We start from the raw sequence: 115343 nt of genomic DNA on the forward strand, positions 1-115343 counted from the left end.
AGTTGGTCACCGTGCGCAGAAGCTCATCACTAATTTTCGTACCTAGCGCATTATTTATGATATGAAAGCGGTTAATCGAAATATATAATAGCGCAAAGGGTTCGCCAGCTAAGCATAATGTATCGACTTTATCATGTAAGCTCAATCGATTTGGTAAACCTGTTAATTCATCATAATACACTAAATAATTCAGCTTCTTTTCTCGTTCGATTTCCTTTGTAATATCAGTTACTAAGCCAAAAATATGGTTGACCTCCCCCTCCTGATCTAGTCTCGGCACAATTTGCTCCAGTAACCACTTTGTCTCATTCTTCCCCGTTAGGATACGATAAATCACTTGATAGCTTTTGCCTGAAGCGAGATGATCTGTATACGCTAATACTTCCTCACGATGTGCAGGATGAATCATATTAATCCATACTTCTGAGTCTTCGTAAAGCTTAGCTAATGGAATACCTAGAATTCCCTCCAGTCCTTTAGAGGCAAACAGCATATTACCACGAATGGAATCCCGCATCCAAATCCCTGCATCTAAATTGTCAAAGATAGAATGATAGTTGGCTAACGTATCATTTAGCGTTTTCTCAAGTAGTTTGAAAGCCGTTTCGTCTTTGACAACCCCAATCATCTTAAAGGGCTTGTCATCCTTCCAAATGACTTCGGCGGCAGCTTGTAAAAAACGCAGTTCATTGGTTTTACCGTGATAAATTCGGAAGTCACTGTCAAAATTAGTCCCTTTTCGCGCATGATTAAATGCATCATATGTCCTTTCATAATCATCTGGATGAATGAACTGAAAAACGTGATCAATCCCATCGTTATCTGAACGCGTAAAGCCAAAAATATGATAAAAGTTATCTGAGCAATAAAGTTTGTCATGCTGAATAAAGTACTCCCAGCTCCCAACTGCCGCAATATGCTGGGCGTAATTTAAATGCTTCTCATGGAGCATTAACTGATGCTTCATGGCGGAATACGTGGACATATCTTCAATGATTAAATAAAGCCCCTCCGAATAATTGTCGTCATTTTTGATCGGTATAAACGTCAGCACTAGGCTTAGGTTTTGTCCTTGATGCTGTAGTCGTTCAATATCAATTTTGACCGACTTTCCTCGCAATGTTCGATTGAATGCTCTTTTTAATCGTTTATAATCTGCATCAGTCAGAATTTTCTTAAAATCCTTCGCATGGCTAGGTCGATATTGTAATAGTTCAAAGAGTGCTTCTTGATTGACATAAATAATTTCGCCATCTGCCGAAAACACAATCATCATATCGGGGTGATACTTGGCAAAGGACATGGCATATGAAAATAAACGATGGTCTTGAGCTGTTGCTAGCGCAATCGTATGCGGTCTTTCTTCTTTTGCAAAAAACTGCTTTAATAGATTCGGCTTTTTCATCCTTCTCACCTCTCCCTACTTTTTACCCACTACTTATTTATCAATTCCCCCAAAATACAGTTTAAAAACTTCTATCTTATAAAAGAGAAAGAAAAGTTTCATCGACCGTTTTTCGCTGGAGAACTGCTCCTTTTCGAGGGAGAAGCGCTCTTTTTATTAGGTGATGCCCCTATCCAAAGAAATAGTTCATATGTTTTTCTTAAGGTACTACGATTAATTCCATATCCAGTAGCCATCGATCCATAGCTTGCTTTGGATAATAGACATTGTTCCCTACCTTCACATGAGGGATTTCGCTTATGTAACCATTTGATCCGTCTGGCACTTCTGTTAATTTTAACAATTCCACGACACTGATTCCTAAATAATCAGCTGCCTCTTCTTGAGATAATAGCTGGTGTTGCACGGGTTCTTTTGGCTGCTCTTTTAAACTAGTAGCGATGAGCCAGCTTCCTATTAAAAAAGACACCGCCAATGAGAAAATCGCTATTGCTATGCTATATTGTTTCAATTCTATCCACCCTTTCTCATCAAATTTTACCATTATTTCAATAAAAAAAGATGCCCTATAAGCTTTAAAGACTTATAGAGCATCTTTCAATTAATATAGAATTATTTTTGGATAAATTGTTGTGTCCAGTAGTTACCTGATTTCACGTATCCTACACCAATGTGCGTAAAATTACCGTTTAAAATGTTCGCACGGTGTCCTGGTGAATCCATCCACGCTTGTACTACTTCTTGTGGTGAGCGTTGACCTTGAGCAATGTTTTCACCTGCAGCTTTATAAGTGATGCCTAAAGCTTTCATACGATCAAATGGTGAACCAAATGTTGGGCTCGTATGTGAGAAATACTTGTTTGTTTGCATATCTTGTGATTTTTCACGAGCTGCAGCCATTAATTTTGCATCTGTTTGAAGTGGTGATAAACCAGCTTTTGTACGTTCAGCGTTCGTTAATTTCACTACCTCTTGTTCAAATGCGTTCACATCTGAAGTTGTTGTTGATGGTGTTGAAGTAGTTGGTGGTGTTGCTGGCTTTTCGTTTTGTGATGATTGATTATTATTTGGCTTTGTTGGTGTTGTATTATCTGTTGTTGGCGTCTCATTAGATGGTGTAGATGCCTGTGGAAGTTTAATCGTCCACTTATGATTGTTGTTTGACCATTTATAATAATAAACATTACAGTTTGTTGATTGCTGTTCGGAATTCCCCTCTGTTGTATTTGCAGCAGCAGAAGCTATTTGAATTGGAGCTGCTAATAGAAATGTTGCACAAATTGCAGTTAATGTTTTTTTCATGTTTGCAATTCCTCCTTCTCTGCCACTAATCGTAAGGGATGTTTTTCATTAAAATCTTACCAACATCTGCTAGCTACGCCAACGAAGAATAAAATGCCCGAAAAATCACGTTTTTTTCGCGCTATTTTTTAGCAGGTTTAACCAATCTATGAAATACTTACGTTTGAAAGAGGGTTGACACCCCTCCTAAACTAGTAAATATTTTAGAAAATAAACAACTAACATGAATAAAAAATGCATGTTTTATACATGTGTTTTTTAGCCTCTTTTTTCACTTCCATCTTTAAATCACCCTAGAGACGGCTAGTGTCGTAGCCTCTTGTCAACCTAATATTACAATTATGTTACAAGAGCGTTACATTTCGTTTACATAAAAATAAAACAACCTGTGTAAAACTTCACAGGCTGTTCAAGTGCAGAAACGCAATGGTTGCTTTATTCTTCAATTAACCCCAATAACAGGTAAGGAACCAACATTCTCTCCAATAATAACAAGTTTTGCTGGCATTTTTAGATATTCTGGGAGCCACTGAACCATTCCATAAGCATATTGGAACAGCATTGGGTTTTTGATGCCCTCAATCGGTACATAGCCTTTCATACGATAAATCGTTTCAGGTAATGCACGCACCCAATCTTCAAACTGCTCCTGTGTAAATTCCCGATCTGAGAATTCCACTAAGCGAGAGCCTAGCTGCATGGAGGCTATTGGTGCTTTAACTATATCTGCTTTATCGACCTGTGTCGTTGCCTTCAGTCCCTCTAATAAGCTGAGTGGTACGCGCCCATTTGTTGTTTGCAATATAAAGGCATGGGGATTCAAGCCCTGCAGTTCATAGACGACCTGGCCTTGCTCTGCCTCTGTTAATAAGTCTGTTTTATTTGCTAATAAGAGGTGGGCATGGCGAATTTGCTCCATAAATAAAGAGCGCACTTGTGGTGTTAATGTATCACGGTGTAGCCAGAGCTTGGAATCTGCCACCGTGATAATGCCTTTCACATTGAGCTGATCTGCAAAAAGCGGTGAAAAAACGGCATCTAAAGCTTCTACAGGATGTGCTGCACCTGTTGTTTCGATAATGAGCACATCAAAATCACTATCTAATAGAAGAGATTGAATTTGGGCCTCTGTTTTTTCAGCACCTGAACAGCAAATACAGCCCTCTAGCATCTCCTTGAGCGGAATATCCTTTTCCACTGCCTGTGAGTCAAATGGTAGCTTCCCTAGCTCATTCATAATAACAGCAGGCTTTAATTTCTTTTCTTTTAGCTGGCGAATGACATCTGTCAGCATGGATGTCTTGCCACTCCCTAAAAAGCCACTAAATAGGTACACATCTTTCATTCTCGTTCCTCCCATAAAAAAAGCTGTCGCAGATGCCGTGAAAGACGACTGCTGCGACAGCTACATTGTTAGTTTGTTGTTTCCTCTGTTTTTTCGGCTGTTCCTACAAGAAGCTCTTTCGCTTTTAATAACTGAGGATCATCGGCTTTCATTTTTGCACGTAACGCATCCATTAATGCATACGTTGTATTGCCTGTTAAAATACCAGTTTCTTCAAGGTTGTTCGCGGCTTGTAGTTTTTCTACTGCCTGCGCGGTATTGTCATCGAAGATTCCATCTACTTCACCAGGCTCATACCCTAGCACCTGAAGCATTTCCTCTGCTGCTTTCACAGAGTCAGATTGTAAGCCTGTCTTCATTTCTAAAGAGGCATTCAAGTAAGGTAGAGAGGCATAGGATGGATACGCAACTTTGACATCAGGCTCAATTCCTTTTTCATTAATCCAGTTGCCATTCGGTGTTAACCATTTACCTGTCGTAAATTTTAAATTAGAGCCATCTTTTAATGGTGTAACATTTTGGACAGTCCCTTTACCGAATGATGTTTCACCAACAACTTTAGCACCAACGGACTCTTTTAATGCTCCTGCTAATATCTCAGAGGCTGAAGCACTGCCACTATCAACTAGTACCGTGATCGGTAGGTTATATTTTTTACCTGCAATGGCATTTGTTATTTGAGGTTCCGCATCTTTTTCTTGTACCTGAACAATCGCTTTTCCTTCTGGTACAAAGAAATTAGAAATATCAACTGCAGCCTTTAGGTAGCCACCAGGATTTTGACGTAAATCCAATACAATGCCCTTCATTCCTTTACCTTCATACTCAGCAAGGATTTTTTCAAGCTCTTGGGCCGTTTGTTCACTAAATGATGTAACTTGAATATGGGCAATATTGCCATCCAGCATTTCACCATAAACGGTTTCAACTGGGATATCATCACGAACGATGGTCATTTGAATGGGTTCCGTATTTTCGCCTCGTTTTACCGTGAGTTTTACGGGTGTTCCTTTTTCGCCACGAATGAGTGCAACTGCCTCTGTTGCACTTAAGCCCTGAATGCTTTTCCCATCAACTGTTAAGATAATATCTTTTGGTAATAAGCCTGCCTTTTCAGCAGGAGAATTTTTGATAGGTGACACAACTGTAATATAACCATTACGTTCTTGGATTTCTGCACCAATTCCTTGGAAGCTTGAAGATAAGCCAGAATTAAATTGATCCGCTTCTTCCTTTACCATGAAATCGGAATAAGGATCGTCTAATGCATCAAACATACCATTAATTGCACCATCGACCACTTTTTCATCATCAATATCTTGGTAATAGTTATTTTTCAGTAAATCAAATGCTTCATATAATTTTGTAAATTCCTCTCGTTCAATCGGAACTTTCACTTCTACTACTTTCTTATCACCAAAGGTTAACGCAAATATTGTTAAACCTGCCGTAATAAGAATTGTAAAGAACATTAGCATGATAAATTTAAACGGTTTCAGTTGTATAAATTGTCCTGCCGGCTTTATTTCAGCTGGAGTCGGCTCCTGCTGCTGTTCTGTACTTTCTTTTTTCTGTTCATCCATCTTGATTGTCACCACTCTCATTTACACTAACTTGTTGTCACACTACTACCATCTTAACAGGTTATCCAGAAGACGAAAAGAAAAAGACTGTCAAAATTTCATGACAGACCTTGTCCTATCATGCTTCATTTTAACTAGCATTCCAGCACCTATTCACCCATCATACTACTAAGTTTAGGCATATTATGGTACTGCCTTTTAATTTTACTCATTTCCTAGTAGCAGTCAACAAAAAACTCAAAGAATCATAGAAGTGCTATAAGAATATAACGTGCCAGTGTCCAAAAAAGTTGCATCCAATCAGGAATTATTCATGAGTTTTTGCAGTTTTTTATAAACGGAATGCACGGTTAATCGATGAAAGGAAATCAATTGTCCTTTATAAACCACTGAAAAAATACCATATGGCGTCGGTGATTTCTCCATCAGCTCTTCTCTCGTTTGAAGATCCACCAGCACTGGCTGCAATCCTAATTTTTCGGCAGCTAATTGAATATTTTCCGTGGCGACGTCTACATATGGACATTGAAAGGAACGTAAAATCGTTAAATGAGGAAATCTCGTTAATCGTTCCTGCCAATTATCAGGAAAGTATGGCCGTTCAACGCTTTCATGAAATGGAAACACCCATAGTTCAAAATTATCGAGTGCTGTTGCAATATGTTGAAAATGGTGTTGTAAAAATAAATCCTTGCTTGGCGTCCAGGAAGTTTGGTCATTCGTTATGACCACCACTCCCTTTTTCCCACGTTCCTCGGCATCCTTTAAGCATCTCTTCAATAATCGTGTGCCATAGCCCTTGCCCACTGCACTTACCCATAAACAGTGAATTACCACGTAGCCATCTGCATGTACAACTCTTGAAGAGTATTCCGCGTCCGTATATTCTATAAAACCCACTTGTTTTTGATTTTCAAGTACTTGTATGTAATGTAAGCCCTTTTCAAATTGTTGATTAAGCCATTTGTTTTTGTTCTGATAGCCCTCTGTTTTCTTCTTGCTTCGTAAACAATAGCTGCCTTTCCCCTCTAGCAGCTCACCATTCATTTCAATCAGCTCTACATGTTGTGTCAATGCTAGTCCCCCAATCCGTTGATTGTGCTAATTTTACCATTTTTAGTGAATCATTCAACCACTCGGAATCGCCTTTTCACTTGTTGTCGCATATGATGCAAGTAATAACAAATGTAAAGAGGCAAAATAATGGGGAGAACGAATAAACCGAACCAAAATAATGATTCGCTCGAAATTTATGCGGCAAAGTTAGCCTATATTGGTACAGCCATATCAACATTAGGGGATGGTTTACAAACCATCGCAGCAGGCTTAGCTTTAGAAGCCCTCCAAAATGCCAACAATAATTCATCTCCGTCAAATGGTGAACAAACAGTCAAAGTCGATAACATGCAAAAGCAAATTGATTATTTAATTGCTGAACTTAAGCAAATTAAAAAAATGTTAAAATAATCCTTCCCTTACATAAAGAGAAGTGTTGAAGATGTATCGCTTCAACACTACTGTTTTTTTTCAATTCTCTTATTTGTCCTTTGGATTTCCAATAATTCAGAAACTGTCACAAACTGGTAGCCCTGTTTTTCAAGCTCTGGTATGATTTGTTCCATTGCCTTAACCGTTTGTGCTCGGTTTCCCCCGCCATCATGAAATAGCACAATATTACCTGCCTTCACACCTTTTAAAACCGTATTCACGATCCGAGGGACACCAGGACTTTTCCAATCAAGCGTATCTAAATGCCAAGACCACATAACAACCTTATAGCCTTTTTTTGAAATTGCATCAATCATCGCATCGGTATATTGTCCTTCAACTGGTCTAAATAATGTTGGCTGATAGCCTGTAATCCCTGCAATCACTTCATCAGTTTGCTGTATTTCTTTCATTAAATTGGCGACATTGGTTCTTAAAGGGTGTGAAAAGGTATGATTGGCCAATTCATGCCCTTCTTCATACATTCTTGTAATCAGCTCAGGATTTTTTTCTGCATTTTGACCGACAATAAAAAAAGTTGCTTTTGCATTATATTTTTCCAGGACATCAAGGATTTCCGCTGTATATTTGCGATGCGGCCCATCATCAAATGTTAAGGCAATGATTTTTTCATCCGTCTGAATTTCCCAAAGAATTTGACCCGCTTCCTCATAATACTTTCTTCCTTTATTTTCAGAAGAACTCACTTTTACATAAAAAAGCGACACCGTGATTAGACTAAGTGGTAGTAAAAGCAATAAAAACTTTTTCACATTTTCACGTCCCCAAATAATTTTTTCGTACTTTATTATTTGAGGATTTCATAAAAAAATGCCTACGTTTCGCATTCATTTATTAAAATTTGATGGTTGATAGGATGTGCCAGATGTTCCATAAACTCCGCGTTCAACCATGCCAAAGTCCTATGTTGTTGATTGATCCTACATGGAAGGGCAACGTCTCTTCAGCTAGGTGTTCTTGATTTTTTTCATGCTTGTCCAAATATCCTCTATTAATGGTACGCGACCCATTGTACTTGGTCGTATGTAGTCACTACATAAGGGGAAAGCTTCATACTCAATTTGAAGAAATCGTTCGAAATTGACAATAGCTGAATCATATAAATGATCGTTTATTTCTTTTTTTCGAAGCAGGTAGCTGGTTCCATCTTCACATGAAATATTTCCGATACTTTTATAAGCCAATCATGAAATCGATCTGCAGTCTTTTGCATGAAGGTCACTCCCCTCAGAAACAATTGTTACGTAATAATCTAATACTGCGATTACTGCTTGCACTCGCTTATGTTCAATTTCAATTTTAAATGAAATCCATATAATGGCGATATGAAAACTTAAGACGGCTAATGCTACAATTTGGACAAGTGACACGTCCATCATGACCTTGCTGTTTATGGCTGTTGCAATGAATGTAAACACGAATAGAATGGCCCCACTCATAGTAATAAACATGGGCTTCATGCGTAGTATCTCATTTGCCTGTACCTTTAACAGATGGACGATAAATTGTAGCTCTTGTCTTGTAAATTGTTGCTGAAGGATAACAAAATAGGATTGATACACATCCTTATCAAGCTTTTTATGCAATATATTTTTATGCATCTTTTGCACAAATTGATCACAGAAATCATGCGCCAATACTTGCTCTGGCTGTAGCTGCTCTTCTTTATGTGCTATAAAAGCGACCCCCAAACCTCCTCACCCTCTCATCATTAAAACTTTCACTCCATTTACTATATGAAGGAAAGAGAGCTGTATAGTACGAATTGAAGCAAAGTCGTTTATTTTTGAGTGTCTCTTCGCCATCCTCTACTTAATCCAAAAATAGCTGTTGCGAAAACAAACACTACCGTACAGAGCTACATTGTCAGCCCATTCCAAGCGCCTTTAGCAATCGTAATATTCACTAATAGCGTTATTTGCATAATACAAATGGCGCTATAAAGCATACATGTGTAACTCAACTGAGCACCTCCGAATTCTAAGATCCAAAAGCGAAAACAAGATCCGTTTCACAAACAATTTCTCCATCTACCATTGCAATCCCTCTGCCTTTCCCAACTGTACCCTTCACACGCGTGATCTCTACCTCTAGATATAGCTGATCACCAGGCTTAACTTGCTTTTTAAAGCGACAATGATCAATTCCTGCCAATAAGCCTAATCGTCCCTCATTCCCTACCTTTGTCAGCATAATCACTGCACTAACCTGTGCTAATGCTTCAACAATTAGCACACCTGGCATGACAGGATACTGTGGAAAATGACCTTTAAAGAACGCTTCATTCATCGTCACATTTTTCATCCCTACCGCGCGCTTGCCCTCTTCTAACTCCACAATACGGTCTACCAACAGAAATGGATAACGGTGTGGCAAAATAGCTTGTATTTGTTGACTTGTTAACATATGAAATTCCTCCAAAGCATTTTTATAGTCTTATACTAACACTAAATATTAGAACTAGGTAATAAAATCATATTAGCATTGTTCATTAGTTTTCTGAATTATTTTTCATTATTTTTTCAATATTTCTTTATCGACAGCTGTACAATAGCTAGAATATAATATTTCATGCATTCACCCTAGAATGATTAGTTTATTAGAATAGGATGGTTTCGCATGTTATCTTTTATCGCAATAGTTCTTTTATTATTTTTAATCCCAGGTCCTGCCGTTATTATTACCATTACCCAAACGCTAAAAAGTGGGAAAAAGAATGGTATTTATACAGCTTTAGGCATTGGTCTCGGTGACTTGGTTCATACATTAGCGGCTGTTTTAGGTCTTTCTGCTATTTTAATGAAATCAGCCACAGCCTTTGAAGTGGTGAAATATATTGGGGTGGCATACCTTGTTTACTTAGGCATTCAGATGCTCCTCACAAAACCAAAGAAAATCGAGCAACCAACCGTTGAACAAAGTCCTGCTAGTACTTCGTTCCGCCAAGGCTTCTTAGCAGAAATTCTTAATCCAAAGACGGCTCTGTTTTTCCTTGCCTTCTTACCGCAATTTGTTCAGCATAACGAGCAATCTGTCACAAGCCAATTGCTCACACTAGGTATTACATTTGTCGTGATGAGTGCTTTATATACAATCCTACTCGCAGTTATTACAAGCTTCATTGGCGAAAAAATCTTTACAAAAACAAGCGGCAGTTCACGCTGGCTCGAAAAGACAGTTGGCTTCGTTTATATTGGTCTCGGTGTCCGTTTAGCATTACAGACACAAAGTAGATAAATTGGAGGAGAACACAAAAAGTGTTCTTCTTTTTTTGCAGGAAAATGGAGTATTATAGCCAATAATATTAAAAAGGAGGGTTACATTTGAATCAACGTCAAGAAAATTTATTTCAGCAGCTAGCCAATTATCGTGGCGAGTTGCTTCACTTACTCGAGCATGTGTCAGAAGAAAAAGCGAACATCATCCCTGCTGGATTTCATAATAATATTCGCTGGAATATGGGTCATGTTTATCTCGATCAATATTTATGGATAGAGGCTTTAACAAAAGAAAAGGATACAGAATTAGAAGCTCTCCAGAAATGGTTTGGCTTTGGTACATCGCCTAAGCACTTTGACGACGAAACGCCAACCTTTGAGGAGTTAAAAATGTATTTGGCTCAGCAGCCTGAACGATTAAAGGAGCGATATGGTCATCGATTGGCTGAGGAATTCCCTCCTATTGATATGGGCATGCAAACCATCGAACAGGTACTGTTACGTACAATCTTTCATGAAGGTATGCATTTACAAGCGATTTTAACCATTCATCGATGCCTAAACGAAGCAACAGACCGAGTTTGAAACTGGGTCTGTTGTTCTTGTTTCAAAAGAACAACCTTGACATAATTCATGCTTTTCATCCGTCCTTTTCATCACGTTCATTAACGATATGCCCTGTCCTCAACTGTTTGTGTTTGCATGATTTGGTATCCTTTCCGTTCAAAAAATGGTCTCGTTGTAAGACGAGCATTGTATCTGCTTCTAGTAAATCTAAGATGGCTAATGCAATCCCTGTCCTTGAAAATCAATCCTTATGGACATAAGACTGTTGCCAAGCCGCTACTTTAACTGGCTAAAATAATCGCAAAATTTCTTCTAAATCATCGTCATAATAGCTTTGTTAAATCGAGCATTTATTTTCACAATCTATTATACAGATGATAGTATATTTATGTAAAAAATAGTAAGCTTATAGATCCCTATAATCTATAAGCTTTTGTTTTACTGTTTTGGTGTATTGGCTGTCAGCGGGTTTGCATTGGCGACTAATTGTACAGGCGTTGTTGTTTGTTGAAAGCTATCTTTCTGTCCTTGATTTGATTTCCCGTAACCTTTCATCACAGCAAACAATGCTGCACCAACAATGCCCCATGTCAAAAACTTCATTTAAAAACCTCCTTTCAGCGTTAGTATTCGAGAACAAATTCAGATTATACGCTGTCAAAAAGTAGCTATTAGCGATGGTGATTTTGTGTCATTATGCATCTGATAATTAAAACGTTTATTGATTTTAGAGAAAAAATAGTAAAATTTTTATTATATACTAAAGAATATTATGGTAAAATTTCGAAGGTGGTAAGTGTTTTGAGTAAAGGAGGTTTATTACCATGAAGAAAATTTTTACAGGACTATGTCTAACAACGATGCTGTGGATGGCAACGCCCGCGGATGCTGCAACAACACAAATCAAAATCGACGATGTTGTGGTAAAATCTGATACAGCACCTGAGCAAAAAAACAATCGAACAATGGTGCCATTACGAGTGATCAGTGAAAATCTTGGTGCACAAGTTCATTGGCAGGATTCCCAAATCACCCTTGCAATGGATCAAACAACCATTAAATTGAATCTTAATAACCGAACAGTCATTAAAAATGGTGAAAAAGAGCAATTGGATGTACAACCATACATGAAAAACAATCGCACCTATGTACCAATCCGCTTTATTGCTGAAACATTTGGCAGCCAAGTGCATTACAATCAAGGCACCGTGAATATTACGACTGAACCATTGCTAATTGAAGATGAAAAAATCAAGGTGCTACGCTATGAATACCATATGACAATGGGCGGTGTCATTCAGGACATCAAGGGCAATGCCTATCACCAAGCGCTTTTCAAAATTTTCCAAGAAAAGAAAGGCGACAAAGTTGAGGCTCCAAAAGAATATTATTGGCACTTCAATTTAGAAGCACCTGGATCTTATTATAAGCTCGGCCAATTTGATTTTATGAGCCATGATCAGAACAGTGTCAAACAATATGATATCTATACATTAAATCAACCTTTCCCTGAGGAACTATTACAGGGCTATCCTAAAGTTCTCCTACATGATGCAACAGAGGATAACTGGTATCTATTCTCTGAACAAGCTGTAAAGGCAATTCAGCAGCTGATTAATAGCGCAGATAGTAACGGCTTTAGCAAAATAATTAGTAATACAGTCGCTTAAATAAATTTTTTTATGGCAGCTATACACAACATATTCTGTAAGAAAATGTGCAAAATATTCATATCAACGATTGATTGATGGAGGTTTGCCTCATGCAGAAATTCCTGTCATTAAGTATAGCGCTACTATTCCTCTTATCTGCTTGTTCGTCGGAAGAAGCTCCGCCCAGCGAGGAAGCAGAAGCCAAAGAACAGACCGTAAATGCGCAGCCAAAAGAAAATTTAAACATTTTGAACGATGACAAAGATTGGGCAATGGCTGAGTAATGAGAAAAGCGTGTTTTGATATTTTTTTATCAAAACACGCTTTTATACACTATTTTTGTATAATCTGAATAAGGTTGCCACATGTATCATTAAAAACTGCTAGTGTGACTTCTCCCGCTTTTGTCGGCTTAATTGTAAATTCAACGCCTTTCTCCAGTAGGCGGCTATACTCCTTTTCTAAATCACTAACGCCAAACATTGTTGCTGGAATGCCATCAGCGAAAATCTTTTTTTGATAGTCCTTTGCTGCAGGATGCTCATCTGGCTCAAGTAATAGCTCAGTGCCCTCTAAATCATCAGGTGACACAAGCGTTAGCCATCTATGTTTTCCTACTGGGACATCCACCTTTTTTACAAACCCTAGCTTTTCCGTATAAAAGGCTAGTGCCTTTTCCTGATCTTGTACAAAGATACTGTTGACAATAATATTCAATTGATTTTCCTCCTTTTGAGTCGTTTAAGAAGCATCCTTCACATGTAAGCTTTACTCTACCCATCCTTTCAGTAAATCTTTAAGGGGTTCCTTATTGAAGAAAATGACTCGATATTTTCCCTTCCGCTGTGATAGGACGAGTCCAGCACCCTCCAATACAGAGAGATGCTTAGCAATCCCCTGTCTCGAAATTGAAAGCTCATGTTTCATTAGAAGACGCACCGTCAGTTCATACAACGTCATCTCTTCACACTCAGCTAGTTCATCTAATATAAGTCTCCGAGTCGAGTCCGCAAGTGCTTTAAAAACAGCGTCTTTATCCCAATTCATAGCTTGATTATAGGCAACTAAATGGTTGCATGTCAACTATAAGCAACTTATGGGTTGCATGATTTTTGTGCGTGTGATTGCTTTATTTGAAGCAGGGCTAATCTCTCGTGAGCGGGGTTCTACTGATTTAGAGCGGCTGCTAACCTTTCATGAGTAAATTTCACCACTCTAAAATAACAAAAGATCCTCATGAATACTAAAAAACAGCAAGCCTGAGTTAACTCACTCAGGCTTGCTGCTTTCTTCGATAGGTAATACCGTAGAATATTTAATTTCCCGTAAGGATAAATTCGTTTGAATTCTAGAAATGCCAAGCTTATTTAATTTTCGGATGAATTGATCTAAGCCTTTGCGGTCTCGAATTACGACCTTTAACAAATAATCATAGGCACCCGTTAAGCAATGACATTCCAAAATTTCGGTCATTGTTTTCAAGCTGTTTTCTAACTCCTCTATTTCCTTTTCCTGATGAATATTTGTGCTCATAAAAATATAGCACAATAAATCAAAACCTAGCTTTTCCTGATTTAAAATCGCCACTTGTTGATCAATATAGCCTTCATTTTCTAGGCGTTTTACCCTTGTATGGGTTGCTGGTGGGGACAAATTCACCCGTCTAGCTAATTCCGCATTGCTAATCTGAACCTCTCGCTGCAAAATCGCTAAGATTAGCAGATCCACATTATCTAATCCTTTATTTTTTATATCCTCCATCGCTTTCTCCTCTTTTGATTATTTTTAGATAAGTAAGTTTTTAGCACGATTTCAAAATATTATTTCAATAATCGTTAAATAACTTTTAATTATTTCGAATTTATCCATCTATACAAAATATTATACTGACAAACCACCAATAATGCTATGATTCTTATTATATATGAAATTAAAAGGAGTGTTCCTATACTGTGGCAAAATTTTATATGGGCTTAATGCTCGTCACAAGCTTACTATGGGGAGGCAATTTTGTTGTGGCTAAGACGCTAGTGGCTCATGCTTCTCCAATGACATTAACGATGGCCAGATGGTTAATTGCGGTAATCGTCCTTCTACCGTTAGTTTGGTGGAAAGAGAAGAAATTGATTCCTGCTAAGGCCGCTCTTGTGCCATTATTCCTGATGGGCATTACAGGTGTTGCCTTGTTTAATCTATTTCAATTTTTAGCGTTGGAACGAACAACATCCACGAATGCTGGTCTTATTTCTACAATGAATACCATGTCCATCGCCCTTTTTTCCTTCGCCTTCCTGAAAGAAAAAATAAATGGCTTACAGCTTCTGGCGATGGTACTCTCTTTAATTGGTGTCGTTCTTGTCCTTTCAAAAGGAGATTGGCAGCTGTTATGGCACTTCCAATTGAATACAGGAGATTTATGGATGGTGGCAGCCGTTTGCGTATGGGGACTTTATTCTGTATGTAGTAAGTGGGCTATGCAAACAACCTCTCCGTTAATGGCGACATTGTATGCAGGTTTGTTTGGGGTACTCATCCTAGTCCCATTCACGATTACGGATTTTACCTTCTCCGAAATCGACTCCTCTTTCATCCTTTCGCTTCTTTATACAGGGGTCATCTCTACAGTAGTTTGTATGGTATTTTGGAATATTGGCGTTCAACAATTAGGTGCCACCACCTCTGGTATTTTTCTAAACTTTAATCCTATTTTTACAGCATTGCTCGCCTTTTTATTTATCGGTGAACAGCTAAGCTGGCTGCAAGGCATTGGGGGAATCATCGTGATTTTGGGATGCTACTTATTCACACATTTTAAAACGAAGACGCCTCAGGCTGTGCTTTAAATTCATATTTTTCAAACATGCAAATAAATAAAAGATGCATTCCCCTCTTAATACTTATCGAGAGGCAATGCATCTAATGGTGTTTTTGCTACTACAACAAACGAAACCGACGTTCCTTCGTGAAGCTTGCTTGTAATACGTAAGCCTTGACCATAATGGTGTTGCAATCTTCTATGGGTATTGATTAAACCAATACTGCTGGATGAACGTTCTTTAGGCTGCAGTAGTTTTGCCAATTGCTCTTCATCCATTCCGACGCCATTATCCGCTACGGTAATTTCAAGATGGGTATCAACATTGATCATACGAATATGTATCGTTCCCCCCTCAGAACGCTTTAATATTCCATGCTTTAATGCATTTTCAATTAATGGCTGGATAGTCAGTGATGGAATAAGTACATTTGTCTCGGCCTCTAGTTGCCATACAACCTGAATACGCTTTCCAAAACGCTCCTGCTGAATATAGAGGTAGGCTTGAACCAATCTAAGTTCATTTTCTAGTGGAACAAGTGCTTGACCATTTTGAAAATTATAGGACTCTCTTAAAAAATCGCTCAATGCCTCTACTAATTTACTTGTCCGCTCACTATCTAATTCGCTTAACGTCAATATGGCATTTAACGTATTAAAGAGAAAATGCGGCTCGATTTGTGCCTGAAGCCATGCAGCCTCCATACGATGTAGCTCTTGAATGGAGCGCTTCACCTTTGTTAACGCCTCAACACGAGATCGTAGCTCCAAGGCATCCACAGGCTTGACGACGTAATCATTGGCCCCTGCTAAAAAGCCATTTTCAATATCATGGGGTTGACTGCGCGCTGTCAACAATAAGACAGGTAAATCGGTCATTGTAAATTGCTTGCGAATGCTACGTACTAACTCATATCCAGACATTTTCGGCATCATCACGTCTGATATCACTAAATCCCACTCCTCAGACAAAAGGCATTTAAGAGCCTTCAAACCACTTGTCACAGTCACCACTTCATATTTTTCATTCGTTAATATCGTTTCGATTACTCTTAAATTTATGGGCTCGTCATCTACGACTAAAATGCGGGGACGGTTACATACTGTTAAACGCTTTTTCTCCACGTCTGACTGTTCAACTACGCTTTCCTGTTTTTTGTGATTCTGTTCTTTCTCATAGGTACCTTGAATCTCTGCTTCGTCCGATAAAGGTAAGGTAAAGGCAAAAGTTGAGCCTTGCCCTACTACAGATTGTACCTCTAGTGTTCCCCCATGTAATTCAATAAGCCGTTTGCTAATATTGAGCCCTAGTCCAAATCCCCCTTCGACTATGGTCTTACTAATGGTACCTTGTTCATATGGCTCAAATATACGCTGCATTGTCTCCGCATCCACACCAATGCCAGTATCTGCTATAACAATTTTAGCCATACCCTCTCCTGTCGTATAGCCTGATAGCGTAATAGCTCCTTCATCGGTAAACTTTACTGCATTATGTACTAAATTAAAGACAATTTGAATCACTCGATTTTCATCTGCTAATACCTTGTGAAAGTCCCTTGGAATTTGGTTAACAAAGTCAATCGGCTTCCCTTCAATCATAAAGCGAAGCATATCTAACACTGCCTCGACAATTGTGTGTATGGAAACAGGACCTAGATGAAGCTTTTTCGTATTTTCGTTTAGACTCATTACATCAAGTAAATCATTTAACAATAAGGACATGCGTTTGCCAACAGCTAGCACCGTTTCTAAATCATTGACACTTTTATGAGTAAGAACGGCTGATTCACGCTCTAACACGGCTTCTGACATATTGATAATACTATGAAGTGGATTACGCAACTCATGAGAAGTACTAGCTAAAAATTCATCCTTGAGTCGATTTGCCTTTTGTAGTTTATGTGCAAATTCTTTTGTATCGGCATGTACTTTCACATAATCCTTAAACCACAATGTGGCTAAACAGGCAATGGTAATAATCAAATCAAATGGATACGATATCACCTTAATCCCTGTAATAAGCAGCAAGACATCCCAAAGAATGCTGTTGACAAAAGCAAGGATGGCTAAAAGTAGAAACACATTATGACGTATATCTTTTATTGTCCTTCCTAGCATTAATACCAGTGTAATAACAATAGGCACAGCTAAAAGGACAATATAAACACCTAGCATTGTGACAGCATAACGTGTTGGTAAAAGAATCGCCAATACGACTGCACAAGCACAAACAAGGGCAAAACCCTGTTTAGCACGATGGATATGGCGGGGTAACCATGGATCAATACATTGGAGCAGTGAATATCCAATGCCAACCATCGAAAGATGAACGAATTTAAAGCCCCATTCATAATTGATTGGAAACCAAAAAGAGAGAAGCTTATCATCACTCCCTAAAAGGTAAAAAACATAATACTAATGGTTAGAACAGAAAAGAATAGTAAACGTCTATCCTTATTGCCAAGTAAGTACAGAATAACAGAATAGATAGCATGTAAGATTAACACAACTGCTACTAGAAGCTGCATCGTGATAGATAATTGTGTTTCCCGAAAAATCATCTCTTCTTGTCCGAATTTAATGGAACGTACAATCCCCCCATTCCGTGGGTCTTGAAAGTTCGCAGCCTGCACGATAATGTCGATTTCAAATACGTCCTTTTGTTTCAAACGAAGCGGTAAACGGTACATTTTTGGCAACCGTTTGCTGTCGATTTTCACCTAGTTCTCCTGCAGCCGCAATTAAATGTCCATCCACATATATTTCTGCAGCACTACGAATACTTGGTACTCTCATACTAAATGTAAAAGCTCTTTCAGGGTCTATCAATAGTTTCAAATGATAAGAACCATAACCATATGGTGTCCATTCATCCTCTTGAAAAATTTCGTCCCAGCCATCTGGAACCTGTATATATGTCGTGGACGTCGGAGGATTGTCCTTGTCCATCAACCAGCCAGACGGATAAAATAACCATTCCCCATCTAATGTAAGCGTGCGATGTTGGAAATCGAAATCTCGTAAATCCATTTGTCCCTTTTCAGCATAGGGTTGATGTGACTGTATAAATAATTGCAACCATAACAATCGCGAGCCTGTTAACAATAAAATAAAGAAGATAATAATAACTACCATCTTTTTCATAAGCGATCTTGGCAAAAGGTGATGTTTTAATGAATGCCGTCATAGTGTCATCCGTACCAACCTTTTTTATAAAACATCAGAAAGGCTAATGGATAACACCCCCTTTTTTAGTGGATGGCTGAAAGAAGCAAACCAGTATTCATGTCTGTCCTGATCCAACACTCTTTTACAAAATACACCTATTCACTTTTGCCTATTTCACCTCCTAGGTCACGATCCAATGATGAATAACATCTGTTCTATGAACGCAACCATTGTACTAATCGCACATCTACACCTCCTGAACAATTAAAAACAGGTGAAATTAGCGCTAGACTACAGGTATAATAAAATAAAAAAGTAAACTAGATTGGAGATACCATGAACATTCGATTAGAAAAATTAACAAGGGATGATTTTGAAAACTTATTTGCTTTTGAGGTTAAAAATAGGGCGTATTTTGAAAAAACAGTACCAAGTCGAGGGGATGACTATTACCAATTACCAAATTTCATAAGAAAAAACGACATGCTATTAGAGGAACAAGCACAGCAGCTATCCTTTTTCTATCTAATAAAAAATGAGCTTGAAGAAATTATAGGCAGAATCAATGTAATCGATATTGATAAGGATCAACGATTAGGTCATATCGGTTATCGAGTGGGAGAAGAATATAGTGGAAAAGGGGTTGCCCATACAGCCTTACAATTAGTCTTAGACCTTATGCGCCAGCAAGGCATGCTCATCATTGAGGCACAAACAACGACGAACAATAGAGCCTCTCAAAAAGTATTAGAAAAAAACGGCTTTAAACAATTGGATAGAAGCGGAGAATCATTTGAAATGAATGGTCAAAACTTCACTTTTACTTATTATCGGTGGAATAAATCCTAGAATGATCTGACAAACCATATTGTCAGATCATCCAATTTAAAAGCATGTGTCTAGTCTAATGAAACACCTTTAATCGCTGTTTTCAATTCCTCTAAGCTCTTAATCATTTGCAGTAAAGAATGATATTCAGCTGCATTCAAGGGGTCACCATGCATTGTTATGTATCTTTTGATACTACTTTCCATCGTTTGAATTTCTAGCATAGCTTTCGATTGAACGTCAGGTGCTTGCTGTCTACTCTTCTCTGTATTTTGTTGGTTTCGATTTTGGGGCACTGCGGTTTGATAACTCCTTTAACATATCGTATACCTCCATAGATATACATATTTTGCATGACAAATTACTAATAATGAAAGGTAATTCTAGTATAATAGTTATCCTTTCATTCCTTTCTCATTGTAAAAATACAATTATTGAAGCCTACTTTATAATATAGCACGCTACAAATTCTATACAACGCAAAAAAATCAAAATGAGCACCTAGCCATCTTGATTTTTTGCATGTGAAAGCCAATAACTTTCACACCTTTTGTGGTGGAATAATGCCTGTTACAAGTAAAATAAAGAATACCAATCCAATAAGGAAAAATAATAGTGACGCTATAAATACGGGGCCAAGTTTAACCTTGAACCGTTCCCGCTCATGAATGATCCCTGTTTGTGCACTCACTTGGGATGTATAAAACCTTGACATGGCTCCACCGCTACTCGAAAAGTAAAACGTTCCTAAGGTAAAGGCAACGCCCGTGAAAAACATCACTTCGATAAATCGCACAGAGAACATTGTGGCAACCCAATACGTCAACGATATTTCTACAATCCATGCAATGATGATAATAAGAATGTGTTTCCGTGGCATTCAAAGAGCCCCCTTCCCTTTTTCTTTAACTTCTTCTACGCAACTTTTTAGAAGAAGTTTCATTTTTCTGTTCTTAGAGCTCATCAATCAACTGTGTTAATTGTTGTTGAGTGAGTTCACCTTTCACGCTGTGCTGTAATTTCCCTTCTTCATCAAAGATAAAGGTACTAGGATAATTCATCACTTCAAACGTTTTCTGTAGTACTCCCTCTTCGTCTAGGAAGATAGGAAACGATAAATCATAGGTGTCCTTAAATGCTGCCGCCTTCTTATAGCTATCATAGGCTGTGGCATTAATGGCTAGTAGCTCGACATCCTTTGATTTTTGTTGATAGAATGCCTCTAGTTCAGGTGCTTCCTGTTGACAAGGTCCACACCAGGACGCCCAAAAATTCACTACTACTATTTTGCCCTTATAAGCTTCAAACGTTGTGGAGGATTGATCTAGCTTAGTTAAAGCAGTTTCATAATTAATTTGTTTTGTGCCATCCTCCAAAACAGTCATAGCGGGTGTAAGAGTTGCTTGAAAAAAAACATTTTTTAATGCCACACCAATAAAAATTGCGATGATAAGTGCTGAGATAATAAAACTTATTTTTTTACGATTCATACTACTTCTCCTTTTAAAATATACAAATATTTGTATATTTTACCATACTATCAACTAACAGGATATAAACTTTTCCTAAAAAATAGCCCCTACTCTGAAAGTAAGGGCTACTCTTTCTTACGTGAAAGATGTTTTATTTTTATAGGCAATCACACTTACGAGAAGTAGCAAACTAGCTGAAAGGAAAAAAACAACTCGTATCCCATACCATTCTGACAACATGCCCATCATGAAAGATGAAAGGCCGAATACCCCTGTCACAATGACATTCAACGATGTATAGACCGTTGGTAATTTCTCCTTTGAGATACTTGTTTGAATGATGGTTTGCTGTGGAATGTTTTTTAATTGCCCACATAAGCCAATCAGTAAAGAACAGAGTAACGCCATAAATGGTGTGATACTCACCGCAAAGCATAATGTAAAAATAGCGGATAGCAGCGCACCTCCACTTATGAACATAGCCTTTTTACGCTCAATAAATTTGGTCCATTTTAAACAAATCATACTGCCTATGATCATGCCAATAAAAAAAATGCCGTTGAGATAACCCCACCATTGAGAAGAAGCCTGCAATGCTTCTTCTACAAAGACAAGTAAAATCGCTGCGACCCACACTGCTCCTGCCATCGATTCCAGTAAATCCATACGTGCAGCTACTTTTAGTACAGGCGTTTGATGGATGGATTGCCACCCTTCCATAATTAACGACCATTTCTTTGTTTGTGGACGTTCCATAGGTGCCACATCTGGTAGAAGCTTTAAAAGCAAGGTTGCGATGAAAAAAAGGACGACAACACCCCATATAAGCCGTGATGGTGTAAAGAGAAGAAGCAAGGAACTGCCAACAAACCAAGAACCCACTTGAATGGATTGGATAACCGTTTCTGCAATGCTATTTGCTCGTAATAAATCCCTTTCTTCCACATAATGAGGCAGCAAGGATTGACGAATAGGGTTGGCACAGCCATCCAAAAACGCAACCATCGCAATCAATAAAAACACAAGGACAATCATCGGCTGGTCACCTACCCATTGTACATACAAGGCGAGGCCCAAAATGACAGCGGTTTTAACGCCCTGAGAAATGGTTAGCAATTGATTCAATGAGATTTTCGCCGTAATAAGAGGTGTTAGCAGACTGGAAATCAACATACAAGTAGTAATAATAAACGGTACGAAGGAAGTAGCAATCGCCGAGTTGGTTAAACGATAAATTATACTAATCACGCTTACAATATAGAGAATATCGCCAATATCCGCTAAAGATTGACCTGTTAATAAAAGTGAAAAAGATCGGTTTTTAAACACGTTTTATCCCCCAAAATTAAGATTTTATTTTTTCTTGGGAGATTTTTAAATTGGACGAGCCTGCATGTCTGAACTCCTTTTTACGCCTAGTTGAAAAAAACAATGGGGGATTTCATTTTTTCCATTTCTATGCGTGATTTTGATCGCCTTGCTATTAATTTCAAGAAAATTCTAAAATATTACTCTTATTTTAGCATTACAACAGCTTTGTTGCCAGCACACAAAAAGACCAAGTATCCTCAAAAAATTTGAGCCCTGGTCTTTTTGTGAAAAGTGAAACCTACTAGTTTGCTTTAGTGTTTTGTATTCTACTAGTACAGTAGTCGTGCCAGCTTGGCAAAGGTTACACATTTTTGAAGAAAATTTCGCAAAACATATTTTCCTCATTTAATCTTTGAACCGTATTAAGTTGTACGCCTTCAAAAATGCACTGATAGATATCCGGTTTAGATGTATTTTTCCAAAAATCATAGCCATAACGGGTATCGAAATAATGTAAGATGATTGCCATAATATTACCATGTGTACCGATGACGATTGTTTGACCTGCATATTTCTCTAATAGATGAATGATTTCTGGCATGGCTCGATTTAGGACATTCCTGCTCGATTCTCCACCCTCCAAACAGTAATCGAGGTCTTGAAATGATTTTTTTATCGCTTTATCTATTTCTTCGGCAGGAAGTTGATAAGCTCCCTTTAACTGTTTTTCTCTTAAACTTTCAATTATGCGTATCTCCAGCTTGTGATCATCAGCCAATCCTTGGATTGTTTGAATAGCTCGTGTATAAGGACTTGAAACAATCACATCTATGTTAAATGAATGGAGCACTGTCGTTATTGCACTCGCATCTTCCTTACCCTTTTTAGATAAGCCTCTTGTCCGTTCCTTTCCAAAGAGTAATGGTGATTCTGCATGTCGAATCATTAAAACGGTTGTTTCCATTGCGATCCCCCTTGCCTTATTACTTATCTGCATATCTCCTCGCAAAAGTGGAAGGCTTATAGAATACCTTGTATGTATCTGCAAGCTCTGCTCTCACCCGTTCTGTTAGCTGCATTCCTTGCTGATTAAATCGGTCTTCTAATTCAACGCCATGCGGAAAAATGCCATCATTCTTCCAATCAATCCATTCTCCATATTGTCGAATCCATATTTCTAATTCGTGTTTTAATGGAGCTGATAGTGGGACATCCTCTATATTTAAATTACAAAAACAACGATGACACCAAATTGGGTCTGCCCCTATATCCCCTTCTACTCTTAGCTGATCGGTCATTTGTGATGGACATGCACATTCCATGTGTGAGTCGACTCCTTTAACTAAATCTGAACTTACAACAATACCAATAATACCCTTTTAAAAAGGATTTATCAAAACGAGTGAATTATAAAATCCACGTCATACAAGAGGGGAAACAGTGTATTGGATTGATCTAAGTCATGAGATGCGCAATAAAAAATTGTATCCAACACTTAAACCAGGGCTCACCCTTTTGATGAGACCTGGTTTTATGCTTAGTTAAGCTTAAACTGTCCTACCTGACTATTTAATTCTTCCGCCATTTTTGCAAGCTGATTGGAGCTATTCGAAATTTCCTCCATCGCACTCGAAGTTTGCTGCATTGTTGCGGAGGTTTCTTCCACCCCTGCTGCAGATTCCTGAGATATCGCAGCAATTTCTTCGATGGCTTCATCAATTCTTACAGAGTTTTCTACTAGCTTATTTAAATTTTGAGAGACACTTGTAATGTTTGTGGCCATCTCTCTAACAGCCTGATCAATCTCGATAAATGTTTGAATCGTTAAAGAGATTTGTTCTGTCCCTTGCTGTACCTCTTCATAGCTACGCTTTAAAGAATTTGTGACATCATTGGTTTCCTCTACAATTTGCCCAACGATGAGTTCAATATCGATAACAGACAATGACACCTGCTCTGCCAATTTACGAACTTCTTCTGCCACTACGGCGAAGCCCTGACCTTGCACGCCTGCCCTAGCCGCCTCAATCGCTGCATTGAGTGCCAATAAATTCGTTTGTTTGGCAATATCATTTATAACAACGACTAGCTTGGAAATATCCTGAGATTTATGATTTAATCCCTCTACCTTATCTACTGCATCATGGACGATGGCATCAATCTTTGTCATTTGATTAGTAGACGCTTCAATTAAATGTTGACCTGAATTCGTGAGAGAAAGTACATGATTGGAATTACTCTGTACGTGTTCACCATTTTGACTTGCCTCATTCATTCGAATGACAAAATCACTCATTAGATTGGATAGGTCACTCGTATTATTTGCCTGTGATTCTGTGCCCTCCGCAATATCATTCATTGTCAGTGCTACCTGCTCGGTTCCTGACTTTATTTCGATGGAAGATTGTAGAAGTTGTTCACTGTGTGCAGCCACCTCATTGGACACATCTTGAATTCGCTGAAGCATGTCCTTCATTTTTCCATTCATCATATTGGTGGAAACACTTAATTCTCCTATTTCATCTTTGGCCTTAATGGTTAGCATCTCATGGCTTAAATCACCCTCCGCAATCAGCTTCACTCGTTCAGAAATTTGCTGAACAGGTCTAGAAATTGACAATGCAGAAGTGAGACCCGCTCCAATTGCTAATAATGCAACGACACCAAATGCCACCATACTAATTGTATTGAGACGTGCATTATTCTCTATTAATGTTTGTCCAGCCTGACGAATTGACTCCTCACGTGAGCTTGCCAGCGCTTCAAAGCCTTCACGCACTGCCTTAATTTCATCGTCTTTACTAATTAGGTTTTTAACGGCTAATTCGGGATTACCTCCTTCATAGATTGGAAAGACATTTTCCTCCACATATTGACGCCATGCCTTTGCTCTTGCCGCAACTACCTCCAGTTCTGGCGATTCAATTATTTGACGCGCTTTTTCCTCGTTTGCTAAAGACAATTTTGTATATTCTTCATATGTATCTTTGTATACTTTTTCGCCTGTTAATACATACCCTCTGGCAGCACCAATCCTCACCGAAATGGAGTTGGCTAAGTGCTGATCGACGATGGACAATTCCAGCTCACGATGCACCATATCTTCAATCTCTTTATTCATTTTGATATTTGAATAAATGATATAACCACTTTGTATCATAATCCCTATTAGAATGATGAAAAATCCAAATAAGATTTTTGTTCGCAATGATTTGAACTTCATAACGATCCCCCTCTTTTATTCAATAATAAACCTTTAAATGAAAATTTTTACACTATTTAATCTAGTAATACTTTCCCTCTGCGTAATCAAGGGAATAGGCCTTCATTGCTACCATGGATCAGTTAGCGTTCTTATTATTTTTACTTTTTATTGATGATATTTTTACTTTTCCACAAAAAATCACTATTATAATCTTTAATATTCATAATTATTTCACCACCATCCTTAATAAATAGGCACATCCACATAATTTCTAGGAAATTAGAAATAAACATGCAGTATTTTTGTAAGGATTATTTTACTTCAATTTTCCTAAATTGGAAAGGGTTTAAATTAAATTTTTTAATAGATGCATTTTTATACATTAATTTAATTAACACTGCAATACTAAAAAAACCAGGTACTGTTGAACAATACCTAGTTTAATAGAGAATTTTTATTCTATTTTGTTGGCAGAAAAGGTAGCCGTTTAAAGATTTTTTATGAGACTTATATTATAGAAGCAGCGACATGCTACTATGAAAACTATCACTCTTTTACTCTATACTACTATAGTATCTAGGAAAATATTTTACAAGCTAAATGATGTAAGCTTTATTATGAGCTGTTCATCATTACGCTACTGAACTCATAAAGCTATCCTATCATATTATTTCACAAACAGTTTAGATATTTCTTCAGGTGGATATGGCTTGGTTAAGTATTTTTTAATTTGAAATTGGTCCACCATTTCTTTTACCTCATCTAATGCTGAAGATATAATAATTGGCAACTCTTTTGTTTGCTCTCTTTTCCTTAGTTCACGGACTAAATCCCAGCCGCTCATTTCTTCGCCAAGCATTATGTCAATCACCATACCAAGTAAAGGCGTATTGAGTGTATCTTCAAAAGCTTTTTTTGGGTCATGATGATGAATCACGGTAAAGCCCTTGCTTTTTAGCTCTTCTGACAACAGTAAAGCTAAGCTTAAGTCATCCTCGACAATCATAATGTTTAAGCCACTGCTATCCTCCATTACATCCTCTTCATCGAAGGTGATACTGTTATTTGCAAGTGGTAAAGTAAAGTACACAGTAGTACCTTGTCCTTCTTCGGATTCTATCCATATTTCGCCTTCATGCTTTAAGATGATTTCTCTACAAATGGAGAGACCCAGTCCAGTCCCTCCTATTTTACGTCTAAGACTATTATCGATTCGTTTGAATTTTTGGAACAACTGAGCAATATCCTGTTTAGGAATACCAATGCCCTCATCTTTTATACTCACTTGAATTCTATTATTTTTGTTTTCTAACAAAATCTCCACATCGCCCCCTTGTGGAGAAAATTTGATAGCATTCCCTATTAAATTAATAAATAATTGAACGAGTCTATCTTGATCTGCATTGACATAGACCTCTCTTGCCTTATCAATTAGATGGACATTATGCTTTTGCTCATGTCGGAATCGATTGACAATTTCAAAGGCTATTTCATTTAATTGTAGTGTCTCCATGTTATATTGCTGCTTGCCTGACTCCATTCGCTGTAAATCCAAAAAGTCATTTATAAGATTGGTTAGGCGTACCGCTTCTCTATGAATTGTATCGATATATTTAATTTGTCGTTCGGGTTTTATCGTTTTCGTTAACAGCAGCTCTGTAAAGCCAAGTACGCTCGATAATGGCGTTCGCAGCTCATGACTTACCGTACTCACTAATTCGGATTTCATTTGATCTACTTCATATTCTCTAGTGATATCACGATGTACAAAAATTGTACCTACCTTTTCCTGACCATCAAAAAGACAAGTTGCATACACCTCAACAAAGATTTCATGTTCAATCGTCATACAATAGCGGTATTTTCGAGTATCCTGAAAGCTCTCCATAATAGACGCCTCTAAAAATTCAATTAATTCATCAGGTTGGGCACTACATTTTTTGAAGTGCTGGAGCCAATCCTTTTTAGGGATACTTGTTTCCGTTGTCAAGTTAAGGAAGCTGACAATGCCACATAGTGCTCTATTGATAAGAACGGTATCGCCTGTAATAGAAACTAACTGGATGCCCTCGTTAACATTATCAATAATCGTTTGATTTAACGTCCTCGACTTTTCTACCTCTTCATACATAAGAATGCGTTCAAATGCGATGGACACACGATTTAATAGCCCGTTTAAACTATCTATTTCCCGCTCATTATGAGGATGTCCCTCTCGTGTCGCCATTAAAATAGCGACTAGCTCTCGTTTAGAATTAAACACGGAAGAATACAAGTCATAGGCATAATAAGACTCTTGTGCAATTCCCTTTTCTTTCGCTGTCAATTGACGTTTAATAACAAAGGATTTTTCCTGCTTTAATCGTGCTTGTTTATCCATGTCAAAATTCTCGACTAGGGCTGCAGCAGATTGGTGTGATAAACCTTTCGTCGCATACACATTGCCCTCCATCCAATAAAGCACACTCGTATCATATTGATAAATGTCGTTTAAATAATTATGAAGATTATCTATTAATTTCTGTTTATTTAACGTAAACGTCAGTACATGATTTAATTGATTATATTTTTCTAAATAATTTAATGAATTTTGTAATTGTAGTTGATTTTCTTGAAGCTCGTCCTGCTGCGCTAAAAGCTCCTCATTTTGTGTAGTCAGTACCTCTTCCTTATCCTGAATGGACAGTATCATTTTAAGAAATGAGTTTGCTAAAATGCCTAATTCATCTTCCTTTTGCACAAGATTACCTAAATCAATGGATTTCCCTGAAGCCAAAGCGTTTGTCGCAAGTGTTAATTGTTCAATTGGTCGAATCATATTATTCAGTACTCTTCGTAAAATGACGCCTACAAATAGTAAAATAAGAGCGCTTATCATTAACGAAATAAAAGTGAATAATTGCCCCTGCTCCACTGTCTTGCTAAAAATTTGGTTTAAGGAGTGGTCTGTTTTTTTCTTATAGGATTTTGTATAGGCAATGAATTTATTAACAAGGTCATTTGCTCCGCTATTCGAAAGCTCTCGCAAAGCCTCATAATCCCCCATTTTCGCAAAGCTGATCGCTTTTGGGAGTGTAACCGTTTTGTAATTATAGTGAAACTCAACTAGCTCATTATAGAGCCCTCGTTCTTCTTCCGTTAAATCGAGTTGCGAAAACTGCTGTAATAGGACCTCAAATGTCTCCAGGTTTTCATACAATAGTTTTAATTCCTGCTCATTCTGAAAGGCATAATAGCCTCTTGCCCGAAAAAATATGCCATTAAAATTTTCTTCCAATTCATCGACAAGCATTGATTTTTCATACATTTGCTCTCTCTTCTGCTGTAAGGCATTTTGACTTGCATTGACTACGACAAGAAAAGCAGCAATGATGATTAAAAAGCTAACAACAAGAAAAAGCAGCATTTTAAAGAATTGGCTGCGTATACTTTTATTCAGCAAGGGTGTCGACTTAATCATTTAATATGTCCTCCACCAAATTCATTAGCTTAATGGGACTAAATGGTTTTGACATAAAGTAATCGGCCCCTAAATCAAATACCTTTTGACGATCACTTTCCTGTGATTTAGCTGTCAGCATGAGAATAGGCATCGACTTTTTAATTTCTTGTGGGAGAAGTTCAATCACCTCAATCCCTGTTAAATTCGGCATCATATAGTCGAGTATCATTAAATCGTAGGTGCTTTCCTTCATTTTTTTAAGGGCTTCTTCGCCATCCTCTGCCTCATCAATATCAAACTCTAAGTCTTCTAATGTTTCACGTATTAACATGCGTAATATTTCTTCATCATCTACTACTAAAATTCTAGCCATCTTGTCTTTTTCTCCCTTTCCCATTAAAGAAACATTTGATGAATTAAACGAATAATACGTTCCGATACTTCAGCTACATTAAATGGCTTCACAATATAATCGTCTGCCCCATTAATTAAAGCTTTCATGACGTATTCTTCCCCCACACGTGAAGTGAGCATGGAGACGATTACATCACTTGAAGCATGCTGCTCTCTTATCTTACTAAGCACCTCGATGCCGTCCATTTTCGGCAATATCCAATCTAATAAGATAATGTATTTGCATTGAGGGTCATACCAATTGGATTCCAGAAAACTAATGCCATCAGGGAAGGCCAATGTTTCAATCCTATAATCCTCATTTTCCTCCAAATGCTTAAAATGATTGGTAATTAGATCGCGAATAATATACACATCATCGATGACAATGATCTTGATTTTCGCTTTTCTTTTCTCCACAGCAGCTACATGATCAAAGATGATCGTCTGATTTCTCCCTAATTGCTTGGCCGTATAAAGTGCTTGATCTGCCTCTTCTAGCATCTTTTTAGGATGTAAATTGGAAGAAGTGGCTTCCACGATTCCACTAGAAAATGTAACATGAAAATTTGTTCCATTTGCTGTAAATATCTTTTTCTCCATAGAGGTACGAAGTTTTTCAATAAAAATAAATGCCTCTTTATTTGTTGTACGAGGCATTAAAATTACAAATTCTTCTCCTCCATAGCGACAAGCAATTTCCTCATCTCCTTTTAGTTCCTTCACCAATGAAGCGAAACCTTTGAGCACCTCATCCCCCATTAGGTGACCATATGTATCATTTACTTTTTTAAAATAATCTAAATCGATAATCGCAATTGAAAAATGCTCTTTGTTTTGCTGATGGTATTTAATGAAAAGCTTCATTTGAGATTCCATAAATTTACGATTATAAATTTGGGTTAATTCGTCAATGACGATGGCCTGCTCTAATTCTCTTTTATAGGCTAAGCGATTGGAAACATAAGCGATTAATAGCTCTTCATCGATTGGCTTCGCCATAAAATCCATAGCCCCCATCTCCAATGTACGAACGCGATTTTCTTTACAATCATTACTACTAATCACTGTCACAAACATGAGCTCTTTTTTCGTCTTTTTAATATTGTCTAAAATTGAAAAGCCACTAGAGTCAGGAAGCATGATATCTAAAAACACAATGGATGGTTGCAATTCATAAATTAACGCTAATCCTCGTTCGCCATTATGAGCTGCAATGACAGAGTAGCCCTTTTTCTCTAAAACATTTTTTAAATAGGAAATAAATACAACATCATCATCTATAATCAGAATAAAATCTTGTTTTGCTGGATTTTTAATGATGGTTGCAGGATGTTCCATATTTTGTGCCCTTGAATCATTTTCTTGATAAAAATGTACGCTTTCTATAAAAGGAGCAAGATACTTTTTCCATTCAGATTTGGTCCATTGCTTGTAACGATCTCCAGTCAAAAGCTCTAGCTTTTCACTAGCAATCGAAGTTAATTCATGTAAACCGATTGATCCAGCTGTGCCTTTTAACGTATGTAAAAATGAATAGAGCTCGTCTTCTCTAACAAAGTCACTATTATCCCATTTTTGTAAATTTTCACATATACGTGTATAAACCATTCGGTGATATTTAGCTGTTTCCATCCTCTTTCTCTCCAATCAATCATACTTCTATAAATTATAACTTACTATTTTGTAAAAACCATTGCAGAATTTGAACGTTTATTGTATTGAATTGGTTACGCCAAGCCCCTATTTAGTTGCTCCCAAAAGAAAAGGTTCCAACTTTCCGCTTTTCGATTGACTTATAGAAGCGTGAATGCTAAATTTACTAAAGCAGTAATTTACTAAATTACTAAATTTGAAATGATAAGGAGTACGGATCCATGAAAATTCCAACACATTTAAAACATAAACCTGTCATCGTGGCCGAAAATTATGCCAATATTGATGGGCGCACGGCTTATCAAACAGATGCACAAGGGCTTTCACTTGGTCTGGCCCAATGGAATGATCGAGGAAAGGTTGATATTTCTGCGAAGGTTTGGCGACATACAGGTGGCAAATGGTCTCGCCAATCAGAAGAACTTCCCCTCCATCGCGTGCTTGATCTCGCTATTTTAGTGTGTGAAACAGAGCTTTATTTTAAGGAGGCTTATCGTCATGAGCATTTATATGATGAAGAAAACCCTGTGATTAACCGTGTAGGCTTACAGGGAGATGCTATGACAGTGGAAGTTTGCACAGAAAATGAACAGATTAAAGAGGATATTCAGCTTTTTCAGCAAGCACTTAATAATGATGGTGAGCTCATTGGAGAACGCCTACGCACACTATCAAGAATCTTAAAAGAAATGGGTTATTAAAACTCAAGAGGAACTTAATTATGAACGAACAAATGTTACAGGATGATCAACAGCTACGCAAAGCTTTTTTTAATTTCTTAATTCCCGTGATGCTAGCGAATGTGCTGCAATCTGTTGGCCAAGTTTTTGCTATGTTTATCGTCGGACGCAATTTAGGGGTCGATGCCCTAGCAGCCATTTCGGCATTTTTTCCCTTTTTCTTCTTTTTAATGGCCTTTGCAATTGGCATTGGTTCAGGAAGCTCTATTTTAGTCGGGCAAACATTTGGGGCTGGTAATCATGCCAAAATGAAAGAGGTTGTTGGTGTAACACTCGCCTTTACAACTATTTTATCCATCGCTGTCGCGATTTTTGGTGGCTTTTTCATCGAATGGATTTTACGTTTTATGCAGACACCTGCGAATATTTTAGACATGAGTATTAGTTATGCCCAAATACTTTTCTTCACGTTACCAATTATGTTTTGGTATTTGGTGTATACAACCTTTATGCGAGGAGTCGGCGATTCCAAAACACCTTTTCTATTCTTAGTAATTAGTGTTGTGTTAAATATCGCCTTCCTCCCCCCTTTAGTATTCGGATGGTTGGGGTTGCCTGCGTTCGGCTTAAATGGGGCTGCCTATGCTTCCGTGTTATCAAACCTGGTGACAATGATTCTGTTGTTAGCCTATTTGCATAAAACAAAGCATTTACTACGTTTTGATAAAACAATTTTACAGCATTTTAAATTAAAAAAGGATATTTTAACGTCCTTATTAAAGCTAGCCATTCCATCTAGTATTAGCATGGTTGCCATTTCAGTGGCCGAAATTGCCGTTATTGGCTTTGTCAATGCCTATGGTTCAGATGCCACTGCCGCTTATGGCGTTGTCAATCAGGTAGCTAGTTATGCTCAAGTCCCAGCAATGAGTATTGCCATTGCCACATCTGTCTTTGTAGCACAGGCGTTAGGGGCCAATTCCACGGAGATGATTAAAAAAATTCGACAAATGGGTGTGCGAATTAATTATCTTCTAGGTGGGGCCATCATACTCATTATGTATCTGTTTGCAGAGCCTATTTTGGCTTTCTTTATTGATTCACATGAGACTGTGCTAATTGCCAAAAATTATTTATATATCGCCTTTTGGAGCTATTTAATTTTTGGGCACACACAAACTGTATCTGCCACTATGCGTGCTACAGGTGTCGTATTATGGCCAACCATCTTCTTAGTCATTACAATTTGGGTTGTACAGGTGCCATTAGCGTTCCTATTATCTCACTATACATCACTAGAATTAAATGGCGTTTGGTTAGCCTATCCAATCACCTTCTGCGTCCATTTCATTATGCAATATGCTTACTTCAAGCTAGGCTGGCAAAAACGAACATTAAAAGCTATGCTAAGCGAATAAATCGAGGAGGGCATGCCATAGGTGCATGCCCTCTTTTTATTATGGCAACAAAATAACCAGGCACTCAAAATTGAGCCCTGGTCATTTTGTGAAAAGTGAATGTTACTACTTGCTTTAGTTCTTTTGTATTCTACTAATAGAGTAGTCGTTTAATATTGAAAAAGGTTACAATAAATTTTTAATTTTTTTCTCGCTTTTTCTAATGGTAGTAATTACCAAAATATAGAATACACTAAACCGTATCTAGATGTTTAATTCCCCATTCAAAACTTGAACTGCTGCGCCTGCAATCAATACCTTGTCGTGATGAGGTGTCACATACATTACACCTCCACGTTTAGAAAGCTGCTTGCTGACAAGTTGTTGTTTGGATAATTTCTCACACCAATATGGACCTAGTGCACCATGACTTGAACCATTTACATGATCCTCGTCAATGCCTTGGGCTGGAGAAAAAAAGCGAGATACGATATCAATGCCTTCTTCCTTCGACTTGCTAGTTAGACATATTCCTCGAACAGGAAACTGCTTCATCGCAATAAAGTCAGGTTCAAAGTGTGCGATTTGGTCTTCATTGCCTACCTCCACGATAAAATCTAATTCAGTTCTCCCTACAAAGACGGGCTTACACCCTAACCAGTCCTCCAATGCTGAAGGACATTCCATTTCAGCAATTGGATACGTTTTGATGGCGATTTCCACTCGTTCATGTTGCCACTTAGCATGTAAAGGACCACTTGCTGTATGAAATGTAATTGTGTGCTCCTTTGTTACAATTCCTTGCTGCCAAAGCACAAAGGCACTAGCAAGGGTGCCGTGACCACAAATGGGAATTTCCATATGTGGCGTAAACCATTTCAGCGAAAAATCAACCTGTCTTTTTTCAATAAAGGCTGTTGTCGGGACAGGTATCTCCTGTGCAATATTTTGCATGGTCTCCTCAGAAAATTTTTCATCTAATAGACATACTGCTGCAGGATTCCCTTTATACAGCTCATTCGTGAATGTATTAATTAGACAATATGAAACACGAGTCACAATCTCACCTCCTTGCCTCATCATATCTGAAAGTTGTCTCATTGGATATAATTTTCCAAATTTCATTTCCTCAGCTAGCACTTTATAAAAAAGCCCTCTTTTGTCTAAGCTAACACTATAAAATACAACTGTAGAGCAATTCGAGTGGAGAAACCATGAAAACTTATTTCAAATTTTTATTGATCATCGGATTGACGACCTTACTCGCTGGATGCTGGGATATTACGGAGCCGCAAAGAATGTACTATATAAATGCAGTAGGTGTAGACTACCAAAACGACGAGTATATTGTCTATTTACAAGTGATTAATTTCGCCGATGTCGCGAAATCGATACAGCCTAGCGCAACGGTGGCGCCTGCTGAAGTGGGGCGTGCCACTGGAAAAACAATAGAAGAGGCGATTTACAAATTGTATCGCTCCTCGGATCAGGAAATCTTTTGGGGGCATATGCGGTTTATGGTCTTTTCGGAGCAAGCTATGGAGAATGAACACATTATTCCAGTCATTGATACATTCATACGCTTTCGCGATACAAGGTATCAAATCTGGGTATACTGTACAAAAAACCCAGTCGAAGAAGTACTGCTTGTCACACCTATTTTAAGGAATTCATTATCCTCATCAAAATTAAGTAACCCCATCAACCCAACAGAACAAGAAACATTTGTTGAACCAAAAGACTTAAGAGATGTTGTCATTGGTTTAAATGAGCCAAGTCATGAAGTAACAATTCCCTATGTGTCCATTAAAGAGGTTTGGCAAACTGATAAGGAGCAAATAAAGGAAACCTATTTTTCAGGGGTTGGTGTCCTGTCGAAAGATGGCTTTAAGGGGTTCGTGCAAGATACTGCGGCTCGCGGCAGTCAATGGATGCATAACTATACGAATCGTGGAGAGATTACCTTTCAATTAAACTCAGATGACCAGGACGAACTAACGGTCAGTATTGAAAAAATACATGTCGATGTGAATCCACATGTCAAACAAGAGGATGTAACATTTGAAGTTGAATTGAGAATTAATGCGACCATCAATGGTTTTAAAGGGAACGTCACCGAACAAGAGCTGAAAGAGCTTATTATTAAAGAAGTGAAAAAGGAAATTCAGGATACCTATAAAGAAGGCTTAAAATTAGATGTCGATATCTTTCGTTTGTCTGAATATCTCTATCGCGATAACGTCAAGGCTTGGAAAAAGTTTGAGAAAGATGGGAAAATTCCATTATCAGAGGATTCAATTAGTAAAATTGATGTGGAAGTAGCCAAAATCAATCCAGGTCGAAAAACATTTACAGAAACAATAAAAAAATGACCAGATGCCCACGTAGGTATCTGGTTAACATTTTATTTTATGAGTGAGTAAATATAAGTATCGTGTGGCACATTGTTTTGATGCATATATTTTTTTAATAGCCCTTCTTGGTCGAAGCCTATTTTTTGCAATAGTAGATTAGAAGCCTCATTTTCTTTAAATACAATGGCGCCAATCCGTACTAAATCCATCTCTTCAAAACCATAGGAAATGGCTCGTTTCACAGCTTCTTGAGCATAGCCCTTGCCCCAATACTCAGGAAAAAGTGCGTAGCTGATTTCTGCTCTTCGATGCTCTATTGACCACTCTTGAAAGCCGATTGTACCAATAATTCCTTCTTGATCCTTTAATGCAATGCCCCATTTAATACCTCGTTTTAGGGCGAAATTGTTTGCGAAATTTTGAATGATTTGCTGCACTTGAACTAAGCTCGTTAAGGGTTGTTGTCCATAATGGCGCAAAACTTCAGGATTCGAAAAGCAATCAAGGAGAGCTTGTCCATCAGAACTCGTCAATTCTCTTAATTCTAATCGTTCAGTATGTAATATTGGAAACATCGTATACCTCTTATCTCGTGGATTTATTAATCCACATTTTACATTTGCCAACTAACTATTGCAATCTTTATTTCCATTTGATGCCACTTTGATAAAAAGGATGAAGATTCCCACAGCAATCTAGAGATTCTCTCAACAAACCTTCAACGAGTTCTCAACACACGACTGCATAAAATTGGCCTATTTGCCCACAATAAGTCCTAAATAGTAATGAGAGGTGAACGGAATGGAACACTTTCCACTAATACATACAAATTTTTGGGATGCCGTCGTTGCAGTCCCTGTTGTTATGATTATTACCCAGCTAATCAAGAAAATGTGTCATATAAAGCCTTTTTGGGTTCCAAGCATTGCATTAATTATCGGCTTACTCATTTCCATTTTTATCAGCCACCGACATAATCTTCTTGCTGGACTATTCATGGGCTGGTTTTATGGCTATGCAGCAATTGGGAGTTATGCTTCCTTAAAAACTTCTTATCTTACCTATAAACAAAAGAAACGAAGAAAACAGAAGAACACTGCTCCTTAATGGTAACAATTGCACCTACATGCACAAAAGTTTATACTAAATTTTAACAAAAATACTTAATAAATTTTATACTAGTTAAGTTGCCTTTTGACAAACAATGAATTGGAGAGGAGGAAAAAATATTTAAGAATGAGATCTTACACCTGAAGAAATCGATGCTATTTTATGACAACAGCAATCACTTTTGAACTAGAAAAAGAAACAAAAGCTGAAACATCGAACAAATAATTAACAATTAAAGTAATTGCTAGAAAATTATGCTACTTACACCGTCTATATTAATGATAATTCAGCCGACAGCATTTGCTATTCTTTTTAGCCAAAGAAAAAAAGTTTATTTACTAATATCAATGACATTCAATTTCTAATAATTCGCCCATGAATGTACACGCTAGAAAACGGAGGAAAATCAACGTGTCTAAACTCATTACGTTTACCTTTAATACGAAATATACCGATCAAATTCAGGAAACTTTTTCGTTTGAACAATTAGGGATTAATGAGCAATTACCTAGCGATGAAATAAAAAAACAAATTGATCCTCTATTTAAAAATTGGCTATGTGATCGTCTCAACCTATCCTATAGCATCGTTGTAGAAGAGAATGAATGACCGTAGTATCACCTTTTACTTTTGAATTTCTTTACTTGTTCTCGCAAAGTGGTAATGAACACTCGGATTTGTTCCATCGTCACAATAATACATAATGCAGGCCCACATTCTCTTGCACCATGATGATTCTTCTCATAAGCATCTAGTACAAATACTAATTTATAACGTTGCTCTGCTTCCTCCCTCTCCTCTTTAGGAATTTGAAAGATACCGTATCCAGGAAAAAATATTCACCATAATGAGGGATATGATAGATGCATAGGCCAAGATCATGCGGCTCCAGCATACTTAAATAAGCAGGCTCCAATTGTGTTATGTCTTCTAATAATTGAAGGAAATCTCTTTTTAAACAATAAATCTCCGTATTTATCGCTGGGAAAGCTGGCCCAAAGCGAAATTCAATACGAAACTTTACACTTTCCTCGTTCACCATTAAAATATTTAGCTCTACCTCACAACTAGGATGACTCGAATCATCTTTTAAAATTGCCACTATACCGCCCCTTACACTTGCTTAATCGTTGTTCTCTTTACAATATACTACGAAACTATATTTTTACCAAATAAATGAAAAATATACACATTTATGTATGGTATAATAGATTTTATTCATTTTTTGGAGGTGAAGGTGTTGAAAAAGTATTTGGTGACAAGCATTGTAGTAGGAGCCATCTTCCTGACAGGCTGTGATAAGGATGAAAAAGCCTCCTTACCACTATCTACATCGGTAGATGAACAAATAATAGAAAAGGAATCTGTCATAGCACCTGTTCCATTAGTTTTAACACTGGCACAGAAAGAACATTACTATAAAGAATATTTGGCTATTGTCAATCAACTAAATGAAAAGTATGGTACAAGCTTAAAGCTAGATCCTATTACAACATTTTCAGCGGATTATTGGCTTGAATTAAAAGATTTTGAGGACATGTTAAAAGGTAGAATAGACACTTCATATGTCGTGATCGATAATAAGGAAGTTTTCTCTCCAGTTAAAGTACCAAAATTCGTTGAATTACATATGGGGTCACAGCAAACAATCATTCGTGTTGATGGTTCATTTGACACCCAGCTAAGCAAGGATATGCCTGGTGGAAGACAGCTATTCTCGGTTATGCATTCATTGTCGTCAAAAATTGAACAGGGCGAGGGTAACTGGACGCAAACGGGATATGAGCCTTCCATTAAAGATCAGGGCAGTGCTTACAATATTACGATCGGTGGCTACTATTCATATAATGGTGTATCCTCACCTCATATAATTGAGGTCGAATATTATTGTAATATATATGGTGGCATTACTTAATAACTAGTAACAAGGCTTGTCTGTAATCTTTTTTACAGACAAGTCCTATTCCTTTCATCATCTTAAATGCTCCCTTTGAACGACAACTTTGATGATGGTATTTCAGTATCGTTTATTCACGGTTGTACTTCATCCAGACACCCTAGCCATAACCATCACTTTCATTCAATTCTACATGAAGCAAAAGCAGTTGATTCGTTAATTCTTCGTTTAACAGCTTAAAGTTCATGAGTGCACACTAGAACTTTACCATATCCTCCCCTGTGACAAATGTCCCCATCAGAACTACTTTTTAATAGAAGATGTCCTATTAGCTAAAATGTTCTTACGAGCATAAAGCTAAAGTAAAGATGCTTTCCCCCTAATCCTCTTGTAACTTTCCCTCAAAAATCCAAATTTTAAATCGAATAATTAAACTGTATTAAAAAGTATCGTTGCTGAAACACCATTTGAAAACGCTCCTCCAGTTGTACTTACTTGTACAGCGAGAAGTGTACAACTAGTAATTGGGTAGTTTGCTACCACTTTTGCACAACAATTTAGTGTTGTAGATGAATTTGGTCCTGACACAGACGCAATAATACCTGTAGCAACGCTAGTAAAACCACAATTTGTACTGACAAATATTTGTGCTGAAGCTGTTTGACCTGCGCTTAGAGCATGATCCCGTATATTCAGAGTTAAGCTTCTAATTATAGCATTTTCAGGAATAACAATAGAACTCCTAACAAATGAAGCCGAAGAATTACCAGTACCAAGAAAATCATTATTACTAACTGATTGATCTGTAGAGAGAAAAACTTCCATTAAACCTGAACCACTTGGACCCGTTGATCCTGTAACACCTGTTGTCCCTATGGCACCAGTGGCTCCTGTTACTCCCTGCAATCCAGTCGCTCCTGTGCTACCCGTTACGCCTTGGGCTCCTGTTGCCCCTGTCATTCCTACTAGACCTCGTTCTCCTGTTGCCCCAGTTATTCCAGTGGCTCCTGTTACTCCCTGCAACCCAGTCGTTCCTGTGCTTCCTGTTATTCCTCGGACTCCTGTCGCCCCTGTACTTCCTGTCATACCTTGGGCTCCTGTCCCCCCTGTGCTTCCTGTCATACCTTGGGCTCCTGTTGCCCCTGTGTTTCCTGTTATTCCTTGGGCTCCTGTTGCTCCTGTGTTTCCTGTTATTCCTTGGGCTCCTGTCAATCCTGTACTTCCTGTTATTCCTTGGGCTCCCGTTGCCCCTGTACCTCCTGTTATTCCCTGAGCTCCTGTTGCCCCCTGCAGACCCGTGACTCCTGCTATTCCTTGGGGACCTATTTCTCCCTGCGGACCCGTTGCTCCTGCTACTCCGCGGACCCGTTGCTCCCGTGATTCCTGCTATTCCTTGAGGACCTATTTCTCCCTGTGGACCCGTGACTCCTGCTACTCCTTGAGGTCCAGGTTCTCCCCGCGCTCCCGGGGGACCTGTGGCACCTGTAGGACCAGTAGCGCCTGTTGCTCCTGTTACACCTATTGGTTCTTGAATTCCATAAACATAGGGATATCCATTACAACCAAATTCATTACATTTATATTTCAATGGATAATTACATTTTGCATCACATTTAAAATTATCAAAATTACGGATGTAACTAAACCTCAATGAGATTTCACCTCCTGTCCTTTTTCATCATATTCAAAGGTATAATTGTAAGGATAATGAATGCACCTAGAATATTAGAATGAAATAAATATGAATCTTAAAATAAAAAGAGCATTAGGCTCCTTTAGAACCTAATTCTCAGAATATGTTTCAAAACTATCCATTAGCTTTTGTCATGTTTCGGTAATTTGCAACTTTAGTAAGTTTATGTTGGATATACCATTCCATCACGATAAAATTGGGCACCCAGCATAGCCAAGCGATGGAGGCGTAACTATACTCAAAATTATTAAAGCCAAATAATACCGTAAACAATGGTAGCCAGATTCGCAATGTGACAGCTGCAAAGGTTAATGCATAATTTCTTAGCATCCATTTCTGATGGCCTTGGATATTTCTTTTTTTAATCTGGACCAACGCTTGAAACATGGTAAAGAGCCACCCTAAAGATAATAAAGCAAAGCCTAGCTGTGCCACCCATCCCCCTGTTGCGTTTAGGGCTAAATAAAGTCCTGCCAAGCCACCAAACAAAATACTAACCATATAGATATTGCCTAGTAGTCTATGGCGTTTCACATTTTTCTCTCGTAACTTTGATGACAACGTAAAAGGACCAATGACGAGGGCTAATACACCGAATACAATATGTAGATAGAGCATGATATACCAAAATGATTTCAATGTTGCACTAAGCATAAGCTTTAATTGAACAAATCCCGCCTGTCGTGCATCGAATAGTAAATATTGAACAATCGAATAACCCGCTATTAACAAGGCCAAGCCACATACAATCCACCACCACAACCTCTTTTGCATTTTTATAGCTCCTTTCTATTCTAGTCTATCATCCAAATTTACTAGCTTTAATATAATCAAATAACAGGGCGTAAAAAGCACCTAAGTGGACGATTATCGACAGTACAACGAATGAGCACTATGTTGTGCAGTTTAATAGACAAGCAAAACGCTCCACCCCTGGGTATTTTTCTCCTAAGCTCGTAATATGAAAGCCAATATTTTTATAAAAGAGTACGGCTTCTTGATCTGTTTCTGCATAAATGGAAGAAAAAGCATGATGTTCTTCTACATACCGAATCATCTCACGTCCAATGTCTTTTCCACGATAAGCAGGCGATACGGCTATATGTTTAATTTCACACCGATTTGCCTCTCTATTAACAATTCCTATACAACCGATAGTGTCTTGTGCAAAGGTATAGCCATACAATACTCTTTCTGGACATGCAATGTACAATGAGTATTCCTTCTCCACTTTCTTTTCGGATGTGGCATAGGATAATAATGTTTTCACTTCGGGATGTATCTTGCTTGAATGGATCATTTTCATGGACTTCTACCTTTCTGGACATCGTCTCAACTTACTAATAATACCTTTAAATTACTATAATTGTAAATAACGTATTCGTATTATCACTAAATACTTCCATAATATACTAAAATATTTTCTTTTATGTTGTGATGGCTTAAAAGTTGAGGAGGGAGTACCTTGCTGGTGAAAGGCTATAAATTTAGTTTACCTTTCTTTTATTGGCTACTTTTCATCCCTATCTTTTTGGGGACGAGTTACAAAGCATTATTTTTTGATTGGCATATACAAACATATACTTTTCATGAATTAGAAGATTTCGGTCGTTATGTAATGATACTTTCAACAAGCTTAATTGAAGCTTTTATCTATCTATTCATTATTCGATTGATTGTCTATCTGCTTCAACTCGTTTTTCAAAAGTTTACTAGGAACAATAGCTAATGAGCTGAAGAAAGAAGCGTGTTTGCTCCATTGAAAGAATCCTTTGGTATGCTGATAGCATGATTTTTTAAGGAGGTGTTTAACAAATTTTCCAGAAGAGGGATGTATTATTTATCAATTTGCAACAAAAAAGGGTAGCCAGCTACTCAGCAAACCCTATTTTTTTCCCACTTCAATTAGTATTCATACTAGGATTATGTGGATTCCATGAAATAATTTCCGCATCGTCTACATTGACATTGCCTAAGCTGAAGAGATGGGGAACATACGCAAAAAGCCCAAAGTTCTTCCCTTTTCCTTTTTCCGTTTGGAAATAGTCAATGGTTGCTGCTGGTAGCTGTTCTAGTTCTCTATAATCATGTAACGACAGAAGTATTATATCCTCTGCTGCAATTGCCCCTGCTGGCCCGTTATAGCGTTCCTTTGAATACAAGTACATCGCATTTTGATTAGCTTCTAGTTTTTGGATTGGAATTTGATAAAACATTAGGTTTTCTTTCGTTTCAATATCTAGCTCTGTTAATGCCTTATAGAGATGACTAGGATGGATTGGTAGAAAATGGACAACATCATTCCACAAGCAATTCAGTTGAGGGATTTCTTTCATTAAAAGCTTCGGTCTCTCTGGATGATCAAAATATTTTTTCGCATAGCGTTCATATAAATCTGGATACATTGCCCCTAACCTATTCAGTGGCATCAGCTCCTGACCGACCATTTCCCTTGGAACCATATGATAAACATATCTCTGCATAACAAGCACCTCCACCTAACTAATTCTTCAATCATTTGGAAATTCCTGTTACAATCAATGTAAAAATAAAAAGTAGGTGCAAGATGGAATTATTAGTTATCATTCTTATTTTTGTGGGGATTTTTGCTATATATGATTCGATTAGACGAGTCAACAATACTATTTTGGAGCAAACGGAGGAACTAAAGAAATTACGAGAAGAGCTGAAAGGCAAGAATAAAAATTAGAAGAGCTAATACTTTTGCTTTGGATAATCAATTGAATTAGCAATATCAATCAGGACCTCAGCCGTTACTTGATCTGCCACATCACGATCAATACTAAAGACATATTGCCAATCGTCTCTTTCAAAAACGAGTAAATGAAAACCAATTCTTGGATTTTCAATATAGGCTGCCTCACTGCCATTTTTCAGCTTGAATACATCCATTATATATTTTTCAAATGGCATTTTATGCTCAACTGGTCGAACCTTGATTTTGAAATGATTTTGTGGCATTTGATCACTAATCATTACCACCTCCAGCTGATCATTCATTTCTCCTTCTAAATCACTAAATCTACCAACATGATGTGTAAAGCTGATCGGCGGTACTCTTAGAGGTAGCTTCAGCTCTTTATTATAGTGGTGTTCGAACTCTTTTACGGCTACCTCTACTGTTTTATAGCCGATTTCAGGAAGAAACACCTCAAGAGGTTGTGGCGAATCACTGTCCTTAGCAGAAACGAAATTAAGAGGGAAAAAAGACGTAAATAAAGCTAGTCCAATAAGAATACGCTTGTTCATATTAACGCTCCTCTATCCTGTTTAAGTATAGATTAACCTACTGAATCAAAAATATGCTGACATAGATCACTAATACCGCGTAGTCTTATCGTTAATAATGGATGTAAAGTAGCCTAGTGTCGGTACTACTTTATTCGCGTGAAACATTTTTTCAAGCTCTAGCTTTGTGACCCATCGAATTGCTGTCACTTCCCCCTCTTGAAGGATGGTCTCACTAATTTCAAAGCTTTGGTCAAATAACCACACATCGTAAAAATCATTGAAGCAATCACGACGTTCACTCTTTACTAATTGTCCATTGGTCCTCAATAATGGTATCCCTATTTCCTCTCCCACCTCACGAATAGCCCCGTCCAAACTGCTTTCACCCGTTACTATAGAGCCTCCCGGACATTCCCATAAATGAGGATAATGTTTATTGGGGTGTCTTTTTGTTAAAAGGAATTCTCCCTTGTTATTGCGAATCCATACGTGCACAACGATATGGTAATCTTCAGCTGCTAATGCTGTCCCACGTACATGACGCTTATTTGTTTTTTGCCGATTTTTATCATAGATATCCCAGACTTCCATAGAACACCTCATTTCTGAATTTGAACAAGCACATACTGCTTCGTCCACATTTCCGTTGTCACAATGGAACGTTCCCCATTTTTTTCGAAAAATAACCCGCTCCCCTCTTTTTCAAGAAATGCCCAACCTTCATTAGCCATCATTTGCTGAATGTCCTCGTCCACCTTCTGTATGCCCCTAGCTGAAATGGCTGTGAGGTACCAAGTTGCCTTCTTATCATTAGAGAGCACCACTAAATCAACGGGGGATGCATTTAATTTTTGGATGGCTTCCTTTGGTGTAAGGGAATCGATTGGCAAAGGAGGATATAATAATTTATTTCTATCAATAAAGACCGCACTTACTACGAAAAGAGCTGCTAGTAGTAAACCTATTTTTTTCAAAGCTCACCCTCCTCCTTCTCTGGTTAAGAATCGGCTGCTGAAATCTATCTGTAAAAGAGAGCTTCTATTTTGAAGCGGTCATACGTACACGATAATAAGTATTAAAATGTCACATATACTTATTTTTCAAAAATATACCACCATAAACCTATACATTTCACATTTTACCTTATTAAGTAAATAAACTGTAGAACATCTTATCATTCCGATTAAAGGTAACTTTCCATATATTTAACATCATAAGATCAATCAATACGATACAAAATTTTACCTACCGTCTTAATGTCTATGAAAACTTCATCAACGTCAAGAATAATTCCTCCTGTCTCCTATGCTTTTTTTTAGAAGAACCTTACTTAAAAGTTTAGAACTTTACCAAAACATGATAAAAGAGAATGGCTAGGTAAACGTACAACAAGCCTAGCTCTTTACGCATAAAGTAGCCATATATGACTGAAAGGATGTCCTGTGTGGGGAAAGAACATAAATATTTAAAAAAATTCAAGTTTACGTCAAATCCAAATTGTCATTGTCGCTGTTGTTGCCCTTGTTGTCGTTGTAAATGTAAGCCCCCATTTTTACCCATACCACCAAGTTGCCATTATCTCGTCTATGTGACAGATGCTGGGCAGCTAGCAACGCCTGATAATAGAGTTTCTGTAATTGATACCGCAACAAACACAATCGTCGCTACCATTCCAGTAGGGACTGCTCCGCTAGAAGTAGCGATTACACCTAATGGTGCGTTTGGTTATGTTCCAGCGTTCTTCTCAGATAATGTAACGGTTTTTAGCACTGCCACAAACTTGCCAATCGCTACCATTCCCGTGGGTGTTAACCCTCTTGGTGTTGCCATTTCGCCAAATGGAACGCTTGCTTATGTATCCAATCACGGATCAAACACTATATCGGTCATTAATACAGCCACCAATACCGTATCAGCCACTATTCCAGTAGGGCTACAACCTCAAGGTATTGCCTTTACGCCAAACGGTGCGTTTGCTTATGTTGCCAACGAGAATTCCAATTCAGTATCGGTTATCAATACTGCAACCAATACGGTGATTGCTACAATCCCTGTAGGAATTCGTCCTAGATCCATTGTGTTGACTCCAAGCGGGCAATTTGCTTATGTGACAAATGAAAATAGCAATTCGGTATCGGTTATTAATACCACTACCAATACAGTAGTGGCTACCATTCCTGTTGGTACAGGACCTGTAGGAACAGCGATTACCCCTGATGGAACGCTTGTGTACATTGTAAATAAAGGCAATAATACCGTATCTGTCATCAATACAACCACCAATACGGTGATTGCAACTATCCCTGTAGGTGCATCTCCAGACCAAGTAACCATCTTGCCAGATGGTACTTTTGCCTATGTTACAAATCAAGTAGACAATACGGTGTCTGTCATCGACATAGCAACAAACATGGTAATCGCCACAATCCCAGGATTTAACGGGCCTACTGGCATCAAAACTGGAACAATCTGTCTATAATTCCCACAAAAAAAGCAACCGACTACTTCCACCCATCTTAGAAAAATGGTCGGTTTTTTTGTCGGTTGCCTACATTCATTATAAAATTAAATATGTCTAAAGTTAGCTTAGTCTTGAATCGCTGCGTCTAATGCTACCACAATCATGTCATTGAACGTTGTTTGACGTTCTTCAGCTGTTGTTACTTCACCTGTAATGATGTGGTCACTTACTGTTAGAACAGCAAGTGCTTTACGGCCGAATTTTGCTGCTAATGTGTAAAGAGCTGCTGATTCCATTTCTACAGCTAGTACACCGTATTGAGCTAATTTTTCGTTTTGGTGCTCATCTGAGTAGAATAAATCTGCTGTGAAGATATTCCCAACTTGTAAGTTAAGACCTGCATCTTTACCTGCATTATATGCTTTTAATAAAAGATCAAAGTCAGCGATTGGTGCAAAATCGATAGCACCACCCCAAATGATTTGGTTCATACGTGTATCAGATGTTGCTCCTTGCGCTAAAATCACGTCACGCACTTTTACATCTTTTTGAATTGCACCACAAGTACCTACACGGATTAATTTTTGAACATCATATTCTTGCATTAATTCTGTTGCGTAGATTGAAATAGATGGCACACCCATACCAGTTCCTTGTACAGAAATGCGTTTTCCTTTATACGTACCCGTATATCCGAACATATTACGTACTTCGTTATAGCAAGTTACATCTTCTAAAAATGTTTCCGCAATGTATTTTGCACGTAATGGATCTCCTGGAAGTAAAATTGTGTCAGCGATTTCACCTTTTTTTGCATTAATATGAATACTCATACTGCAATCCCTCTTTTCTGTCAGTTATCACTATAAATAATACTGTGTTTCTGTCATTTACGCAATGCTAGACGTCTAGCAACTGCAAAATTATTTATAGTTTTCGTACAATTATGCTTGTTCCTCATAAAGTGTCCACAAAGAATCAAAGGTCTGGATTGTTAAGTTTTCCGTTGCATAGGTTTCTATATAGTCGGACAACTCATGAAAGTCTGTGCTCTGCTTTGGAAAATTATGCTCATGAAACACTTCCTCTGCAAAGCGTACTTTAGGGTCGGACCAATCGCCACCTCGATAGGTTAGGACGTATAAATAAAAACTTTTCTTCATCAAACAATTTCCCCTTTTATGCATTGGCTTTTCGCTAGTGTATCAAAAAAATTAGCATTCGTCATAATTTCCACTACTACTATATTGTACCCACTTATGATTTTAGAACTATCTTCATGGTCTATCCTGACTTTTGTCATAGTTGTTTTATCTGAAAAATTTTAATTATTAGAAATAAAGATAGAAAAATCTAGTAAAATAAGATAAAATTGAAATCGATTATTTAAAAAAATAGGAAGGTGATGGCGATGAAAAAGACTAAAAAAACTCATGATACAGCGAAAAAACGCCCGTCTCTCTTTACTTTTAGCTTTTTTAAGAAGAGGAAAGCTTCTACACAAGGGGAAACTGGGAAAAATCCCCCTCCTATTAAAGAAAAACGACAACGTTTTTACCATTTAATTCGGGGTAAAGTGCTTATTATGTTTGCACTTCTTATTGTAATTAACGGTATAATGGGTATATTGTCCTACGTCAATATACAGAACTTGCAGCACCAAATGGAAGACTTTACAAAGAAAAATGTGCAGGAGCAACTAACGGTGAATCAACTTGCCTATGAGATTGCTAGACTGACCAATTTAGAGCAATCATATTTAATTACAGGTAACGGCATTTATTCTACTTCCTATCATTTAAAAATTGATACCATTAATAAAAAGCTGGCTGCTTTAAAAGATCAATTTCAAGATCGACAAGTAGAACTCGGTCATATGCAGGCAATCGAGCAATATTATAAAAATTACCTTGATTATTCAGATAAAGTCATGACAATGCGTGATGAGCTTGGTCTTGAGCAGGCACGTAAGCTGATGATGGGTGCTACTGGGGAAACTATGAAAACCCATATCGATAAAAATATTGAGACCATCAATACTGTCATGGACGATGCCAATAAAACAAAATTAGACAAGCTTAACCAGCAGGTAAACCTTTCTATCACTACATTCTTTCTCGTTTCAATCGTCGGTTTTTTAGCGATTGTAATTTTTGGCTTTATGCTATTTAAATCATTAAAACGTAATACACAGGCGATTAATGACTCTATCCTTGATATTGCGCAAGCTGGAGGCGATTTGACAAGACGTGTAAATGTGCGTAATCGTGATGAATTTTCTATTATTGCAGCCTCGACGAATACGTTAATTGAGTCGATTTCTAACTTAATTCGACGCGTGAGTGAATTGGCGGATCATGTATCAAGCAGTAGTCAGGAGCTAATGTCATTAGCAGATGAAAATGCGCGTACAATTCAGGATATTGCAGATGCGACAGCGGATATTGCGAGTGATAGTGACAATACGATTTCCAGTATGAATAGTGCGCAGCAAAAAATGAGCGACTTAGAGCATTCAATGCATCAATTAAATGAGCAAGCGAGTGCTGTCCATCGTGCCTCTATCGCCATGCAGCAAGCAGCCGATGAAGGTAGCCGCTCTGTGGAACAATCATCACTTGTGATGCAATCTATTGAAGAAACAATGGCTTCTACAACATCCACTGTGGAGGCGTTGGGTCGTAAATCTGCGGATATTACGTCCATTATTGGCACGATCACGGCCATTTCTGAGCAAACGAATCTCCTCGCTTTAAATGCGGCGATTGAAGCGGCACGTGCTGGCGAGCATGGACGTGGCTTTGCGGTCGTAGCCGATGAGGTTCGCAAACTGGCAGAGCAATCCCAAAGTGCAGCGAAAGAGGTTACATCGATTGTCACATCCATCCAAGAAGAGGTCACATCCATCATTGCCCAAAATCACGAGGGCGTGACAACCGTTATCCGAGGCGTTGAAGTGACAAATGAAACAAATCAATCCTTAGCCAACATTTTATCGCATACCGAGGAAACAACATCAATCATTGCAGCCATGGTGGATAAAATTGCGACAACGCTTGAAAATAGCAATGCGGTGGCAAGTGACTTCATACATGTCAATGCCTACGCAGAACAATCTGCGGCCAACACCGTGACATCTGCGGCAGCAGCCACACAAGGCTCCGCATCCATGCAGGAAATCAACGCCGCAGCCACTGAGCTTGCCCAACAAGCAGATAGCCTACGCAACCTCGTGAGCGAGTTTAAAGTTTAAGCGAATTGAACGGGAGAGGGAGAACCATTTTTTATTGGTTCTCCCTTGACTTTGCGGGGCTATCCTTCACTTTAAGCATTCTATCCAATTATTTGAGGGCTATCCTCCACTTTGAGCATTCTATCCGCTACTTTTTCTGGTTTATCCTCCACTTTCAGATTTCTATCCAATTATTTGAGGGCTTTCCCCCCTAATTTGAGGGGCTATCCTTCACTTTGAGCATTCTATCCGCTACTTTTTCTGGTTTATCCTTCACTTTCAGATTTCTATCCAATTATTTGAGGGCTATCCCCCTAATTTGCGGGGCTTTCCTCCACTTTAAGCGTTCTATCCGCTACTTTTTCTGGTCTATCCTTCACTTTTAGATTTCTATCCAATTATTTGAGGGCTATCCCCCTAATTTGAGGGGCTATCCTCCACTTTGAGCATTCTATCCGCTACTTTTTCTGGTTTATCCTTCACTTTCAGATTTCTATTCAATTAATTGAGGGCTATCCCCCTAATTTGAGGGGCTATCCTCCACTTTGAGCATTCTATCCGCTACTTTTTCTGGTTTATCCTTCACTTTCAGATTTCTATTCAATTAATTGAGGGCTATCCCCCTAATTTGCGGGGCTTTCCTCCATTTTGAGCATTCTATCCGCTACTTTTTCTGGTTTATCCTTCACTTTCAGATTTCTATCCAATTATTTGAGGGCTATCCCTCTAATTTGCTAGGCTATCCTCCACTTTGAGCATTCTATCCGCTACTTTTTCTGGTTTATCCTTCACTTTCAGATTTCTATCCTTCTAATCTGCTGTGTCTCATTACCACAAAAAAACCTAGCACTATTTAAATAGTGCTAGGTATTCGCCATAGCCTTCTTTTTCTAAATCCTCTTTTGCGATAAATCGAAGCGCTGCTGAGTTGATGCAGTAGCGTAAGCCGCCTTGCTCACTTGGGCCGTCTGGGAAGACATGTCCTAGATGCGAATCCGCTTCTTTGCTGCGTACCTCCACACGACGCATACCGTGAGATGTATCGAAATGCTCAGTTACCTGTTCTTTTTCAATTGGCTTTGTGAAGGCTGGCCAGCCACAGCCAGAGTTGTATTTATCGAGTGAGCTAAATAAAGGCTTGCCAGAAACAATATCTACGTAGATGCCTTCTGCAAAATGGTCATCGTACTCATTACGGAATGGTGGCTCTGTGCCATTTTCCTGTGTCACATAGTATTGCATCTCTGTTAATTCTTTTAAACGTTGTTCTTTATTCATGTTTGTTCCCCCAGTGTTGCTCCTGAAACGCTCGACGACCTGATCCAATCGAATAGCGCTCATAGTGCATTGGATTTTTCTTATAATACTGCTGATGATAATCCTCAGCCGGATAAAACGTAGTGGCTGGTAAGATTTTTACCATAATTGGTTTATCAAACTTGCCAGATGCTTGTAAATCCGCCTTTGAACGTTCAGCAAGCTCACGCTGTTCTTCGTCATGATAAAAAATGGCCGTTGTGTAGGATTCTCCACGGTCATAAAATTGTCCCCCTGCATCTGTTGGGTCAATCAATGTCCAATAAATCGCAAGTAGCTGCTCGTAGCTATATAATTCATCATCAAATGTAATTTGTACAGCTTCCACATGCCCTGTTGTTTCCGAGCAAACCTGTTCATAGGTAGGATTCACAACATGTCCACCTGTATAGCCTGAAATCACAGAATCAATGCCTGGTGTTTCGTCAAAGGGCTTGACCATACACCAAAAACAGCCTCCCGCAAATGTTGCATATTGCTTTGCCATTCATTTCACTCCTTATTCACCAGGAACAATAATTTCCAATAAGATTTTATCCTTTGGTAAGTCTAACTCTTTAGCACGTACACGTGATCCAGAAGCAATATTAATGCGCGATAAATCAATATAAATTTCGGCTTTATTCGGATTCACGGTAATCCATGAGGGAAATTCCACCGAATCGCGCATGATTTTCATCGTCGTCTCCGGTGGAATGTTTAATAAACCTACATTCATGCCCGTCTGTTTTAAAATAATATTCCCCTTGTCATCCACAATGGGGTCAAAATTCATGGAAATGGGGATTTCCGTATAAAATACCGTGAGTGTGCTACGTAATTGAATATCATCCCCAATTGTAAAATCAAGTGGTAAAGGCGAGCCTTTCGCTGCATCCTTTAAGTATTTTTTTGATATCGATTCTAATTCCTTTGTTGTGGTTTGTACCACGAGTACATTTCCTTTGCTTTCACTTTCACCTGCTGAACTCTTCGCAACATGGCCGCCATCCACTGGTCTAGTTGCTAAAAAAACGACGAGGAGGATTGCAAAAAGCACTGTGCCCGCTAAGGCGAAAAACGCGACTTTCCATTTATTCATTTTGTCACTCCTCGAAGCCTATTGCCTTGTTAATCTTTTTTTCCATACCACACTGCTCCATTGCTGCAAGTATACGCTCTGTCATTTTTTCATACCCCTTTGCATTCGGGTGGAAAAAGTCTGTATGATAGACGAGCTCTTCATTGGAATCAAATAAATCTTCTACTGATACGTAACAAGCATTGGAATCCTTGCTGGCTACATCCTCAATCACATTATTCCATTCTGTGATAATGGTATCAAATTCATTCGCCTCATTGGTCACAATTGAAAATGGATTATAAAAACCAATGAGTAATAAGGGCACTGTCGGATTTTTTGCGCGAATGCCTTCTACGATTTTGCTGTAACGTTCTTTATAAGCCAGCAGTTCCTTATCAAAAGCGTCACGCTTTAAGTTAAATAAATCCTGCCTGACGACCTTCATGACATCATTGCCACCCATTGTTAAGGAAATTAACTGTGCTTCCTGCAGCTCTTCATCATAATGCCCTTTTTTCACTAATTTTAGTAGCTGATCGCTGCGTCTACCACGTTTGCCCCGATTATCGACCTCTACATCCGATATCGAAGGCCATGCGAGCAATGAATCTGCTAATCTTCCAACATAACCGTCTTGACTATACTCATCACCGACACCATCTGTCAACGAATCTCCCAGTGCCAAGTAATGTAGTTGCTTTGCTTGTTCTTCATCAATTTGCGATAAATCCTCTGCTGATGGCTCAAAAAAATGTTCAAAAATTTGCGTCAACATATTCTTAGATGCTTTTTCCTCATCTTCTGTTTGTTGCTCATCCTGCGGCATATCTTGCTCCGTTCCTGCTTGCTCACCTTCTGGCTCTGCTTGCGGATTCGGTTCATCGATTGATATTGCACAACCACTTAGTACTAAGACGGTCAAACATGACAACATAAATCGCCAAATGTCCATTTGACCACCTTCCATCCCTTTCTATTACTTCTATTATAGAATAGTTCATGCTTCAATGAAAAGTGACTTACCCTTAGTTCTCCATAATTTTGTGCTCTTGCCAAATTTCTTCACAAATTTTTGATGAATGTATGGTTTTATGCAGAAGTGATGATAATTAGAGGATTTCTGATTATTTTTGGTGGTAAAGCATCACTATTTGATTGAAGCTGCTCTTACTTGCTGACAAAACGCTCACTATTTATTTGAAGAAGCTCATACTTAATGGTTAACCGCTCTTCTTTGGATTAAACTCGCTCATTTCATGTGAGAAAGCGATCAAACTCTGATTGAAGCCGCTCATACTTTGTGGGAAAACGCTCACAATTTGATTGGAGCCGCTCTTGCTTGGCGGCAAAGTAGTCACCATATAATCGAAGTCGCTCTTTCTTAGGAGCAAATTGATCATTGTTTGATTAAAACGCTCATCCATGTCTTCAAAGTGTTACAGTATAAAAAAGCCACTACAATTACTTATGTAGTAGCTCCTTCCTGTTATTCTGCAAAATAAATAAAACCGATTGCTCCTGGACCTGTGTGTGTCGAGATGATTGGAGATGTAAAGGCAATTTCAACATCGTTAAAGCCAGTTTCTTCGATCAGCGCTTTTAATGGGTTGCCCATCGTTACTAGGCCATCTGCATGGGAAATGCCGACTGCCTTAACTGTTTTTCCGGCTGTATCTGCTTGGAATTGTTTAAATAAAAAATTAACTACTTGTTTATGACTACGTACCTTTGACACTGGGTTGTATACGCCACCTTCAAGGTTGGCAATCACTTTGATGTTTAGAAGGGAACCGATAAAGCCTGTTCCTTTACCGATTCGACCGCCTTTAATTAAGTTTTCGAGCGTGTCTACAATCACATATAAATGCGTATTGTCTCGTACCTTTTCCAAACGTGCTACGATGTCCTCTACTGTTGCCCCTTCATCACGCATGCGGATGGCCTCACGTAGTTGGATAGCCAAGCCAATCGCGATAAAGCGAGAGTCAATGACTGTCACATCGGCATCTGTCATTTGTGCCGCTTGGCGTGCTGATTCTACTGTTCCACTCATACCGCCTGTCATGTGGATGGAGATAATTTGATCGCCATCTTTACCGAGCTCATCATATAATTCTTTAAATTTCCCTGGAGCTGGTTGCGAACTTTTCGGTAAATTTTTCGCATTTTTCATTAAGCCTAAAAATGACTGTGGCTCCAAGTCCACACCATCCGTATATGTTTGACCATCAATTTGAATCGTTAAAGGCACGATATGTATGCCATGTTGTGCTACTTCTTCTTTTGTTAAATCACAAGTTGAGTCCGTTACTATATGAATTCGTCTCACTTCGACACATCCTTTTACTTCATTAAAATTTATTATATAGACTAATGAATCATTATGTAAACATGACATTTGTCATTAGGGAAAACCTTGTCCTAGCTTGCATGTAAACGCTACCTTGGATACTATAGCGTTTTCGCCTACCTCTTGTCTATCAATGCCCCTCAAAGAATATGACAGGCTTATGACATTTTTGATATGAACTATATGACAAATGTAAATGTTCATCTCTAAATTATTGGGGTATAGTAAATGTATGAACGAAAGGAGTGTTTCAAATGGTTGATTCATTTGACTATAAATCTTGGAGGGAAGAGCTGTGGAATGCCATTACACATGGTATTGGTTTCATCGCTAGTATTCCAGCACTGGTTGTTCTACTGTTAGCAGCCGTCCAAACAGGAAATGCACTACATATTACAACTTTCAGCATTTTCGGTGCGTCTGTCATCATTCTGTTTTTAATGTCTACATTACTACACAGTATGCCAGAAAAATATAAACACTTTTTCGCTATTTTGGACCATTCGTCCATTTATATTTTAATTGCCGGCACCTATACGCCGTTTTTATTAATTGCCGTTGGTGGTACGCTAGGATTGACGCTATTATGTATTATTTGGTCACTGGCTGTGCTTGGTGTGTTGTTTAAATGTTTCTTTATTAATCGCTTTGAAGTACTTTCATTGATTTTTTATATCGGCATGGGCTGGTTAATTATATTTGCCATTAAGCCCGTTTATCTCTATTTAGGTTTACATGGCTTTGCTTTACTGCTAGCAGGTGGGCTGTTCTATACGATTGGGGCCATCTTTTATGCATGGCGCTCCCTGCCCTTTAACCATGCAATCTGGCATCTCTTTGTATTAGCTGGCTGTGCCTCTATGTATGGTTGTGTTTATTTTTATCTATAATAAAAGCAATCGCTCCCTTCACAATGAGCGATTGCTTTTTTCGTTTATTTACGTTCAAAAATTTGATATTGGAATGTATAGCCTTCTGGTGCTGTTTCAGGCGTTTCTGAAGAGACTTGAACAAAATCCTGCTCATAGCTCGGGAAATAAGTATCTCCCTGAAAGGCGTGATTAATTTTTGTGATATACAAGCGATCAGCCATCTCCATCACTAAGCGGAAAATCTGCTCGCCACCAATAATCATCATCTCAGGTACATCTCCAGCTAGCGCTAATGCCTCTTCCAAACTTGTCACAGTTTCAATGCCCTCTGCCTGATAGTTTTCATCACGCGTAATGACAATGTTGCGTCGCCCTGGAAGTGGTCGACCGATGGATTCAAATGTTTTACGTCCCATAACCATAGGCTTGCCCATTGTTTTTTGTTTAAAATACTGCAAATCTCCAGGTAAATGCCAAGGCATCCCATTGTTATAACCGATAACGTGATTGTCATCATGTGCCACAATTAAAGAAATCATACTGTCCCTCCAAATACTTTCGTCCCTTTTATTATAAACATAATGTGCTTATTTCACCTCATTTATAAATAAAAAAGCTTATGCGACAATTAAATCCTAGTAAAATTATATGAATAGTTTATAATAAGGATAACAAACTCACAATAAAGGAATGATGAAGATGACAACTTTAAGAAAAGAAGCTGTTCATTATCTAGAAGCTCAGCGTACTGCTACACCTTATTACAAAGTTACAGCGCAGGAAGCGAGAGCCATGCGGACGGTTACGCAATGGCAATCCGTGCACAAACCGAAGCTAGCATCCATTGAGAATTACAACATTACGGTGCGAGATGGAGCGCAAATTACAGTACGGCTTTATACGCCCGTCCTCGGCAAAACTTTACCTGTTATTGTTTATTACCATGGTGGAGGCTGGGTTTATGGCAATCTAGAATCTGTCGATGCAGGCTGTCAGCTATTAGCAGATCAGGCACAGGCAATTGTGGTATCAGTGGATTACCGCTTAGCACCTGAATATCCCTTCCCAACGCCCTTATATGATGCCTACGATAGCCTAGTGTGGGTACATGACCATATTGAAGCCTTAGGTGGAGATGCAAGTCGATTGTCGGTTGCTGGGGATAGTGCAGGTGGAAATTTGGCTACAGTCGTTGCGCACTTAGCTACTACACGGGAAGGTCCAACACTACAAGCTCAAGCACTGATCTATCCCGTTACAAATGTTGATTTTTCAACAGTATCTTATCTAGCATATGGTGAAAATTATGGCTTAGATACACAAGCCATGCAGTGGTTCTCTCATCACTATACAGAGGAAGCAAACTTCACCAATCCGCTTGTATCCCCCCTTCAGCTAGAGGATGTCCGTAAAATGCCAAAAACGCTCATTTTAGCCGCAGAGGCAGATGTTCTCTTTGATGAGGGTCTAAGTTATGCACAAAAGTTATCGGCTGCAGGTGTGACAGTCGAACATATCACAATGCCAGGATTAATCCATAGCTATTTCAGTAAAATGAATTATTTTGAAGACGCAACGATTGAAACCGTGACAAAAATTGCGCAATTCCTGAAATAAGTTTGGCTATCCCGCTCAAACAGTGCGATAATAGAGCAAAACGTTTTTAAAGGATGACACTATGACACAAACAATGGCACTACAAATACAACAGCCCTTTTCTGATCAATTAAAAAAGGGCTACCCACTTATTTCAAAGGATGCGGTTGATGCACGACGTTTACCTGCTGAGCAAGGAACACTCCTCAGGCTCATGGATCATCATAACCGTTTTATTGGAACAGGTTACTACGGCATCCAAAACAAAGGGATTGGCTGGGTGCTAACGACCGATGCGAATGAAACAATTGATAAAGCTTTTTTTATAAAAAAATTCAAAAAAGCCATCGACAATCGTGCTGCATTTTTTAGCAATGAAAACACAACAGCCTTTCGTGTTTTTAATGGTGAAGGAGATGGCATCGGCGGTCTTACGATTGATTTTTTTAACAGCTACTACATGGTAAGCTGGTATAGTGAGGGCATTTACTCATTTAAAGAAGTGGTGTATGAGGCGCTTGCTGAGACAGTAGACTACCAAGCGATTTATGAGAAAAAACGCTTTGATAGCAAAGGACAATATATCGAGCAAGATGATTTTGTAATGGGCACGCCAGGAGAATTTCCTATTATGGTGAAGGAAAATGGTATGACCTATGCGGTGCATTTAAACGATGGCGCCATGACAGGGATTTTCCTCGATCAACGTGAGGTACGATTGGCTATTCGAGAGCGTTATGCCAACAACACAGACATGCTGAATACGTTTTCCTATACAGGAGCATTTTCTGTGGCAGCCGCTCTAGGAGGAGCCATCAAGACAACGAGTGTAGATGTGGCAAAGCGTAGTTTAGCCAAAACGATTGAGCAATTTAGTGTCAATCATATTGATTATGAGGCACAGGATATAAAAGTCATGGATGTCTTCCATTATTTTAAATATGCACAGCGCCATGCTTTACAGTTTGACCTTGTCGTATTAGACCCACCTAGCTTTGCACGTACGAAGCAAATGACCTTTTCAACGGCAAAGGACTACCCTAAATTACTAAAGGACACGATTGCCATTACCGCTAAAAACGGCATCATTGTGGCTTCCACAAATAATGCCAGCTTTGGCATGAAAAAGTTCAAAGGCTTTATTGACCAAGCCTTTAAAGAGACTCGTACACGCTATAAAATTGTCGAGGAATACGGTTTACCGAAGGATTTCCGTGTACCACGTGAATACCCTGAATTTAATTATCTGAAGGTCGTGTTCATCCAGAAAATCGACTAACCAATCGAGAATCACACCAAGGTGTGATTCTTTTTATGTAAGGAAAAGTTGATTCTACCTAAGGAGGTTCGGTACCTCTACAATAAAGGTTCCAAAAGATTGAAACGTTATAAACAAACAGAGCCTTTCTATTAAAAGTAGCCTAAGAAGATGTTCTCTTCTTAGGCCACCCGATTATAGATATTTCACAAACCAATCACGGATATATTCAAGTCGATTAATTCGTAATGTAGGCTTTCCACTTCTTGAAAGTTCATGATTCGCCTCAGGGAAACGCACGAATTTTGTTTGTTTTTTACGATATTTTAAGGCGATAAACAATTGCTCTGCCTGCTCAATTGGACAACGATAGTCTTTTTCACCATGTAAAATCAATAATGGTGTCTCCACTTTGTCTACATACTTCAGTGGCGAATGATGCCATAGCTTCTCTATATCATCGAGTCCTGCTTGAATTTGCCAGTCTGTAAAATAATAGCCGATATCACTGACACCAGCAAAGCTAATCCAGTTCGAAATGGAGCGCTGCGTCACAGCTGCTTTAAAGCGATTTGTATGGCCCACAATCCAGTTGGTCATAAAACCACCGTAGCTTCCACCAGTTACACCTAGACGATCTTGATCAATAAAATCATAGTGCTCCAGAGCGTAGTCTACCGCTGCCATTAAGTCCGCATAATCATTACCACCATAATCGCCACGTACTGCATCCACAAATTTTTGGCCATAGCCATGACTACCACGCGGATTAGTATAAAGCACTGCAAAGCCTTGTGCAGCAAGGATTTGGAATTCATTAAAGTAGGTATTGCCATACATTGCATGCGGACCACCATGGATTTCAAGAATGAGAGGATATTTCTTCCCTGCTTCATAGCCAACTGGCCTCATAATCCAGCCATTGACCTTCCAGCCTTCTGCACCTTCAAATTCGATACTCTCGGGAACAGCTAATGTTTTGGTTTTTAAAAAATCTTCATTAATGGACGTCAACTGTTCTTTGTCACCTGTTTTTAGGTTCACATAAAACAGATCGCCTGGATTGGTCGTTGTGCTAATAGCCGCAATAGCCTGATCATTTTGCGCATCAAGTGAGAAGCCATAGACATATTGATCATCATGGATAGCTGGGTAAATTTCGCCATCTACATTTCCGTAATAAATCGCCGCATTGCCGTGATCTGTGACTTGGAAGTAGAAGCTATGATTATCATTCATCCATTGCACACGTGGTGACGCTACACCTTGCAGGAAATCACCGATGACATAATCACCAACAGGCGCATCAAATTCACTTGTTACACAGTTTAGTAGTTTTTGCTCCATGTCATAAATCCAAAGCTTTGCTTGTGTGGCATTTTCAAATTCACGTTCTCCACCTACAAAAGAAAGATAGCGACTATTCGGAGACCAAGCTGTTTGGTAATAAGCACCCGAACCTTCTGTTAGCTTGTGACTCTGCTTAGATTCTAACTCCAATAAATAGATATCCACATTAAATGAGAAATCTAAATCCTCCGCTTTATCTGCTAAGTACGTAAGGTATTTGCCATCTGGCGACCAAGTACCCAGATGGCAGTACTCTTTGCCTTCTGTCACTTGTTCTAGCTCTCCTGATGCCACATTGACAATGGCAATATGGGTAAACTGCTCCATATCAATAAATCCACCAGCATCCGATTTGTGTTTCATTTTCTCGATTTCTAGTGGCTTTAGTTCTTTATCCTTTTTCTTCTCATCCTCCGCTTTATCTAGGATGGTTTCATCTTTCCCTAGCACGACTGAAAAAGCAATTTTCTTGCCACATGGTGACCAGACAGGGGAGGTCGCTCCATTTTTACAATGTGTCACCTGTTTTGCCTCTCCACCTGCTTTCGAAAGAACATAAATTTGCGACTTACCTGTTCTCGTTGACAAAAATGCAATTTGACTGCCATCTGGTGACCAAACAGGGGAACTCGTTCTATCTTCACCAAATGTCCATTGCTGTGGTGTTTTGTCCTTCAAGTTTATGTAAAACAAATTCGATATATAGTCGTTTTTCTTCTCGTCCATACGAGTCTCTACATAAACTACCTCTGTCCCATCTGGTGAAAGCTGTGGATCTGCTACTGATTTTAAGTGATAAAGATCTTCTGGTTGAATCCCTTGTTTCGATGTCATGTTCTTGCTCCTTTGTATTGTAATATTCTGTGCCTTACTACAATACTTCGACACCCTAAGTAATATTCCTGCTATTTAATCGAATTTTTTACTAGTTCCCAATATTCTGCGGACTTTGTTCTGCGGTAAAATTTATAGAAGGGTTCATTTGGGCGAGCATGCTCCTTATAAAGGTTTATCAGGTGCAGTAAAACATCTTCAATTTGTGTGACGTCTACCCTCTTAGCGAATAAATTGCCAGCCTGTGCCTTTGCTCCCATCGGTACTGCCCCTAAATAGACATCAAAGCTTTCTTGTTGGTAAACGAGCCCAATATCATCATAGACTGCATTGTAGCAAGCTGATGCACAGCCATTAATATTGACTCGGACTCTTGCAGGTACCGTCATCCCCACCATGGCATGATAGAGCTGTTCGGTTATCGGGGCAGCCTCCATTTTCTCACCATCACAAAAATCACAGGCCCTCATGGCAATGATAGGACCTGAGGGCACCACATAAAGACCCGCTTCCTGTAAGGCTTGTATCGCTTCTGACGCATCACTTATTGGAATGGATACGAGAATACTGTAGGAGGCCGAATACTTTATCGCACCCTTTTCGCCTGCAATTTCGGCTATTTTTTGAAATTGCGCAGGCGTATAATGCTTATTAATAATGCCAGGGCTGACTGCAAGACGTGTGAATTCACCATGACGGTTTAATGTTTCAAATGTTTGATCTGGTACATTTTTTTGAAATGCGTTCATTCTTATCGCTCCTTATGAAAAAGGAGCTAGCAAAACGCTAGCTCGAATGGATTAAAAGTTTTCAGGATAGAAGCCCTTTGCTAAAATTTCAATCGCCTCTGCCGCACGAACCCCTTCAGATGCTGCTGAAAGTGGCAGGATAACAAAACGCTCATTTTTAACAGCTTCCATCTCCTTCAATGCTGGATCATTTTTTAAGAATTGGATCTTTTGTTCTGCCGTTGTTTCACCGTAATCAATTACGACAACTACCTCTGGATTGCGGTCCACTGCATCTTCCTTCGACACAGTTGTCCAGCCTGATTCCACATCACCAAAGATATTTTGTCCACCCGCGATTGTCACTAGCTCATTCATAAAGTTTTGACCCGCTGTAAATACATCCTTTTCACCGCTATCAAACACAAGAATCCGTAATTTTTCGCTATCTTTTGGTAATTTAGCTTGTACTGCCTCTACATCTTTCGTCATCTGCTCAATTAAAGCTTCACCACGATCCTCAATACGGAAAATCTTCGCGATATTACGAATATCGGTAAAAATATCCTCTAATGTTGGCTTTGTCATGTTGGAAGCCGTATGTAAATACGTATGGATACCTAATTCTTCAAGCTCTTCTGGTGTGCCAACACCCTTTTCCCCGAAGCCACTTTTCCAGCCCGCATATAGGAAATCTGCCTCGGCATCGATGACTTGCTCCTTCGTTGGGTATTGATCGGAAAGAACAGGGACCTTATCGTATGCCTCTTGCAGTGGTTCATAGATTTTATCATCTAAGTAAGCTGTCCCTACCATAGAATCCTCTAAACCAAGTGCTAACATAATTTCTGTCACATGTTGATTTAAGCTAATCGCTTTTGTTGGTGCTTCCGTATATGTTTGAGTTGTGTCATTATTTTCAATGGTTACTGCTGCTGCCGCCTCAGATGGCTCAACCTTTTCACCTTGTGCAGCTGATTCCGTTTTGTCCTTTGCGTTACAAGCCCCTAAAACAGCGACCAAGGCAATGATCATCATCAGCCATATACTTTTCCATTTCTTCATGTCCTTTTCTCCTTTGCTGTTAAAATATAGAAAGAAATCAGAGACTTCTTTACTACTAAGGTAGTTGGAAGGGCATAAAAAAACCCTCTTGTCGCCAAGAGAGTAGCATAGTGAAATAACGGTATCATTACCTATATCACTATCCCCATCCTCGTGGTTCTTAGTCAAAAAATACATATTGGCAGGTATCCTGGCTTAGGTTCATCATCTATACGCCTTCCCATAGTTTCACTACAGTGGCATGCTGTATAGACTCCCCATTTACAGTTGCGGGACAGCATCGGAATTGCACCGATTTCCCTTTTAAGCAAATGACAAATGCCATTTGCACCAATACGTTCTATAATGTTCAATACTATTGATAGACTAGCAGAAGAAAATTTGTCGCGCAATCAGTAGTATGATGGTAAAAGTATAATCATCATTATATTAGCACTATTTCGACATAAAGACGAACTATTTTACAAGAAATAAAGGAGCTAGTATTCTGTTACAATAAAAAGATAGCAATCTATAGAAACGAGGATTTCCTATGTACAAAACAATCGGTGTACTTGCGCACGTGGATGCAGGAAAAACGACCTTCTCTGAGCAAGTACTTTTTCATACAAATAGTATTCAAGCACGGGGGCGTGTTGATCATCAGGATACCTTTCTTGATCATCATGAGCTAGAGCGCAGACGAGGCATTACGATATTTGCCGAGCAAGGGCGCATGAATATTGGCGATGATACATACACATTGATTGATACGCCAGGGCATGTCGATTTCTCCCCTGAGATGGAGCGTGCTATTCGTGTGATGGATTATGCCATTATTATCATTAGCGCTGTCGAAGGGATACAAGGCCATACAGAAACAGTGTGGCAACTTTTACGTCAATACCATGTCCCTACCTTCTTCTTTATCAATAAAATGGATCGTGAGGGTGCCAATATGGAGGCTGTCATCAGACAGCTTCGCAAAGATTGCTCTCAGCATGTATTGTTCATCGATGAGCCACTGCGAGCAGACTATGTATCAAATAATATTATGGAATGGCTGGCGGAGCGCGATGAAAAATTGCTTGATGCCTTTCTAAATGAGTCATTGGAGCATGAACAGTGTCTTGCTCAATTAAAGGAAATGATTAAAAATGAAGGTGCCTTCCCTTGCTTTGCTGGCTCGGCCTTAAAGGATGAGGGCATTCAGGAATTTCTTGACCAGCTCCCGCTGTTAACGGCTTCCCATTTTGACAAGGATGCCCCGTTTGAGGGCGAGGTTTTTAAGATTCGTCATGATGGGCACCAGCGTTTAACCTTTATGAAGGCAACCAAGGGCTCGTTGCATGTACGAGATGAATTTTCATTTGACGAAGTAACAGAAAAAGTGACCGAAATTCGCCTTTATAACGGCAGTCGCTTTGAGACCGTTCAACAGGTAGAGGCAGGAGAAATTTTCGCTGTCAAAGGACTGAGCCAGGCAAACATTGGGGATCGAATCGGTACAACGATGCTATCACAGCCCTATGAGCTTGTCCCAACCTTACAGGCAAAGGTTCAATATGAGGGTGATCAACATATCAAGGAAGTGCTACAGATTTTCCGTTTACTCGAAGCAGAAGAACCGTCCTTGCGTGTGGTCTGGCAGGAAAAATTTCAGGAAATCCATGTGCATATTATGGGTGCCATTCAATTGGAGGTCCTGACAGAGGTATTAATGACGCGTTTTTCAATAGCTGTCTCCTTTGGTGAGCCGCAAATTTTATATATGGAAACCATTGCGACAACCGTAACGGGCTATGGTCATTTCGAGCCCCTCAAGCATTATGCAGAAGTTCATTTATTAATGGAGCCAAATCCACGTGGAACAGGTAATACCTTCAGCAATGCCTGTCATGCCGATCATTTATCCATAGGCAATCAGCGCCTTGTTGAAAAGCACCTGTTTGAGCGTGACCATCATGGGCTACTGACAGGCTTCCCTGTAACAGATATTCATTTTACACTTCTAACAGGTCGCGGGCACAACGAGCATACATCAGGGGGAGATTTCCGTGAAGCCAGTTTCCGTGCTCTGCGCCAGGGGCTGGAGCAGGCACAAAATGTACTACTAGAACCCTATTATCGCTTTAAAATGAAGGCTTCAAACGACTATATCGGCCGTATGATGACTGATATTCAGCAAGCAGCAGGCACATTCGATGACCCGATTTTATCTGAAACGGATGTTATCCTAACAGGTCGTGCGCCTGTTGCCACTTTAATGAGCTACAGTGCAACCTTTGCCGCCTATACAAATGGGAAGGGTGCACTCACACTCCAATTTGATGGCTATGATGTGTGCCATAATACAGAGGAGGTGATTGCACAGATTGGCTATGATAAAAATGCCGACCCTGAGTATAGTTCCTCCAGTATCTTTTGTGCAAAGGGCAAAGGATATACGGTTCCGTGGCAAGAAGCACAGGCAGCCATGCACTGCCTGTAAAATGGGGTGATTTGGTTCGCGTGAAGGCTTTGCTTGCTTTCGCGGGTATTCATCGCTCGAGCGCGGGTATTTCACTTGCTTCCGCGAGTATTAGTCGCTCTAGCGCGGGTATTTCACTTGCTTCCGCGGGTATTCATCGCTCTAGCGCGGGTATTTCTTGGTTGGGCGTAAATATATCTCTACCCTGCAATAAAATGATTACAAGCCCTCCAAAAATGGAGGGCTTGTTTTTTATAGTGCACCGACAGCTTTCTTTGTTGGTTTGTCCATCAAATAAGCGGGTTCCACTACCACGTAGTCATGCTTGTTCGTAAAATCAATCAGTACCTTTCCTGGTCGACTTTTTAATAGTTGGAGATGGTCAATTAATTGCAGTAAAAGCTCGTGACCGTTGCCACGTGGATGCCAGTTGAAATGATAATCATTTAACGCTTGCACCGCTTCAATAAATTGGGCATATTCCTGCTGCACAAATGCAATGAGTTTGTCATGATGAGATGCTAAATCATATAAATATGTTTCGTAAAAGCGCATGACAATCGAGCATAATAAGTCATTGACACGAGCGGCACTTAAAACAGGCTTTGGCTCCAATGATAGACGGTCGAGGTTGGGCTTTGCGCGTGTAGAATCAATGCGCGTAATTAAGTGATACGCTTCTCCGTTGACCTCATAGACAATCGGATTGGTCGGCATGTACATCATAAAACTATTCGTCTTTGTTTTGAGTTCATCTGCTATGGCTGCTTTCGCTAAAAGATGACCGTCCACATCCCCATTTTGTATCCAAATAATTTCTTTATTATATAAGATTTGCTCAAAGAAGCGATCGTTGCGTATCAGCTTCGTTGCTAATAATTGATCGATTAGCGATTCGACCACCATTCTTGTTTTTGCTTTCTTGGCAACTTCTGTGCGTGGTTGCTTACAAATGTTCAGATCTTCATAAGGCGTTTCCAACGTTGTCGTTCCATGAATATTTGTCATACGTGCATCCCCTTTGCGTACATATTTTCAAAACAAAAAGGACTCCCTACTTTTGAGGAAATCCTTCATTTTATCTTCTTTCATCACACAATGCCAAACAAACCCTAAGTATGTGTGAACGAGTTCGATTGTGAACCCTTTCATTTACTATGGGCGTTTGACGTACTGTGACGAACAGAGCATTCTGTTTTGTCAACATGCCACCTCCTATTCCTCGTAGGTTTATGGTGTGTACTCGTAACAGGCAGGTATCCTGACTCATGGTCATTGCTTCTTTTCTCCTTCCCATCATTTGACAGTGGATACTGAAAAGTCGCTCACATTTACAGTTGCGGGACAGTGTCGGATTCGCACCGACTTCCCTTTTAAGCAAATTGCACGCAATTTACACCTATTACTACACGCTATTCAGTTGGTAAGGAAACGAGAGTACCTCGTATTCCTATTAAAGTATTAAATTAATTGTAAAGGAGTGCCATTTAGAAGTCAATTCTTGCTCGTTTAAACACTATTTCATTCATCGAAATGGTCCTACACCTTTTGGAAACCAACAATCCTACTTTGTGGAATAGATGAATTATGTTCAATGATAAATACCTTGGAAAAATGGTCGTAATAGGTTTTATCATGAGCTTTTGGAGATAAAATAATTAACTTTCGATTTAACTCTTTTGCATATAAATGAAATACTTTGTCCTTGCGTTCATCATCTAGTGCGCTATCAAATTCATCAAGTACGATATAGCTTGGGGCAATCGAGAGGTTTTGCAATAAAGCTAAGGCAAAGAGGAGCGAGCTTAACGATTCCTCCCCTCCTGAGACACCTTTACCTACTTTGCCATTTCGTGCTTTTAAGCTAACATCCTCCATAGTACCCTGATGACCGATTTTACGAGCTTTCACATAAAGCAAGTATTTAATGCGCCCTGCCTTCTCTTCTATTCTTTCTTTTTCGATATGTCCCTCAAAATGAAAAATATCCATATACTTTTGGAACAACATATTAATCTTTGTTAAATACATATTAATGGTCGTTTCTAGTTTATCTTCTAAATCTGCTGCAAAACCCGCATTTTGCTCAAGAAGTATTTCAGCACTTGCTAATTCTGCATTTTTACGCTCAAAATCTTCTTTCATTTTTTCAAAATTTACTTCAGCATGAATATTGACCTTTTCTAGGCGTGCCGCTTCGAATGCTGCAGCTTTTTCTGCATTACCATGAATTAACCTTGCCTCAGACCATTTAATGGAGATGGATTCATCAACAACACATGCTTCGACAGGTAAAATATGCTCTAATTCCTGTAGTTTTATTACTAGACTTGCTTGGCTAGCCTCTAATTGTTCGATTTTTTCTTGCGCTCTCGCTGTACGTAGCCGACAGTTTGTTAGATTACTATTTATTAATTCAAGCTCTGATTCATGATTTTGTATTAGTAATTTTAGTTGACGTTTATCATTGGACAGCTCCTCCAATTGCTCTGTCCATTGCTGATGCTCTCTTTTGGAATCATTAATGGTTTTGCGTAATTCTTTTAATGTTTGTTCCATTTGCTGTAACTGGACTTGTTGCTCTGCCACTGCCCCTAGCTCCTCATAAATGCGGCATTCCTTCTCTAGCAATTGCAGCTCTTGAAAATGTGCTGCCTGATGTTTTCTAACTGTTTCCCGCTGTGCTTCCATTTCCACTTGCTCATCATAAATTGCTAACAATTGCTCTGTTAAAGCTTTCAGTTGACTTTCATAGGCATGCAGTTCGCTTTCCTTCAATAGCGTACTTTCAGCCTGTTGAATTTTTCGCAAGTCTCCATGCAATTGGTTAATTTGCTTGATATTATGATCATACTGAGCATTTAACTGTACTTGACGCTCTTGCAGGTTGTTTAAGTTACTCGCCTGGTCTTGTAAGGTTTGTTGAATAGCTGCATCACTTAGAATAAATTGCAGTTGTTCCTGTGCGCCTCTAGCACCACGTTCATCTATAAGCGTACCTGCCTCAATTCGAGGCGTCGAAGTGAAAAATTGCTCGATCCACCACAATGCTTTATTGGCATAGTTTTGTAGTTGCTCAGATAGTCCGCTACGCATTTGTAATCCTAAATGAGGGATATTGTCAATCATACGATTCGGTATAAGCTGCTTTAATGAAACATAATACAAATCATTCAGTGGCTTATAGCTCACCGCATTATAAAAAATAGCGTATTTAATCGCTTCAATACTTGACTCTAACTTTAAAGGCGCACTTGGTGTCAACGAAATTAAATCACGTAATGTATATGCCTCTATACCTTGTCTATGCAAGTCTTCTAGTCCTTGTTGTTGACGAGCAGATCTTACTTTATTTTGTTGTAGCTGCTGGATGATTTTCTGCTTCTCTTGGATGGCGGAAGATAATAACTGTTTTTCCTTTAAAAATTGATGTTGCTGGAGATTTGCAGCATCTAGTTGACTTAAAATAAAACGGCTACTTTGATATAAATGGACGATCTTACGTGCTTCCACTAGATCCTTTTTCAGGTTTTCGAAATGTATCGTCACTCGTGCGCTTTCACTATTCAAAAGTCGTTCGTTATCTCTTAATTGTTGTTCTTTTGTTTTTAGTTGCTTATCTTGCTCTTCAACTTGTTTTAGTAGAATCGCTGTTGCTTTTTGTTTTTCCCAGGTTGTTTGTTCATCGAAACGTAGTCGCTTTGCTTTATCGGAAATTGATTCTAGCTGTGCAGAAAGCTCACTATATCGCCCTAGTAGTGTTTTTTCCTGCTGTACTTCCTCATTTAATAAGGTCTTTGTCTCAATAATTTGTGCTTCAACCTGTTCGCACTCATTCACTACTTGAATTAAATGTTGACCTGTACGCTCCTTTTCGTGCAACAGTAATTTTTGCTTTGTCCCTATTTGTGCTTCTTCTTCCTGCAATTGCTGAAGAATAGCTTGTGTATCAGAGCATTCATTTGAATATTTTTGCAGTAGAACATTTGTATATGTATAATACAGACGACCGTTTTCCAGAATACGTTTTTTATTATTTAAAAAGGCGTTGAGATCATTTTCTGCAATGGTTAGATTATGTTCAGCTGTTTTTACAATGGACGATAAATGGATGATTTCTTGTTTAGCTTCTCTAATTCCTTCTAATGCCGCTTCCCATTCTTTTTGCATATCAGCAATATGAAACATATTACTAAATTGACGAAATCTTTCCTCAGGGTTCATGGCGGCAAATTGGTTCACCTCTTGCTGATACCAAATTAAATGATACAAATCTGGATCAATTTTATATTTAATTTGTAAATCTTCTTTGTAAGCTCCGAAATTCCGTCCTGCTATATTGCCAGAAGTATAAGATGTTATGTTCGTTAACGTATCTTCTGAATCTCCTGTTGTTATACGATACTCTTTTTGCAAGGCACCATTTTTCACAGCTTGTTGTACAATTAATTCAAATGCAATAAATGGCGGCGCATCAATGCGGGTCATGCCTTCATTTTTAAACACTAACGATAATTTCGCATACCATGCTTCATTTGCTTGTAAATTACTCGAGCGTAGCCCTTCAATATCTACTTTTGCAGAATATAATATAGCCCCTATGCAAAACGTTAATGTTGACTTTCCGACACCATTTGGACCTGTTATTAATACATGTTCATCGGCTTCACCTAGTATCACCCTTGTTGGTGGATAGTCACGTACACCCTGTATTTTCAACACGTAAGGAATCATTCTTTGTCCTCCTCCACATGTAAGTTATAACGGTTAAAAAATTTCATCACTTCTTCTTTATTCAACTTTGTTTCTTGTGCAAATTCAACTGTACGACGTAAAAAAGATTCGGAGAATAAATGAACACCTATTGTTGTTAATTGATATGCCTCTTCTGAAGATGCTTCATAATCTTCAACAGCTCCCACCTTTTTTAATTGGTCGATATTACTTTTCATTCTTCTATTAGCATTTAAAGACTCATGGCCAAAATCAACTAAAATTTGATGTACTAATGTAAATTCATGGCCTAATACTTCTTGCTGGTAAAACATATAGAGTAAAATCGCCAATGCTTCACTACTCAATGTAGATTTTGCATTTTTCGCTGTGATTCGCATCATGACAACAACACGATCTCGCCTCTCATCATAAATAATTTTGAAATAGCGATTTAAAGCTCCATTTACACGGTCTATAAAGGATTGCAAAGCATTGTCGTCATTTTTTATACCTAATAATTTTTCTAACTCCTTCCGACGCAAACCATAATTCGCTCCCTTAATAGAGGCAGATGATGAAAACAGTAATTGCATAAAAGCCAATTCTTCCTCTGTCGTTAAATAGCCTTTTAGATGATCAATCATCGCTAAAGAGCTTATATATGGTATATCGTTTGTCGTCATCATTAATCCACTCCCATTCTTTTTCAAAGTTTGCCGTCTCCGCTTTAGGTGACCTGTCTATTTTTTTACTGCTCGTTAAAGCAGAAACAGCGAGCATTGATAAAACGGCATCATGCCATTTGTTCGAGCTAGCTTGCACGATTAATTCCTCTATTTCACTCTCTCCATGGTCATCTAAGTAACTTTCTATTTTCGTTGTATCGATTTGGGCCTTTGTCATTTGCCAAGCAGCTTGATCAAACATTTCTTCAATGGAATCTCCCACCATTTCTACTTCTCTGTATTCTGGCTCCTCCCGGTCAATGATATCGCCCTCACGTTTTGGCTCATAGGTGGCTAAATAATGGATAGCATCATTAATATCTTGATGTCCTATAGGTGCAGCAAACTTTACCGGCATCCACATGCCATCAAATGTTTCTTCTTCATATTGATTTTGTTCCATAAAGCTAAAGATATCATGTGCTGTCGGGATATTACTATGCAAGGGTGGGTTATACATCGCCAAGATGAAATTTCGTATTTTTTCAGGGGAAATAGCCTCTTCCATCGGTGTTAATTGCATCGTAACGAAACGCACATATTTAGTTAATACGCTTAAACTTAATGTTGTGCCCTTTGTAATGGCTGCCGTTCCACGGTGCATCAAGTCACTCATTACAAGACTTTCCTCTATCGTTTGGAATTGTGCTAAACGCTCCGTCATTTTTTCCTCTAGCCCCAACATTAACTGATTGATTTTTTCTAGTTGTGGCAAGGCATTGCGATCAGCCAAAAATTCAAGCTGTCTATTTTCTAATTGCTCAACGGCTTGCTCTACATTATAAATCATCGACGCAATTTTATTTCCACCTGAAATGCCTTTATCATCATAGGCTGCACTAATTTCTGCATCACGTCTTGCCTGAAATAGTGAACGGCCAATATCATCTTGTAAATAATAAGCAAGTGCATCATTTCCCATACGAATTAAGCCATCCATCATACGCTTGCCTCTGTCCATTAATTTAATTTGCCGCGTCTGCTTTACAACCCAATTATTGCGTTCTAAAATATGGAGCACACGTTGAATGTACTGAAGCGTCGGTGGCTCAGAGTCATTCTCATATGTATGGCGGTAGCGATAATAAAGCGTATCTTCATGATCAATCGGATCTCCAATACCTAAAGATGCCGTATTTAATAATTGAATAATATTTAAAAAGCGGATAATTTCCATTGGTGAATCATACATTTTTTCCGTGCTTAAGTCTTTTAAGACAGCTGACAGAGAAGCTAAATCTCGCATTGATTTCATAAATTCAGCTGAAAAATAATCACTGTGAAAAATCGAAATGGGTGCATTTACATCCACATTTTCCATTCGTTCACTCCTCCCAATTGTTGCTCTTGCTCATGACGATTTTCATGCTGAAGCCACTGCTCGTAAGTTTCAATATCCGTAAAAATTTGCGAATCTCGTCCAATAATTTTAAAGGGACAAGGAAGAAGCTGAATAGCTTTTTTAGCAATCGTTAGTCCTGCCTCATCATAATCCGTCCAAATCAGTACTTGTTGTATGGAACTTTTAAGCAACTGTTTGATAAATTGCTTATGAGCGGATCGAATTTGCCCATCCAAACAAAGCACAAATGAATGGCTTTCTCGTAGAAATTCACTTTCCGTTGCCATACGTGTTAAAATAGCCCTATTTTCCACAAGCCATAGTGTCGTGTTGGAAGTTGTAAATGTCGTTTGTAACACTGTATTATCTGTTGTTGCATGAACTGCACCAAGATGATAGGAGGCTAGCTCTGACTGTGCATGTCCAGTAAAATAGATTGGCACGATCTTCCCTGAGCTTACAAGGCCATAAGACGGGGCATCAATGCCTAATTGTGCGAGATGGGCTAAAAATTCCTCTCGCTCCTGATCAAACATTTTCGAACCACCAATTCGATCTTCATATGTCGCACCTATTTCTTTAAAATCAAATAAGTCTTTTTGCTGAGCAAGCTGGTACATAGCAATACAAAACTGCATAAACTTTAATTGCTTTACACGACTCCAATAACGAGGCATTGCTTCCGCTGACAGTGCATGTAGAAACAGTGGCGACATTTGTAGGTCATCCGCTTGCTTTCGTAACTGTTCTAGTTGAAGCTCATATTGCTGTTGTTCTTTACTTTTACGATATTTAAGAGCAAACAGATAGACGGGACCCATCCGATAGACATCATCTTTGATACTTATACCATCTACATGATAACGAATCTCTCGTATTATCCACCCTTCCTGGAGCCAGTCCTGAATCGTTTCAAATGGTTCATTTAATAGGCGATTTACTTTGGGTGAAAATTTATATTTCACAAGCTCTTGTGGAATAGTTGTCTTCCAAATTGGCTGCTTTGCTACTTTGATTTGGGCAACCTTTTTGTAAATACGTGCGGACCTTCTTACAATCGTTACTGTTTGAATAGGCCCTTGGTATTCAACCTTCTCAATTTTTTCACCTGCCCTCAAAACAACTTCGTTTAAAAATTCAATTGAGGTCTTTTCTTCATATTCCACACTATAGATTCCCCTTTATCTCTTCAAGAGACTATTTATTGCTTTATTATACTATGTTGGAAAGGGTATTACTTAATCGAATTAACGAAGTGCTAGTCCTCTACAACAAAAAAAGCCACACATAAATGCGGGCTTTCATAACCTATTGAATCCTCACGTCCCCAATACATACCGCGCTAAGACACTTTGCACCTTATAAATATTTGTCGCCTTATTGAAGTTTTTTTGAATCGGTAATGGACTACCAGACACCCATATTTTGAGCTCTGCATCTAAATCAAATGTCCCAGCTGTCTCTACTGAAAAATGAACGATATTTTTATAGGGAATGGAATGATACTCCGTTTTCTTGCCAGTCACTCCTTGCTTATCAATGAGGATCAATCGCTTATTGGTAAAAATAAACGTATCTCTAATAATTTTATAGGCATTCTTGACTGTCTCGTTTGGAATTAATAAATCCTTTACTTCTTGCTGTAATTTTTCTAAATTCGCCTCACTTGCATTGCCGATCAATCCATCAAATAAGCCCATGCGCTTCCCCTTTCACAGCCATTTATTTAATGTATGACAAACGTACAAGAGCTACGACAAAAAATGATGGTTTCATTTAGACTAAAGGACCCCCTTTTACTTTACCTTGCTCGAATACCTTTTGTATGTCAGGGTATGATGGCATTGCGTAATATCATCTTGCGAATTTCACGCTCTGGCACACCGTTGGCTCAGGCAACTTGGAAATAATAGCTATGATTCTCAGCCTTCACATTATCCTGTAAAAAGCGAGCGAATACCCCTACATGCGACAGTACAAGAACAGTTAAAGGAAGAACCATTTGGTATAGTCGATCCACTATCCCTCCATTCCCCCGTACATCATTCATCCCCGATAAAGGAAACTAGCCAAGCTGTACGGAGAACACCATGATCAACAATATTCCGAGCCATATGGACGCAATCGTTCTTTATCTATTAATTTACAAGTTTATGAAATAAATAATAAAAAAAGAGGCATATTTTACAGAAAATTGGTTGTCTGTAAAAAAGCCTCTTCTCGATTGTGTGAAAAGAAGATAAAAATTATACTAAAAAACTTGTAAAATTATTAATATGTGATAGTTATTTCAGGGCTAAAAAATCTTGAAAATATCAATTTCTTACCTAGACATGAAATTGATTTGTTAACTTTTGTAAGTTATCCGCTTGGACACTTAAATCCTGTGTGACATGATTAACTGCTTGCATTGAGGCTGTTTGCTCATCCATTGAATGTAAAACAGCTTCTGTATAATTCGATAGCTTGTCCATACCAGCAGCGATGGTTGTTACAGTGGATGCCACTTCATTGGCGCTACTTGAAAGCTGCTCTGCTGTCGTCGAAATATCCTCAAGCTGACTCGTCATTTGACTAACATGCTGTGAAATCGTGCCAAAGGATTTTGTCGCCTCGTCAATGACATAAACGCCTTGTTGAACATTTTTTAAATCATCTTCTACTGATGACGCTACTTGTTTTGTATCACTTTCTATTCCTACAACTAAATCCACAATTTGCGTTGCAGAGTGCTTTGATTGCTCTGCTAATTGACGCACTTCCTCAGCTACAACGGCGAAGCCTTTACCATGCTCTCCAGCGCGAGCTGCTTCTATGGCCGCATTTAATGCTAATAGATTTGTTTGATCTGTAATAGCTGTAATCATATCTGTCATTGATTTAATATCTGACATTTTAAGGGATAATTGCTGCATCAATCCACTTGTTTTTTCTGTTGAAGAGGAAATAAATTGCATTTGTTCTTTTGCCACATGTAAAATATTTGCACCATTTCCTGCTATCTCGCTAGCATCTTTCGCATGCACAAACACATCTTGTGTTGCTACTGTAATTCGCTCAATGCCATCAACGGTTTCTTGCATAGATTTAGCACTATCATTAGCCGATTGCGCTGCTTGCTTCAAGCCCTCGGACGTCTTCTCCATTTGTTGATCTACTTCTTCCACAGCAAGCGTAATTTCATTCGTACTCGCAGATAGTTCCTCTATGCTTGCTGATAAATTCGTAGAACTGTGCGCAATTTTTTGTGTCATTGTTCGTAATTGTTCCTGCATCTCTAAAAAGGATTGTGCTAGTTGAGAAATTTCACCATTGTCACGAACCTCAATGACAACTGTATCTAATTGGCCTGCCGTAATTCCTTGCGCAGCCTCTGTTAGTTGTTTGATAGGCTGTATCACTTTGTAGTGGATATACACTGTGTAAGATAATGTAATAGCAATTCCTACAATCGTTAACACGGTAGAAAACCAATCTAATGTCGTTACATTGGCTAAATCGATGAATAAAATAATAATCATTAAAACATTTAAAACGGAAAAGCCAAGTAAACTCTTTTTTCGTAAACTCATTACAAATTCCCCCAACTAAAATATGTCTTCTATACCATTATTATAGTTGAATTATCCTAAAACGCATAAGGATACGCTCTATTTTTATATGAGGAAAGGTCTACAAAAAAAGACTGGAGACAGCCTCCTAGGGCATGTCTACAGTCCATTAGTGCTCGTTTTATTTTAATTTCATAATACTAGAACCCGCAATACCTGGGTGTGTCATTTCATATGGATCTAAAATTAAGTCAAGTTGTTCTTTTGTTAGGACACCTTCTTCAAGGCAAAGCTCACGAATAGAACGACCTGTTAAAATGGCTTCACGTGCTAGACGAGCAGCTACTTCATAACCGATGTGAGGGTTAACTGCTGTTAGCACCCCTACACTTTTTTCTACATATTCTTTCATGCGCTCTTCATTTGCTTCAATATCTTTTAAGCAGTTTTCTGTAAACGCGCGGAAGACATTATTCATAATACTAATGGATTGGATTAGGTTAAACACTAATACAGGCTCCATTACGTTTAATTCTAATTGACCAGCTTCTGATGCTAGAGAAATCGTATGGTCATTCCCAATTACTTGGAAGGCTACTTGGTTCAGTACCTCTGGCATTACTGGGTTGACTTTACCTGGCATAATTGAAGAACCTGGTTGACGAGCTGGTAACAGGATTTCTCCTAAGCCTGCGCGTGGACCAGAGGCCATTAAGCGCAAGTCATTAGCAATTTTAGACATATTAATCATACAGATTTTTAAAGCGCCTGATACTTCTGTGTAGGCATCTGTATTTTGTGTAGCATCCACTAAATGCGTTGCCCCTTTTAATGGTAAACCAGAAATTTCAGCAAGATGCTCATCAACAGATTTAATGTAGTCTGGGAAGGCATTTAATCCTGTTCCGACAGCCGTTGCACCCATGTTCACATCATATAAATTTGGACGTGTTTGACGAATGCGTACGATATCACGGTTGATCACGCGGCAATAAGCTTCAAACTCTTGTCCTAAGCGGATTGGCACGGCATCCTGTAAATGCGTACGTCCCATTTTAATGACATGAGCAAATTGCTCTGCTTTTTGATGGAAAACCGATTGCATATAATCCATCGTAATTAATAATTCATCTATTAAATTTAACACAGCGATATGAATAGCTGTTGGGAAAGCATCATTTGTTGATTGTGACATATTGACATGACTGTTTGGGCTTACTGTGTGATAGTCACCTTTTTCTTTCCCTAAAATTTCTAGGGCACGGTTAGCGATGACTTCATTGGCATTCATATTGATGGATGTACCTGCTCCACCTTGAATTGGGTCTACGATAAATTCAGCATCCCATTTGCCATCAATCACTTCTTGTGCTGCTTCGACAATTGCCTCACCAATTTCTTTTGATAATAGGTGTACTTCCATATTACTTAATGCAGCTGCCTTCTTCACAATCCCCATTGCTTTAATAAGGGAAGAGTGAATTGTGTAGCCTGTAATTGGGAAGTTTTCCGTAGCACGTAGTGTTTGAATTCCGTAATACGCCTCTGCTGGTAATACGCGCTCACCTAAAAAATCTTTTTCTATTCGTTGTGTTGACATTATTGTCGTCTCCTTTTATGTAATACTCACACTTGATAGTAGCTAATAAAAGTCGTATTGTAAACAGTCATTTTTCTGTAAACGAAAAAAATCCTTCAAAAAAGCAAAAAAATCACAAAAAACCGAGCGCATTTCCTACGCTCGGTTGCATTTTATTATTTATTCGACGTTACTGTGAAACGGCTATTAACGTGCTGTGGGTTTTCTAATTCATCGACGACAGCCACTGCGTAATCGGCATAGCTGACATAGCTTTCCCCCGCATCATTTACTAATAAGTGGTCGACTCCTGCTGTATAGTGACCTGTACGTGGACCTTCTGGATCGAAAAATGCAGATGGACTAATAAATGTCCAAGTAATGGATGATTGTTGTAAATCCTGTAGGTTTTGTCCTTGATTTTGCGCTGTTGCTAAATACATGGCTGGGAAATCTGGTGTATCCATCACACGTACTTTTTTCTCTGGGTCCACAAATAGACTGCCCGCTCCCCCTACAACCACTAATTTTGTGGAAATACCTTGGAAAATCGAGATCAAATGACGACCAGCTTTGACGTGTAAATCTTCTTGTCCAGCTGGAGCACCGAATGCATTGACAACGACATCGAAGCCTTTTACATCCTCTTGCGTCACATCAAACACATCTTTTTCAATTACTGGAATAGCTGCTGTCACTTTTGCTGCTGAACGAACGATGGCTGTGACCTCATGACCACGTTGTACCGCTTCCTCTACTATTTTTTGTCCAGCTTTTCCTGTTGCACCAATTACGGCAATTTTCATGATTTATTCCTCCTAAGGTTTAGTTGTAACCATTTTAGTTACAGGTTAGATACAAGAAGACCATCTCCGTCTAAGCACGAAGCTGATCTAGCACATCCTGTAGCGTCTGTGCCTGTAATTGCTCTTCCATTGCCAGCCAAACAGATGTATAGACTCCCTCCAATGTATGCTGGATTTTTTGACCTACTGCACACGCTGGATTTGGCTCATCATGAATGGCAAATAGCTGCTCTGGCCCATCAATTGCCTGATAAATAGCTAACAGTGTTAAATCCTTTGGCTCTACTAATAGCTCATAGCCCGCCATGCCAGTATGAGAAGAAAGTAACCCTGCTTTTTTTAGCACACCAATCATTCTTCTTACGACTACTGGATTGGTATTCACACTTCCAGCTATAAAATCGGACGTAAGGAGACTTTTATCAGATGTTGTAGCAATGAGCGAAAGAATATGGATCGCCACCGAAAATCGACTGTTCACCATATGTATCACCACCTGTTGTAACTATTATAGTTACAGGTGCAGAAAAAAGTCAAGCACTGTCACCTGTATGTATTGTTCCCCGTTATGCTGTTGCTAATGTATCACTTATATTTTTTTTACGTAAATGACTAATTCCTGACGTATTTGACCGTTGTCCTCATAAAAATCTAAATTATGAAATTCATATTTAAAGTGACCTACCGGAAATGTCACACTTTCTCCTTGTGCTGCTGCCAAAATGCCTGCTACATCTTGTGACACCATATGTAGCAGCTCTTCCCCAGAATAAGAATCGATAAAAATAACATTCATAAAAAAAACACCTCCACAGCCATTATAGCTTAGAAGGCGCTTACATTTATAGTGTATCTTTATAACCTTTCAAACGAATCTTTTCGATGATTTGCATCATTTCTTGAATTTGCTGCTGCGACAATTCGATCTTGTTACAAGAATATGCATGTTGCTCAGAACCCATGCTTTGTTCTGGCTCACTTTGCTGTCGATCATATTCTTCTACTAGAAGTACCATTGTATTTTTCACAACTATCACCCCTACAATATAATGGACTATTCCTATTATACCAAATAATGCTAATTATACCATAATAACTATAATCAATTTCTTTTCATCCAGTCATCCATCTACTTACCTATTTAGCAAAATAAATAGGTAGACCTAGCTATTCGTTTAAAAAAACAGCAACCAAAATGGCTGCTGTTAGCATTATACGGCAATCGGTGCTTTAATCGCCGGATGTGGATCATATCCTTCAATCGTTAAATCCTCAAGCTCTATATCAAAGATGGATGCTTTATTTGGATTAATGTGCAATGTTGGTAGGTTTCTTGGCTCACGTGATAGCTGTTCTTTTACTTGCTCCACATGGTTTGCATAAATATGGGCATCCCCAATGCTATGAATAAATTCGCCAACTTCTAGGCCACACTCATGTGCGATCAAATGTGTTAATAAGGCGTAAGATGCAATATTGAATGGACAGCCTAATAATGTATCAAGGCTACGTTGCATTAACTGGCAGCTTAATTGACCATTTGCTACATAAAATTGGAACATCACATGGCACGGTGGTAATGCAGCCTTACTGCCCTTTGCGCCCGCATTAATAACATCCTCAGGATTCCATGCATTGACAATGATACGGCGTGAATCAGGCTGATGCTTAATCTGATGAATGACATCCTGTAGCTGATCAAGGCTTTCGCCATCAGAGGTTGTCCAATGGCGCCATTGTTTGCCATAGACATTTCCGAGATCTCCATATTGCTGTGCAAAGTCATCATCTGTTAAGACACGTTCACAAAATGAAGCAAGCTCTTTTTGATACAATGCATTAAATGACTCGTCAACTAAACAGCGTCGACCAAAATCTGTCATATCAGGGCCAGTATACTCATCAGATTCTACCCATTTTTTAAATGCCCATTCATCCCAGATGTGGTTATTATGCTGCAATAGGTAACGGATATTGGTATCCCCTTTAATGAACCATAGTAATTCACTTGCTACAAGCTTAAAGGGCACACGCTTTGTCGTTAGAAGAGGGAAACCTTTGCTTAAATCAAAACGCATTTGATACCCAAAGACACTGTATGTACCTGTCCCTGTTCGATCCTCTTTCTTTGTGCCATTTTCTAATATATGTTGTAGTAAATTTAAGTACGCGAATTCTGGATGCGTCATTTTTCTTCAACAGCTCCTTCAAGTTTGCTGTTGACCATTATACCATTTCACAACGAATTATTGTTGAGCTCCCTTGAAATTTCACTCTCCGTTGTGACGAAAAAAGTGGGCAGCAAGATGATATTTAATAAAACAGGTCCAACGATCACTAATAAATCAATACCAGGACTAAAATATAATCCAAATGCTGTAATTAGACCCGATAATACAAGGAACACGATTTGTGCGACAATGATTAAAATTGGCACCAATTGATACAGGTAATTGAGTTTACGGAACTGATGCAGATTGTCTGGGTTTTTAATGACTTTCCTTTTTAACCGTCTGGATAAAATAAGACAAGCAAGCAGTTGAATAGCCATAAAGCTAAAATAGATAACACTGTATACAAGCAGCTGACTTTTTTGAATGGTGCCATCAAAATGACCCACTCTTTGGTTTAATAACTCTTGGACTGCTCCCTCATAGACATATTCACGTTCACTTAAAAAAGTAAATGGCTCCATAAAGCCAAGCGCTGTCCAATCCTTTGTATTAACAGTCCACTTGGACAATTTACTTGCTAAAATACGCAATTGAATAGGATCTTGCTCGCCAAACATCCCTACTAGATGACGATAGGGAATGGCTACTTTTAGCTGACCATCCTGCTTTTCTTGAAATAAATCCTGAATATAGAAGGTATAGGCAACATCGGATTTATTGGCCTCGTAACGGGTCTCTCCAATTTTCCAATAATTAGCTAAGGAGGCTTGAATGCCATTTTTCATTTCTGTATAGGGCATATCCTTATGTAAATGCTTCGGAATCTTATAAACAAAATGATGATCGCTCCCAATGAGACCGATTTCTACCTCAACTTTATCGTGATTCACCGTTTTGGCCTTCGTGGTCAATGGAATGGTGATCATAGCGATGAGAAAAAAAAGAATAAGTGTTAAAATGCCTTTTTTCACGCAAAAGTCCCCCTATTCGTCACTAATGATTAAATTTACCCTATCATAGCCATGTCCGAAAACACTATTTCGTTATTCCGAAAAAACAATAGTGGTTTTCCGAAACCCGTTATTTCGGTATTCCAAATTTATCAATTATTAGCGATAATATATAGGAGATTAAGATCATAAGCAAATTCGAGGTTTCACAATGAAAAAATGGACATATTGTATTTTTCTTACTTATTTAATACTTGGAATTTATGTATTAGGTATTACCATCAAAACACCCTTTATTAGTCTCACTCTTGATACGACAAACGGTCAGCCTGTTATTATGGACAGCTATTACCCGCAATGGGCAGAGCAAAAAAATATTGAAAAAGGAGATGTGATTGTGGCTATCGATGGGCAGCCAGCCATGGAGAATCGCTACGTTCAGCTACAAATGGTCGTTAGAAGTGCTAATTCATTAACGATTCAAAAGGCCGATAAAAGCATCCATAGCATTGCTGTCAAGCATCGAGATATGCCAGAAGAATTATATTTGCAAATTTTGTTCCCAATCTTTTATTTTCTCCTAGCTTTTGGTGTCGCACTTTATGTGTGTCGACGCAATCAAAATAATCTTTCAACGTTTTTATTGATCCTATTTTTATTAACCTGCTCGATGGCCTATATCAGTACTGGCGCATCAGCAAGAGGAAATATGATCGGAATGTTTGTCATTGGCATTTGTATTATTTTATGTCTGGTTCTCTTTATTCACTTTTTACAACACTTTTTCAAGTACCTACAAATTAAGTGGACCTACCCTCACAGCAAATGGCTGTACTTATTAATACTGTTCATCCCTGGCTGTTATCTAATGGAGGAAGTTGAGCCATCATTACGTGAGTTCACACCTATATTGAACCTAAGTTTATTTGCTGTCCTGGTAGTCTATGCAATTTATATTTTATTAACGAGTTATTTACGCACAAAATTGGCGAAAATTCGTTTAATTGCGCTTGCCTTTATCGTGCCGTTTTTACCCTTTTTATTATTCTTCGTTACACCTGAAATATTAGGACATAAGCCGATATTACACGCTGAAATCGCCGCATTGTTTTTATTATTTATTCCGTTCTCTTTTCTGTTCATTCAGGTGAACGAACGATTATTCGATATTGAATATCAATTATCACGATTACGCTATTATTCAACATTAGCCTTTTTTAGTGCGCTTCTATTAACAGCAGGAATTGCCCTGTTATTTATGGGGCAGCTATCCATCGTCCATGTCACAAGTATTTTTTTACTTGTCTTTATGGTGATCATTGCGAGCTTCTATATAAAAGAACGCATTGATTTTAAGTATCGGAAAATTATCTTCTCCTCTACTGGAAATTATGTACATAATTTATATGCAGCCGTTCAGCGCATGGGCAAAGCAAAAAACCAACAAGAATTATTGGATCGTTTTAAATATGAAATCACCGAGAAGCTTGGAACAACTGCGTTTCATATCCGTACAATAACAGACGATTCTCCACAGCATGTAAGCCACTATCCCCAATTATTGCTACATGATGCTGGTGAGGAAAAGATCATGTTAGAAATACGCCATGCGCTGCAAAAGGAAGAACTACTTTGGTTAGAATTGCTTGCTCTGTATGTGTCGATGTTTATCAATAACTTACGGCAAATTGAGGATTTAGTACGTGAAATTCAGCATATAAAAAATACCAGTGATACACCGCTTCCTTGGCTCGATAAATTGCTATGGAACATTATTGAGAAAGAAAAGAGCATTTTAGCACAGGAATTACATGATACCATTTTGCAGGAGCAGCTTCATTTAGCCAGAGAGCTTGATGTTCTTGCAGGCTCTCCTACTATTCAAAAGGAAACCGTGCTAGCTATACGCGAGCAGCTATTAAATGCAACGAAGGACTTACGAGAATATTGTGAGAACTTAAGTCCCCCACTATTGGATACCTTTGGTTTACAAATGGCATTAAAAAAACTCATTCAAAAGGTAAAAATAAGGGCTGATTTTTTATTAAGCGCACAAATTGATCGTGTAGAATTTCAGGATGTCACCCTGCATCTCGTTGTCTATCGTCTCGTTCAGGAGCTGTTAAATAATGCAATCAAGCATGCCGAAGCAACAGAGGTTTCGCTTCAATTACAAGCAATCCCTCAAGGCTTTATCCTTCGATACGATGATAACGGCATAGGCTGCGATATTGACGATTTAATACAGTCCTCTGCATCAATGGGCGTTAATGGCATTCGTGAACGTGTCCGTGCTTTTAATGGTGACATTACCATTCAATCGAGCCTTAACGAGGGCATGCATATTTATATACAAATACAAGAGGACGGGGATTCATATGATGAACATACTTATTATAGATGACCATCCTGTCGTTTTAGATGGTACGAAAACATTGTTGCAGGATTTAGCCAATGTTCACATCGAAACAGAGCAGGATAGCGCGGCCGTTTTATCAAGAATGGATACAGATACCTTTCAGTTATTTCTCATTGATATCAATATGAAGCCAATCAACGGCATTCAACTATCAGAGATGATTAAGAAAAAACAACCAGATGCACTGATCATTCTTTATACAGGCTACGAACTTTCCGATTATTATGAGCTATTGATTGAGAAAAAAATTGACGGCCTATTATCGAAGCTAGCGACAAAGGAGCAAGTGATCCAAACCATTCAAGCAGCCATAAGAGGTGAGATTTTACTTGCAGCCGATTTCTTAGACTTTGTTCAGCAACGCACTAATCTGCCGAATGTGCAACAGGAGGTTCTTCTGAGCGACAAGGAACAGGAAATTCTACAGCTCGTTGCCCAAGGCTGTACAAATAAAGCCATCGCCTCTGCAATAGGTGTCACCCAGCGTACGGTGGAGAACTATTTATCCAAGCTATTCGTCAAGCTGAATGTAGAATCGCGGGCAGAGGCTGTCATCGTTGCTAAGGAAAAAGCATGGATTAATTAATAAGGAAATAGCGTTTCTTTACTATTAGATTACAAATGTAAATTTTTCCTTACTAAAAACGGAATTTACTGGATATACAAACAATTCTGTACTATAATAAGGGTAATAATTACATTACTTCATTGCTATGATTAAAACGCGTATTCAAAAGTAATACGAGCTTTTGAATACGTTTTTTATATGTGATAGAAGCAATTGATTGTTGAATTTTTTTGGGAGGGTGTTTACATGACACAAGGTACAGTAAAATGGTTTAACGCAGAAAAAGGTTTTGGCTTCATCGCAGTTGAAGGTGGCAATGATGTATTCGTACATTTCTCAGCTATCCAATCTGATGGCTTCAAAACTTTAGAAGAGGGCCAAAAAGTTGAATTCGGCGTAGAAGAAGGCAGCCGCGGACCTCAAGCAACGAATGTAGTGAAACTATAATCTTCACTTAACATAGACGTGCATAGAAAAAGAGACATCCATTTACGGATGTCTCTTTTTCCTGTTGCGTAGGTAGTCCCCCGTATTATCCATCACATTTTAACTAATATAAATGAATTTGATAATACTTTTTAGGGCGTCCACGCGTGGTAGACGTGTTGCTTGGTAATTCGTGTGCTAAGTTTTTTTCATGGAGCTGCTTTAAAATGCGATTTGCAGAGCGTACAGTAATGCCGAGATGTGTGCTGAGCAGTTCCCCACTGACGATGGTTGTCGTTAGTTTTTCCAGCATCGCTTCAATTTTTTGTAATTGTAATAAGGGAATATCATATGTCGTACTTAAATTTTTTAAGTGCTGTTGTTTTTCATCGTCAAACTGTAGCATCGTTCCATATAATAAAGGCCCGATTTCTCGTGTATTTTCAATAATGTATCCCTGTGTTTCCTTTGAAGAGCAGAGGGTTGCGGCTTTTTTCGCAAACTCCTGACTTTCAATTAGAGAGTCACCTATTCCCCAGCCTATTCTGACAGGAAACGATAGCTTCTCATTTAAAAAATCAACTAGGTGACAATGTGAATAACGATTCGTTGTACTTAAAAATTGCTTATAGGTCGTGATAATTGCAATAAAGGATGCCTCACGATGGACAATAAATGAGCTAGCATACAGTTGTTTGAAGTCTAATATAGTTTTATATAAGGCAATTTGCCGATATTCTAGGTCTTCTATATTCGATTTATCTATCGGAATTAAAATATGCACTACCACTACTTTATTTTGGTTAAGCTGTTGAATTTGCAGTTGATTGAGAAAATGATCTAATGTTAATTGCATGGCATATTGAGACGGGTAAAAAGCGATAAACGGTATATTTTGATCAGCTAAGCGCTCACGTATTTCTGCAATGCGGGTAAAGCTCAAATCAACCTTGTTTTCGTTATGCAATTGTATGTGCCATTCAGCAGCTTTGTCGATAATATCACTACTTGCATACTCGCTCATCGTTTGGCTAAAAAGATAAGGTTTTTTTCCAATCGACCATTCATGAATACCCAAATAGCCGTTTTCTTCATAACAAAAGTCGATGGCAATGCGATTCATAGCAATCTTTTTCTCATAAAAAAGCTCTGTAACGGTACGGTAAAAATCCCGCTCTGAAATATCAAAATAATGCATGGGTACCGTTGCTTCTTGAAAATGCTTTTGCGCATAGAAATAGGGAATTTGACCGCTAAAAAGCGCCCCATCTCCCCCTTCCAGATACTTTTCCAAAAGCTCATTTAAATGTTCAAAATCAGTATAAGCATAGTAATGAAATTCACAAAAAGAGGGTTTAATTTTTTCAAGCTGTTGAACCCATGAAAGTGAGCGTTTTGCGGTAAAAACATTAATTTTATACATACATATAGCTCCTTAATAAAAAATAAATATTGAAAATAGTCAGAAAATATGGTTTCTTTGTATAAAGGACATAGATTTTCGATGTCTTAAAATAGAGACATTGGATTTTTAAAGGTTAAGTCTAATAAAGTATAAAAGGAGATGAAATTTATGCAAGGGAATTCACAAACAATTAAGAAAAAATCTTGGATTGACAACATGTTAGATAAAATCGAGCGTGCAGGTAATAAGCTACCAGACCCTATCACGTTATTTATTATTCTAGCAGGTGTAGTACTAGTTTTATCATGGGTTTTATCCATGCTCGGTATTTCAGCAGTTCAACCTGGGACAGAAGATGTCATTCAGGTAAAAAATCTGCTAAGTCAAGAAGGGCTTATCTTAATTTTAACGCAGATGGTTTCAACATTTACAGGCTTCGCTCCATTAGGGCTAGTAATCGTGACAATGATTGGTATTGGTTTAGCTGAGCAAACAGGTTTAATTTCAGCTGTCATGAAGAAAATTGTGATGTCAGCTCCTACAAAATTAATTGTACCTTTTATCATTTTTACAGGTTTAGTTGGTAACTTAGCTGCTGATGCGGCATTTATCATTTTACCACCAATTGCAGCCATGATTTTTATGAGTATTGGTCGAAATCCATTAGCAGGCTTAATTATTACATATGCAGCTGTAGCTGGGGGCTTCAGTGCGAACATATTAATTAGCTCTCTAGATGTATTATTATTAGGGATTACAGAATCAGCAGCACAAATAGCAGACCCCGCGTACACTGGTCGTGCAACGATGAACTACTATTTCTTAATTGCTTCGACGTTTTTATTAGTCATTATAGGTACATGGGTTGCAAAGAAGTTTACAGAGCCTCGCTTTGGTTCGTTTCATGGTGAAATTGAAAAGCTAGAGCCATTGACAGCTTTAGAGAAGAGAGGTTTAAAGTGGGCTGGAATCGTAACGCTTGTTTATATTCTTGTCATTGCTTTTACAGTCATACCGTCGAACGGTCTTTTACGTGATCCTGCAACAGGTGGCTTTTTAAACTCACCTTTCATGGCAGGCATTGTACCCATCATGCTATTCTTCTTCCTCTTACCTGGTCTTGCCTATGGTATTGCAGCCAAGGAAGTTAAAAACGATAAGGAAGTTGCAGAGAAAATTTTTAAATCCATTGCAGATATGGCACCATTTATTGTATTAGCGTTTGCCGCTTCACAAATGATTGCCTTTTTCAACTGGAGCAATATTGGTTCTATTTTAGCCATTAAAGGTGCGGAGCTTTTACAAGCATTGAATTTTACAGGTTTACCAATGATGATAGGATTTGTTTTAATTTGTGCCTTTGTCAACCTATTAATCGCCAGTGCTTCTGCAAAATGGGCTTTACTTGCACCAATTTTCGTACCAATGTTCTTATATTTAGGCTATTCCCCAGCGGTTACACAAATGGCCTATCGTGTAGGGGATTCGATTACAAATCCAATTACCCCTATGTTACCGTATTTCGCGATTTTACTATCTTTTGCAAAGCGCTATGATAAAAATATCGGCATTGGGACGCTTATCTCTTCTTTATTACCGTTCTCGGTGTTTTTCGCAATCGGTTGGATTATCCTCTTCGCCATTTGGTTCCTTCTAGGTTTACCACTTGGTCCTGGAGATTATATTTACTTAAAATAAGGAGTGTTAGTGAATGACAACATTACAACAACAGTTAGCAGATTTATTAAAGCACTATGAAGAAGAGACGATACAGCTTCGTCGTCATTTCCATGAAAATCCTGAGCTTTCCTTTGAAGAAGTAGAAACGCCGAAAACAATTGCTGCCTTTCATCGCGCATTAGGTCATGAGGTTCGTGAAGGTGTAGGTGGCAATGGAGTTGTGGCAAAGCTCGTTGGTGGGAAACCAGGTAAAACAGTAGCGTTACGTGCAGATTTTGACGCTTTAGCCATTACAGAAGAAACCGGCTTACCTTTCCAGTCGAAAATTAAAGGGCGTATGCATGCTTGCGGCCATGATGGACACACAGCTTCCCTCTTAATCTTAGCGAAGGCATTCAACCAAATGAAGGATGACCTAGAAGGAACAATTGTCTTTATCCATCAACATGCTGAGGAGCTTGCCCCAGGTGGAGCTATTTCGATGATTAGGGATGGTTGCTTAGAAGGTGTAGATGTGATTTTCGGTACACATTTATGGGCACCAACTGATCTTGGCAAAGTGCAAACAGCTAAAGGACCCTTAATGGCTGCAGCAGATGGTATCTATATTACAATCAAAGGTAAAGGTGGTCACGGTTCAAACCCAAGTGACACCAAGGATTCCATTGTCCTTGCAGCACAATTTATTACGAACTTACAGCAGCTCGTCGCACGTCGCATCAACCCATTACGTCCAGCAGTAGTATCAATTGGGCATATTGAGGCATTAAATCCATTCAACGTCATTGCTGATCAAGTGTACATGAAGGGTACGGTGCGCACTTTTCACGAGGAGGAGCGTAGTTTGCTAGAGCATGAAATCGAAGAGCTCTTAAAGGCAACTTGTTATTTGACAAAAGCAGACTATGAATATGAGTATGTGCGAGGCTATCCACCTGTTGTGAACCATGAAGCAGAGACCGAGCATATAATGGCGTCCGCAGAAAAAATTGCAGATGTTGAGACTGTTGAAATAGTTGATCCGAATATGGGCGGCGAGGACTTTGCCTATTTCTTAGAGGAAATCCCCGGTGCGTTTTTCTTCACAGGGGCAAAAAATCCCCAATGGGAGGAAGTCTATCCACACCATCATCCGAAATTCGACATCGACGAGCGCTCATTACGAATCGCAGCCAACGTTTTAGGCCAAGCAACGCTAGACTATTTCGCAAAGAATAATTAAAAAAGAGCATTACGAAGTGCTAAATGCATTTCGTAATGCTTTTTTCGGTTGATTAGTTAATAAGAAGAAAAGGCTAAGAGGTTCTCTCACTCGTTGGTGCGATTCATCAGTCACTTTTCACTTATTTTAGAGCGGCTTCCTTGCTGGATTGAGCACATTCCTCACACTTTGGAGCGGGTTCCTGACTAGTTTGAGCGCCCTCTCCTCGCTTTAGAGCGGGTCCCTCACTCAGGATCACTTTGGAGTCACGAATCCCCCACCTTTAGCTAGGCATAGGAATGTAAGCCCGCAATAACTAGATTGACAAATACTTGGTTGAACACAATAATGCCGAAGCCGATAATGGCCAACCAGGCTGTTTTTTCTCCTTCCCAGCCTTTGGATAGTCGGAAATGGAGGAAGGCTGCGTAGAATAAAAAGGTAATTAATGCCCACACCTCTTTCGGGTCCCAGCCCCAATAGCGACTCCAGGCAATTTGCGCCCAAATCATGGCGAATAGTAGGCCACCTAATGCAAATAATGGAAATCCAATAACAACAGCACGATAGGATATTTCATCCATTAATTGTGGCTGTACACGGCTTGTCCATGGCTTTAACAAGGCACTGATTGATTTTCTTGTAATGAATCGAATGACACCATATAAAATAGTACCTACGATAAATGCCCAGACAATCGAATTTAATTTCTTGGCATCTATTTTATTTGTGATTTCGACTACACCGATTGCGTCACCCTTCTCGGTGACGGCTCCTTTACTTACAATCAGGGGCTTCATGACGTAAGTGGCTTTTTCTTGCTGTCCCTGTGCATTATCGAATTGTACCTGCACCTCTTCTGTGGCAAGGCTGAAAAAAGTCGATACGCCAATAAAGCCAATGACAACCACCAAACAATACAACACAAACTCAAGCCCGTATGTACTGATAGATTTTTTTGAAACATCCAGCGTTCTTAATAAATATATTAAGCCTGTGGCAAAGGACACGGATAAAATGGCACTAGAAAAGGCCACTGTCATGACATGAATCGTTAACCAGTGACTTTGCAGTGATGGAACAAGCGGCGATACTTCCTTTGCGAAAACGCTTCCATAACCAAGGATAATTAGGGACACAGGAATAGTAAATAAGCCAACCACGATTTGCTTATATAAGAAATGAATAATTAAGTAACTTCCTGTAAGCATGATGCCAAAGAACGTCATAAACTCATACATATTACTGACAGGTGCATGGTCAACCGCCACCCATCTGACAACAAAGTACACGAGCTGTAAAGCAAAGGCTATATAAGTGAAGAGTAATCCTAGCTTACCGAATATTTTCCTCTTCGATTTGACTGCTAGCCCTAATGGCACAATCGCAATGAGTAGTAGAATAAAGGCAATAAATAAGGCATTGCTACTAATGGATAATAAACTTTCTTGATTCAATAGAATCCCTCCAACGTCTCTTTTTCGGAATAAGCTTCCAAATACTAAGAACGTTATAGCGGGTAAGAGGTGCCATGTTTTCCCTTTAAATATTTTTATTTTTTCGAATTGTTACATTTTTATGACATGGAAATGATGATGGGGATAAGGAAGTGCTAATCATGATGTAGAAGACTATAAAAAACCCATTAAGTGGAAAATTACTTTATCTAAAAATGGTATGCCTCTATCTACATCTTACAAAAAATTGTAATAAAAGTCTATTTCTTTTCATCTATACATGGGACAATAATGATGCGCACAAATAACATAACGTTATGTTTCATAAACTGGAGGCTTTTAATGAAACAAAATATTTATGATAATCCGATATTTTTTCATCACTACAAGACATTGAGACAAAAAGCATCTAATTATAACCATCTTTTGGAGCAGCCCACGATGAAGGCTTTACTTCCACCTTTGACAAATTTACAGATACTCGATATTGGCTGTGGTATGGGAGATTTCGCCAAGTATTGTATCGACCATCAAGCCAAGCATGTAACCGCATTAGATGTTTCGAAGAATATGCTGTCCATCGCCAAACAGGAGCATGCCCACCAACAAATTGACTATCAGCTACAGGCAATAGAGGATTATGAAGCCCCTACGGATAGCTTTGATTGTATAACCAGCTCCCTATCTCTCCATTATGTCAAAGATTTCGATGCGATCATTGGTCAAATTGCTCGTATGCTACGTCCTAATGGTGTATTTATTTTCTCTGTGGAGCATCCTATTGCTACAGCTCGTCATACAATGGATGATAATTGGGTATATGATGACAATCATCACCGTTTGCACTATGCTGTGGATCATTATCAGGATGAAGGCTCGCGTGAGCAAACATGGTTGGTGGAGGGTGTTGTCAAATATCATCGCACCATAGCGACACTGGTCAATACATTGATTGCCCATGGGTTAACGATTGATAAAATCGTAGAACCAATTCCAACCCAAGAAGCTATTCAACAGCTTCCTTCTATTGAAAAGGAACTACGCAGGCCATCCTTTTTATTCATCAAAGCAAAAAAATAAACGAAAGCCTCACCCTACTTCCGTGGTGAGGCTTGTTTCATATAAATAATTTCTGGGTCTCCCTCATCCAAGTTGTCGATAAAACCGCTTTTGACAAAGCCTAGGTTATGAAAAAGCTGGTGCATACGCCTATTGGATTGATTTGTAGAGGAGAAAACCTTTGCTGTCTGAGCACTTTGGATATAAGCGGTCATTAAGGCAGATGCGATCCCCTTTCTACGCTCGGACGGCTTGACAATAACTAAGGAAATAAAGCTATAACCAAAAAAGTCATTGCTAAATAGCAGAAAACCCCCAATGGTATCGGCGGATTGGTAGAGCAAACAGCGTTTCTCTTTGATAGCCTGCTGAATTTCTTCCGCTCTGGATGAATCTCCAATCACTTCTTGATCGATTGTACAAAGTGCTTGTAAATGCTCTATTCTTGCTTCGATTATATGATGGCTCAATTTTCAACCTCCTTCATATAATAGCTCATCACCTTTAGCTCTTCTCGAAGTCCCATTGCCTGTCTGCCTTCATCGACAAAGCCACATCGCTTATAAAGTTCTTGAGCCGCTCTATTTGGCACATTGACCCCAAGCACCAGCTCAGTGATATGTGGGAAATGCTTGCGAACAAAGTCAGGCAATAATTGGAGTGCTGTCTTGGCATAGCCTTTGCCCTGCTCATAAAAATCAGTGGAAAAGGAACGGATTAATAGCGCCTGTTCATTGGAGGAGTAAGGCGTCACCCCTTCTTTTTCATGTAAGACAAAGAACGTGACTAGCTTGTTGCCGTCCATTGCTAAAATGGCGTGCCTACTATTATCCTGCTTAGCAAGTGCAATGCTTTCCTTTGGAGACTTTGTATAGCGTAGCTGCTCTTCTGTTAACGTGTATTGTTCTACTAAATTTTGTGCTTTGTCCTCATAGAACATGAGCTGCATAGTCACTCAAATTCCTCCTCGTATATAGCGGTAAATTCATAGTCCCCCTCTATAAGTTGCTGTAAATAATCCTCAAACGAAGCGGCAATCACCTCAAAGCTATCAGGATCATGCACATAACGAACCACCTGACCAACTTGCCCCGCTTCATTTGGCGTAAAATCAATATATAAGCTTGATGTGCCACCATTATTCATACAATCCGCAAAGCATAGCCGGTCATTTAACGGGACATGCATATTAATCTTTTCATCTACTTCAACATACGCTAAAAATTCCTGATAGCGTTCATAAATCGTTTCACGTTGGTCATGGTAATCTTTCACGATTTGCTCCACCGATTTAAGATAATACGGGTAATCCCCTAAATCAGAGCCCAGCACTAGAACACATATCGTTTCTTGCCCATGCTGACAATAATATGTACCATTGACATCCTGTAATAGCTCAATCAAAGCTTGCGGGCACTTCGGAAATACTTCTAACAAGGCCTGAATTTGTGCATCTGAAGCACCAAAAGCCTGTTGTAATTGTTGCTGCTCTTCTTGTGGTAAGTATTGTAATAAATTCGCGAAGTAAGGTGTGCGCATCTTAATCCCTCTCTCTCTTTAACTATGACATATTTTAACATAATTTCTTCCATTCTCTTCGTCCTTCATGCTACTATGGTAGTATTCACAAAAAAGGGGTGGGTTTATGAGTGTGAAAGATGCAGTAGACGTGAAAGTATTACGAACAATCGTAGGGTTGTAACGCTACTTGCAGCCCTTAAACAAGGGAGAATACAATAATGGAACACTATTTGAAAACATTTTTAACAGGTCAATCGATCACTTTACAGCAAATGACTGCTACTGACCTAGAGGCTTTTATAGCAATCGAAAGCGAAATCACCTCTTTGCTACTTGCTAATGATGAAATTCCCTTTCCACAAACTATAGAGGATCACACCGCATTCTTTAACAGTATCAGTGGGAAGAAGGAGGAATACATTTTTGGCATCTATGAAAAAACGTCACATCAGCTGATAGGCTCCTGTGGTGTTTATGCAGTGAATTGGCAAAATAGCACTTGCTCTGTGGGCATATCAATTGGGAAAGAGTGGCACGGCAAGGGCTATGGCACGGATGCAATGAAAACGCTCATTGATTTTATATTCCAATATATCGCTGTTCAGAAAATCAAGCTTCAGGTTTTTAGCTTTAACCCAGCAGCTATCCGCTCCTATGAAAAATGTGGTTTCACAAAAGAAGGCATTTTACGCCAAGAAATTTTCCGCTTCGGTACATTCCATGACGTGGTATTATTTGGCCTCTTACGCTCCGAATGGGAGAGGAATTAATAGAATAGCACAAGAGAGATACTATGATTGCTGTAGTATCTCTTTTTTTGTTCAGTCCTCTTGCCACACGCGTGTTACTTCCTGTAAGGATAGACCTTGAAAGGCTAATCGATAGATATCTGGCATACTTAACGTTTGCCAAAATGCATAATCGTACTGGGCATCAAAATATTGCATCATCAATGCCATGATATTGCCATGTGTACCGATAACGACAGACTCCTCTGGATGAGTAAGAAGGATGTTGCGCAAACTTGGAATAGCGCGAGCCGTCGCCTGTTGATTGGACTCTCCACCCGCCCATGCAAAGCTTGGCTCATGCCACACCCGTAGAACTGCTGCATGAAAATCCTCCAGCTTCCCAGTAGAAAGCTGTCGCTCTTTTAAGCCATCTATCGTTTGGACGGGTAAGTGACGAGCCTGTGCAATCCCCTCCACTGTTTGAATGGCTCTTCGATAGGGGCTAGCATAAACCGCATCGATTCGTTGATGCTTCAAAAGATTTGTAACACGCTCTGTATCCCTTTGTCCCTGAGCAGATAGTGGACGATGATATTCATCCTCTGAATAATGGGCATGTGCGTGTCTAATAAAATAAATTTCAGTCATCTGCTTCTCCTCTTTGATCTTTAGCTAAATGAACCTTCCAAATCCCCTCTTGCTGTTGCAGGGCGTATGTTTTTATGTAGCGCTGACTCCCAACGGAAATTTCCAGTTGAACGACCTGTAAATCAGGGGTGCTCGATTCATTAATCACTATTCGATCATAAAATCTATACATGAAATAGGTAACAAGCAAATCACCTGCAAGTGAATCCGTATAGTATTGCTCAAACAATTCTTTTGTGGGGAATGCATCATTGCTGTAAGTAATCGCATACAATGCATCCATACGAGGTTCCTCCACTAAATCAAACATAATTAGCAGCATTTCCTCTGGCGAAAAGGTCTGCAAATGACGAATTTCTCCATCGTTTAAAAATGCTTGATAGGCCTCTCTTTTTTCAAAAGATAGATCCGCTACATAGCTAAATCCAGTGGATGTGGATGTCGTATCCATGTCATACACAATGGTCGGTTCCTGTAAGGGCTCCTCCCTTTCACATGCCGTTAGCAAACTTAAAAAAGCAATGATTGAAACCAGTTTTTTCATCATGCGCTTCATCACCTCATCTTTCATCCATTATTCCATCAATTTCAAAAATTCTCAACATTTCACCATAGACAATGAAATGTCCCCATTTCTAAACAACAAAAAAGGGAATTTGCTAAAATGTGACAAGATATGAATGCCATGCTTAATTATCGAAAAATTCAATCTATAATCACAACTTTTTCCTTAGTATAAAAGACTTAACACTTCTCTTTTTTCCCCTTAATATTTTCTAAAACTAAGAAAGTGAATAACCCTATCCAGCGCATGAATAGGGTTTTAAGTCATGGATTAAATTCAATAAAAGGGAAATTTAACAGTATTTTTTATCTATAATCATCAAATATTTTTAATCAAGCTTATTAGGATGAAGTACCTTATCTATGACTAAATTACGAATTTGAGAAACGATACACAATATGACATTTTTTTTAATATAAGTGATATACAATGAAAAAGTTGAATCGAGGTCATAGAAATTTATTTCAAGAATATGGATAAAAAATTAGGAGGAAAATATCTTGGTTAACTTATTACTTAAACAATTCTTGAAGGCGGAAATTGAGATCAAACGAAGAATTATGTATAAAAAAGCAAAGGATCTTGGTTTCACCCACCCTATTGTAGTAGATTACAGTCAAGAATTGGATGTCTTACTTAATAGATATTTAAAGCAAGCACAAGCTTCCTAATCATAACGAGGCATATAATAGAAGAAAGAATAGATATGATAAAGCCAGGCCATGTTTTATTGGCTGGTTTTATCGGGGATGATACATGCATTCACCTAGCCATTTCTCAAAATGTATAGAGAATGAAAAAGTAGGCGATGTTTTTGATAAGAAAACATTTGGAGGTTGAATGATGCACGTATTCATCTTAACTTTTATGGTTGTTTCCAAAATATTATTGCCACCTCAACATTCAGTAGACCATACAACACCCACACTTTGCACACCAACTGAAATAAATACACTATATCAATACCCAAACAACCAATTTCAATCGTTTCGTGATGAGGACAAATTTTATCAGCAGCTTAATCGTGCGATTTATGAGGAATATGCCAATGCTTCATTGAATATTCGTCAAAAGATGGCTTTTAAAGATGTAGCAAATGCGACAAAACGTTTTTATTTACAAACAGATGGTAAACAGGAAACAATAGACCTCTCTCAACATACTTTTATTCATCCCAATCGACAAGTTTATTTTTTAGCATCCTTTCAGCACAATACCGATGAATCCTATCGCAAATTTCTTGTCATCGACGCTGAAACAGAAGAAGTAATACTGGGACATTCGCTTTTTCAAGAAAGTTCCAAGCACCTTTAATTCATTGTATGCACACCATGTAGATTCTAGTAGTCATTTCAAAAAAATAGAAGTAAAAATTTTTTAACAATTGAAAAGCTTGCGATGAATGACGAATATTCATCGCAAGCTTTCTTTACTTGAATTAAGTTAAACTTTTTTGTTGAATGGCTGCTGTGATTTCTTCTATTAATTGCTGTAGTGACTTATTAGTAGAGTTTTGCTGACCATGTCTACGAACAGCTATAGTTTGGCTGGCAACCTCACGATCCCCGATAACCACAATATAGGGTATTTTTTGTAATTGGGCTTCACGTATCTTTTTACCGAGCTTTTCTTGGCGATCATCGAATTGCACACGGATTTGTGCCTGTTGTAAAGCTTCAACAACTTGCTTGGCATAGCCTTGATGTGCCTCTGCTACCCCAATAACTTGCACTTGCTGTGGTGCCAGCCAAGTTGGGAATGCGCCGCCAAAATGCTCGATTAAAATACCTAAGAAGCGATCAATTGAGCCAAACACTGCACGATGAATGACAACAGGTCTCACCCTTTCGTTGTGTTCATTAATATATGTTAAATCAAATTTCTCTGGTAGCTGGAAATCAAGCTGAACCGTTGCACATTGATGACTGCGCTGAATTGCATCTTTAATATGGATGTCAATTTTCGGTCCATAGAAAGCCCCGTCCCCTGCATTAATTGTATAGGCAATACCTAAATTGTTTAGGACATTTTCAAGTGCTGCTTCTGCTTGATCCCACAGTGCCAAATCACCCATATAATCATCTGGTCGTGTCGATAATTCAATCGTATATGCAAATCCAAAGACGTTGTACACTTCATCTATAATCTTTAAGGCCAGCGCAATTTCATCCTCAATTTGCTGTGGTGTTGCAAAAATATGGGCATCATCCTGACAAAAAGTTCGTACACGTAATAGACCATTCAAGGCACCACTAAATTCATGTCGATGCACTTGCCCAAATTCCGCCATACGTATTGGTAAATCCCGATAGGAATGTAAGGCATTTTTGAAAATCAGCATATGCCCTGGACAGTTCATCGGCTTTAAGGCAAAGCTTTGGTCATCCACCTGTGTGAAATACATATTGTCCTTATAATGATCCCAGTGGCCCGATTGCTCCCATAGGCGTTGGTTCATCATGAGTGGTGTCCGTACTTCTCTATAGTCATATTTCGCTTGTAAATGTCGCAAGTACGATTCCAGTTCATTACGTAATATTTGACCGTTTGCTAAATAGAAGGGCATGCCAGGTGCTTCCTCTGAAAACATAAATAACGACAGCTCTTTTCCCAGCTTGCGATGATTCCGCTTTTCTGCTTCCTCCAAAAAGACAAAATGATCGTGAAGTTCTTCCTTTGTCGCAAAGGCAACGCCATAAATACGTTGAAGCATTTGATTATTGCTATCACCTCGCCAGTAAGCGCCCGACACATGCATTAATTTAAAATGCTGTAACTTGCCTGTAGACGGGACATGTGGACCACGACATAAATCGTAAAACTCCCCCTGCTCATATATCGTAACAAGCTCATTAGCAGGTATGGCCTCTAACAGCTCTAGCTTTAACGCATCATGGGCGAATAATTGCTTCGCTGCTTCACGTGAAACCTCACGTCTATGAATCGGAATATTTTCCTGTACAATTTGTTTCATTTTCTTTTCAATTTCCTGCAAATCACTCGGTGTCAGTGTATCAGCAATATCTATATCATAATAAAAGCCATTTTCAATGACTGGTCCTACTCCAAATTGTGCATGTGGATAAAGTCGTTTAATTGCCTGAGCTAATAAATGGGCTGTAGAATGGCGAATGACCTCGATCCCTTCCTTTGAGCTTGCATCGTACAATGTAATTTGTGCATCTTCCATAATCGGGCGCGTCAAATCAATGATGGTTCCGTTAACACTCCCTGCGACTGCCTTTTTGCGAAGCGCTGGACGAATCGCTTGTGCAATATCGGTTAGTGTCACACCTTTTGGAAATGCTTGCTGTTGACCATCTGGAAATTGAATGTGAATACGTTGATTTGACATGTTCTCTACTCCTTTTTTAGTAATAAAATCAATTACACCTCAGCATAATTGTGTAGATAAAAAAACACATATCCGTCCCTACTAAGGGACGAGTATGTGTTGTTTACCCGTGGTTCCACCCAAATTCCCACTAGTTTATTAGCTAGTGGCTCATTGATTTTGCTATAACGTCGCAAAAAAACGGTGCAAGTTTCCAAGCACGGCTCCAAGGTAGTAAGATAGGATTACGACATTAGGAAGCTTGCAGCCAAGGCCCCCCTCTCTAAAAATGGTTAATCGAATCTCTTGTCCTTATCATTGCCCATTTCATTTTTGTATGAAATTGTTAATTACTATAACGAATAGCGAATTCTTTGTCAAACACTAAAATAAGAAAAAATTTAGCGATGGATTGGCAATGGGCGTTCTGGACGATGTACACAGTAGTGACAATGCGGGTCATCACATGCCGCCTCTTGCCACTCATTACACATCGCACAAAAATAACTATCGAACGTGTCATCATAGATGATGGCATTTTGACAACTCGAGCATTGATGATTTTTTTGAATCGTTCCGCTGATTTCAAGGCCATCAATTACCACTATATCCTCGCGTTGTTCAATTCGCATATTATTATTACCTCCTAATGATTTTTCACCTCTAAGGTCTCATCTCTAGCTTGCCATTCTACATGGATCAAAGGCTTTGTTTCTCGTTTAAAGATTTTCTCACTTTCTTTTTTTGTGAAGGAATAATAGCCATCTTTATTTAACTGAACATCACTTAAATTTTTGGATTCTTTTGTCCCCTCAATCGTAATTTCTAAAGGCCCTAAATCATCATCATCTCCCAGATAAAATAAGCGCAAGCCTACCTCGCCATTACTATGATAGATGGCTTTCCAATGCTCACTTTTAGCGATATAATGTATCTCCTGCTTGGGGCTTTGACAAGCCGTCAATAGGATGACGAGGACAAGTGGAAGCATCCATTTTTTCATTCAACATCCCCCTAACCTTGTATGGTAACAGCCCATCCTGTAGGCTTTTCTTCAAAGACATCTTCGTATTCTGTAAAAACAAAATGCAGTCCCCTTAAATCATCTGGCAAGGGTGGTGTCACCACGTACGTACTGCTTTCATGACCATTTGAGCCGCCTGTACCTTTACTTCGACATTCATAGGACTCATCGATGTATAGGCCAAAATGATTTCGTTGTAATTTTTGCTGAATCGTTAGCTGTGGTTCTTGCTGCTCATCCCAATCGATTAATAATTGCACTACACTTGCATTGTCATATTGACGAACATAAGAAACCGTATACAAACGCTCTCCCCCTTCTACCGTTTTCAACACAGGGATATAGTGACGGAAGCCTGTTGGTTCTACGTTTGATGTATAGTATTTTTCTGATTTAATCAATTGGAAGAACATCGCTAAAAAAGTGTCATCAAATCCATATTGCTTTGCCCATTTTGAAATGGTATCATCCGATGGAAAGCCTGGAGTATGAGCTGATTGCTCTTTTCGTTGCTGCAAAAGTGCACATATTTGCTCATCTAGTGTGACGAGCCTTGAATCATAGTTTTTGCTATGTTGTTCGGACATCTACATCCTCCTTCCTCCTGCAAGTCCTTCTTCTTTCTATACGTTATTTTCCCCAATTGGTTCCATATACAACCTATTTTTACTTGTAAATACAAAAAAGCTATCCAATCCATTGGATAGCTAGTTCGCTAGCATATCATTGTGCCAGCTTGTCGAGTCTGATAATTGATATGTAACCATATTGGCTGTCACAGCGAGAATAACACCCGCTCGGGACATATGAGAGGTATTTGGCTTTTCCAATACAAGGACCACGTAGCCCTCTCCCCGTCCTTGCTCATCAAGCGCATTCGTCGCATTGATTTCAAAGGTGGAATACGTTTGCTCATTCGTTGCATACAGAAGTCGTTCTTCATCATACACGCCATGTTCTTTTAAATTATAGCTGACAGGCATCCATCCTTCAGACCATTCAATACTGCCTATCATTTCTCTTTTCCTTCTTGCAAGACGTCCAATGGAATACCTAAAATATATCTTCATAATCGCTTGATTGTCTTCATTTTTCCCTTCACAAGTGGCTGTCACTTCAAGCATAATATCATTTTTCGAAAGCTTTTTCATAAACCCTAAAGCCACAGTGATAACACAGATAATTAGTACTATACACAAGATGATAAATGCCATTAGGTCCCTCCTAGTATCACAATTGCTGTTATTACAATATTACCATGTTCTAGGAGGGATAGGAGCTTTTCACCAAACAATCTTAGAAAATGACACAGGCATAAAGGATAAGACAAAAAGTGATTATTTGTTGGCTTGAAGCTCAACTGTTAGTGTAAAAGGTATTTTTAAATATTCATAGTAAATTGTTACTTTTTGGTTGTTAGATGCTTGAACTTGAACAGCATAATGCTGTGGCTGCTCGCCAATAGCTTGTTGATTTATGTATCTTCGAGGTACGATCGTCCGCTGTGCTAAGTTATGAAAAGATAGTTGGTCATTTCCCTCTAGCTTTGTTTCCGCCTCAAAAGGTTCTGCCTTACTTATTATAAGTTTAGCGTTATTAGATCGCTGCTCATTCACCAGTATTTGCTTCAGCTTTATTTCACGCAGCCCAGTATTTTCAAGTGCGATGATTTTAACTGCTTCATTGCCTTGTTTGCTGGTATAGCTTTGAATAACAAGTGGTGGATTGCTTTTGAGATAAATCATAAAGATTGCTCCGACCAAAAGCACACTCAGCATTAAAATAAATAGTATTTTTTTCATACTTTCCCTCTCTTTCCTTCACCAGTATAACAAAAAACAACCTGACTTATTGACAGTCAAGTTGTTTTTGTAAACGTATTTCATCTCGTATTGGAATACCGTCATCGCCGATGAGTGGGATAGAAGGCTTATAGGCTCTTGCTTTTTCAACTGCATTACGCAGTATTTCTATTAAACAATAGCCACGTTTTTGATAGAATTTCAATGCATGTAAATTATCGTTTGTTGTAATGAGTGATATGCTTGTACAACCCTGCTCCAGTGCTGCTTGTTCTACCGCTTTCACAAGCGCAGAACCAATACCTCTTCCCTCGACCGTACTATCTAACGAAATGATTTCACAGTCCTCTTCCCGCACGATATAGGTGATTAAACCGATCATCATTTCTTGCTCATTCATAAAAGCAAAGCCTGCTAAATTACTACAGTCATAAATGCCACTGGAGATGACCATTTCCGTTGAACCCCAATGCTCCTGAAAAAAATCACGTACAGTTTGTTTTGGTACTTGATGTATGGTAATAATCGTCATTCTCTAAACTCCTTTTTAAATGGAAATATGAAAAACCCCTGCAATCGCCTTTTGTATGCCTAAAAATACAGCCCAGGACAGCACACCAAGACCAATAGCTAGTACAATATGCAAGGACGATTTCATCGCCATGTAAATCACAAATAGCATACACATCGTTGCGGGCAAGCCAACGATAACGCCCACCGTAAAGCGCTGAATATGCTCACTCGACTCACTTTGCACTGTCAGCCAGATAATGCTTAAAATACTCACCAAGGGCAACGCAGCAATAATTCCTCCATAGGTAGGAAATCGTCGTGCAACCTCCGTCACAACGCCAATGATAGCTGCTGAACTCAAAATTTTAAAGAATGTATACATTATTTTGCCACCTCACTTAGACGTCGAAACGCCTGTAGAATGGCTTGCTGCTCCTGCTCAGTTAGCTGATTAAGGGCATGCTGTAGTTTATCATCATCTAGCTCCGAGTTTTTCTTCAGCACTTGTAGCCCTTCTTCTGTTAAATGCAACATGACCTTACGTTGATCGTCACTTGCTCGCTCCTTCATCACCCAGCCATGGCGCTCTAGCTTTTTCACATGCTCTGACGCCGTATTAGGAGAAATGTTTAATAACCCTGCAATATCACGCACCGTCACTTCCGCTTCCTTTTGAATCATTTGCAAAATACGCACGCTTTGATGGGAAATAACATCTTCATGGGTTGTATGTAGATGATAGAATATCGTTGTAAAATAATCATTTATATCTTTAATCATCGTATTAACTCCTTTAATATATCGTTTAATACGATTATATCGTATACTACGATATATTAAAAGCTACCTCGTTAAAGTTTATATTTTCAGATATTTTTCTTCAGTAAGCTTAGCATTTGATAGCCATCTGCTATAAGCAACATTAATAAAGTCATGGTCATGATAGGTCACCCGCCATAAATACAAGCGACTGCTTGCGCGTTAAGCTACTCCCGTTTTGCGGCGTACACGAAAGCTTTCAGGAAGATTTTTTGCTCCTAAATAAACATGGGCTCGTTCCTTTGAACAAACTATAACGCCTATTGCATGCCCTATTTCATGCAACAGCGTGGAGATTGGTATGCCAACTGCATATAAAAGCAGAAAGGATAAACTTACCCCCTCCCAAATATTCTATCTATTTTTCATAAACATCTATCTTTCTGCACATCTTGCTAACTATTATCAATGGGTACTTGTGGACACTTATTTTCTACAGTATTATTACTCTATTCTGAATTTAATTGAGGGCATCCTATGTTATACTTTCTCTATTTTTTAGTAGGTGGCACAATCATGGTGCTAGCACTACTGCTAAGCCAATCGAAGTATTTATTTTTATCAGGCATCATTACAGCCTTACCGATTTTGACGCTCATTAATATGGGCATGCAAATGAAAAATATGAAAGAAGATACCTTTCATACGGTCCTACAAAACACGGTATTTGGAGCGGTTGGCATGCTGTTATTTACCGTGCTCGTGTTCCTCCTAACAAGCTGGTTTAAACCAGGCATTTCCGTTATGAGTGCGCTCGCTGTCTATGCCGTATTTATGCTTTCTGGCAAATATATTTTATCCATGTTTGCCTAAAGAAAAGGAGCTGCCCTATGACAGCTCCTCATTGATTATTTTCACATAAACTCCCTGCTCAAACCTTTCCAAAGCAGAGACATTCATTGCTTTGACATGGTTAGATATCTCGCTCGCCTTCCATAGTCGCTGTTGATGATAGATAGCTGGGTCGATGAGTCGCACTTTATTGCGAAAATGAATGTCATAATTCTCTTGTTCCTCTCTTGCCTCTACATTTTCATGTAATTGTTGTAAAAGAGCAAGAACGTCTTGATCATGTGAAGCCTTCATCTGCTGCAATACCTCATGATCAGTTTTTAGGAAATCTTCAAGCGTTAGAATTTGTTTTGCTAGCGACAGTTTTAATACATTTGCTAACGAACTAGTCGCATAGATATTTAAAGGGTGCAAGAAAAAATCTAACACTTCCTGATAATAAATTTTTACAAACCATTCTGCACGCTCAATCGTTTTAACACACAGTTTCCCCTGAAAAACGAATAAGTCCTGTAAAAATTTTTGGATATCTTCCAAGGCTAAATTTCCATAAAAATACATATCTCTTAATGTATAATCTATACGATCCGCACACAATGCTGGAGCAGGTTGTTCAAGTAACGACCATCTGGATGTATCTAGTATGTTCTCTACCTCGTAGCCATATTTTTCAAGAATCGCAGGTATCGAAGACTGTTTGATAACATCCATGAATATCGCTTCATGGTAATCTTCCGCCTCATTTTCAAGGACAACATCCACCACATGGGAAAAAGCGGTATGGGACACATCATGTAATAAGCCTGCCACCTGCTCCTGCAATGAACCGCCAAGCTGTCTAATAAGCAGCATAACACCTACAGAATGCTCAAATCTTGAAATAGTCCACCTGCTATTTACTAGAAAGCCTGCCCCAGCCTGATGAATTTCCTTTAAGCGTTGAACTGGCTTACTTACAATCAATTCCTCTAACAAACCATCTATTTCAAACTCCCCATATAAGGGGTCACTAATCAGCATTTATATTCTTCCGACTAATCACAAAGACTCCACCACAATGCGATAGTGGGTAAAATGCTAACTCACATATTTCCTGTAAGGCGACCTTTAGCTCCTCATGGACAAAGTAAAATTCATCCTCATCCCAGTATCCCTTGCTATCTTGACGACATTGCTCCAGCTGCTCTCTTGTCTGGAAAGCTACATCGCCAATTAAAATTTTCCCTGTTGGTGATAGGTGCTGTAATAATTGTGTGATATACAAAGCCTTTTGCTCATCTGTAAAATGATGGAGCGCATACGTACTAATAATCGCATCATAGGGCTGCTGTAATAGCTCCTGTGGCAAGCCATTCATTAAATCCCACTCCATTAAGTGAGCCTCTGGCATTTTTTCCTTGGCAATGGCAATCATGTTCGCAGAAAAATCAAAGCCATAAATCGAATGCCCCTGTTCATAAAGCTTCGCCGTTAATACCCCTGTTCCAAAGCCAATATCTAAAACTGTGGAAGCCGGAACAGCCATCACTTCATTGAAAATTTTATTTAAAATCTCTTTATAGCCTGCAAATGGGTATTGATACTTTTCCTCACTGTGTTGTACCGTTTGGTCGTATCCATCGGCCCATAAATCAAAACCTTCTTTATTTAATAGCATAGTGCCTCCTACAATGTATAAATTCTCCAAGCATTCATTAATTTACGTTCATTCATCTGTTTCATCATAAATCCCCCTTCATTAACCAATTCAGTCCATTATACCAATTTATTACCTTTCCAACAATTCAGAAAATAAACAGTGCTTTATCATTTATCAAATTGTCAAAAGCTGTTATAATAATGGTAGTTTTCTTTCAAGGAGGAATCGACATGATAGCATTCACTTGTAATGCATGCTCTAGAACGACTTCTTTAGGTCAAAGAGGTCAAGATTAAGTTATAAACTAACAGAAATTGAATGATCTCTTTAGGCCAAAAAGTAATCAAATAGCCTAATAAACAGGAGAGATTTCAAATGGAACAACAAACAATTCAGCCGTTTTTAACGGTTGCCAACTATCATTTACTAGAACAGCAATTAAATAAAATTTTACATGCACTGACAACAACAAAGGATAAAAACGTTATCCTAGCAGTACGTGGCCTTGTTGACACGGAGGTAACGACAAAATTAGCATTATCAGCAGCAGAAACAATGCTGATTGACCAGCTTTTTACTGTCACAGATCGTGCACAAGGTGATGCATTTTTAGAGCAATTAAAACCATATGTCATCCCGTTCAAGCCGGTGACCGCTAGTACGCTTAAAGCCTTATTTAAAAAGGAAAAGAAGCTCAAGCTACCAAATCTAGAAGCACTCGATTTTCAGCAAATTTGTTATCTTGCCTGGGATGATGCTGGCACACATCGAAAATATGTTGTCCTTGAGCAAAATGGGCAGCTAAAAGGGATCAAAGGAATATTTGCCAATAACACGGTTCGCGGCATTTGCGCTATCTGTAATCGCCATTCAGATGTAGGCTTATTTACTACGTCCATTAAAGGACAGGTGGTTGGCACGTTTACCAACCACAGTAATTACATTTGTGCAGATAGTCAAACATGCAATGAACATGTTACGGATATGCACAGAACACTGGAATTTTTCGAGCGTATAACACAAAAATAAATGAACGAAGGCAGAAATGTTGTGCAAGCAACCTTTCTGCCTTTTAACTTTAAAAGATTAACTTTTCGGGTTTAGAAAAATGTTATCGGTTGGGATTACGATCAATAAATTCCTCTATTTCATCCGCTAATCCGTAGACAAGATGGAAATAGTGTTTCTCCGTCATGACACCCTTTTTTCGCCATTTTTGCATTTCTTCATAATGAAATTGATAAAAATAGCCTTCTACATCTCTTCTAGCAATTCCTTTTTTCTCCGCCATCTCTGCAATCGAAAGACCTTTCCCCCACTCTTGGTCGTATTCCTGCATTGTCATGCCCAAAAATTTACTTATAGCTTCATAATCATATTTCACATGGTATACAAGAATACCCTCTTTATTTTCTTCTGCATATACGGTTGTAGAAAATGAGAAAACTACGATAAATAAAAGCACATACACTCTATTGGCATTTTTCATTTAGGAACCTCCATACTTTTTGAGGTTAATTTGTGTGGTTCTCGTCATTACTATGTATGAAGGAAAGCGTGGAAGTCATGAAGAATGCCAGCGAAGATGAGAAGATTTTTTATTCTTCCTTTATGAATGATTTAGTCCAAAATACCAGGGCTTGTCATTAGTCATGTAATACAAAATGAAGCATGATACTATTCACGCAAATTTTCAATTCTACGTTTTTATCCATCGATAAGGCTTGTCTAAAATCATTTAAGTCCTTTTCCTCTACATGAATCATTTTCGCGACACTCGCCGTTGAAAACATGTAATCCTTAATGAGGTCATTCAAAAGCAATGCGGCTCTTTCCCTTACATCAATGCCTTCAAAGCCAGCACATAACATCGCTATTTTTCGTTCAATCTTATCCAGCTGCTCCGTCGTGATACTGGCCTTGTTATTCAATAAACTATCTAGCTCAGTCATTGGTAAATCAAATATTTTCGCAAGTTGCTGATGATTGAAACTAAACTTTTCAGCCACTGCTTGAATTTGCTGGTTCAGGTAATCGAATCGGGAAATATTCGTGACAAAAGATACTTCTACCCTGTCCTTCCATTCTTTCACTAGTAACCCTCTTTTCATTCTTTTTTATGTATCAAATGAAACTCTATTAAAAATCAGGACGCCAAAAAAGCGGCAGTAATAATAAAAAAACGGAAACCGTAATAAGAGTGGTAGTGCTTTTAGGGGATAATTTTTGGCGATATGGACCATTATAAAATCCTAAAAATTGCAGTTTATTACGATAGAGGACAAACAGTAAACTATATATTGCGCTTCCGCCCAGCCATCCAGCGTATGAACCATCAACATTTATTCCTAAAGAGGTATAAATTAACTTGACGCATCCCCACATTACGCATCCAATAATGAAAAAAAGGATAATAATTCTTATTAATTCTAAAAATATTTTAAATGTAGTCATCCATAGTACTCTTATTTCTTTCACAAGCTCTCTCCACCTCTACAATCTGTAAAATTATTATAGCACTTCCTGAATTAGCAATTCACCTGAACCGAGAGAGTATTGTCTTCTATCGTGAGCTTATGGGTTTCACCATGAATCGAGTAAAAGCAGAAATTATAGATCAAAGTATAATTGGTAGAGACTTTTATTATTTCCGCTTTATGAAAAATGACACGTTACAATACAACGTAAAGTCGATGGGATTAAAAGAAAAAAAAAAAATATTATAGAACCAAGAAAAAAACCAACTTTATGATAAAAAGCTGGTCTCGTCATTTAATCATTTATTTATGCCTTGCTGTTTGTTTTGCATCTTTATAAAGAGCCAGAAAAGGTTGGCTATTTCTTCAGCTTCATATTTATAAATCGTTTCAGCGAAAGAAGCACGAAATGGCTGTAGCATGATCTCTAAAACACTCATGCGGGGTGTTTCTCTCTTCACTTCATCCAAAAGTAAGCTAGAGAGTTCGAGTGATTTTTGTGGAAGTTCGATTGTCGAGATTTTTTTACAAAATTTCTCTAATTTCTCCTGTATTTCTTTACTAGTAATGGACTTATACGCTAAATCCTTTTCTAATAAAAACATTTCCTGTGGCTCTAATAGAATTTCTCCACTCTTAATCATTTCTGGCAGAAAACTTTCTACATATTTCAATGACCGAGTAACCACTTTTTTTAGATCTATCATCATATTAGTAGCCAAATTCCAATAAAAAGACAAATATTGGAATGTGCCAAAAAAGACGACCGCACACTCATAATAATAGTGCTTTCCTTCTTCTCCATAAATATCATAGAATCTGTTTTTTAACCATGTGATTTCATGAAAGCGATGTTCCGCAAGAATTTCTTGCAGCTCTTCATCATGCAAAAAGGAGATTTCTCGAAATAAAGGCATTAAATTATATTTTTCTTTAATTTTTAATGTGGCGATTAATTGTTCAATCAAAACGTTTACATCATCTTTTTTCTTACCAACTAAAATTTCCTCTTTTAAAACATTTCGTTCTAGGCGATTTTGCTCTAATACGGCTTTCAGACATTCATTTTTAGATGAAAAATAATTATAAAATGTACCCTTGGAAATATTCGCCTTATCTAAAATATCCTGAACAGATGTATGCTGATATCCTTTTTCTGTAAATAATTGTAATGTGGATTCGATAACGATTTGTTTACGATCTTTCATACATTTCTCCAATCTCTAAACACAAGTATGAACTTACTACAATTATACAGGAAAACAAGATTTCTTAAACTATGTAATTGGAAAGCTAGATGTCCCTTCAACACAAATCGGTTAGTTTTTTCAAAAATGTATGGATAGTAAAAAACCTTCTGTACAAACTACTTTTCAGGAGGTGATTCTTAATGGCGAATAAAAACAACAATCAAAATTTCAACTCAAAAATTCCTAATGCAGCTCCAAACGCAATGAATTCAATGAATGTTGAATTCGGGAATGAGACTGACGTAAATCAAATCAGACAACAAATTCAACAAGCTGAAGCTAAAAAGCAACAGGCTTCTGGTACTATGAACGCAATGAAGTCAACGAACGTTGAATTTGGGAATGAAACTGATGTGAACCAAATCAGACAACAAATTCAACAAGCTGAAGCTAAAAAGCAACAGGCTTCTGGTTCTATGAATGCAATGAGATCAACGAACGTTGAATTTGGGAATGAAACTGATGTGAACCAAATCAGACAACAAATTCAACAAGCTGAAGCAAACAAAAAATTTGCTTCTGGTAAATTTGCTAACGAAAACAATCAAAAATAGCTTTCCTTCAACATCCGCAGCCGGCATCCTTGCCGGTTTTTTGTTTCTCACAATAACAGCAAATTTTTTAGGATTCCTTCAGGATAAAATTTTCGCTTTAGCTTTTAATTCTGGCAGGTAGCTATTTTTCTTATATCTGTTTGAAATCAATTTGAGTCGTACTTTCATATCCCCTTATTTCCCTTTAACAAGTTCAAATGTAAGTTGAGGAAATAAAAAAATTTCCCGGGTAAGCGCAAGAAAAGACAAATTTAATCCTACATTCCTCCATCAAGCGACTGATTTCTTCATTTTCCTTGCCTATTGAAATATTGGCAGAAGGCATTTTGGGATGGGACTATAATTATTTCCTGTTGAGTAGGTTCATTTTGAATACCTTCAATACCAAGTAAGCCTTGATATTTCCCCATCATCTCGAAATTTCGGCTTTCAGAATTGCGTTTTCGCACAAAAAAACACTCGTCATGTAAACGAGTGTTTCGTACTTATTATGACAACCACTTAGGTGGTGTGTTTTTTTCCCAGAGTCTAAGTGGGTTGGTATCTTATAGTTTTTATTTTTTAGATTACTTTAATATCAAGTATTCATAGCTTATCGTGCTTTTTAGATTATAATATTTTTGTATATTTTTTAATATTCCTTTGGGGAACTTAACTTAAATTCATTTTATTTCCCTGAATGCAGTTTTTTCCTCTGGCTTGAATCCAAATTCTACATTTGTGAGTGGTTAATACTTATCGTTACTTAATTGTTTGCCCACCAGCATAGTAAACGGGTTTTCTTTTAACCTTAGATAACTGCATCTGTGATTTTAAAGTGCTTATATTTATCCAATAATTCGATTTATCAAGACCTAATTTTAATAAAGATAGAAAGTTAAAGGGTTCTACATATTAGAAATGACTAATATGTAGAACCTTTTCTTCATTTACTAAAGCATCTGTTAGTTAAAAAACTGAACAATCCATTGTTTGGTATAGTGTAACATGTTTACAAATGTTGGTGTAGAGAAGTGTAAGCTTATAAAAAAGTTATGATGAGATTGTGGTAGCACATCATTAGTTGGTGTGCTTGTTCTCTTGTCTACCTTCTCAGAACAGCCCTCAGACGAATCGAGTATTAGATAGACGTACTACTTGGTTACATGGACTCCTCTAAGGTCGGTTCTCAGACCAAATACATCTTCCGCATATGCGGCGTAGATATAGATTTGGCTTGGGCTTGTTTCAATGAACTCACTATTTACAACCCTTTCACCAAATCAATATATGTTAGGGCTATCATTTATCACTCTCCCCTGTTAAATGAAAGAAACATTTATATTACCCCTATCCCAAATATTGGGTTTATGATAACATATATCTGAATCTTTTAACTTTGGAAAATATGAAAGGAAGTGTAATAACCAGATATGAAAAAGATATTGAAACCATTGATTAGTGGTATTGTCATTGGTGCCCTCTCTCTAACTATAAATATAGATAAAAATGTATTAGCTAATGATATTGCAAATACATGTAAGTATGATTCGGCATCGAAGGTCAACCCTGATTATTCCACAATGAACTGTTTGTTAACCGAAACAGCACTGAGTTATAATGTTCCTCCTGAAATTGTGAAGGCAATAGCGGAAGGTGAAAGTGGAAATTGGCGCCATTTTGATATGAATGGTAAAGCGATTGTGACAGCTGATAATGGAATTGGCATTATGCAAATTACAAATCAAGCTGGCTACAATCAAGATAGACTAAAAAGCGATATTGTCTATAATATTCGAGCTGGTGTGGAGACTCTAGATGATATGTTTAAGCGGAAGGATTTGCCTAGCATCAACAGTGGGGAAAGAGATATATTGGAACATTGGTACTTCGCTATTATGGCTTATAACGGTACTAAGCCGGTAAATAGTCCATTTGTCCAAGCAACTGGGGAAAGAAATGCAAATGCCTATCAAGAAAGAATTCTCCGAATTATTGAGAAATTAGAATTAATAGACTTAACAGAGCTGCCTTTTACACGCGAACATTTTCAATATGACTCTAACAGCAGGGAAAATATTAAATTTTCAGCGATGAACTATGATTTTGATTTACCATTAACAAAATCAAAGTACTTTTTTAAAACAAATCAAAAAGTTAGTGCAACAACTAATGTAACAGTTAGGACAAGACCTACTACGGATAGTCCTTCTATGGGTACTTTACGTACAGGCGAAATTGTTACCATTACGGGCCCTTTTGAATATGAAGCCGTATCAACGAAGAAAAACCATTTTGTTTGGTATCCTGTGAAAAGAAATGACGGGACAGAGGGGTATGTAGCATCAAGTTATTTAAACTACTCAGCTTCAACACCTACAACTCCAGTAGGTAGTATAGATGTATCAAAGTTCGCTGATTACAAGGCAGACCAGTACTGGGCAGAGGATTTTCAATGGGCAGTAAACAAAGGACTTATCAGCGGTTATCCAAACGTATACAACCCTGCAACAAAGAAATACGAAAACTTACTGAAACCAAACACGAATTTAACAGAAAATCAGATGTTATCTGTACTTTTCCGTTACTTTAAGTCTGATGAATTAGCTTCAACAAAACCTAGTTCTTCATGGAGTGCAGATGTAAACTATCAACTAGCTAGTAAGTACGCTCTACCAACGCTTGGTGGTATATCAGCGTCTAAACAGGTATATGCAGTCAAAGACATCACACGTGGTAATTTTGCTCGTATCCTAGCATCTATGCATTATGGAAAAACAGTATCTCAGCCAGAAGCCATCCAGTTTCTACGTGACTTCGACTTAACAACTACTAAAACGGATGCAGAGTTTAAACCAAATGATTCTCTAACAAGAGCGCACGCAGTGGCATTCTTCCACCGTTATGAGCAAATATTCAATAAATAAATTGCTATCTATAAGTGAAAAGGTGACTATAAAAGTCACCTTTTCACTTATATAGTTGTCTAAATGGTGCTATAAAGCCCTATGGTAGTTAAGGGAGAGGCTATGAAAGTATAACAAAAGGACTTGCATATAGGATAATTAATCATAAACACAAGTCCTGTTCATCTTGATGGAAAGCACCTTCAATCGAGAGTGCTCAATGTAGCTATTGATATCAGCTATCGCTACAATTCAATTGATAAATCTAAGAAAATCAAAAAATTAAGAATTTGGGGTACTTTTTAGGGTACATGCTTTCCCCTACCTCCCCCACTCTGAAAAATTAAAAGTTATAACTCAATGACTTTTTACAAACGCTGAGATATTCACAAAAAAACACTCGTCATGTAAACGAGTGTTTCGTACTTATTATGACAACCACTTAGGTGGTGTGTTTTTTTCCCAATAGATATCGCCAAGGTTGTTGTGTGCCATAAAGTTGTCCTCGACACTGTGGTAATGGAAGTTGTAGTAGTAGCCTTCCTGCGGTCTTTTTTCTGTGCGCACATGGAAACGAATTAAATCTGTGCCTGTTTCATTGTTGATGACATTGAAAATTTTCTCACCGTAATTACCACTTGGTCTTTCAGAGATGGTTAAAGATGCAGCAGTTTGATCATCAAGATTAGCCACTGTCATTGCAATGGCTTCCTCCATTTTCGGGAAGATGATGCTGTCAAATTCATTGCTAATTTTCGGACCAATTTTTGTGCCAAATTTTATGTACGATTGTTCTCTAGCCGCATCCACAAGTAAGGCATTATAATCAATCGCTTCCTCTTGTATCTGTAACTGCTCGTCACTACTGTTATCATGCTCAGCAGCTAAAGCAGTGCTTGTCCCTGATGAAGGGCCGATGGATGCACGGTTCGAAGGATTTTGATCAAATGCTTCCCAAATCTCATGTGTAGGCGTTATTAAACCAAATGTTAAAAACGCAACCATGATGACTATACTTTTCTTAACCCACGTTTTCATTTATTGTCACCTACTCTTTATGTACAAATTGGTAATTCTCCTATTATTATATACGTTCTCGCCATTAAAAGGTTTCATATTTCTATAATTCATTGTACAATATTTATGAATAATGTGTCGTTTTTTTAAAGGAGGTACAAAGCATGAGCATCGCAATGGGTATTGGTCTTTTATTAATGTTAGGTTACTTATCATCTTTATGTTTCACGGACTAATTTTTATATTTTGTAATATGTACCCTACAAAGCCCTAAAAGCCTGTTATATGCAGGTTTTGGGGTTTTTTATTTTTCTTTACATTACATAGTAACGCAAAATAATGCACAAAGTTAGGGCTAGTTTTGGGGCTTGTTGTGGCCACTATAATATTATTAATTCTTGGTGGCGTGTAAGCAAAATTTCAAATTTAGTAATAAATATTAAATCAATTTGATAATTTAAATTTTGCTGTTTATTATTGTGTCTGTAATAAAATACATTCATGCGAATGACTATTAGTTTACTGGTTGCAAATAATTGTCATAAGATTAATAGCTGCATACAGTAGCAGATGCACGGTAGTAAAAAACAAAGTTTGATCAAAACAGTTGGTACTTGATTTATCTAGTTTGAATTTTATAATAAAGATTGATTATTGTTTAGGAGATAATTGGGTATTTCATCTAGTAAGGGAACTGTTCAACTTGGTCATCTTAATGCAAGTGATGGAGTACAATTCTCTATTTTAGTTGATAAGGGAGTTTACATTAAGTTTTTATTTTTTCTTTATTCTTATTATAAATGTATATTTTCACGGTACTTTCTTTTAAAAGTTTATTAGAGGCTAACTTTTTCTCTAATGTAGTATATATTGTCCTTTCTATTTCCCTACCAAGAGCTTCTTGTTTTTCCCCATCTAACAATGTACTTACTTCCACAATTAGTTCTTGGGGAGCTTCCGGTGGAGGAATTCTCAAATCTACTCCTCCATCAATTTTGTTTGGATAAGCATTAGATAATTCGTTATTAATTTTTTTGGCGATCTCAACCAATAAATTATTTCTTTCCAACTCTTCTTCTGTTATCCTTTGACGAATTTCACCTTTTTTTACATTAACATTATATTCTTCAAATTTAGTTGACTTAATCAAATTTCTCACAACATCTTTGATTTCATGTTTTACTGAATCATAATACTCTTGGCTTCCAAGAACATCAATATCTATATCCTGCGAATTGTTATCAACATGAGTATTAATACTATAGGTACCTATTTTATATTTCCCCACTAATTTTACTTCTATCTTTTCTAACATTTGAATTTCAGCACTTTTTGGTGGTGGACTAATGTTTTTTTCAGCACAACCATTTAAACAAGCTAATCCGAAGCTTAATAATAGTACCCCTATGATGCTTAAGACTACAATAAGGAATTTCTTTCTAATAAACCCCATCTCCTCTTATTTTACGATATGAGCAGATATTATAATGTATTCGACCTTTTTCGTCTTAATCAACTTTTTAATGTAAAATCATGAAACACTAAATTTTAAGAATAAAGCCGCCTTCTTACTCCTTATATTGAAAAAGATTCGACTAACTATTATTATCCAAAGATTTTAAAGGATTTTTCGCCTCAGGTTACTCCATGGAAAATTGAAGTTATTGAAACTAAAAGAGTAAATGATTTTCGGGGCTTTATATTGCAAATTACTTTTGAAATTGAACCTACAGGCACTCAGTATAATCCCGTAGGAAAGGATAGAATGACCTATGAAATAGTATAAAAAATAAGGACCTGACAGCTATAGAGACTGAAGGTCCTTTTTTATATCCAATTTTATATAAATTTATCTAGAAAAAGTGTTGCTCCCTTCTTCCATTAAATGACCCATTTATGAAAAAAGGAGCTTCCCTTATTTCAGAAAAGCGCACTTTAGGATACATCCCGCATTTTCTTTAGACAAAGAAAAAAATTAACCTACGCTTTGCAAATGACATTCCACACTCGTCTTGAATTTTGGTATTACGATTTTCACATAGTTAATATGGAGGAAATTCAAATTTAAATAAGATTCCAGCTATCAATATAGTTTTAGATTTAATCAAAGGCGAATTTGCATAAATAGACTTGCTACAGGGAAGACTTTTTAAAGAAAATTATGGAGGTGCGAATTACGTGTTTGAGAAAAAATTAGCACTTCATGAAACCATGGAATTTCATGAAGTCATTAACTTTATGACAACTAGTTTACTTAAATCGAAGCTGAGTCAAGGTGTGGTCTTTGATGATGATTTAAGAGCGTTATTGGACAAAAATGTAAAATTATCTACCCCGGCACTCACTGCTATGGTTAAGCTCTACTCAAAATCGGAATTGGAATATTAGGAGGACAATTGTATGCAAGACTATTTAGATCCTATAAATTCAGTTGGAATGCCTGAACTAACTGATTCGGGGATTGCTCTTGAGTTTTTACTTACAACTAAAACGGGTATTCGGAATCTTTCAATTGCCTTAACAGAAACAGCTTCTCCTGCTCTTCAGAAAATCTTGAGAACTCAGCTGGATGTCATGGTCGATTTATATTTCGAAATTTCTGAACTGATGGTAAAAAAAGAATGGCTAAAACCTTATGATCTTGCAGGACAAAAGGAACTGGATATTAAATCAGCAGAAAATGCGATTAGTATTGCCCAGTTGGATTTATTCCCTAAAGATATGAATCGAAAAGGAATGTTCCCTACCCCACCGAAAAAATAAACGAAAATGAGGGATTTTTTTAATGAAAGCTGTCACTTTTCAAGGTGTAAAAAATGTTGAGGTTAAAGAAGTACAAGACCCTAAAATAAAAAAAGCCGATGATATTATTGTTCGTTTAACCACTACTGCCATTTGCGGGTCAGACTTGCATTTAATTCATGGTATGATTCCGAATCTTGGACAAGATTATGTCATTGGTCACGAACCAATGGGTATCGTAGAAGAGGTTGGAAAAGATGTGACGAAGGTTAAAAAGGGCGATCGGATTGTCATTCCTTTTAATATTGCATGCGGGGAATGCTGGTACTGCAATCATGATCTGGAAAGTCAATGTGATAATGCAAACGATAATGGCGAAATGGGTGCCTACTTTGGTTATTCAGACACAACAGGCGGTTTTCCTGGAGGACAGGCAGAGTTTATGCGCGTGCCCTATGGCAATTTTATCCCTTTTAAAATTCCAGAAAAATCAGAAGTTCCTGATGAAAGTCTTGTTCTCCTTGCCGATGCCGCCTCTACTGCTTTTTGGAGTGTAGATAATGCAGGTGTAAAGAAAGGAGATACTGTTATTATTCTTGGCTGCGGACCTGTTGGACTGCTAGCACAAAAATTTGCTTGGTTGAAAGGAGCAGAAAGAGTAATCGCAGTTGACTACATCGGCTATCGTCTTAAACATGCAAAGAAGACAAATAACGTTGAAATCGTTAATTTTGAAGACCATGAAAATTGTGGTGAATACTTGAAAGAGATTACCAAGGGCGGTGCAGACGTTGTCATTGATTGTGTAGGGATGAGCGGAAAAATGACGCCTCTAGAATTTCTTGCAAGTGGCGTAAAACTTCAAGGTGGTGCTATGGGAGCCCTTGTCATTGCTAGTCAAGCTGTACGTAAAGGAGGAACAATCCAAATTACCGGTGTATACGGCGGTCGATACAACGCCTTCCCACTCGGAGATATATTCCAGCGCAATGTAGCGATTCGTACTGGACAAGCCCCAGTTGTTCATATCATGCCTCATGTCTATAACCTAATGGCTGAAGGAAAAGTGAATGTCGGTGATATCATTACACATGTCCTCCCTCTTGAAAAAGCAAAACATGCATATGAAATATTCGATAC

At 38.4% G+C, this 115343-nt stretch carries 121 protein-coding genes, 1 pseudogene and 2 riboswitches (2 of these 124 only partly in view); of the genes and pseudogenes, 36 read left to right on the forward strand and 86 right to left on the reverse strand.

Translation table 11 applies throughout. The features are described from left to right. From V1L66_RS12000 to V1L66_RS12025, 6 genes are all read right to left on the reverse strand, one after another. A protein-coding gene (locus tag V1L66_RS12000; RefSeq protein WP_333004117.1) for an EAL domain-containing protein crosses the window boundary here: on the reverse strand, positions 1-1405 show its 5' portion. The gene continues 1550 nt to the left of window position 1, outside the view; 1405 of the gene's 2955 nt are visible here — the first part of the coding sequence; the start codon lies at positions 1403-1405; its stop codon lies off the left edge, out of view. A 199-nt stretch (positions 1406-1604) separates the two neighbouring features. Beyond that, positions 1605-1916 (reverse strand): helix-turn-helix domain-containing protein, encoded by a 312-nt coding sequence (locus V1L66_RS12005; protein WP_016994041.1) that lies wholly within the window; start codon positions 1914-1916, stop codon positions 1605-1607. A 101-nt stretch (positions 1917-2017) separates the two neighbouring features. Then, positions 2018-2707 (reverse strand): CAP domain-containing protein, encoded by a 690-nt coding sequence (locus tag V1L66_RS12010; RefSeq protein WP_036078967.1) that lies wholly within the window; start codon positions 2705-2707, stop codon positions 2018-2020. 442 nt (positions 2708-3149) lie between these two features. After that, positions 3150-4052, reverse strand: a complete 903-nt coding sequence (locus tag V1L66_RS12015; protein WP_333004119.1) for a CobW family GTP-binding protein — start codon at positions 4050-4052, stop codon at positions 3150-3152. 68 nt (positions 4053-4120) lie between these two features. Then, positions 4121-5635: a S41 family peptidase gene (locus V1L66_RS12020; protein ID WP_333004120.1), complete on the reverse strand. Its 1515-nt coding sequence runs from the start codon at positions 5633-5635 to the stop codon at positions 4121-4123. Positions 5636-5935: 300 nt separating this feature from the next. Next, the gene (locus tag V1L66_RS12025; protein ID WP_258860139.1) at positions 5936-6709 is read right to left on the reverse strand and encodes a GNAT family N-acetyltransferase; all 774 of its coding nucleotides are present in this window, start codon (positions 6707-6709) and stop codon (positions 5936-5938) included. A 129-nt stretch (positions 6710-6838) separates the two neighbouring features. Between V1L66_RS12025 and V1L66_RS12030 the strand changes: the two genes are divergently transcribed. After that, positions 6839-7102 carry a hypothetical protein gene (locus V1L66_RS12030; protein WP_016994046.1) on the forward strand — a complete coding sequence of 88 codons (264 nt, stop codon included), beginning with the start codon at positions 6839-6841 and terminating at the stop codon, positions 7100-7102. A 47-nt stretch (positions 7103-7149) separates the two neighbouring features. Here the strand turns inward: V1L66_RS12030 and V1L66_RS12035 are convergent, their stop codons facing one another. The 3 genes from V1L66_RS12035 to fabZ form a co-directional block, all read right to left on the reverse strand. Beyond that, positions 7150-7896 carry a polysaccharide deacetylase family protein gene (locus tag V1L66_RS12035; protein WP_258860141.1) on the reverse strand — a complete coding sequence of 249 codons (747 nt, stop codon included), beginning with the start codon at positions 7894-7896 and terminating at the stop codon, positions 7150-7152. 432 nt (positions 7897-8328) lie between these two features. Then, a complete protein-coding gene (locus V1L66_RS12040; RefSeq protein ID WP_333004124.1) occupies positions 8329-8835 on the reverse strand; it encodes a hydroxymyristoyl-ACP dehydratase in 507 nt (168 codons plus the stop codon). Positions 8836-9124: 289 nt separating this feature from the next. Beyond that, positions 9125-9550: a 3-hydroxyacyl-ACP dehydratase FabZ gene (gene fabZ / locus V1L66_RS12045; protein WP_333004126.1), complete on the reverse strand. Its 426-nt coding sequence runs from the start codon at positions 9548-9550 to the stop codon at positions 9125-9127. 213 nt (positions 9551-9763) lie between these two features. Between fabZ and V1L66_RS12050 the strand changes: the two genes are divergently transcribed. Next, positions 9764-10381 (forward strand): LysE family translocator, encoded by a 618-nt coding sequence (locus tag V1L66_RS12050; protein WP_004230157.1) that lies wholly within the window; start codon positions 9764-9766, stop codon positions 10379-10381. A gap of 86 nt (positions 10382-10467) precedes the next feature. Beyond that, positions 10468-10947: a DinB family protein gene (locus tag V1L66_RS12055; protein WP_016994050.1), complete on the forward strand. Its 480-nt coding sequence runs from the start codon at positions 10468-10470 to the stop codon at positions 10945-10947. A gap of 420 nt (positions 10948-11367) precedes the next feature. On the opposite strand, the gene V1L66_RS12060 is transcribed toward V1L66_RS12055, so the two are convergent. Further along, positions 11368-11532 (reverse strand): hypothetical protein, encoded by a 165-nt coding sequence (locus V1L66_RS12060; RefSeq protein WP_004230164.1) that lies wholly within the window; start codon positions 11530-11532, stop codon positions 11368-11370. 221 nt (positions 11533-11753) lie between these two features. On the opposite strand from V1L66_RS12060, the gene V1L66_RS12065 reads away from it, so the two are divergent. Both V1L66_RS12065 and V1L66_RS12070 read left to right on the forward strand, forming a co-directional pair. Next, positions 11754-12599, forward strand: coding sequence for a copper amine oxidase N-terminal domain-containing protein (locus V1L66_RS12065; RefSeq protein ID WP_036078954.1), 846 nt, complete (start codon positions 11754-11756; stop codon positions 12597-12599). Between the two features lie 92 nt (positions 12600-12691). After that, the gene (locus V1L66_RS12070) at positions 12692-12865 is read left to right on the forward strand and encodes a hypothetical protein (protein WP_016994055.1); all 174 of its coding nucleotides are present in this window, start codon (positions 12692-12694) and stop codon (positions 12863-12865) included. A 49-nt stretch (positions 12866-12914) separates the two neighbouring features. Here the strand turns inward: V1L66_RS12070 and V1L66_RS12075 are convergent, their stop codons facing one another. The 3 genes from V1L66_RS12075 to V1L66_RS12085 all read right to left on the reverse strand — a co-directional run bounded on the left by V1L66_RS12075 (position 12915) and on the right by V1L66_RS12085 (position 14342). Next, positions 12915-13298: a VOC family protein gene (locus tag V1L66_RS12075; RefSeq protein WP_333004128.1), complete on the reverse strand. Its 384-nt coding sequence runs from the start codon at positions 13296-13298 to the stop codon at positions 12915-12917. A 51-nt stretch (positions 13299-13349) separates the two neighbouring features. After that, complete coding sequence (locus V1L66_RS12080) at positions 13350-13628, reverse strand: helix-turn-helix transcriptional regulator (protein WP_036079349.1); 279 nt, start codon at positions 13626-13628, stop codon at positions 13350-13352. A gap of 222 nt (positions 13629-13850) precedes the next feature. Then, positions 13851-14342 (reverse strand): Lrp/AsnC family transcriptional regulator, encoded by a 492-nt coding sequence (locus V1L66_RS12085; RefSeq protein WP_016994056.1) that lies wholly within the window; start codon positions 14340-14342, stop codon positions 13851-13853. Positions 14343-14548: 206 nt separating this feature from the next. On the opposite strand from V1L66_RS12085, the gene V1L66_RS12090 reads away from it, so the two are divergent. Further along, positions 14549-15424, forward strand: coding sequence for a DMT family transporter (locus tag V1L66_RS12090; RefSeq protein ID WP_312125516.1), 876 nt, complete (start codon positions 14549-14551; stop codon positions 15422-15424). A 47-nt stretch (positions 15425-15471) separates the two neighbouring features. Here V1L66_RS12090 and V1L66_RS12095 read toward each other — a convergent pair whose 3' ends face one another. The 3 genes from V1L66_RS12095 to V1L66_RS12105 form a co-directional block, all read right to left on the reverse strand. Continuing rightward, entirely contained in the window at positions 15472-17718 is a 2247-nt protein-coding gene (locus tag V1L66_RS12095) for an ATP-binding protein (RefSeq protein ID WP_333004129.1), read from the reverse strand. Positions 17719-17792: 74 nt separating this feature from the next. After that, positions 17793-18089, reverse strand: coding sequence for a hypothetical protein (locus V1L66_RS12100; protein ID WP_333004130.1), 297 nt, complete (start codon positions 18087-18089; stop codon positions 17793-17795). After that, positions 18046-18543 (reverse strand): hypothetical protein, encoded by a 498-nt coding sequence (locus tag V1L66_RS12105; protein ID WP_333004131.1) that lies wholly within the window; start codon positions 18541-18543, stop codon positions 18046-18048. Before V1L66_RS12105 ends, V1L66_RS12100 begins: the two co-directional genes overlap by 44 nt. A 360-nt stretch (positions 18544-18903) precedes the next feature. On the opposite strand from V1L66_RS12105, the gene V1L66_RS12110 reads away from it, so the two are divergent. Further along, a complete protein-coding gene (locus V1L66_RS12110) occupies positions 18904-19416 on the forward strand; it encodes a GNAT family N-acetyltransferase (protein WP_333004133.1) in 513 nt (170 codons plus the stop codon). 50 nt (positions 19417-19466) lie between these two features. On the opposite strand, the gene V1L66_RS12115 is transcribed toward V1L66_RS12110, so the two are convergent. The 10 genes from V1L66_RS12115 to V1L66_RS12160 all read right to left on the reverse strand — a co-directional run bounded on the left by V1L66_RS12115 (position 19467) and on the right by V1L66_RS12160 (position 30853). Next, a complete protein-coding gene (locus tag V1L66_RS12115) occupies positions 19467-19691 on the reverse strand; it encodes a hypothetical protein (RefSeq protein ID WP_333004134.1) in 225 nt (74 codons plus the stop codon). Between the two features lie 245 nt (positions 19692-19936). Then, on the reverse strand, positions 19937-20275 hold the full coding sequence (locus V1L66_RS12120) for a hypothetical protein (RefSeq protein ID WP_333004136.1): 339 nt from the start codon (positions 20273-20275) through the stop codon (positions 19937-19939). Between the two features lie 73 nt (positions 20276-20348). Continuing rightward, entirely contained in the window at positions 20349-20885 is a 537-nt protein-coding gene (locus V1L66_RS12125; protein WP_333004138.1) for a TlpA disulfide reductase family protein, read from the reverse strand. 117 nt (positions 20886-21002) lie between these two features. Then, positions 21003-22196, reverse strand: coding sequence for an MFS transporter (locus V1L66_RS12130; RefSeq protein WP_333004140.1), 1194 nt, complete (start codon positions 22194-22196; stop codon positions 21003-21005). Between the two features lie 343 nt (positions 22197-22539). Then, positions 22540-23142: a histidine phosphatase family protein gene (locus V1L66_RS12135; protein ID WP_333004142.1), complete on the reverse strand. Its 603-nt coding sequence runs from the start codon at positions 23140-23142 to the stop codon at positions 22540-22542. A 19-nt stretch (positions 23143-23161) separates the two neighbouring features. After that, on the reverse strand, positions 23162-23500 hold the full coding sequence (locus V1L66_RS12140; protein WP_016994068.1) for a hypothetical protein: 339 nt from the start codon (positions 23498-23500) through the stop codon (positions 23162-23164). Between the two features lie 215 nt (positions 23501-23715). Continuing rightward, positions 23716-25401 carry a methyl-accepting chemotaxis protein gene (locus V1L66_RS12145; RefSeq protein WP_333004143.1) on the reverse strand — a complete coding sequence of 562 codons (1686 nt, stop codon included), beginning with the start codon at positions 25399-25401 and terminating at the stop codon, positions 23716-23718. A gap of 649 nt (positions 25402-26050) precedes the next feature. Beyond that, positions 26051-28843 carry an ATP-binding protein gene (locus V1L66_RS12150; RefSeq protein WP_333004144.1) on the reverse strand — a complete coding sequence of 931 codons (2793 nt, stop codon included), beginning with the start codon at positions 28841-28843 and terminating at the stop codon, positions 26051-26053. Then, positions 28836-29198 (reverse strand): response regulator, encoded by a 363-nt coding sequence (locus V1L66_RS12155; RefSeq protein WP_333004147.1) that lies wholly within the window; start codon positions 29196-29198, stop codon positions 28836-28838. The genes V1L66_RS12150 and V1L66_RS12155 overlap by 8 nt, the downstream gene beginning before the upstream one ends. A gap of 23 nt (positions 29199-29221) precedes the next feature. Further along, positions 29222-30853, reverse strand: coding sequence for a diguanylate cyclase (locus V1L66_RS12160; RefSeq protein WP_333004150.1), 1632 nt, complete (start codon positions 30851-30853; stop codon positions 29222-29224). 242 nt (positions 30854-31095) lie between these two features. On the opposite strand from V1L66_RS12160, the gene V1L66_RS12165 reads away from it, so the two are divergent. Both V1L66_RS12165 and V1L66_RS12170 read left to right on the forward strand, forming a co-directional pair. Beyond that, positions 31096-31575 (forward strand): DUF6530 family protein, encoded by a 480-nt coding sequence (locus V1L66_RS12165; RefSeq protein ID WP_016994140.1) that lies wholly within the window; start codon positions 31096-31098, stop codon positions 31573-31575. A 20-nt stretch (positions 31576-31595) separates the two neighbouring features. Beyond that, positions 31596-32972 (forward strand): MATE family efflux transporter, encoded by a 1377-nt coding sequence (locus V1L66_RS12170; RefSeq protein WP_312125494.1) that lies wholly within the window; start codon positions 31596-31598, stop codon positions 32970-32972. Positions 32973-33215: 243 nt separating this feature from the next. Here the strand turns inward: V1L66_RS12170 and V1L66_RS12175 are convergent, their stop codons facing one another. Next, positions 33216-34010, reverse strand: a complete 795-nt coding sequence (locus V1L66_RS12175) for a PhzF family phenazine biosynthesis protein (RefSeq protein WP_333004154.1) — start codon at positions 34008-34010, stop codon at positions 33216-33218. Between the two features lie 155 nt (positions 34011-34165). Here V1L66_RS12175 and V1L66_RS12180 point away from each other — a divergent pair, with 155 nt between their 5' ends. Beyond that, positions 34166-35323 (forward strand): Ger(x)C family spore germination protein, encoded by a 1158-nt coding sequence (locus V1L66_RS12180; protein ID WP_333004157.1) that lies wholly within the window; start codon positions 34166-34168, stop codon positions 35321-35323. Positions 35324-35355: 32 nt separating this feature from the next. Here the strand turns inward: V1L66_RS12180 and V1L66_RS12185 are convergent, their stop codons facing one another. Continuing rightward, positions 35356-35880, reverse strand: a complete 525-nt coding sequence (locus V1L66_RS12185) for a GNAT family N-acetyltransferase (RefSeq protein ID WP_333004159.1) — start codon at positions 35878-35880, stop codon at positions 35356-35358. 226 nt (positions 35881-36106) lie between these two features. On the opposite strand from V1L66_RS12185, the gene V1L66_RS12190 reads away from it, so the two are divergent. Both V1L66_RS12190 and V1L66_RS12195 read left to right on the forward strand, forming a co-directional pair. After that, a complete protein-coding gene (locus V1L66_RS12190; RefSeq protein WP_036078924.1) occupies positions 36107-36412 on the forward strand; it encodes a hypothetical protein in 306 nt (101 codons plus the stop codon). A gap of 414 nt (positions 36413-36826) precedes the next feature. Further along, positions 36827-37024: a hypothetical protein gene (locus tag V1L66_RS12195; protein WP_258860155.1), complete on the forward strand. Its 198-nt coding sequence runs from the start codon at positions 36827-36829 to the stop codon at positions 37022-37024. 154 nt (positions 37025-37178) lie between these two features. Here the strand turns inward: V1L66_RS12195 and V1L66_RS12200 are convergent, their stop codons facing one another. After that, positions 37179-37517, reverse strand: a complete 339-nt coding sequence (locus tag V1L66_RS12200; RefSeq protein ID WP_333004160.1) for a hypothetical protein — start codon at positions 37515-37517, stop codon at positions 37179-37181. 135 nt (positions 37518-37652) lie between these two features. Here V1L66_RS12200 and V1L66_RS12205 point away from each other — a divergent pair, with 135 nt between their 5' ends. Beyond that, on the forward strand, positions 37653-38330 hold the full coding sequence (locus V1L66_RS12205; protein WP_333004162.1) for a hypothetical protein: 678 nt from the start codon (positions 37653-37655) through the stop codon (positions 38328-38330). 411 nt (positions 38331-38741) lie between these two features. Here V1L66_RS12205 and V1L66_RS12210 read toward each other — a convergent pair whose 3' ends face one another. From V1L66_RS12210 to V1L66_RS12240, 7 genes are all read right to left on the reverse strand, one after another. Next, positions 38742-39524, reverse strand: a complete 783-nt coding sequence (locus V1L66_RS12210; RefSeq protein ID WP_333004163.1) for a collagen-like protein — start codon at positions 39522-39524, stop codon at positions 38742-38744. 595 nt (positions 39525-40119) lie between these two features. Then, the gene (locus tag V1L66_RS12215) at positions 40120-40779 is read right to left on the reverse strand and encodes a DUF2306 domain-containing protein (protein WP_333004165.1); all 660 of its coding nucleotides are present in this window, start codon (positions 40777-40779) and stop codon (positions 40120-40122) included. A 118-nt stretch (positions 40780-40897) separates the two neighbouring features. Next, positions 40898-41311: a GNAT family N-acetyltransferase gene (locus V1L66_RS12220; RefSeq protein ID WP_333004166.1), complete on the reverse strand. Its 414-nt coding sequence runs from the start codon at positions 41309-41311 to the stop codon at positions 40898-40900. Positions 41312-41906: 595 nt separating this feature from the next. Further along, on the reverse strand, positions 41907-42488 hold the full coding sequence (locus V1L66_RS12225; protein WP_258860161.1) for a group-specific protein: 582 nt from the start codon (positions 42486-42488) through the stop codon (positions 41907-41909). 232 nt (positions 42489-42720) lie between these two features. After that, the gene (locus tag V1L66_RS12230) at positions 42721-43275 is read right to left on the reverse strand and encodes a hypothetical protein (RefSeq protein WP_333004167.1); all 555 of its coding nucleotides are present in this window, start codon (positions 43273-43275) and stop codon (positions 42721-42723) included. 69 nt (positions 43276-43344) lie between these two features. Further along, on the reverse strand, positions 43345-43848 hold the full coding sequence (locus V1L66_RS12235) for an NUDIX domain-containing protein (protein WP_333004168.1): 504 nt from the start codon (positions 43846-43848) through the stop codon (positions 43345-43347). 8 nt (positions 43849-43856) lie between these two features. After that, positions 43857-44231, reverse strand: coding sequence for a hypothetical protein (locus V1L66_RS12240; RefSeq protein ID WP_333004169.1), 375 nt, complete (start codon positions 44229-44231; stop codon positions 43857-43859). 461 nt (positions 44232-44692) lie between these two features. Between V1L66_RS12240 and V1L66_RS12245 the strand changes: the two genes are divergently transcribed. After that, positions 44693-45736: a beta-propeller fold lactonase family protein gene (locus V1L66_RS12245; protein WP_333004176.1), complete on the forward strand. Its 1044-nt coding sequence runs from the start codon at positions 44693-44695 to the stop codon at positions 45734-45736. Between the two features lie 107 nt (positions 45737-45843). On the opposite strand, the gene deoD is transcribed toward V1L66_RS12245, so the two are convergent. Then, positions 45844-46551, reverse strand: coding sequence for a purine-nucleoside phosphorylase (gene deoD / locus V1L66_RS12250; RefSeq protein ID WP_004230212.1), 708 nt, complete (start codon positions 46549-46551; stop codon positions 45844-45846). A gap of 111 nt (positions 46552-46662) precedes the next feature. Then, positions 46663-46881, reverse strand: a complete 219-nt coding sequence (locus V1L66_RS12255; RefSeq protein WP_016995579.1) for a YozE family protein — start codon at positions 46879-46881, stop codon at positions 46663-46665. A gap of 248 nt (positions 46882-47129) precedes the next feature. Between V1L66_RS12255 and V1L66_RS12260 the strand changes: the two genes are divergently transcribed. Further along, positions 47130-48971, forward strand: coding sequence for a methyl-accepting chemotaxis protein (locus tag V1L66_RS12260; protein ID WP_333004173.1), 1842 nt, complete (start codon positions 47130-47132; stop codon positions 48969-48971). Positions 48972-49799: 828 nt separating this feature from the next. Here V1L66_RS12260 and msrB read toward each other — a convergent pair. From msrB to V1L66_RS12285, 5 genes are all read right to left on the reverse strand, one after another. After that, positions 49800-50228 carry a peptide-methionine (R)-S-oxide reductase MsrB gene (gene msrB / locus V1L66_RS12265; RefSeq protein ID WP_036080598.1) on the reverse strand — a complete coding sequence of 143 codons (429 nt, stop codon included), beginning with the start codon at positions 50226-50228 and terminating at the stop codon, positions 49800-49802. Continuing rightward, positions 50221-50754 carry a peptide-methionine (S)-S-oxide reductase MsrA gene (gene msrA, locus V1L66_RS12270; RefSeq protein ID WP_016993318.1) on the reverse strand — a complete coding sequence of 178 codons (534 nt, stop codon included), beginning with the start codon at positions 50752-50754 and terminating at the stop codon, positions 50221-50223. The genes msrB and msrA overlap by 8 nt, the downstream gene beginning before the upstream one ends. A 12-nt stretch (positions 50755-50766) precedes the next feature. Continuing rightward, a complete protein-coding gene (locus V1L66_RS12275) occupies positions 50767-51348 on the reverse strand; it encodes a YpmS family protein (protein ID WP_036080601.1) in 582 nt (193 codons plus the stop codon). Between the two features lie 4 nt (positions 51349-51352). Further along, a complete protein-coding gene (locus tag V1L66_RS12280; protein WP_244904988.1) occupies positions 51353-52282 on the reverse strand; it encodes a GDSL-type esterase/lipase family protein in 930 nt (309 codons plus the stop codon). A gap of 534 nt (positions 52283-52816) precedes the next feature. Further along, positions 52817-53659 carry a DegV family protein gene (locus V1L66_RS12285; RefSeq protein WP_036080608.1) on the reverse strand — a complete coding sequence of 281 codons (843 nt, stop codon included), beginning with the start codon at positions 53657-53659 and terminating at the stop codon, positions 52817-52819. Between the two features lie 275 nt (positions 53660-53934). Between V1L66_RS12285 and trhA the strand changes: the two genes are divergently transcribed. Then, positions 53935-54570 carry a PAQR family membrane homeostasis protein TrhA gene (gene trhA / locus V1L66_RS12290; protein WP_333006305.1) on the forward strand — a complete coding sequence of 212 codons (636 nt, stop codon included), beginning with the start codon at positions 53935-53937 and terminating at the stop codon, positions 54568-54570. 44 nt (positions 54571-54614) lie between these two features. On the opposite strand, the gene V1L66_RS12295 is transcribed toward trhA, so the two are convergent. Continuing rightward, complete coding sequence (locus tag V1L66_RS12295) at positions 54615-55091, reverse strand: dihydrofolate reductase (protein ID WP_333006304.1); 477 nt, start codon at positions 55089-55091, stop codon at positions 54615-54617. A gap of 160 nt (positions 55092-55251) precedes the next feature. On the opposite strand from V1L66_RS12295, the gene V1L66_RS12300 reads away from it, so the two are divergent. After that, positions 55252-56169, forward strand: coding sequence for an alpha/beta hydrolase (locus V1L66_RS12300; RefSeq protein WP_333006303.1), 918 nt, complete (start codon positions 55252-55254; stop codon positions 56167-56169). Between the two features lie 61 nt (positions 56170-56230). After that, the gene (locus V1L66_RS12305) at positions 56231-57427 is read left to right on the forward strand and encodes a class I SAM-dependent rRNA methyltransferase (protein WP_333006302.1); all 1197 of its coding nucleotides are present in this window, start codon (positions 56231-56233) and stop codon (positions 57425-57427) included. A gap of 174 nt (positions 57428-57601) precedes the next feature. On the opposite strand, the gene V1L66_RS12310 is transcribed toward V1L66_RS12305, so the two are convergent. The 3 genes from V1L66_RS12310 to V1L66_RS12320 form a co-directional block, all read right to left on the reverse strand. Next, a complete protein-coding gene (locus V1L66_RS12310; protein ID WP_288581020.1) occupies positions 57602-59590 on the reverse strand; it encodes a S9 family peptidase in 1989 nt (662 codons plus the stop codon). Positions 59591-59661: 71 nt separating this feature from the next. After that, entirely contained in the window at positions 59662-60339 is a 678-nt protein-coding gene (locus V1L66_RS12315; RefSeq protein ID WP_016993326.1) for a precorrin-3B methylase, read from the reverse strand. Positions 60340-60390: 51 nt separating this feature from the next. Then, complete coding sequence (locus V1L66_RS12320; RefSeq protein WP_333006301.1) at positions 60391-61383, reverse strand: ABC transporter substrate-binding protein; 993 nt, start codon at positions 61381-61383, stop codon at positions 60391-60393. 162 nt (positions 61384-61545) lie between these two features. Next, positions 61546-61733, reverse strand: a riboswitch (cobalamin riboswitch). A gap of 182 nt (positions 61734-61915) precedes the next feature. Between V1L66_RS12320 and V1L66_RS12325 the strand changes: the two genes are divergently transcribed. After that, entirely contained in the window at positions 61916-63853 is a 1938-nt protein-coding gene (locus V1L66_RS12325) for a translation factor GTPase family protein (protein WP_258859968.1), read from the forward strand. A 231-nt stretch (positions 63854-64084) separates the two neighbouring features. Here V1L66_RS12325 and V1L66_RS12330 read toward each other — a convergent pair whose 3' ends face one another. The 15 genes from V1L66_RS12330 to V1L66_RS12400 form a co-directional block, all read right to left on the reverse strand. Beyond that, entirely contained in the window at positions 64085-64840 is a 756-nt protein-coding gene (locus V1L66_RS12330) for a hypothetical protein (RefSeq protein WP_333006300.1), read from the reverse strand. A 225-nt stretch (positions 64841-65065) separates the two neighbouring features. Beyond that, a riboswitch (cobalamin riboswitch) is annotated at positions 65066-65250 on the reverse strand. Positions 65251-65371: 121 nt separating this feature from the next. Beyond that, positions 65372-68566: a hypothetical protein gene (locus tag V1L66_RS12335; RefSeq protein WP_333006299.1), complete on the reverse strand. Its 3195-nt coding sequence runs from the start codon at positions 68564-68566 to the stop codon at positions 65372-65374. Further along, on the reverse strand, positions 68563-69231 hold the full coding sequence (locus V1L66_RS12340; protein ID WP_205447477.1) for a hypothetical protein: 669 nt from the start codon (positions 69229-69231) through the stop codon (positions 68563-68565). Before V1L66_RS12340 ends, V1L66_RS12335 begins: the two co-directional genes overlap by 4 nt. After that, on the reverse strand, positions 69185-70594 hold the full coding sequence (locus V1L66_RS12345; RefSeq protein WP_333006298.1) for a hypothetical protein: 1410 nt from the start codon (positions 70592-70594) through the stop codon (positions 69185-69187). The genes V1L66_RS12340 and V1L66_RS12345 overlap by 47 nt, the downstream gene beginning before the upstream one ends. Continuing rightward, entirely contained in the window at positions 70576-71781 is a 1206-nt protein-coding gene (locus tag V1L66_RS12350) for a DUF2399 domain-containing protein (RefSeq protein WP_333006297.1), read from the reverse strand. The genes V1L66_RS12345 and V1L66_RS12350 overlap by 19 nt, the downstream gene beginning before the upstream one ends. A gap of 153 nt (positions 71782-71934) precedes the next feature. After that, the gene (locus V1L66_RS12355; protein ID WP_333006296.1) at positions 71935-72315 is read right to left on the reverse strand and encodes a PH domain-containing protein; all 381 of its coding nucleotides are present in this window, start codon (positions 72313-72315) and stop codon (positions 71935-71937) included. A 191-nt stretch (positions 72316-72506) separates the two neighbouring features. Next, a complete protein-coding gene (locus tag V1L66_RS12360; protein WP_333006295.1) occupies positions 72507-72635 on the reverse strand; it encodes a hypothetical protein in 129 nt (42 codons plus the stop codon). A gap of 307 nt (positions 72636-72942) precedes the next feature. Then, positions 72943-74187: a methyl-accepting chemotaxis protein gene (locus V1L66_RS12365; protein WP_258859005.1), complete on the reverse strand. Its 1245-nt coding sequence runs from the start codon at positions 74185-74187 to the stop codon at positions 72943-72945. Positions 74188-74347: 160 nt separating this feature from the next. Then, positions 74348-75766: an aspartate ammonia-lyase gene (aspA, locus tag V1L66_RS12370; RefSeq protein ID WP_016992590.1), complete on the reverse strand. Its 1419-nt coding sequence runs from the start codon at positions 75764-75766 to the stop codon at positions 74348-74350. A 155-nt stretch (positions 75767-75921) separates the two neighbouring features. Then, positions 75922-76551, reverse strand: a complete 630-nt coding sequence (locus V1L66_RS12375) for an NAD(P)-dependent oxidoreductase (protein ID WP_036080669.1) — start codon at positions 76549-76551, stop codon at positions 75922-75924. 70 nt (positions 76552-76621) lie between these two features. Beyond that, positions 76622-77035: an Rrf2 family transcriptional regulator gene (locus tag V1L66_RS12380; RefSeq protein ID WP_016992591.1), complete on the reverse strand. Its 414-nt coding sequence runs from the start codon at positions 77033-77035 to the stop codon at positions 76622-76624. Positions 77036-77140: 105 nt separating this feature from the next. Beyond that, positions 77141-77347, reverse strand: coding sequence for a hypothetical protein (locus tag V1L66_RS12385; RefSeq protein WP_036080672.1), 207 nt, complete (start codon positions 77345-77347; stop codon positions 77141-77143). Positions 77348-77393: 46 nt separating this feature from the next. Beyond that, the gene (locus tag V1L66_RS12390) at positions 77394-77579 is read right to left on the reverse strand and encodes a hypothetical protein (protein ID WP_016992593.1); all 186 of its coding nucleotides are present in this window, start codon (positions 77577-77579) and stop codon (positions 77394-77396) included. 183 nt (positions 77580-77762) lie between these two features. Then, the gene (locus tag V1L66_RS12395) at positions 77763-78740 is read right to left on the reverse strand and encodes a thymidylate synthase (RefSeq protein ID WP_016992594.1); all 978 of its coding nucleotides are present in this window, start codon (positions 78738-78740) and stop codon (positions 77763-77765) included. 47 nt (positions 78741-78787) lie between these two features. Next, entirely contained in the window at positions 78788-79696 is a 909-nt protein-coding gene (locus V1L66_RS12400; protein WP_333006294.1) for a hypothetical protein, read from the reverse strand. A 190-nt stretch (positions 79697-79886) separates the two neighbouring features. Here V1L66_RS12400 and V1L66_RS12405 point away from each other — a divergent pair, with 190 nt between their 5' ends. The 3 genes from V1L66_RS12405 to V1L66_RS12415 all read left to right on the forward strand — a co-directional run bounded on the left by V1L66_RS12405 (position 79887) and on the right by V1L66_RS12415 (position 83109). Then, on the forward strand, positions 79887-82079 hold the full coding sequence (locus V1L66_RS12405) for an ATP-binding protein (RefSeq protein ID WP_333006293.1): 2193 nt from the start codon (positions 79887-79889) through the stop codon (positions 82077-82079). Further along, a complete protein-coding gene (locus V1L66_RS12410; RefSeq protein WP_036080687.1) occupies positions 82054-82680 on the forward strand; it encodes a response regulator transcription factor in 627 nt (208 codons plus the stop codon). The genes V1L66_RS12405 and V1L66_RS12410 overlap by 26 nt, the downstream gene beginning before the upstream one ends. Before the next feature lie 228 nt (positions 82681-82908). Further along, complete coding sequence (locus V1L66_RS12415) at positions 82909-83109, forward strand: cold-shock protein (RefSeq protein ID WP_004230248.1); 201 nt, start codon at positions 82909-82911, stop codon at positions 83107-83109. Positions 83110-83212: 103 nt separating this feature from the next. On the opposite strand, the gene V1L66_RS12420 is transcribed toward V1L66_RS12415, so the two are convergent. Beyond that, a complete protein-coding gene (locus V1L66_RS12420; protein ID WP_333006292.1) occupies positions 83213-84511 on the reverse strand; it encodes a hypothetical protein in 1299 nt (432 codons plus the stop codon). Positions 84512-84661: 150 nt separating this feature from the next. On the opposite strand from V1L66_RS12420, the gene V1L66_RS12425 reads away from it, so the two are divergent. Continuing rightward, positions 84662-86191 (forward strand): AbgT family transporter, encoded by a 1530-nt coding sequence (locus tag V1L66_RS12425; RefSeq protein WP_016993914.1) that lies wholly within the window; start codon positions 84662-84664, stop codon positions 86189-86191. A 13-nt stretch (positions 86192-86204) separates the two neighbouring features. Next, positions 86205-87395 (forward strand): amidohydrolase, encoded by a 1191-nt coding sequence (locus V1L66_RS12430; protein WP_258859002.1) that lies wholly within the window; start codon positions 86205-86207, stop codon positions 87393-87395. 266 nt (positions 87396-87661) lie between these two features. Here V1L66_RS12430 and ccsB read toward each other — a convergent pair whose 3' ends face one another. Beyond that, on the reverse strand, positions 87662-88831 hold the full coding sequence (ccsB, locus tag V1L66_RS12435; RefSeq protein ID WP_333006291.1) for a c-type cytochrome biogenesis protein CcsB: 1170 nt from the start codon (positions 88829-88831) through the stop codon (positions 87662-87664). A gap of 342 nt (positions 88832-89173) precedes the next feature. Between ccsB and V1L66_RS12440 the strand changes: the two genes are divergently transcribed. Further along, positions 89174-89911 (forward strand): class I SAM-dependent methyltransferase, encoded by a 738-nt coding sequence (locus V1L66_RS12440; RefSeq protein ID WP_333006290.1) that lies wholly within the window; start codon positions 89174-89176, stop codon positions 89909-89911. A 14-nt stretch (positions 89912-89925) separates the two neighbouring features. Here the strand turns inward: V1L66_RS12440 and V1L66_RS12445 are convergent, their stop codons facing one another. The 3 genes from V1L66_RS12445 to V1L66_RS12455 are packed head-to-tail and all read right to left on the reverse strand — an operon-like array spanning position 89926 to position 91429. Then, entirely contained in the window at positions 89926-90360 is a 435-nt protein-coding gene (locus V1L66_RS12445) for a GNAT family N-acetyltransferase (protein ID WP_333006289.1), read from the reverse strand. Beyond that, positions 90357-90839: a GNAT family N-acetyltransferase gene (locus V1L66_RS12450; protein WP_376748015.1), complete on the reverse strand. Its 483-nt coding sequence runs from the start codon at positions 90837-90839 to the stop codon at positions 90357-90359. The genes V1L66_RS12445 and V1L66_RS12450 overlap by 4 nt, the downstream gene beginning before the upstream one ends. Positions 90840-90841: 2 nt before the next feature. Beyond that, a complete protein-coding gene (locus V1L66_RS12455) occupies positions 90842-91429 on the reverse strand; it encodes an SMI1/KNR4 family protein (protein WP_036080705.1) in 588 nt (195 codons plus the stop codon). A 200-nt stretch (positions 91430-91629) separates the two neighbouring features. Here V1L66_RS12455 and V1L66_RS12460 point away from each other — a divergent pair, with 200 nt between their 5' ends. Further along, positions 91630-92181, forward strand: a complete 552-nt coding sequence (locus tag V1L66_RS12460; protein WP_333006288.1) for a GNAT family protein — start codon at positions 91630-91632, stop codon at positions 92179-92181. Positions 92182-92232: 51 nt separating this feature from the next. Here the strand turns inward: V1L66_RS12460 and V1L66_RS12465 are convergent, their stop codons facing one another. Both V1L66_RS12465 and V1L66_RS12470 read right to left on the reverse strand, forming a co-directional pair. Next, a complete protein-coding gene (locus tag V1L66_RS12465) occupies positions 92233-92790 on the reverse strand; it encodes a histidine phosphatase family protein (protein ID WP_016993922.1) in 558 nt (185 codons plus the stop codon). Continuing rightward, positions 92783-93337 carry a hypothetical protein gene (locus V1L66_RS12470; protein ID WP_238542905.1) on the reverse strand — a complete coding sequence of 185 codons (555 nt, stop codon included), beginning with the start codon at positions 93335-93337 and terminating at the stop codon, positions 92783-92785. The genes V1L66_RS12465 and V1L66_RS12470 overlap by 8 nt, the downstream gene beginning before the upstream one ends. A 518-nt stretch (positions 93338-93855) precedes the next feature. Here V1L66_RS12470 and V1L66_RS12475 point away from each other — a divergent pair. Then, the gene (locus tag V1L66_RS12475) at positions 93856-94026 is read left to right on the forward strand and encodes an aspartyl-phosphate phosphatase Spo0E family protein (protein WP_004230265.1); all 171 of its coding nucleotides are present in this window, start codon (positions 93856-93858) and stop codon (positions 94024-94026) included. Positions 94027-94198: 172 nt separating this feature from the next. Further along, positions 94199-94669: a hypothetical protein gene (locus V1L66_RS12480; RefSeq protein WP_016993924.1), complete on the forward strand. Its 471-nt coding sequence runs from the start codon at positions 94199-94201 to the stop codon at positions 94667-94669. 124 nt (positions 94670-94793) lie between these two features. On the opposite strand, the gene thrS is transcribed toward V1L66_RS12480, so the two are convergent. The 9 genes from thrS to V1L66_RS12525 all read right to left on the reverse strand — a co-directional run bounded on the left by thrS (position 94794) and on the right by V1L66_RS12525 (position 100808). Continuing rightward, the gene (thrS, locus tag V1L66_RS12485; RefSeq protein WP_333006287.1) at positions 94794-96710 is read right to left on the reverse strand and encodes a threonine--tRNA ligase; all 1917 of its coding nucleotides are present in this window, start codon (positions 96708-96710) and stop codon (positions 94794-94796) included. 380 nt (positions 96711-97090) lie between these two features. Beyond that, a complete protein-coding gene (locus V1L66_RS12490) occupies positions 97091-97321 on the reverse strand; it encodes a hypothetical protein (protein WP_333006286.1) in 231 nt (76 codons plus the stop codon). A 14-nt stretch (positions 97322-97335) separates the two neighbouring features. Further along, positions 97336-97692, reverse strand: a complete 357-nt coding sequence (locus tag V1L66_RS12495) for a hypothetical protein (RefSeq protein ID WP_333006285.1) — start codon at positions 97690-97692, stop codon at positions 97336-97338. 11 nt (positions 97693-97703) lie between these two features. Beyond that, complete coding sequence (locus tag V1L66_RS12500; protein ID WP_016993927.1) at positions 97704-98300, reverse strand: hypothetical protein; 597 nt, start codon at positions 98298-98300, stop codon at positions 97704-97706. 120 nt (positions 98301-98420) lie between these two features. Further along, positions 98421-98927: a hypothetical protein gene (locus tag V1L66_RS12505; RefSeq protein WP_036080724.1), complete on the reverse strand. Its 507-nt coding sequence runs from the start codon at positions 98925-98927 to the stop codon at positions 98421-98423. A gap of 123 nt (positions 98928-99050) precedes the next feature. After that, positions 99051-99515, reverse strand: coding sequence for a hypothetical protein (locus V1L66_RS12510; RefSeq protein ID WP_016993929.1), 465 nt, complete (start codon positions 99513-99515; stop codon positions 99051-99053). 46 nt (positions 99516-99561) lie between these two features. Next, entirely contained in the window at positions 99562-100047 is a 486-nt protein-coding gene (locus V1L66_RS12515; protein WP_333006284.1) for a GNAT family N-acetyltransferase, read from the reverse strand. A gap of 15 nt (positions 100048-100062) precedes the next feature. Then, the gene (locus V1L66_RS12520; RefSeq protein ID WP_312126912.1) at positions 100063-100410 is read right to left on the reverse strand and encodes a DUF3147 family protein; all 348 of its coding nucleotides are present in this window, start codon (positions 100408-100410) and stop codon (positions 100063-100065) included. Then, on the reverse strand, positions 100410-100808 hold the full coding sequence (locus tag V1L66_RS12525; protein ID WP_016993932.1) for a MarR family winged helix-turn-helix transcriptional regulator: 399 nt from the start codon (positions 100806-100808) through the stop codon (positions 100410-100412). Before V1L66_RS12525 ends, V1L66_RS12520 begins: the two co-directional genes overlap by 1 nt. Before the next feature lie 516 nt (positions 100809-101324). Here V1L66_RS12525 and V1L66_RS12530 point away from each other — a divergent pair. Beyond that, entirely contained in the window at positions 101325-101660 is a 336-nt protein-coding gene (locus V1L66_RS12530; protein ID WP_026023458.1) for a hypothetical protein, read from the forward strand. 15 nt (positions 101661-101675) lie between these two features. Here V1L66_RS12530 and V1L66_RS12535 read toward each other — a convergent pair whose 3' ends face one another. Then, a complete protein-coding gene (locus V1L66_RS12535) occupies positions 101676-102659 on the reverse strand; it encodes an HD domain-containing protein (protein WP_333006283.1) in 984 nt (327 codons plus the stop codon). After that, the gene (locus V1L66_RS12540) at positions 102649-103296 is read right to left on the reverse strand and encodes a class I SAM-dependent methyltransferase (protein WP_333006282.1); all 648 of its coding nucleotides are present in this window, start codon (positions 103294-103296) and stop codon (positions 102649-102651) included. Before V1L66_RS12540 ends, V1L66_RS12535 begins: the two co-directional genes overlap by 11 nt. A 357-nt stretch (positions 103297-103653) precedes the next feature. On the opposite strand from V1L66_RS12540, the gene V1L66_RS12545 reads away from it, so the two are divergent. Next, on the forward strand, positions 103654-104307 hold the full coding sequence (locus V1L66_RS12545) for a FusB/FusC family EF-G-binding protein (protein ID WP_333006281.1): 654 nt from the start codon (positions 103654-103656) through the stop codon (positions 104305-104307). An 82-nt stretch (positions 104308-104389) separates the two neighbouring features. On the opposite strand, the gene V1L66_RS12550 is transcribed toward V1L66_RS12545, so the two are convergent. The 4 genes from V1L66_RS12550 to V1L66_RS12565 all read right to left on the reverse strand — a co-directional run bounded on the left by V1L66_RS12550 (position 104390) and on the right by V1L66_RS12565 (position 106963). Further along, positions 104390-104767, reverse strand: coding sequence for a hypothetical protein (locus V1L66_RS12550; protein WP_258858986.1), 378 nt, complete (start codon positions 104765-104767; stop codon positions 104390-104392). A 157-nt stretch (positions 104768-104924) separates the two neighbouring features. After that, positions 104925-105371, reverse strand: a complete 447-nt coding sequence (locus V1L66_RS12555) for an HTH domain-containing protein (protein ID WP_333006280.1) — start codon at positions 105369-105371, stop codon at positions 104925-104927. 46 nt (positions 105372-105417) lie between these two features. Continuing rightward, positions 105418-105756 (reverse strand): hypothetical protein, encoded by a 339-nt coding sequence (locus V1L66_RS12560; protein ID WP_333006279.1) that lies wholly within the window; start codon positions 105754-105756, stop codon positions 105418-105420. Positions 105757-106054: 298 nt separating this feature from the next. After that, the gene (locus V1L66_RS12565) at positions 106055-106963 is read right to left on the reverse strand and encodes a TetR/AcrR family transcriptional regulator (RefSeq protein ID WP_333006669.1); all 909 of its coding nucleotides are present in this window, start codon (positions 106961-106963) and stop codon (positions 106055-106057) included. Between the two features lie 182 nt (positions 106964-107145). Here V1L66_RS12565 and V1L66_RS12570 point away from each other — a divergent pair, with 182 nt between their 5' ends. Continuing rightward, positions 107146-107559, forward strand: coding sequence for a gamma-type small acid-soluble spore protein (locus tag V1L66_RS12570; RefSeq protein WP_016993940.1), 414 nt, complete (start codon positions 107146-107148; stop codon positions 107557-107559). A gap of 1412 nt (positions 107560-108971) precedes the next feature. After that, on the forward strand, positions 108972-110465 hold the full coding sequence (locus V1L66_RS12575) for an SH3 domain-containing protein (protein WP_333006670.1): 1494 nt from the start codon (positions 108972-108974) through the stop codon (positions 110463-110465). 408 nt (positions 110466-110873) lie between these two features. Here the strand turns inward: V1L66_RS12575 and V1L66_RS12580 are convergent, their stop codons facing one another. Both V1L66_RS12580 and V1L66_RS12585 read right to left on the reverse strand, forming a co-directional pair. Next, the gene (locus tag V1L66_RS12580; RefSeq protein WP_016993942.1) at positions 110874-111482 is read right to left on the reverse strand and encodes a YpjP family protein; all 609 of its coding nucleotides are present in this window, start codon (positions 111480-111482) and stop codon (positions 110874-110876) included. A gap of 745 nt (positions 111483-112227) precedes the next feature. Continuing rightward, positions 112228-112914: a hypothetical protein gene (locus V1L66_RS12585; RefSeq protein ID WP_312126891.1), complete on the reverse strand. Its 687-nt coding sequence runs from the start codon at positions 112912-112914 to the stop codon at positions 112228-112230. A gap of 111 nt (positions 112915-113025) precedes the next feature. On the opposite strand from V1L66_RS12585, the pseudogene V1L66_RS12590 reads away from it, so the two are divergent. The 4 genes and pseudogenes from V1L66_RS12590 to V1L66_RS12605 all read left to right on the forward strand — a co-directional run. After that, positions 113026-113241: pseudogene (locus tag V1L66_RS12590) on the forward strand (DUF3888 domain-containing protein); the annotation flags it as partial. A 398-nt stretch (positions 113242-113639) separates the two neighbouring features. Next, complete coding sequence (locus V1L66_RS12595; protein WP_016993944.1) at positions 113640-113849, forward strand: hypothetical protein; 210 nt, start codon at positions 113640-113642, stop codon at positions 113847-113849. Between the two features lie 12 nt (positions 113850-113861). Beyond that, positions 113862-114224 (forward strand): spore coat protein, encoded by a 363-nt coding sequence (locus V1L66_RS12600; RefSeq protein WP_048394572.1) that lies wholly within the window; start codon positions 113862-113864, stop codon positions 114222-114224. Between the two features lie 22 nt (positions 114225-114246). Further along, positions 114247-115343, forward strand: partial view of a zinc-dependent alcohol dehydrogenase gene (locus V1L66_RS12605; protein WP_333006672.1) — the 5' portion only. Its footprint extends 40 nt past the window's final position; 1097 of the gene's 1137 nt are visible here — the first part of the coding sequence; its start codon is at positions 114247-114249; its stop codon lies beyond the right edge, outside the window.

The sequence above is a fragment of the Lysinibacillus sp. IITD104 genome (assembly GCF_036698265.2).
Lineage (GTDB): Bacteria > Bacillota > Bacilli > Bacillales_A > Planococcaceae > Lysinibacillus > Lysinibacillus boronitolerans.

Bases quoted from the DNA above. Each gene is read 5' to 3' on its own strand.
- V1L66_RS12155 (WP_333004147.1), bottom strand. From the start codon at position 29,198: ATGGCTAGAATTTTAGTAGTAGATGATGAAGAAATATTACGCATGTTA.
- V1L66_RS12535 (WP_333006283.1), bottom strand. From the start codon at position 102,659: ATGCTGATTAGTGACCCCTTATATGGGGAGTTTGAAATAGATGGTTTG.
- V1L66_RS12410 (WP_036080687.1), top strand. From the start codon at position 82,054: ATGATGAACATACTTATTATAGATGACCATCCTGTCGTTTTAGATGGT.
- V1L66_RS12510 (WP_016993929.1), bottom strand. From the start codon at position 99,515: ATGAAAAAAATACTATTTATTTTAATGCTGAGTGTGCTTTTGGTCGGA.
- V1L66_RS12495 (WP_333006285.1), bottom strand. From the start codon at position 97,692: ATGAAAAAATGGATGCTTCCACTTGTCCTCGTCATCCTATTGACGGCT.
- V1L66_RS12340 (WP_205447477.1), bottom strand. From the start codon at position 69,231: ATGACGACAAACGATATACCATATATAAGCTCTTTAGCGATGATTGAT.
- V1L66_RS12585 (WP_312126891.1), bottom strand. From the start codon at position 112,914: ATGGGGTTTATTAGAAAGAAATTCCTTATTGTAGTCTTAAGCATCATA.
- V1L66_RS12110 (WP_333004133.1), top strand. From the start codon at position 18,904: ATGAACATTCGATTAGAAAAATTAACAAGGGATGATTTTGAAAACTTA.
- V1L66_RS12515 (WP_333006284.1), bottom strand. From the start codon at position 100,047: ATGACGATTATTACCATACATCAAGTACCAAAACAAACTGTACGTGAT.
- V1L66_RS12450 (WP_376748015.1), bottom strand. From the start codon at position 90,839: ATGCAGCTCATGTTCTATGAGGACAAAGCACAAAATTTAGTAGAACAA.
- V1L66_RS12120 (WP_333004136.1), bottom strand. From the start codon at position 20,275: ATGCCACGGAAACACATTCTTATTATCATCATTGCATGGATTGTAGAA.
- V1L66_RS12060 (WP_004230164.1), bottom strand. From the start codon at position 11,532: ATGAAGTTTTTGACATGGGGCATTGTTGGTGCAGCATTGTTTGCTGTG.
- V1L66_RS12580 (WP_016993942.1), bottom strand. From the start codon at position 111,482: ATGAAAACGTGGGTTAAGAAAAGTATAGTCATCATGGTTGCGTTTTTA.
- V1L66_RS12020 (WP_333004120.1), bottom strand. From the start codon at position 5,635: ATGGATGAACAGAAAAAAGAAAGTACAGAACAGCAGCAGGAGCCGACT.
- V1L66_RS12480 (WP_016993924.1), top strand. From the start codon at position 94,199: ATGCACGTATTCATCTTAACTTTTATGGTTGTTTCCAAAATATTATTG.
- V1L66_RS12235 (WP_333004168.1), bottom strand. From the start codon at position 43,848: ATGGAAGTCTGGGATATCTATGATAAAAATCGGCAAAAAACAAATAAG.
- V1L66_RS12395 (WP_016992594.1), bottom strand. From the start codon at position 78,740: ATGACGCATCCAGAATTCGCGTACTTAAATTTACTACAACATATATTA.
- V1L66_RS12300 (WP_333006303.1), top strand. From the start codon at position 55,252: ATGACAACTTTAAGAAAAGAAGCTGTTCATTATCTAGAAGCTCAGCGT.
- V1L66_RS12125 (WP_333004138.1), bottom strand. From the start codon at position 20,885: ATGAATCGTAAAAAAATAAGTTTTATTATCTCAGCACTTATCATCGCA.
- V1L66_RS12335 (WP_333006299.1), bottom strand. From the start codon at position 68,566: ATGATTCCTTACGTGTTGAAAATACAGGGTGTACGTGACTATCCACCA.
- V1L66_RS12150 (WP_333004144.1), bottom strand. From the start codon at position 28,843: ATGATTAAGTCGACACCCTTGCTGAATAAAAGTATACGCAGCCAATTC.
- V1L66_RS12520 (WP_312126912.1), bottom strand. From the start codon at position 100,410: ATGTATACATTCTTTAAAATTTTGAGTTCAGCAGCTATCATTGGCGTT.
- V1L66_RS12190 (WP_036078924.1), top strand. From the start codon at position 36,107: ATGGAACACTTTCCACTAATACATACAAATTTTTGGGATGCCGTCGTT.
- V1L66_RS12345 (WP_333006298.1), bottom strand. From the start codon at position 70,594: ATGGAAAATGTGGATGTAAATGCACCCATTTCGATTTTTCACAGTGAT.
- V1L66_RS12170 (WP_312125494.1), top strand. From the start codon at position 31,596: ATGAACGAACAAATGTTACAGGATGATCAACAGCTACGCAAAGCTTTT.
- V1L66_RS12090 (WP_312125516.1), top strand. From the start codon at position 14,549: ATGGGCTTAATGCTCGTCACAAGCTTACTATGGGGAGGCAATTTTGTT.
- V1L66_RS12600 (WP_048394572.1), top strand. From the start codon at position 113,862: ATGCAAGACTATTTAGATCCTATAAATTCAGTTGGAATGCCTGAACTA.
- V1L66_RS12095 (WP_333004129.1), bottom strand. From the start codon at position 17,718: ATGGTTGGCATTGGATATTCACTGCTCCAATGTATTGATCCATGGTTA.
- V1L66_RS12430 (WP_258859002.1), top strand. From the start codon at position 86,205: ATGACAACATTACAACAACAGTTAGCAGATTTATTAAAGCACTATGAA.
- V1L66_RS12415 (WP_004230248.1), top strand. From the start codon at position 82,909: ATGACACAAGGTACAGTAAAATGGTTTAACGCAGAAAAAGGTTTTGGC.
- V1L66_RS12085 (WP_016994056.1), bottom strand. From the start codon at position 14,342: ATGGAGGATATAAAAAATAAAGGATTAGATAATGTGGATCTGCTAATC.
- V1L66_RS12275 (WP_036080601.1), bottom strand. From the start codon at position 51,348: ATGAATAAATGGAAAGTCGCGTTTTTCGCCTTAGCGGGCACAGTGCTT.
- V1L66_RS12015 (WP_333004119.1), bottom strand. From the start codon at position 4,052: ATGAAAGATGTGTACCTATTTAGTGGCTTTTTAGGGAGTGGCAAGACA.
- V1L66_RS12545 (WP_333006281.1), top strand. From the start codon at position 103,654: ATGGAACAACAAACAATTCAGCCGTTTTTAACGGTTGCCAACTATCAT.
- V1L66_RS12460 (WP_333006288.1), top strand. From the start codon at position 91,630: ATGGAACACTATTTGAAAACATTTTTAACAGGTCAATCGATCACTTTA.
- V1L66_RS12065 (WP_036078954.1), top strand. From the start codon at position 11,754: ATGAAGAAAATTTTTACAGGACTATGTCTAACAACGATGCTGTGGATG.
- V1L66_RS12260 (WP_333004173.1), top strand. From the start codon at position 47,130: ATGAAAAAGACTAAAAAAACTCATGATACAGCGAAAAAACGCCCGTCT.
- V1L66_RS12385 (WP_036080672.1), bottom strand. From the start codon at position 77,347: ATGAATGTTATTTTTATCGATTCTTATTCTGGGGAAGAGCTGCTACAT.
- V1L66_RS12135 (WP_333004142.1), bottom strand. From the start codon at position 23,142: ATGGAAACAACCGTTTTAATGATTCGACATGCAGAATCACCATTACTC.
- aspA (WP_016992590.1), bottom strand. From the start codon at position 75,766: ATGTCAACACAACGAATAGAAAAAGATTTTTTAGGTGAGCGCGTATTA.
- V1L66_RS12330 (WP_333006300.1), bottom strand. From the start codon at position 64,840: ATGACAAATATTCATGGAACGACAACGTTGGAAACGCCTTATGAAGAT.
- V1L66_RS12455 (WP_036080705.1), bottom strand. From the start codon at position 91,429: ATGCGCACACCTTACTTCGCGAATTTATTACAATACTTACCACAAGAA.
- V1L66_RS12530 (WP_026023458.1), top strand. From the start codon at position 101,325: ATGTTATACTTTCTCTATTTTTTAGTAGGTGGCACAATCATGGTGCTA.
- fabZ (WP_333004126.1), bottom strand. From the start codon at position 9,550: ATGTTAACAAGTCAACAAATACAAGCTATTTTGCCACACCGTTATCCA.
- V1L66_RS12050 (WP_004230157.1), top strand. From the start codon at position 9,764: ATGTTATCTTTTATCGCAATAGTTCTTTTATTATTTTTAATCCCAGGT.
- V1L66_RS12215 (WP_333004165.1), bottom strand. From the start codon at position 40,779: ATGCAAAAGAGGTTGTGGTGGTGGATTGTATGTGGCTTGGCCTTGTTA.
- msrB (WP_036080598.1), bottom strand. From the start codon at position 50,228: ATGAATAAAGAACAACGTTTAAAAGAATTAACAGAGATGCAATACTAT.
- V1L66_RS12225 (WP_258860161.1), bottom strand. From the start codon at position 42,488: ATGCAGAGATATGTTTATCATATGGTTCCAAGGGAAATGGTCGGTCAG.
- V1L66_RS12565 (WP_333006669.1), bottom strand. From the start codon at position 106,963: ATGAAAGATCGTAAACAAATCGTTATCGAATCCACATTACAATTATTT.
- V1L66_RS12505 (WP_036080724.1), bottom strand. From the start codon at position 98,927: ATGGCATTTATCATCTTGTGTATAGTACTAATTATCTGTGTTATCACT.
- V1L66_RS12470 (WP_238542905.1), bottom strand. From the start codon at position 93,337: ATGATGAAAAAACTGGTTTCAATCATTGCTTTTTTAAGTTTGCTAACG.
- V1L66_RS12030 (WP_016994046.1), top strand. From the start codon at position 6,839: ATGGGGAGAACGAATAAACCGAACCAAAATAATGATTCGCTCGAAATT.
- V1L66_RS12405 (WP_333006293.1), top strand. From the start codon at position 79,887: ATGAAAAAATGGACATATTGTATTTTTCTTACTTATTTAATACTTGGA.
- V1L66_RS12550 (WP_258858986.1), bottom strand. From the start codon at position 104,767: ATGAAAAATGCCAATAGAGTGTATGTGCTTTTATTTATCGTAGTTTTC.
- V1L66_RS12315 (WP_016993326.1), bottom strand. From the start codon at position 60,339: ATGAACGCATTTCAAAAAAATGTACCAGATCAAACATTTGAAACATTA.
- V1L66_RS12220 (WP_333004166.1), bottom strand. From the start codon at position 41,311: ATGAAAATGATCCATTCAAGCAAGATACATCCCGAAGTGAAAACATTA.
- V1L66_RS12100 (WP_333004130.1), bottom strand. From the start codon at position 18,089: ATGTACCGTTTACCGCTTCGTTTGAAACAAAAGGACGTATTTGAAATC.
- V1L66_RS12295 (WP_333006304.1), bottom strand. From the start codon at position 55,091: ATGATTTCTTTAATTGTGGCACATGATGACAATCACGTTATCGGTTAT.
- V1L66_RS12280 (WP_244904988.1), bottom strand. From the start codon at position 52,282: ATGGACATTTGGCGATTTATGTTGTCATGTTTGACCGTCTTAGTACTA.
- V1L66_RS12490 (WP_333006286.1), bottom strand. From the start codon at position 97,321: ATGCGAATTGAACAACGCGAGGATATAGTGGTAATTGATGGCCTTGAA.
- V1L66_RS12420 (WP_333006292.1), bottom strand. From the start codon at position 84,511: ATGTATAAAATTAATGTTTTTACCGCAAAACGCTCACTTTCATGGGTT.
- deoD (WP_004230212.1), bottom strand. From the start codon at position 46,551: ATGAGTATTCATATTAATGCAAAAAAAGGTGAAATCGCTGACACAATT.
- V1L66_RS12365 (WP_258859005.1), bottom strand. From the start codon at position 74,187: ATGAGTTTACGAAAAAAGAGTTTACTTGGCTTTTCCGTTTTAAATGTT.
- V1L66_RS12255 (WP_016995579.1), bottom strand. From the start codon at position 46,881: ATGAAGAAAAGTTTTTATTTATACGTCCTAACCTATCGAGGTGGCGAT.
- V1L66_RS12010 (WP_036078967.1), bottom strand. From the start codon at position 2,707: ATGAAAAAAACATTAACTGCAATTTGTGCAACATTTCTATTAGCAGCT.
- V1L66_RS12165 (WP_016994140.1), top strand. From the start codon at position 31,096: ATGAAAATTCCAACACATTTAAAACATAAACCTGTCATCGTGGCCGAA.
- thrS (WP_333006287.1), bottom strand. From the start codon at position 96,710: ATGTCAAATCAACGTATTCACATTCAATTTCCAGATGGTCAACAGCAA.
- V1L66_RS12160 (WP_333004150.1), bottom strand. From the start codon at position 30,853: ATGGAAACAGCTAAATATCACCGAATGGTTTATACACGTATATGTGAA.
- V1L66_RS12570 (WP_016993940.1), top strand. From the start codon at position 107,146: ATGGCGAATAAAAACAACAATCAAAATTTCAACTCAAAAATTCCTAAT.
- V1L66_RS12540 (WP_333006282.1), bottom strand. From the start codon at position 103,296: ATGCTATTAAATAAAGAAGGTTTTGATTTATGGGCCGATGGATACGAC.
- V1L66_RS12525 (WP_016993932.1), bottom strand. From the start codon at position 100,808: ATGATTAAAGATATAAATGATTATTTTACAACGATATTCTATCATCTA.
- V1L66_RS12500 (WP_016993927.1), bottom strand. From the start codon at position 98,300: ATGTCCGAACAACATAGCAAAAACTATGATTCAAGGCTCGTCACACTA.
- V1L66_RS12185 (WP_333004159.1), bottom strand. From the start codon at position 35,880: ATGTTTCCAATATTACATACTGAACGATTAGAATTAAGAGAATTGACG.
- V1L66_RS12140 (WP_016994068.1), bottom strand. From the start codon at position 23,500: ATGGAATGTGCATGTCCATCACAAATGACCGATCAGCTAAGAGTAGAA.
- V1L66_RS12380 (WP_016992591.1), bottom strand. From the start codon at position 77,035: ATGGTGAACAGTCGATTTTCGGTGGCGATCCATATTCTTTCGCTCATT.
- V1L66_RS12180 (WP_333004157.1), top strand. From the start codon at position 34,166: ATGAAAACTTATTTCAAATTTTTATTGATCATCGGATTGACGACCTTA.
- V1L66_RS12320 (WP_333006301.1), bottom strand. From the start codon at position 61,383: ATGAAGAAATGGAAAAGTATATGGCTGATGATGATCATTGCCTTGGTC.
- V1L66_RS12325 (WP_258859968.1), top strand. From the start codon at position 61,916: ATGTACAAAACAATCGGTGTACTTGCGCACGTGGATGCAGGAAAAACG.
- V1L66_RS12145 (WP_333004143.1), bottom strand. From the start codon at position 25,401: ATGAAGTTCAAATCATTGCGAACAAAAATCTTATTTGGATTTTTCATC.
- V1L66_RS12355 (WP_333006296.1), bottom strand. From the start codon at position 72,315: ATGGGCTTATTTGATGGATTGATCGGCAATGCAAGTGAGGCGAATTTA.
- V1L66_RS12245 (WP_333004176.1), top strand. From the start codon at position 44,693: ATGTCCTGTGTGGGGAAAGAACATAAATATTTAAAAAAATTCAAGTTT.
- V1L66_RS12230 (WP_333004167.1), bottom strand. From the start codon at position 43,275: ATGAACAAGCGTATTCTTATTGGACTAGCTTTATTTACGTCTTTTTTC.
- V1L66_RS12070 (WP_016994055.1), top strand. From the start codon at position 12,692: ATGCAGAAATTCCTGTCATTAAGTATAGCGCTACTATTCCTCTTATCT.
- V1L66_RS12310 (WP_288581020.1), bottom strand. From the start codon at position 59,590: ATGACATCGAAACAAGGGATTCAACCAGAAGATCTTTATCACTTAAAA.
- V1L66_RS12465 (WP_016993922.1), bottom strand. From the start codon at position 92,790: ATGACTGAAATTTATTTTATTAGACACGCACATGCCCATTATTCAGAG.
- V1L66_RS12440 (WP_333006290.1), top strand. From the start codon at position 89,174: ATGAAACAAAATATTTATGATAATCCGATATTTTTTCATCACTACAAG.
- V1L66_RS12105 (WP_333004131.1), bottom strand. From the start codon at position 18,543: ATGAAAAAGATGGTAGTTATTATTATCTTCTTTATTTTATTGTTAACA.
- trhA (WP_333006305.1), top strand. From the start codon at position 53,935: ATGGTTGATTCATTTGACTATAAATCTTGGAGGGAAGAGCTGTGGAAT.
- V1L66_RS12575 (WP_333006670.1), top strand. From the start codon at position 108,972: ATGAAAAAGATATTGAAACCATTGATTAGTGGTATTGTCATTGGTGCC.
- V1L66_RS12425 (WP_016993914.1), top strand. From the start codon at position 84,662: ATGCAAGGGAATTCACAAACAATTAAGAAAAAATCTTGGATTGACAAC.
- V1L66_RS12080 (WP_036079349.1), bottom strand. From the start codon at position 13,628: ATGAATTGGGATAAAGACGCTGTTTTTAAAGCACTTGCGGACTCGACT.
- msrA (WP_016993318.1), bottom strand. From the start codon at position 50,754: ATGGCAAAGCAATATGCAACATTTGCGGGAGGCTGTTTTTGGTGTATG.
- V1L66_RS12375 (WP_036080669.1), bottom strand. From the start codon at position 76,551: ATGAAAATTGCCGTAATTGGTGCAACAGGAAAAGCTGGACAAAAAATA.
- V1L66_RS12305 (WP_333006302.1), top strand. From the start codon at position 56,231: ATGACACAAACAATGGCACTACAAATACAACAGCCCTTTTCTGATCAA.